102 protein-coding genes and 2 pseudogenes (2 of these 104 running past the window's edge) are annotated in these 115,343 nt (G+C 58.6%); 42 read left to right on the top strand and 62 right to left on the bottom strand.

The window, feature by feature from the left end:
• On the bottom strand, nucleotides 1-946 hold the 5' portion of the coding sequence (locus N018_RS24820) for a CaiB/BaiF CoA transferase family protein (protein WP_025391024.1). It extends 275 nt beyond the left edge of the window; only the first 946 of its 1,221 coding nucleotides appear in the window; it begins with the start codon at nucleotides 944-946; the stop codon falls past the left edge of the window.
• A 12-nt stretch (nucleotides 947-958) separates the two neighbouring features.
• Nucleotides 959-2,140, bottom strand: coding sequence for an acyl-CoA dehydrogenase (locus N018_RS24825; protein WP_025391025.1), 1,182 nt, complete (start codon nucleotides 2,138-2,140; stop codon nucleotides 959-961).
• 155 nt (nucleotides 2,141-2,295) lie between these two features.
• Here N018_RS24825 and N018_RS24830 point away from each other — a divergent pair, with 155 nt between their 5' ends.
• The 10 genes from N018_RS24830 to N018_RS24875 all read left to right on the top strand — a co-directional run bounded on the left by N018_RS24830 (nucleotide 2,296) and on the right by N018_RS24875 (nucleotide 12,097).
• Entirely contained in the window at nucleotides 2,296-3,204 is a 909-nt protein-coding gene (locus N018_RS24830) for a LysR family transcriptional regulator (RefSeq protein ID WP_025391026.1), read from the top strand.
• Nucleotides 3,205-3,637: 433 nt separating this feature from the next.
• Complete coding sequence (locus tag N018_RS24835; RefSeq protein ID WP_025391027.1) at nucleotides 3,638-4,759, top strand: Re/Si-specific NAD(P)(+) transhydrogenase subunit alpha; 1,122 nt, start codon at nucleotides 3,638-3,640, stop codon at nucleotides 4,757-4,759.
• 10 nt (nucleotides 4,760-4,769) lie between these two features.
• On the top strand, nucleotides 4,770-5,093 hold the full coding sequence (locus N018_RS24840) for an NAD(P) transhydrogenase subunit alpha (protein ID WP_025391028.1): 324 nt from the start codon (nucleotides 4,770-4,772) through the stop codon (nucleotides 5,091-5,093).
• Nucleotides 5,090-6,544 carry an NAD(P)(+) transhydrogenase (Re/Si-specific) subunit beta gene (locus tag N018_RS24845; protein ID WP_025391029.1) on the top strand — a complete coding sequence of 485 codons (1,455 nt, stop codon included), beginning with the start codon at nucleotides 5,090-5,092 and terminating at the stop codon, nucleotides 6,542-6,544. The genes N018_RS24840 and N018_RS24845 overlap by 4 nt, the downstream gene beginning before the upstream one ends.
• A gap of 181 nt (nucleotides 6,545-6,725) precedes the next feature.
• Complete coding sequence (locus N018_RS24850) at nucleotides 6,726-8,219, top strand: acetyl-CoA hydrolase/transferase family protein (RefSeq protein WP_024644677.1); 1,494 nt, start codon at nucleotides 6,726-6,728, stop codon at nucleotides 8,217-8,219.
• A 320-nt stretch (nucleotides 8,220-8,539) separates the two neighbouring features.
• On the top strand, nucleotides 8,540-8,755 hold the full coding sequence (locus tag N018_RS24855) for a DUF1127 domain-containing protein (RefSeq protein WP_024644676.1): 216 nt from the start codon (nucleotides 8,540-8,542) through the stop codon (nucleotides 8,753-8,755).
• A 315-nt stretch (nucleotides 8,756-9,070) separates the two neighbouring features.
• Entirely contained in the window at nucleotides 9,071-9,388 is a 318-nt protein-coding gene (locus tag N018_RS24860; protein WP_024644675.1) for a DUF2388 domain-containing protein, read from the top strand.
• 87 nt (nucleotides 9,389-9,475) lie between these two features.
• Nucleotides 9,476-9,781 carry a DUF2388 domain-containing protein gene (locus N018_RS24865; RefSeq protein WP_024644674.1) on the top strand — a complete coding sequence of 102 codons (306 nt, stop codon included), beginning with the start codon at nucleotides 9,476-9,478 and terminating at the stop codon, nucleotides 9,779-9,781.
• A gap of 37 nt (nucleotides 9,782-9,818) precedes the next feature.
• Complete coding sequence (locus N018_RS24870; RefSeq protein ID WP_024644673.1) at nucleotides 9,819-10,139, top strand: DUF2388 domain-containing protein; 321 nt, start codon at nucleotides 9,819-9,821, stop codon at nucleotides 10,137-10,139.
• A complete protein-coding gene (locus tag N018_RS24875; RefSeq protein ID WP_024644672.1) occupies nucleotides 10,136-12,097 on the top strand; it encodes a DUF7844 domain-containing protein in 1,962 nt (653 codons plus the stop codon). Before N018_RS24870 ends, N018_RS24875 begins: the two co-directional genes overlap by 4 nt.
• Here N018_RS24875 and N018_RS24880 read toward each other — a convergent pair whose 3' ends face one another.
• The 4 genes from N018_RS24880 to N018_RS24895 all read right to left on the bottom strand — a co-directional run bounded on the left by N018_RS24880 (nucleotide 12,098) and on the right by N018_RS24895 (nucleotide 14,485).
• Nucleotides 12,098-12,475, bottom strand: a complete 378-nt coding sequence (locus N018_RS24880; RefSeq protein ID WP_024644671.1) for a hypothetical protein — start codon at nucleotides 12,473-12,475, stop codon at nucleotides 12,098-12,100. It lies immediately after the preceding gene.
• A 194-nt stretch (nucleotides 12,476-12,669) separates the two neighbouring features.
• Complete coding sequence (locus tag N018_RS24885) at nucleotides 12,670-12,945, bottom strand: HU family DNA-binding protein (RefSeq protein WP_024644670.1); 276 nt, start codon at nucleotides 12,943-12,945, stop codon at nucleotides 12,670-12,672.
• Between the two features lie 188 nt (nucleotides 12,946-13,133).
• Nucleotides 13,134-14,282 (bottom strand): NAD(P)/FAD-dependent oxidoreductase, encoded by a 1,149-nt coding sequence (locus N018_RS24890; RefSeq protein WP_025391030.1) that lies wholly within the window; start codon nucleotides 14,280-14,282, stop codon nucleotides 13,134-13,136.
• Between the two features lie 35 nt (nucleotides 14,283-14,317).
• Nucleotides 14,318-14,485 (bottom strand): rubredoxin, encoded by a 168-nt coding sequence (locus N018_RS24895; protein WP_003383136.1) that lies wholly within the window; start codon nucleotides 14,483-14,485, stop codon nucleotides 14,318-14,320.
• 186 nt (nucleotides 14,486-14,671) lie between these two features.
• Here N018_RS24895 and N018_RS24900 point away from each other — a divergent pair, with 186 nt between their 5' ends.
• The 5 genes from N018_RS24900 to N018_RS24920 all read left to right on the top strand — a co-directional run bounded on the left by N018_RS24900 (nucleotide 14,672) and on the right by N018_RS24920 (nucleotide 19,791).
• Nucleotides 14,672-15,244, top strand: coding sequence for a chorismate--pyruvate lyase family protein (locus tag N018_RS24900; RefSeq protein WP_025391031.1), 573 nt, complete (start codon nucleotides 14,672-14,674; stop codon nucleotides 15,242-15,244).
• Nucleotides 15,244-16,134 (top strand): 4-hydroxybenzoate octaprenyltransferase, encoded by an 891-nt coding sequence (gene ubiA, locus N018_RS24905; protein ID WP_025391032.1) that lies wholly within the window; start codon nucleotides 15,244-15,246, stop codon nucleotides 16,132-16,134. The genes N018_RS24900 and ubiA overlap by 1 nt, the downstream gene beginning before the upstream one ends.
• 143 nt (nucleotides 16,135-16,277) lie before the next feature.
• On the top strand, nucleotides 16,278-16,967 hold the full coding sequence (gene phoB, locus N018_RS24910) for a phosphate regulon transcriptional regulator PhoB (protein ID WP_002555882.1): 690 nt from the start codon (nucleotides 16,278-16,280) through the stop codon (nucleotides 16,965-16,967).
• A gap of 96 nt (nucleotides 16,968-17,063) precedes the next feature.
• Nucleotides 17,064-18,350: a phosphate regulon sensor histidine kinase PhoR gene (gene phoR / locus N018_RS24915; protein WP_229631565.1), complete on the top strand. Its 1,287-nt coding sequence runs from the start codon at nucleotides 17,064-17,066 to the stop codon at nucleotides 18,348-18,350.
• Nucleotides 18,351-18,450: 100 nt separating this feature from the next.
• Nucleotides 18,451-19,791: a hemolysin family protein gene (locus N018_RS24920; protein ID WP_024644665.1), complete on the top strand. Its 1,341-nt coding sequence runs from the start codon at nucleotides 18,451-18,453 to the stop codon at nucleotides 19,789-19,791.
• 79 nt (nucleotides 19,792-19,870) lie between these two features.
• Here the strand turns inward: N018_RS24920 and N018_RS24925 are convergent, their stop codons facing one another.
• From N018_RS24925 to N018_RS24965, 9 genes are all read right to left on the bottom strand, one after another.
• Nucleotides 19,871-20,773 (bottom strand): peptidoglycan DD-metalloendopeptidase family protein, encoded by a 903-nt coding sequence (locus tag N018_RS24925; RefSeq protein WP_025391033.1) that lies wholly within the window; start codon nucleotides 20,771-20,773, stop codon nucleotides 19,871-19,873.
• Nucleotides 20,774-20,931: 158 nt separating this feature from the next.
• A complete protein-coding gene (locus N018_RS24930; RefSeq protein ID WP_025391034.1) occupies nucleotides 20,932-25,557 on the bottom strand; it encodes a deaminase domain-containing protein in 4,626 nt (1,541 codons plus the stop codon).
• A gap of 214 nt (nucleotides 25,558-25,771) precedes the next feature.
• Nucleotides 25,772-26,662, bottom strand: a complete 891-nt coding sequence (locus N018_RS24935; protein WP_025391035.1) for a response regulator — start codon at nucleotides 26,660-26,662, stop codon at nucleotides 25,772-25,774.
• Between the two features lie 204 nt (nucleotides 26,663-26,866).
• Entirely contained in the window at nucleotides 26,867-27,628 is a 762-nt protein-coding gene (gene phoU, locus N018_RS24940) for a phosphate signaling complex protein PhoU (RefSeq protein ID WP_024644661.1), read from the bottom strand.
• A 71-nt stretch (nucleotides 27,629-27,699) separates the two neighbouring features.
• Nucleotides 27,700-28,506 carry a phosphate ABC transporter ATP-binding protein PstB gene (pstB, locus tag N018_RS24945; RefSeq protein WP_418903459.1) on the bottom strand — a complete coding sequence of 269 codons (807 nt, stop codon included), beginning with the start codon at nucleotides 28,504-28,506 and terminating at the stop codon, nucleotides 27,700-27,702.
• A gap of 93 nt (nucleotides 28,507-28,599) precedes the next feature.
• The gene (pstA, locus tag N018_RS24950; protein ID WP_195757211.1) at nucleotides 28,600-30,216 is read right to left on the bottom strand and encodes a phosphate ABC transporter permease PstA; all 1,617 of its coding nucleotides are present in this window, start codon (nucleotides 30,214-30,216) and stop codon (nucleotides 28,600-28,602) included.
• A 69-nt stretch (nucleotides 30,217-30,285) separates the two neighbouring features.
• Entirely contained in the window at nucleotides 30,286-32,571 is a 2,286-nt protein-coding gene (locus tag N018_RS24955; protein ID WP_025391037.1) for an ABC transporter permease subunit, read from the bottom strand.
• Nucleotides 32,572-32,704: 133 nt separating this feature from the next.
• The gene (locus N018_RS24960; RefSeq protein WP_024644657.1) at nucleotides 32,705-33,703 is read right to left on the bottom strand and encodes a phosphate ABC transporter substrate-binding protein PstS; all 999 of its coding nucleotides are present in this window, start codon (nucleotides 33,701-33,703) and stop codon (nucleotides 32,705-32,707) included.
• 165 nt (nucleotides 33,704-33,868) lie between these two features.
• Nucleotides 33,869-35,158, bottom strand: a complete 1,290-nt coding sequence (locus N018_RS24965) for an MFS transporter (protein WP_024644656.1) — start codon at nucleotides 35,156-35,158, stop codon at nucleotides 33,869-33,871.
• A gap of 430 nt (nucleotides 35,159-35,588) precedes the next feature.
• Between N018_RS24965 and N018_RS24970 the strand changes: the two genes are divergently transcribed.
• Together N018_RS24970 and N018_RS24975 are read left to right on the top strand one after the other, a co-directional pair.
• On the top strand, nucleotides 35,589-35,990 hold the full coding sequence (locus tag N018_RS24970; RefSeq protein ID WP_003378389.1) for an acyl-CoA thioesterase: 402 nt from the start codon (nucleotides 35,589-35,591) through the stop codon (nucleotides 35,988-35,990).
• Nucleotides 35,991-36,081: 91 nt separating this feature from the next.
• Nucleotides 36,082-36,993, top strand: coding sequence for a D-hexose-6-phosphate mutarotase (locus N018_RS24975; protein ID WP_025391038.1), 912 nt, complete (start codon nucleotides 36,082-36,084; stop codon nucleotides 36,991-36,993).
• A gap of 25 nt (nucleotides 36,994-37,018) precedes the next feature.
• Here the strand turns inward: N018_RS24975 and N018_RS24980 are convergent, their stop codons facing one another.
• The 4 genes from N018_RS24980 to purE form a co-directional block, all read right to left on the bottom strand.
• Nucleotides 37,019-37,552 (bottom strand): DUF3299 domain-containing protein, encoded by a 534-nt coding sequence (locus N018_RS24980; RefSeq protein ID WP_024644654.1) that lies wholly within the window; start codon nucleotides 37,550-37,552, stop codon nucleotides 37,019-37,021.
• A gap of 83 nt (nucleotides 37,553-37,635) precedes the next feature.
• Nucleotides 37,636-37,881: a GlsB/YeaQ/YmgE family stress response membrane protein gene (locus N018_RS24985; protein WP_002555896.1), complete on the bottom strand. Its 246-nt coding sequence runs from the start codon at nucleotides 37,879-37,881 to the stop codon at nucleotides 37,636-37,638.
• Between the two features lie 291 nt (nucleotides 37,882-38,172).
• Nucleotides 38,173-39,255, bottom strand: coding sequence for a 5-(carboxyamino)imidazole ribonucleotide synthase (locus tag N018_RS24990; RefSeq protein WP_024644653.1), 1,083 nt, complete (start codon nucleotides 39,253-39,255; stop codon nucleotides 38,173-38,175).
• 9 nt (nucleotides 39,256-39,264) lie between these two features.
• A complete protein-coding gene (gene purE / locus N018_RS24995; protein ID WP_003340324.1) occupies nucleotides 39,265-39,756 on the bottom strand; it encodes a 5-(carboxyamino)imidazole ribonucleotide mutase in 492 nt (163 codons plus the stop codon).
• A 402-nt stretch (nucleotides 39,757-40,158) separates the two neighbouring features.
• Here purE and N018_RS25000 point away from each other — a divergent pair, with 402 nt between their 5' ends.
• Entirely contained in the window at nucleotides 40,159-40,776 is a 618-nt protein-coding gene (locus N018_RS25000) for a reprolysin-like metallopeptidase (RefSeq protein ID WP_025391039.1), read from the top strand.
• 21 nt (nucleotides 40,777-40,797) lie between these two features.
• Here the strand turns inward: N018_RS25000 and N018_RS25005 are convergent, their stop codons facing one another.
• Nucleotides 40,798-41,724: a LysR substrate-binding domain-containing protein gene (locus tag N018_RS25005; protein WP_024644651.1), complete on the bottom strand. Its 927-nt coding sequence runs from the start codon at nucleotides 41,722-41,724 to the stop codon at nucleotides 40,798-40,800.
• 295 nt (nucleotides 41,725-42,019) lie between these two features.
• On the opposite strand from N018_RS25005, the gene aspA reads away from it, so the two are divergent.
• The 3 genes from aspA to N018_RS25020 all read left to right on the top strand — a co-directional run bounded on the left by aspA (nucleotide 42,020) and on the right by N018_RS25020 (nucleotide 46,207).
• Nucleotides 42,020-43,444, top strand: coding sequence for an aspartate ammonia-lyase (aspA, locus tag N018_RS25010; protein WP_024644650.1), 1,425 nt, complete (start codon nucleotides 42,020-42,022; stop codon nucleotides 43,442-43,444).
• A gap of 282 nt (nucleotides 43,445-43,726) precedes the next feature.
• Nucleotides 43,727-45,178, top strand: a complete 1,452-nt coding sequence (locus N018_RS25015; RefSeq protein WP_024644649.1) for an alanine/glycine:cation symporter family protein — start codon at nucleotides 43,727-43,729, stop codon at nucleotides 45,176-45,178.
• Nucleotides 45,179-45,202: 24 nt separating this feature from the next.
• Nucleotides 45,203-46,207, top strand: a complete 1,005-nt coding sequence (locus N018_RS25020) for an asparaginase (RefSeq protein WP_025391040.1) — start codon at nucleotides 45,203-45,205, stop codon at nucleotides 46,205-46,207.
• 59 nt (nucleotides 46,208-46,266) lie between these two features.
• Here the strand turns inward: N018_RS25020 and N018_RS25025 are convergent, their stop codons facing one another.
• From N018_RS25025 to N018_RS25035, 3 genes are all read right to left on the bottom strand, one after another.
• Complete coding sequence (locus N018_RS25025) at nucleotides 46,267-47,154, bottom strand: bestrophin family protein (RefSeq protein ID WP_024644647.1); 888 nt, start codon at nucleotides 47,152-47,154, stop codon at nucleotides 46,267-46,269.
• Between the two features lie 120 nt (nucleotides 47,155-47,274).
• Nucleotides 47,275-48,486: a YeeE/YedE family protein gene (locus tag N018_RS25030; RefSeq protein WP_025391041.1), complete on the bottom strand. Its 1,212-nt coding sequence runs from the start codon at nucleotides 48,484-48,486 to the stop codon at nucleotides 47,275-47,277.
• Nucleotides 48,487-48,538: 52 nt separating this feature from the next.
• Complete coding sequence (locus N018_RS25035; protein ID WP_025391042.1) at nucleotides 48,539-50,101, bottom strand: PLP-dependent aminotransferase family protein; 1,563 nt, start codon at nucleotides 50,099-50,101, stop codon at nucleotides 48,539-48,541.
• Nucleotides 50,102-50,191: 90 nt separating this feature from the next.
• Here N018_RS25035 and N018_RS25040 point away from each other — a divergent pair, with 90 nt between their 5' ends.
• Genes N018_RS25040 through N018_RS25050 form a run of 3 tightly spaced genes read left to right on the top strand, consistent with a single transcriptional unit; the run spans nucleotide 50,192 to nucleotide 51,961 of the window.
• The gene (locus tag N018_RS25040; RefSeq protein WP_025391043.1) at nucleotides 50,192-50,815 is read left to right on the top strand and encodes an FMN-binding negative transcriptional regulator; all 624 of its coding nucleotides are present in this window, start codon (nucleotides 50,192-50,194) and stop codon (nucleotides 50,813-50,815) included.
• 12 nt (nucleotides 50,816-50,827) lie between these two features.
• Nucleotides 50,828-51,274 (top strand): GNAT family N-acetyltransferase, encoded by a 447-nt coding sequence (locus tag N018_RS25045; protein WP_025391044.1) that lies wholly within the window; start codon nucleotides 50,828-50,830, stop codon nucleotides 51,272-51,274.
• A 15-nt stretch (nucleotides 51,275-51,289) separates the two neighbouring features.
• Entirely contained in the window at nucleotides 51,290-51,961 is a 672-nt protein-coding gene (locus N018_RS25050; RefSeq protein WP_025391045.1) for a GNAT family N-acetyltransferase, read from the top strand.
• A gap of 226 nt (nucleotides 51,962-52,187) precedes the next feature.
• Here N018_RS25050 and oadA read toward each other — a convergent pair whose 3' ends face one another.
• Together oadA and N018_RS25060 are read right to left on the bottom strand one after the other, a co-directional pair.
• A complete protein-coding gene (gene oadA, locus N018_RS25055; protein WP_025391046.1) occupies nucleotides 52,188-53,996 on the bottom strand; it encodes a sodium-extruding oxaloacetate decarboxylase subunit alpha in 1,809 nt (602 codons plus the stop codon).
• 11 nt (nucleotides 53,997-54,007) lie between these two features.
• Nucleotides 54,008-55,423: an acetyl-CoA carboxylase biotin carboxylase subunit gene (locus N018_RS25060; RefSeq protein ID WP_024643481.1), complete on the bottom strand. Its 1,416-nt coding sequence runs from the start codon at nucleotides 55,421-55,423 to the stop codon at nucleotides 54,008-54,010.
• 206 nt (nucleotides 55,424-55,629) lie between these two features.
• Here N018_RS25060 and N018_RS25065 point away from each other — a divergent pair, with 206 nt between their 5' ends.
• A complete protein-coding gene (locus N018_RS25065; protein ID WP_025391047.1) occupies nucleotides 55,630-56,580 on the top strand; it encodes a LysR family transcriptional regulator in 951 nt (316 codons plus the stop codon).
• On the opposite strand, the gene N018_RS27075 is transcribed toward N018_RS25065, so the two are convergent.
• Both N018_RS27075 and hexR read right to left on the bottom strand, forming a co-directional pair.
• The gene (locus tag N018_RS27075; RefSeq protein ID WP_161632850.1) at nucleotides 56,534-56,719 is read right to left on the bottom strand and encodes a PA3496 family putative envelope integrity protein; all 186 of its coding nucleotides are present in this window, start codon (nucleotides 56,717-56,719) and stop codon (nucleotides 56,534-56,536) included. The two genes, N018_RS25065 and N018_RS27075, sit on opposite strands and share 47 nt — an antisense overlap.
• Nucleotides 56,720-56,863: 144 nt before the next feature.
• Complete coding sequence (gene hexR / locus N018_RS25070) at nucleotides 56,864-57,730, bottom strand: transcriptional regulator HexR (protein ID WP_024643477.1); 867 nt, start codon at nucleotides 57,728-57,730, stop codon at nucleotides 56,864-56,866.
• A gap of 320 nt (nucleotides 57,731-58,050) precedes the next feature.
• Between hexR and uvrD the strand changes: the two genes are divergently transcribed.
• The 3 genes from uvrD to N018_RS25085 all read left to right on the top strand — a co-directional run bounded on the left by uvrD (nucleotide 58,051) and on the right by N018_RS25085 (nucleotide 62,058).
• Entirely contained in the window at nucleotides 58,051-60,234 is a 2,184-nt protein-coding gene (gene uvrD, locus N018_RS25075; protein WP_024643476.1) for a DNA helicase II, read from the top strand.
• Nucleotides 60,235-60,677: 443 nt separating this feature from the next.
• Complete coding sequence (locus tag N018_RS25080; RefSeq protein WP_024647493.1) at nucleotides 60,678-61,520, top strand: Tim44 domain-containing protein; 843 nt, start codon at nucleotides 60,678-60,680, stop codon at nucleotides 61,518-61,520.
• 130 nt (nucleotides 61,521-61,650) lie between these two features.
• Nucleotides 61,651-62,058 carry an SMI1/KNR4 family protein gene (locus N018_RS25085; protein ID WP_005895035.1) on the top strand — a complete coding sequence of 136 codons (408 nt, stop codon included), beginning with the start codon at nucleotides 61,651-61,653 and terminating at the stop codon, nucleotides 62,056-62,058.
• Nucleotides 62,059-62,110: 52 nt separating this feature from the next.
• Here the strand turns inward: N018_RS25085 and N018_RS25090 are convergent, their stop codons facing one another.
• Nucleotides 62,111-63,874, bottom strand: a complete 1,764-nt coding sequence (locus tag N018_RS25090) for a cation:proton antiporter (protein ID WP_025391048.1) — start codon at nucleotides 63,872-63,874, stop codon at nucleotides 62,111-62,113.
• 292 nt (nucleotides 63,875-64,166) lie between these two features.
• On the opposite strand from N018_RS25090, the gene N018_RS25095 reads away from it, so the two are divergent.
• The gene (locus tag N018_RS25095; RefSeq protein WP_024647495.1) at nucleotides 64,167-64,652 is read left to right on the top strand and encodes an acyl-CoA thioesterase; all 486 of its coding nucleotides are present in this window, start codon (nucleotides 64,167-64,169) and stop codon (nucleotides 64,650-64,652) included.
• Between the two features lie 48 nt (nucleotides 64,653-64,700).
• Here the strand turns inward: N018_RS25095 and pdxY are convergent, their stop codons facing one another.
• On the bottom strand, nucleotides 64,701-65,567 hold the full coding sequence (gene pdxY, locus N018_RS25100) for a pyridoxal kinase PdxY (protein ID WP_024647496.1): 867 nt from the start codon (nucleotides 65,565-65,567) through the stop codon (nucleotides 64,701-64,703).
• A 117-nt stretch (nucleotides 65,568-65,684) separates the two neighbouring features.
• Between pdxY and N018_RS25105 the strand changes: the two genes are divergently transcribed.
• Complete coding sequence (locus N018_RS25105; RefSeq protein ID WP_024647497.1) at nucleotides 65,685-66,077, top strand: DUF3301 domain-containing protein; 393 nt, start codon at nucleotides 65,685-65,687, stop codon at nucleotides 66,075-66,077.
• A 24-nt stretch (nucleotides 66,078-66,101) separates the two neighbouring features.
• On the opposite strand, the gene N018_RS25110 is transcribed toward N018_RS25105, so the two are convergent.
• The gene (locus N018_RS25110; protein ID WP_025391049.1) at nucleotides 66,102-67,073 is read right to left on the bottom strand and encodes a CobW-like GTP-binding protein; all 972 of its coding nucleotides are present in this window, start codon (nucleotides 67,071-67,073) and stop codon (nucleotides 66,102-66,104) included.
• Between the two features lie 52 nt (nucleotides 67,074-67,125).
• Here N018_RS25110 and N018_RS25115 point away from each other — a divergent pair, with 52 nt between their 5' ends.
• The gene (locus tag N018_RS25115; protein ID WP_024647499.1) at nucleotides 67,126-67,497 is read left to right on the top strand and encodes a hypothetical protein; all 372 of its coding nucleotides are present in this window, start codon (nucleotides 67,126-67,128) and stop codon (nucleotides 67,495-67,497) included.
• Between the two features lie 6 nt (nucleotides 67,498-67,503).
• Here the strand turns inward: N018_RS25115 and N018_RS25120 are convergent, their stop codons facing one another.
• On the bottom strand, nucleotides 67,504-68,154 hold the full coding sequence (locus tag N018_RS25120; RefSeq protein ID WP_025391050.1) for a DUF1826 domain-containing protein: 651 nt from the start codon (nucleotides 68,152-68,154) through the stop codon (nucleotides 67,504-67,506).
• Complete coding sequence (gene zigA, locus N018_RS25125) at nucleotides 68,154-69,365, bottom strand: zinc metallochaperone GTPase ZigA (protein WP_025391051.1); 1,212 nt, start codon at nucleotides 69,363-69,365, stop codon at nucleotides 68,154-68,156. The genes N018_RS25120 and zigA overlap by 1 nt, the downstream gene beginning before the upstream one ends.
• Before the next feature lie 141 nt (nucleotides 69,366-69,506).
• Here zigA and N018_RS25130 point away from each other — a divergent pair, with 141 nt between their 5' ends.
• On the top strand, nucleotides 69,507-69,884 hold the full coding sequence (locus N018_RS25130; protein ID WP_025391052.1) for a hypothetical protein: 378 nt from the start codon (nucleotides 69,507-69,509) through the stop codon (nucleotides 69,882-69,884).
• A gap of 5 nt (nucleotides 69,885-69,889) precedes the next feature.
• Here the strand turns inward: N018_RS25130 and N018_RS25135 are convergent, their stop codons facing one another.
• Nucleotides 69,890-71,113, bottom strand: a complete 1,224-nt coding sequence (locus N018_RS25135) for an N-acetylmuramoyl-L-alanine amidase (RefSeq protein ID WP_024647503.1) — start codon at nucleotides 71,111-71,113, stop codon at nucleotides 69,890-69,892.
• Between the two features lie 199 nt (nucleotides 71,114-71,312).
• Nucleotides 71,313-71,834, bottom strand: coding sequence for a DUF3617 domain-containing protein (locus N018_RS25140; RefSeq protein ID WP_024647504.1), 522 nt, complete (start codon nucleotides 71,832-71,834; stop codon nucleotides 71,313-71,315).
• Between the two features lie 168 nt (nucleotides 71,835-72,002).
• Here N018_RS25140 and cls point away from each other — a divergent pair, with 168 nt between their 5' ends.
• Nucleotides 72,003-73,442, top strand: coding sequence for a cardiolipin synthase (gene cls, locus N018_RS25145; RefSeq protein WP_024647505.1), 1,440 nt, complete (start codon nucleotides 72,003-72,005; stop codon nucleotides 73,440-73,442).
• Nucleotides 73,443-73,677: 235 nt separating this feature from the next.
• Here cls and cfaB read toward each other — a convergent pair whose 3' ends face one another.
• From cfaB to hflK (N018_RS25170), 5 genes are all read right to left on the bottom strand, one after another.
• Nucleotides 73,678-74,865 (bottom strand): C17 cyclopropane fatty acid synthase CfaB, encoded by a 1,188-nt coding sequence (gene cfaB, locus N018_RS25150; RefSeq protein WP_025391053.1) that lies wholly within the window; start codon nucleotides 74,863-74,865, stop codon nucleotides 73,678-73,680.
• 272 nt (nucleotides 74,866-75,137) lie between these two features.
• Complete coding sequence (locus tag N018_RS25155; protein ID WP_025391054.1) at nucleotides 75,138-77,063, bottom strand: heavy metal translocating P-type ATPase; 1,926 nt, start codon at nucleotides 77,061-77,063, stop codon at nucleotides 75,138-75,140.
• Nucleotides 77,060-78,088, bottom strand: a complete 1,029-nt coding sequence (gene hflK / locus N018_RS25160) for a protease modulator HflK (protein WP_025391055.1) — start codon at nucleotides 78,086-78,088, stop codon at nucleotides 77,060-77,062. The genes N018_RS25155 and hflK (N018_RS25160) overlap by 4 nt, the downstream gene beginning before the upstream one ends.
• Nucleotides 78,085-79,119: a protease modulator HflC gene (hflC, locus tag N018_RS25165; RefSeq protein ID WP_025391056.1), complete on the bottom strand. Its 1,035-nt coding sequence runs from the start codon at nucleotides 79,117-79,119 to the stop codon at nucleotides 78,085-78,087. Before hflC ends, hflK (N018_RS25160) begins: the two co-directional genes overlap by 4 nt.
• 11 nt (nucleotides 79,120-79,130) lie before the next feature.
• Nucleotides 79,131-81,077, bottom strand: a complete 1,947-nt coding sequence (gene hflK / locus N018_RS25170; RefSeq protein WP_025391057.1) for a protease modulator HflK — start codon at nucleotides 81,075-81,077, stop codon at nucleotides 79,131-79,133.
• 184 nt (nucleotides 81,078-81,261) lie between these two features.
• On the opposite strand from hflK (N018_RS25170), the gene N018_RS27850 reads away from it, so the two are divergent.
• Both N018_RS27850 and N018_RS25180 read left to right on the top strand, forming a co-directional pair.
• Nucleotides 81,262-81,522, top strand: a complete 261-nt coding sequence (locus N018_RS27850) for a hypothetical protein (protein WP_025391058.1) — start codon at nucleotides 81,262-81,264, stop codon at nucleotides 81,520-81,522.
• 183 nt (nucleotides 81,523-81,705) lie between these two features.
• Nucleotides 81,706-83,325, top strand: a complete 1,620-nt coding sequence (locus tag N018_RS25180; RefSeq protein ID WP_024647512.1) for a glucan biosynthesis protein D — start codon at nucleotides 81,706-81,708, stop codon at nucleotides 83,323-83,325.
• 40 nt (nucleotides 83,326-83,365) lie between these two features.
• Here the strand turns inward: N018_RS25180 and N018_RS25185 are convergent, their stop codons facing one another.
• The 9 genes and pseudogenes from N018_RS25185 to N018_RS25215 all read right to left on the bottom strand — a co-directional run bounded on the left by N018_RS25185 (nucleotide 83,366) and on the right by N018_RS25215 (nucleotide 93,470).
• On the bottom strand, nucleotides 83,366-84,001 hold the full coding sequence (locus tag N018_RS25185; protein ID WP_025391059.1) for a response regulator transcription factor: 636 nt from the start codon (nucleotides 83,999-84,001) through the stop codon (nucleotides 83,366-83,368).
• Complete coding sequence (locus N018_RS25190; protein ID WP_024647514.1) at nucleotides 84,001-85,068, bottom strand: sensor histidine kinase; 1,068 nt, start codon at nucleotides 85,066-85,068, stop codon at nucleotides 84,001-84,003. Before N018_RS25190 ends, N018_RS25185 begins: the two co-directional genes overlap by 1 nt.
• A gap of 51 nt (nucleotides 85,069-85,119) precedes the next feature.
• Nucleotides 85,120-86,424 carry an ABC transporter ATP-binding protein gene (locus N018_RS25195; RefSeq protein WP_024647515.1) on the bottom strand — a complete coding sequence of 435 codons (1,305 nt, stop codon included), beginning with the start codon at nucleotides 86,422-86,424 and terminating at the stop codon, nucleotides 85,120-85,122.
• 31 nt (nucleotides 86,425-86,455) lie between these two features.
• Nucleotides 86,456-88,210: an ABC transporter permease gene (locus N018_RS25200; RefSeq protein WP_024647516.1), complete on the bottom strand. Its 1,755-nt coding sequence runs from the start codon at nucleotides 88,208-88,210 to the stop codon at nucleotides 86,456-86,458.
• A 476-nt stretch (nucleotides 88,211-88,686) separates the two neighbouring features.
• On the bottom strand, nucleotides 88,687-89,550 hold the full coding sequence (locus N018_RS28760; protein WP_418903496.1) for a methyl-accepting chemotaxis protein: 864 nt from the start codon (nucleotides 89,548-89,550) through the stop codon (nucleotides 88,687-88,689).
• A gap of 39 nt (nucleotides 89,551-89,589) precedes the next feature.
• Nucleotides 89,590-90,609, bottom strand: a pseudogene (locus tag N018_RS28765) (methyl-accepting chemotaxis protein); the annotation flags it as partial.
• A 180-nt stretch (nucleotides 90,610-90,789) separates the two neighbouring features.
• Entirely contained in the window at nucleotides 90,790-91,659 is an 870-nt protein-coding gene (locus tag N018_RS28770) for a methyl-accepting chemotaxis protein (RefSeq protein ID WP_418903497.1), read from the bottom strand.
• Nucleotides 91,660-92,820: pseudogene (locus N018_RS28775) on the bottom strand (HAMP domain-containing protein); the annotation flags it as partial.
• 425 nt (nucleotides 92,821-93,245) lie between these two features.
• Nucleotides 93,246-93,470 (bottom strand): DUF6555 family protein, encoded by a 225-nt coding sequence (locus N018_RS25215; protein WP_024647519.1) that lies wholly within the window; start codon nucleotides 93,468-93,470, stop codon nucleotides 93,246-93,248.
• A 430-nt stretch (nucleotides 93,471-93,900) separates the two neighbouring features.
• Here N018_RS25215 and N018_RS25220 point away from each other — a divergent pair, with 430 nt between their 5' ends.
• The 7 genes from N018_RS25220 to N018_RS25250 all read left to right on the top strand — a co-directional run bounded on the left by N018_RS25220 (nucleotide 93,901) and on the right by N018_RS25250 (nucleotide 101,792).
• A complete protein-coding gene (locus N018_RS25220; RefSeq protein ID WP_024647520.1) occupies nucleotides 93,901-94,782 on the top strand; it encodes a manganese catalase family protein in 882 nt (293 codons plus the stop codon).
• 72 nt (nucleotides 94,783-94,854) lie between these two features.
• A complete protein-coding gene (locus tag N018_RS25225) occupies nucleotides 94,855-95,052 on the top strand; it encodes a hypothetical protein (RefSeq protein WP_024647521.1) in 198 nt (65 codons plus the stop codon).
• Nucleotides 95,053-95,342: 290 nt separating this feature from the next.
• The gene (locus N018_RS25230) at nucleotides 95,343-96,791 is read left to right on the top strand and encodes an iron-containing redox enzyme family protein (protein ID WP_025391060.1); all 1,449 of its coding nucleotides are present in this window, start codon (nucleotides 95,343-95,345) and stop codon (nucleotides 96,789-96,791) included.
• Nucleotides 96,788-97,732, top strand: coding sequence for a methyltransferase (locus N018_RS25235; RefSeq protein ID WP_025391061.1), 945 nt, complete (start codon nucleotides 96,788-96,790; stop codon nucleotides 97,730-97,732). Before N018_RS25230 ends, N018_RS25235 begins: the two co-directional genes overlap by 4 nt.
• Before the next feature lie 204 nt (nucleotides 97,733-97,936).
• Nucleotides 97,937-98,350 carry a VOC family protein gene (locus N018_RS25240; protein ID WP_025391062.1) on the top strand — a complete coding sequence of 138 codons (414 nt, stop codon included), beginning with the start codon at nucleotides 97,937-97,939 and terminating at the stop codon, nucleotides 98,348-98,350.
• A gap of 412 nt (nucleotides 98,351-98,762) precedes the next feature.
• Nucleotides 98,763-100,391 (top strand): methyl-accepting chemotaxis protein, encoded by a 1,629-nt coding sequence (locus N018_RS25245; RefSeq protein ID WP_025391063.1) that lies wholly within the window; start codon nucleotides 98,763-98,765, stop codon nucleotides 100,389-100,391.
• Nucleotides 100,392-100,565: 174 nt separating this feature from the next.
• Entirely contained in the window at nucleotides 100,566-101,792 is a 1,227-nt protein-coding gene (locus N018_RS25250; RefSeq protein ID WP_025391064.1) for an MFS transporter, read from the top strand.
• A gap of 246 nt (nucleotides 101,793-102,038) precedes the next feature.
• On the opposite strand, the gene glmS is transcribed toward N018_RS25250, so the two are convergent.
• The 14 genes from glmS to N018_RS25320 all read right to left on the bottom strand — a co-directional run.
• Entirely contained in the window at nucleotides 102,039-103,874 is a 1,836-nt protein-coding gene (gene glmS / locus N018_RS25255) for a glutamine--fructose-6-phosphate transaminase (isomerizing) (protein WP_024647527.1), read from the bottom strand.
• 9 nt (nucleotides 103,875-103,883) lie between these two features.
• Nucleotides 103,884-104,651 (bottom strand): DeoR/GlpR family DNA-binding transcription regulator, encoded by a 768-nt coding sequence (locus tag N018_RS25260; protein WP_025391065.1) that lies wholly within the window; start codon nucleotides 104,649-104,651, stop codon nucleotides 103,884-103,886.
• Nucleotides 104,652-104,932: 281 nt separating this feature from the next.
• On the bottom strand, nucleotides 104,933-106,300 hold the full coding sequence (gene glmU, locus N018_RS25265; protein WP_025391066.1) for a bifunctional UDP-N-acetylglucosamine diphosphorylase/glucosamine-1-phosphate N-acetyltransferase GlmU: 1,368 nt from the start codon (nucleotides 106,298-106,300) through the stop codon (nucleotides 104,933-104,935).
• Between the two features lie 125 nt (nucleotides 106,301-106,425).
• Nucleotides 106,426-106,851: a F0F1 ATP synthase subunit epsilon gene (locus N018_RS25270; protein WP_003413751.1), complete on the bottom strand. Its 426-nt coding sequence runs from the start codon at nucleotides 106,849-106,851 to the stop codon at nucleotides 106,426-106,428.
• A gap of 44 nt (nucleotides 106,852-106,895) precedes the next feature.
• Nucleotides 106,896-108,275: a F0F1 ATP synthase subunit beta gene (gene atpD, locus N018_RS25275; protein ID WP_024647531.1), complete on the bottom strand. Its 1,380-nt coding sequence runs from the start codon at nucleotides 108,273-108,275 to the stop codon at nucleotides 106,896-106,898.
• Between the two features lie 27 nt (nucleotides 108,276-108,302).
• Entirely contained in the window at nucleotides 108,303-109,163 is an 861-nt protein-coding gene (gene atpG, locus N018_RS25280; protein ID WP_003377897.1) for a F0F1 ATP synthase subunit gamma, read from the bottom strand.
• 50 nt (nucleotides 109,164-109,213) lie between these two features.
• Nucleotides 109,214-110,758, bottom strand: a complete 1,545-nt coding sequence (gene atpA / locus N018_RS25285) for a F0F1 ATP synthase subunit alpha (protein WP_002555984.1) — start codon at nucleotides 110,756-110,758, stop codon at nucleotides 109,214-109,216.
• A 21-nt stretch (nucleotides 110,759-110,779) separates the two neighbouring features.
• Nucleotides 110,780-111,316: a F0F1 ATP synthase subunit delta gene (locus tag N018_RS25290; RefSeq protein ID WP_007252348.1), complete on the bottom strand. Its 537-nt coding sequence runs from the start codon at nucleotides 111,314-111,316 to the stop codon at nucleotides 110,780-110,782.
• 12 nt (nucleotides 111,317-111,328) lie between these two features.
• Complete coding sequence (locus N018_RS25295) at nucleotides 111,329-111,799, bottom strand: F0F1 ATP synthase subunit B (RefSeq protein WP_024647532.1); 471 nt, start codon at nucleotides 111,797-111,799, stop codon at nucleotides 111,329-111,331.
• Between the two features lie 57 nt (nucleotides 111,800-111,856).
• The gene (gene atpE, locus N018_RS25300; protein WP_002555987.1) at nucleotides 111,857-112,114 is read right to left on the bottom strand and encodes a F0F1 ATP synthase subunit C; all 258 of its coding nucleotides are present in this window, start codon (nucleotides 112,112-112,114) and stop codon (nucleotides 111,857-111,859) included.
• A gap of 138 nt (nucleotides 112,115-112,252) precedes the next feature.
• Complete coding sequence (gene atpB, locus N018_RS25305; RefSeq protein ID WP_024647533.1) at nucleotides 112,253-113,122, bottom strand: F0F1 ATP synthase subunit A; 870 nt, start codon at nucleotides 113,120-113,122, stop codon at nucleotides 112,253-112,255.
• A 16-nt stretch (nucleotides 113,123-113,138) separates the two neighbouring features.
• Entirely contained in the window at nucleotides 113,139-113,546 is a 408-nt protein-coding gene (locus N018_RS25310) for a F0F1 ATP synthase subunit I (protein WP_024647534.1), read from the bottom strand.
• 146 nt (nucleotides 113,547-113,692) lie between these two features.
• Nucleotides 113,693-114,565, bottom strand: coding sequence for a ParB/RepB/Spo0J family partition protein (locus tag N018_RS25315; protein WP_024647535.1), 873 nt, complete (start codon nucleotides 114,563-114,565; stop codon nucleotides 113,693-113,695).
• A gap of 9 nt (nucleotides 114,566-114,574) precedes the next feature.
• Nucleotides 114,575-115,343, bottom strand: the 3' portion of a protein-coding gene (locus N018_RS25320; protein ID WP_024647536.1) for a ParA family protein. Its footprint extends 23 nt past the window's final position; 769 of the gene's 792 nt are visible here — the last part of the coding sequence; the start codon falls outside the window, past its right edge; it ends in the stop codon at nucleotides 114,575-114,577.

Consider the following 115,343-nt stretch of genomic DNA (forward strand, 5'->3'; position numbering starts at 1 on the left):
GATCGCTGACCCACTGGGCAGTCGTCCTGAATACCGTGACCTGACGGATCAGAGGGATCAGCTCGGCACGATGAGCAACGCGCAGATTGTTGCCGAGGAAGCGCGGATCGTCCGCCCACTGCGGATGACCCGCCACCTCGGCAAATTTCCTGAACTGACCGTCATTACCCACGGTGAGGATCAGGTCCCCGTCAGCCGTCGGGAAGCTCTGATAGGGCACGATATTCGGATGAGCATTACCGAGCCGCCCAGGTGATACGCCGGTAGTCAGGTAATTCATCGCCTGATTGGCCAGGCAGGCGACCTGTACATCCAGCAGGGCCATATCAATGCATTGCCCGATCCCGCTTTGATCGCGATGGGCCAGGGCAGCAAGAATCGCCGTCGTCGAATACAACCCGGTCAGAATATCGGTCAGCGCCACGCCGACTTTCACCGGGCCAGCCCCCTCTTCACCCTCCGGCAAACCGGTAAGGCTCATCAGGCCGCCAAGCGCCTGAATCATGAAGTCATACCCCGGACGCCTGGCATAAGGACCGCTTTGCCCGAACCCGGTGATGGAGCAATAGATAAGCCGCGGATTGATCACCTTCAGCGAGAGGTAATCCAGCCCATAGGCCGCCAACCCACCGACCTTGAAGTTTTCAATGACAATATCGGACTTCGCTGCCAGCTCCCTCACCAGCTTCTGCCCCTCAGGACGCGTGAAATCAATGGTGACTGACTGCTTATTGCGATTGGCCGACAGGTAATAGGCGGCCTCGGTGGTATCCCGCCCGGCTGCATCGCGCAGGAACGGCGGCCCCCACGCGCGAGTATCATCGCCGCAACCAGGACGCTCGACCTTGATCACGTCAGCCCCCAGATCCGCCAGTATCTGCCCGGCCCAGGGTCCGGCCAGCACTCGCGAGAGGTCCAGCACCCTGATGTGTGAAAGCGCGCCCATACCCAGCCCTCCTTAATAGAAAGCCTGAATACCGGTCTGCGCCCGCCCGAGGATCAACGCATGCACGTCATGCGTCCCTTCATAGGTATTCACAACTTCGAGGTTGACCAGATGCCTGGCGATGCCGAACTCGTCCGAGATGCCATTACCGCCCAGCATGTCGCGAGCCAGACGGGCGATATCCAGCGACTTGCCGCACGAGTTGCGCTTCATGATCGAAGTGATCTCGACCGCCGCCGTGCCTTCATCCTTCATGCGCCCCAATCGCAAGCAACCTTGCAGGGCCAGAGTAATCTCGGTCTGCATGTCCGCGAGCTTTTTCTGGATCAACTGATTGGCCGCCAGCGGGCGCCCGAACTGTTTGCGATCAAGGGTGTACTGCCGCGCGGTGTGCCAGCAGAACTCCGCAGCACCCAGCGCGCCCCAGGAAATGCCGTACCGCGCCGAATTGAGGCAGGTAAACGGGCCTTTGAGACCCCGCACGTCCGGGAAGATGTTCTCTTCCGGCACGAACACGTTGTCCATGACAATCTCGCCAGTGATCGACGCGCGCAGCCCGACCTTGCCATGAATGGCCGGCGCACTCAGCCCCGCCCAACCCTTCTCCAATACAAAACCACGGATATCTCCCGCATCATCCTTGGCCCATACGACAAATACGTCGGCAATCGGGCTGTTGGTGATCCACATCTTGCTGCCGCTCAAGCGATAGCCGCCCTCAACGCTTCGAGCACGGGTGATCATCGCACCCGGGTCGGAGCCATGGTCAGGCTCGGTCAGGCCGAAGCAGCCGATCCATTCGCCAGAAGCCAGTTTTGGCAGGTACTTCTCTTTCTGGGCCTGCGTACCGAACTCATTGATCGGCACCATCACCAGCGAGGACTGCACACTCATCATTGACCGATAGCCCGAATCGATACGCTCGACTTCACGAGCGATTAACCCGTAACACACGTAATTCAGACCACTGCCGCCGAACTCTTCCGGGATGGTCGCCCCCAGCAGCCCCACCTCGCCCATCTCGCGAAAGATGGCCGGGTCGGTTTTCTCGTGACGAAAGGCTTCAAGTACGCGCGGGGCCAGCTTGCTCTGGGCGAACTGCTCGGCAGTGTCGCGAACCATGCGCTCTTCTTCAGTGAGCTGCTGATCCAGCAACAATGGATCGATCCAGTTAAAGCTTGCCTTGCCGCCCATATTTGCTCCTCACGCCCGTTCGAAATGTTATGGACTGATCCTAGCCCCGGCTCAGCCCCTCGACAAACGAGGTTTTATCAACCTCTTGTGCTAATTTCTCACTTCGTGATCTTCAATACCGCACTACAACATAAGAACCAGTGAGAAGAAGGTATATGAGACGCAAGATACCCAGCACTACCGCGCTGGTGAGTTTCGAGGCCGCCGCGCGACACGAAAGCTTTACCAAAGCCGCCAATGAGCTGTCCCTGACGCAAGGCGCCATCTGCCGACAGATTGGCGGGCTGGAGGAGTACCTCGGCGTGGAACTGTTCCGACGTTCCCGAAGAGGCGTGAAGCTGACTGAAGCAGGCCTTTCCTACAGCCGTCGTGTTGCCCTGCAACTGGATGCCGTCGAGCGCGATACGCTATCGATCATGGGCCAGCAAGGTGCCAACGCTATCGAGCTGGCTGTGGTTCCCACGTTTGGCACGCAATGGTTATTGCCGCGTCTGAAAGACTTCCAGCTGAAGCATCCTGACGTCACGGTTCACCTGACCAATCGCACCAGGCCCTTCCTGTTCGCTGACACCCACTTCGATGCCGCCATCTATTTTGGCGATGCCGACTGGTCCGGCACCGAGTCGCATCGGTTGATGGGCGAGAACTCCATGCCGGTGTGCAGCCCGTCTTTGCTGAAAGGTCGAGACAGTCTGTCGGCAGGCGAACTGGCCGAGTTGCCGCTGCTGCAACAAACCACCCGTCCCTACGCCTGGCGCCAGTGGTTCAACGCGCAGGGCCTCGACGTGCCGCGCGACATGACCGGGCCTCGTTATGAGCTGTTTTCGATGCTGGCTCAGGCAGCCATGCACGAGATGGGTGTAGCACTGATTCCGCCCTTCCTTATCCAGCGCGAGCTGCATGAACAGCGCCTGGTGATTGCCAATACACGTTCGTTACCCAGCAACAAGGCTTACCACCTGATGATTCCCGAACGCAAAGTGGAGTCGGCGTCACTGACCGCGTTTCGAGACTGGCTGGTCGATCAGGCCCAAGATTACAGACTGCCTAAAAATAACGCCTGACCCTACTGAAAAGGTAGTGAAGCTAAAAATAACCCTACAGATATAACGTTATGTCGCTTTGAAATAACTCACAGAAAAAACCATGCCCCGGTTCATAACCCAATAAATACTAGGTAATTCGCAGGGTTTTCTCTGTTTTTCAGATTTCAGCCAAAAAATGTCTATCACCTGCTTTCCGTAATGAATATCCCCCTTACCCTTGCAAACAAAGGCTCATAGCGGTTATCTGCGACAATAGGTCACGGTGTGACTTGTAGTTACTCTATAGTTTTATTACAGGATGTATTGAAGCCCACAAACTTCGCCTGCAAAATGCTCCGCGCCCGCTTGAGCAGGCGTGCTGATTGGCCAAGCCAGCCGCACAAGCGGCAGTGCACTGGTATTTACCAACAATAAAAAAACCAACGATAAAAAATCGCGCAGGAGATTTGTCGTGCACATTGGTGTTCCCCTCGAAACCCAGACACGCGAAACCCGGGTGGCTGCCACGCCGGAAACCATCAAAAAGCTGATCAGCCAGGGACACAGCGTTACCGTACAAAGCGGAGCCGGGGTTCATGCCAGTTTTCCGGACAGCGCTTATGAAGCAGCAGGCGCGGCCATTGGCAGCGCGAACGAGGCGTACGCGAGTGAGGTGATCCTCAGAGTCGTGGCCCCGGACGATAACGAACTGGCCCTGATCAAGAGCGGCTCGGTGCTCATCGGCATGCTCAACCCGTTCAACAGCGAACTGATCAGCAAGATGGCCGAACGCGGCATTACCGCTTTCGCTCTGGAAGCGGCGCCGCGCACCTCTCGTGCGCAGAGCCTCGACGTGCTTTCCTCCCAAGCCAACATCGCGGGCTACAAGGCCGTATTACTCGCCGCGCATCACTACCCGCGCTTTATGCCAATGCTGATGACAGCGGCGGGCACCGTCAAAGCAGCACGCGTGCTGATTCTCGGTGCAGGCGTGGCCGGTCTGCAGGCGATTGCGACGGCTAAACGGCTCGGCGCGGTGGTCGAAGCGTCGGATGTGCGACCGGCCGTTAAAGAGCAGATCGAATCGCTGGGTGCCAAATTCATTGATGTTCCGTACGAGACCGATGAAGAGCGCGAGTGCGCCGAAGGTGTCGGCGGCTATGCGCGCCCGATGCCCGTCAGCTGGATGCAGCGCCAGGCCGCCGCCGTTCACGAGAAAGCCAGGCTGGCGGACATTGTGATCACCACTGCGCTCATCCCGGGCCGCAAGGCACCGGTTCTGCTCAGCGCCGAGACCGTGGCCCAGATGAAGCCCGGCTCGGTGGTGATCGACCTTGCGGCCGCACAAGGCGGCAACTGCCCGCTGACCGTTGCCGATCAGGTGATCGTCGAGCATGGCGTCACCCTCGTCGGGCACACCAATCTGCCCGCATTGGTTGCCGCCGATGCGTCTGCGCTCTACGCCCGCAACCTGCTGGATTTCATGAAGCTGCTGTTCGACAAGGACGGCATATTCTCGATCAACCTCGAAGACGACATCGTCGCCGCGTGCCTGATGTGCCGCGACGGACACGTCGTCCGCAAAAACGGCTGAGGACATACCCATGGAAGAGTTTATTTCCCCCGGCGTCTACAACCTGATCATTTTCGTACTGGCCATCTATGTCGGCTACCACGTGGTCTGGAACGTTACGCCCGCGCTGCACACCCCCCTGATGGCCGTTACCAATGCGATCTCCGCGATTGTGATCGTCGGTGCAATGCTTGCCGCCGCCCTGACTGTCACGCCTCTGGGCAAGACCATGGGCACATTGGCCGTCGCGCTGGCGGCAGTGAATGTATTTGGCGGATTTCTGGTCACTCGGCGAATGCTTGAGATGTTCAGGAAGAAGGCACCCAAAGCGAAAGACGAGGTGCCCAAGTCATGAGCATGAATCTGGTCACGCTGTTGTACCTGATCGCTTCGATCTGCTTCATTCAAGCGCTCAAGGGCTTGTCGCACCCGACCACCTCACGCCGCGGCAATCTGTTCGGCATGCTCGGTATGGGCCTGGCGGTCATCACCACGATCGGTCTGGTATTCAAGCTGGCGGCCCTGTCGACAGCGGAAGGTTCCAGCGCGGGCATCGGCTACATCGTGGTCGGTCTGCTGGTGGGCGGTACGGCGGGCTCGATCATGGCCAAGCGTGTCGAGATGACCAAGATGCCGGAGCTGGTGGCGTTCATGCACAGCATGATCGGTCTGGCAGCGGTGTTCATTGCCATCGCCGCCGTGGTCGAGCCGCAATCACTGGGCATCGTGCGCCACCTCGGCGACTCCATTCCGGCGGGCAATCGTCTCGAGCTGTTTCTTGGTGCCGCCATTGGCGCAATCACCTTCTCCGGTTCAGTGATCGCCTTCGGCAAGCTGTCGGGCAAGTACAAATTCCGCCTGTTCCAAGGCGCACCGGTACAGTTTCCGGGGCAGCATAAACTGAATCTGGTCCTGGGCCTTGCCACGCTGTTCTTCGGCCTGACCTTCATGTTCACCGGTAGCCTCCCCGCCTTTGCGATCATGTTGGCACTGGCTTTCGCGATTGGCATACTGCTGATCATTCCGATTGGCGGCGCCGACATGCCGGTCGTGGTCTCGATGCTCAACAGCTACTCAGGCTGGGCGGCGGCGGGTATCGGCTTTTCGCTGAACAATTCGATGCTGATCATTGCCGGTTCGCTGGTGGGTTCGTCGGGTGCGATCCTTTCTTACATCATGTGCAAGGCGATGAACCGCTCCTTCTTCAATGTGATCGGGGGCGGCTTCGGCGGCGCAACGGCGTCGGCAGGCCCGGCGGGGGCGAAGGAGGCACGCCCGGTGAAGTCCGGTTCGGCAGACGACGCAACCTTTCTCCTGACCAACGCCGACACGGTGATCATCGTGCCGGGTTATGGCCTGGCGGTGGCTCGCGCGCAGCATGCGCTCAAGGAGCTGACGGAAAAGCTGGTGCATCGCGGCGTCACTGTGAAGTACGCCATTCACCCGGTGGCTGGACGCATGCCGGGGCACATGAACGTCCTGCTGGCCGAAGCAGAAGTGCCCTACGATCAGGTGTTCGAGATGGACGACATCAACTCCGAATTCGGTCAGGCCGACGTGGTGCTGGTGCTCGGCGCCAATGACGTGGTCAACCCGGCGGCCAAGAACGATCCGAAGTCACCGATTGCCGGGATGCCGATTCTGGAAGCCTTCAAGGCTAGGACCATCATCGTCAACAAGCGCTCGATGGCCAGCGGTTACGCAGGGCTGGATAACGAGCTGTTCTATCTGGACAAGACCATGATGGTGTTCGGAGACGCCAAAAAGGTGATCGAGGACATGGTGAAGGCTGTCGAAAACACCTAGCCTGCTCTTGTGCAAGCCGAGCCCCGGCGTCCTGGACGAGCGGGGCTTTTTACATTTCATGCAACAGTGTTTTGTACTGAGAGCCGCCAATCAGAGCCCTCAAATGCGACCTTGGTAGCAGGACGAAGCCCGTCCAACGCTCTAGACTTGTCGCTTTGCTTCCAACCCCGAGACAGACCCCATGTACCGTGACCGTATCCGCCTGCCCTCCCTGATGAGCAAGGTTATGAGCGCAGCCGATGCTGCCGCCATGATTGAAGACGGCATGACCGTCGGCATGAGTGGCTTCACCCGCGCAGGTGAAGCCAAGGCCGTGCCCCATGCACTGGCTGAACGCGCCAAAGTGACGCCCCTGAAGATCAGCCTGATGACCGGCGCCAGCCTGGGCAATGACCTGGACAAGCAACTGACGGAGTCCGGCGTCCTGTCGCGGCGCATGCCCTTTCAGGTCGACAGCACGCTACGCAAGGCAATTAACAATGGCACGGTGATGTTCATCGACCAGCATCTGTCTGACACCGTGGAAATGCTGCGCAACCGGCAGATCAAAGCGGTGGACCTGGCAGTGATCGAATGCGTAGCGATCACCGAAGAAGGCCATCTGGTGCTCAGCACCTCCGTCGGCAACTCGGCCAGCTTCGCGATTCTCGCCAAACAGGTCATCGTGGAAATCAACCTGTCCCAGCCGCTGGAGCTGGAAGGCCTGCATGACATCTATATTCCCAGCTACCGCCCTACGCGTCTGCCGATCCCGGTGCTGGAAGCCGATTCACGCATCGGCAGCCATGCGGTGAAGATCGACCCGGCGAAGATCGTCGGCATCGTCATCAGCAATCAGCCAGACTCACCATCCACCGTCACGCCGCCAGACGCCGACACCCAGGCCATCGCCAACCATCTGGTGGAGTTCTTCAAGAACGAAGTGCGCGAAGACCGTCTCACCGACAAGCTGATGCCTCTGCAAGCGGGGATTGGCAACATCGCCAACGCAGTGATGCACGGCTTGCTGGCATCACCGTTCACCGACTTGACCATGTATTCCGAAGTGCTGCAGGACTCGACATTCGACCTGTTCGATGCTGGCAAACTGAGTTTCGCGTCGGGCAGCTCGATGACCCTGTCAGCGGCCAAACACGCGGAAGTCTTTGCCGACTTCAATCGCTACAAATCGAGGCTGGTGCTGCGCCCGCAGGAGATTTCCAATCATCCGGAGGTCATCCGTCGCCTGGGGATCATTGGCATCAATACCGCGCTGGAATTCGACCTGTATGGCAACGTGAACTCTACCCACATTTGCGGCACGCGAATGATGAACGGTATCGGTGGCTCCGGGGACTTCTCACGCAACGCGCATTTGGCGATCTTCGTCACCAAATCGATAGCGAAGGGCGGCGCGATTTCCAGCGTTGTGCCCATGGTCAGTCATGTCGACCACACCGAGCATGACGTCGACATTCTGGTCACCGAACAGGGCCTGGCTGATTTACGTGGTTTGGCACCCCGCGAACGCGCGCGGGTGATCATCGATAACTGCGTTCATCCGTCCTATCGAGACGCCCTGAACGCCTATTTCAATGCCGCCTGCGCGATCGGCGGGCACACGCCGCACATCCTTCGCGAAGCACTGAGTTGGCACATCAACCTGGAAGAAACCGGGCGGATGCTGGCTGACTGAACAGGACAGTTGGAAGTGAACACAACCCTTTCTGTTTAACTGTCAGCGTTGGCTGATCGGCATTTCAAAAAACTGTACTGCTGTACCGGTCGCAAAACAGCCTAAAACTGCGAAAAACACCACAATCGAGCACAAAACGCACCACAAAAGTGCTGACCGGTACAGTTGCCCCATTTATGAACAAAACAGTGGCCGATCACAGTTAACTGAACCCTCACAATACAGATGAACTGTGCCTATGGAAGCTGTACACGAGCGAGGAGAATGGGCACCAGTCAAGCAACTCACTAATCCCGCCACAAGCGGAAGGAAGTCACACCATGGAACGTACACTCAGTTCCGATCTGTTCAGCGAAAGCACCGTCAACACCGCAAAATCTTCTCTGCCTCTGCGCGCATTCGCCAACCTGATGCTCTGGCAGCGTCGTCTGTCCAGCCGCCATCAACTGGCCCGTCTGGATGCACGCTTGCTGGCTGACGCCGGTATCAGCGAATCCCAGCGTTATGAAGAGCTGAGCAAGCCGTTCTGGCGCTAATTTAGCGCTCGCTGGTCACAAGCCCAAAGGCTTCCCGCCAGCAACCCGAATTGCTTTATACAAGACCCGTCTCAGGCAACCGAGACGGGTTTTGTCGTTCCTGGGTGAGGCTTTTGCTGTGCCTAGCCAAAGCAGTACAGTTATCCTTGTTTTAAAAATCAGCAGCACAGTTACGGGTTAGCAGTAACCAATTTACTTTCCCTATACTCAGTCATCATGACAGCGCTCTGCCGGTGGGATAGTCTAGCGCTCTACATCAGCCCTTTGGCTTCGCAAGCAGCCTGTGCCCCTTTGTCTCCAAGATGGAATTCAATCATGTCTCTGCTCCGTACCCTTGGCGCTGCCTTCCTGTTGACCGCTGCAGCAGGCGCCAATGCCTCCAGCTTTATTGTGACCACTGATGCTGTGGTCGATGCAGTCAACGCTTCTACCCGTGCCACGTCCAATGTGTCTTCGTCCCTGAAGGACGACAAAATCGTCCTCGCTGCACGTGATGATGCGGCCAGTTTTGTCGCCAGCTCCGGCGAGATCCGCAGCGCTCGTCTGGAAGGTGCCTTGCAGCACATCCGTCAGCAACTGCCGGAACTGCAAGCAACCGACGGTCAACTGGCTCAGGCCATCCTGGCCATCTGATACGTTGCACCCCGGCAACGCGCCGGGGTAGCTCTGGCTAGAGCATTGCGCTAGCCTTGACGCCTGTTTTGCCGGTTTGTGAAAGCCATGCGTTTATTGCACCTTCTGCTTGTCGCACCCTTTGCCAGCCTGATGCTCCTCGGTCAGGCGCAAGCGTTCGATACGACCACACAAGGCCTGGTCAAGACCGGCTACGTTACCAGTCAGGTCACAACAGCACCTTTCGACAACAAGCTGATCATGGCGGCGAGGGACGACGCTGCGGCCTTCATTGCCAGCGACGGACACCTGCGCGGTGCACGACTTGAATCAGCCTTGCACGCCTTGCGTCAGGCAGATGTGAAACTTCATGCCAGCGACCTTGAACTGGCGCAGGCAATCCTCGTCCAATAGCCACTTTCCCCTTTTTGCGTACTGGAGACGTTACTAAATGCGTACCCCGCTGATTGCTGCTTCCCTCGGCCTGCTGTTGCTGGCCGACTTTGCCCAGGCACAGACTGTTGTGGCCACGAGCAACATCATCGTTCGCGCGTTCGGCCGTACTATCGACTTCACTTCGGACACTACCACCTCGATTCGTGACTCCAAGGTCGTGATTCAGGCCAAGGACGATGCTGCCAGCTACGTCGCCAGCGGTGGCGATATCCACGGTGCCCAGCTCGATGCGGCTTTCGACACACTGCGCACCCGCTTGCCGGAAGCACGCGGTGCCAGCGATCAGACCCTGGCTGAAGCAATCCTCGCATTGTGAGGAAACTTCGCGCCTGGCTGCTTGCTGGCGCGCTGTCGCTGGTGGGGACGCATGCCTTTGCCAGCCTGACACTGGAACTGCACACTGACGGCCTCGACGCCGCTCAACAACACGCCAGCCAGACGCTGCTCGACGAAGCCATGCGTGCGCTACCGCCGAGTTTCGTCGAGGCCCTGGACCGAAAGGTTGAAGTAAGTTGGTCCAGTGACATGCCGCAAAATGCCTACGGGCAGGCTGCCGGTCCTTATCAGTTGTATCTCAACAGCCACTTGCTCGCCTCCCTGACGGATGGCTCGGCAGCCACCGCAGAGACCGGCCGGCCGCACGGTACCGTGCGCCGGGAACTGCTGGCCACTGTTCTGCATGAGCTGACCCATGTGTATGACCGCGCCCGTTTGTGGTCGGCCACCGAGCGGGCGACCCTCTTCCGCTGCTCGTCGCGCAACAGCTCGCTGGGCAAAGTCGGCCTGCCCGACGATTGCCGCGGTCAGACCGAGCGACGCTTTACCCTGAGTGACGACCCGCGCCTGCTGGACCTCGCAGGCTGGCAGCAATACGTCGGACGTCGTGGCGAACGCGAGGAGCACAACGGCCAGGTCGCGCGCAGCCCGGACATCTACGAAACCACCAGCCCGTTGGAGTTCGTGGCGGTCAACATGGAGTATTTCCTGCTCGACCCGGCCTACGCCTGCCGTCGCCCTGCGCTGTACGCCTATTACAAGGAGCGTTTCGGCTGGGCACCCGCCGCACGCGCTGAATGCCCAACGTATTATCCTTACCTGAATGCGGGCAGCGACTTCGGCCGCGAGCCGCTGGGCAAGCTGGACCCCGAGCGGGTCTATGCGGTCGACTACCTGCTGGCCGAAGCGAATCAAAATTGGGCCAGCCGTTGGGGCCACAGCATGCTGCGTCTGGTCATCTGCAAACCCGGTCGCCCGCGTGGCCCGGATTGCCGTCTCGACCTGGATCAGCATCTGGTCCTGTCGTACCGGGCGTTTGTCGGTGATGTCCAGCTCTCCAGCTGGGACGGACTGATGGGCGCTTACCCGTCACGCCTGTTCGTGCTGCCGCTGGCTCAAGTCATCGACGAATACACCAAGACCGAACTGCGCAGCCTGGCGTCAGTGCCGATCAAGCTGTCGCGCCCGGAAATCGAAGGGCTGGTTCAGCATGCTGCCGAGATGCACTGGAGCTACGACGGCAACTATTACTTCCTGTCCAACAACTGTGCCGTTGAAAACCTCAAACTGCTGCGCAGCGGCACCCATAACCCCAAGCTGATCGGTCTGGACAGCATCTTGCCGAACGGCCTGCTTGAGGTCCTGAAAGGCCGAGGTCTGGCGGACACCAGCGTGCTGGACGATCCCAAGGAAGCGCTACGCCTGGGCTACCGATTCGACTCTTACCGTGATCGCTATCAGGCCATGTTCGAAGTGCTGAAAAAGCACCTGCCGATCAAGCAGAACACCGTGGAAGAGTGGATGGCCCTGCCAGCCAGTGAGCGTAGTCAGTGGTTCGGCAAGGCGGACCTGCGCACCAGCGCTGCGATTCTACTGCTCGAGCAGGCCAGCCTGCGTCGGCAATTGCTGCTGGCCCAGGACGAAGTGAAACAGAGCTATCTTGGCGCGCGGGAGTTGAAAGACGGCAAGGTGTCCAAGGCCACCACGACGCTGCAGGAGATCCTCGCCAGCAGCGGGTTCCTCAGTCGTCCCGCTGAACTGCTGGGCAGCGGCGGTTATGGCTTGCCGCAGGCCAATGAGTGGCAACGGCTTGAGGCAGAAAGCAGCCAGCGTCAGAAGCAGCTCAAGCGTCTGACGGGCGACCTCGACAAAGAGGTTCGCGCCCTGCTGGAGCCAGCTCGCGCCCGAGAAATTGCTGCGAATGAAGCCAATCTCAAACAGATGGGCGACCATCTCCGCGCACTGCACAAGGCAGCAGGCGGGCTGGAACTGCCTTGATCAGGCCGTCGTCTTTTTCGGCTTAAGGTATTTGGTGAGACCTTGGAACCAGATCACCAGGGCCGGGCTGCCCTTGATCTGGATGTCCTTGTCCTGAATGCCTCTCATGAACGCCAACTGCTTGTTTTTGGCTTGAAGCGTGACAAACCCGAACGAAGCATCACGAAACGAAATGGCGAACGCAGGCTCTGCAACCAGACCGCTTGCACTGCTGATACGCTCGTCCTGAACTACAAAATGGCGCGCAATCTTGCCATCTGCGGTCTGCAACTGAAAGGTCAGGTTCTTGCCCGTCAACTGCTGCTGAAAAGCAGGATTGTTACGACTGGCGCGGGTCATCAGCAAACCCAGCATCCAAAGAAGAAAACGAAATTTCATACGCAGCCTCGAAGCGATCTCGATCCGCCAATGGGATCGGGGTGGCAGTGTAACGGGTTACCCATTTAAATCCTGTAGGAAAACTCCTATTTCGAAGGAGATCGACACCATATACCCCAGAAACCAAAACGGGCACTCGTCTATGGAGTGCCCGTGCCTGGTTGCTCGCCTCCCGCCGAGGCGCGCAACGGGTATCAAGGGTTGACGCTGTCTTTCAGAGCTTTCCCCGGCTTGAAGGCAACCGTGTTGCTTGCCTTGATTTTTACCGGCTCACCGGTCTGTGGGTTTTTGCCAGTCCGTGCGCCGCGATGGCGTTGCAGAAAAGTCCCGAAACCTACCAGCGTGACACTGTCCTTGCGGCTCAGTGCGTCAGTAATGTGTTCAAGGATGGCATTGAGGACGCGAGCGGATTTTTCCTGGGTGAGATCCGCCTTTTCAGCAATGGCGGCAACAACTTCTGGTTTACGCATATGAAGCCTCTTTTACGGTTTTTGTTTTTATGTCCCGCGCCGCTTGTGACAAACGGCAACAAGGCGCCGCGACGGCTCTACGTTGCGGCAGACGAGTTCGAGGATGGCATGCCGAAGCTACCCGCGCCAGTCCGTGAACAGGCTTTATTGGCAGCAATATGACAACTATCCGACAAAATGCTGCGAAATCAGGTCAATAACGCAGGTAACACCTTATTCAGCGCGAGTTTCTCCATGACGGCAGATCCTGTCAGCGCATAGCCCAGCAGATTGCCTTCAGCGTCGTGACACAGCGCCTTGATGTCGGCCCCCTGCCCCTCAACGCTCCAGCGCCCATCTGCTCCACGCGGCGGTGGCGAAACCACCAGCGGGCACGCCGGTGTTTTCACCGTGATCGGCATGGGACCGTATTTCACCGCTGTCGGTGTTCCCGCCAGGGTCTGGGCCAGAGCACGTGCACAACTCATCAGCGGCATGACGTACAACAGGTTCAGGCCGTCGACCTCGGCACAGTCGCCCAAGGCATGGATGTTGGCGTGCGAGGTTTGCAACTGACGGTCGACGAGAATGCCGCGGCCGGTCTGCAAGCCCGCTGCGGCAGCCAGCTCGATCCTGGGCCGCAGACCTATGGCTGATACCACCAGGTCGCACGCAATGATCTGCCCGTCGGACAGCTGCGCCTGCAGACCTTCATCGCTACGCTGCAACCGGGTCAGCACGGGGCCCAGATGGAAACGTGCACCTATGTTTTCGAGCCCGGCCCTTACCGCAACCGCAGCGGCCTCCGGCAACAGGGTAGGCATGACCTGCTCGCACGGCGCGACCAGATCCACTTCGTAACCGCCCAGAATCAGGTCGTTGGCAAACTCGCAGCCGATCAGCCCGGCCCCCAGAATCAGAACCCGTCGTTTGCCGGCCGCAGCGGCCCGGAAACGCGCGTAGTCCTGAAGGTCGTTGATCGGGAAGACCGCATCGCTGGCGTCACCCTCGACGGGCACACGGATGGTCTCGGCGCCCCAGGCCAGCACCAGGTCGCGATAGTGGACAGCTTCTTCGCCAATCCACAGACGCTTGTGGCCAGGGTCTATGCCACTGATCCGCGTATGGGTGCGTACCTCTGCCTTGAGCTGGTCAGCCATTGCACCTGGCTCGGCCATGCTCAGGGCATCGGCTTCCTTGTTCTTGCCAAAGCCGGTCGACAACATCGGCTTGGAATAAGAGCGGCCATCGTCGGCCGTGATCAGTAGCAGCGGGGTCTCGCTGTCCAGCTTGCGAAACTCCCGAGCGAGGTTATAGCCCGCCAGGCCAGTACCGATGATGACGACAGGTGCACTCATGGTTATTTCCAGCTCGTGGTTGTTGACCTGAGGAATCAGGCAATTTCGATCATTTCGAAGTCCATCTTGCCGACGCCGCAGTCCGGGCACAGCCAGTCTTCAGGGACGTCCTGCCAGAGCGTACCGGCGGCGATTCCGTCATCCGGCCAGCCGTCGGCTTCGTTGTAGATAAGGCCGCAGACGATGCATTGCCACTTCTTCATGTTCGGTTCTCTCGATGGTCAGGCTAAATAGAGTTCAGCGGTCGATTGCCGCCTGAAGGGGCGTTGTACTGATCGACAGGCCCGGATGCAAGTCTGATTCTATAATCAGAAGCGCTACCGACCGTCGGTCAGCGCCTGCAATCATGCTAAGCTCGCGGCCTCGTTGCCTGTCGAAATTGACTTATCGTGATCCAGCATCCCCCTGTATTCATTAGCCCGGTCTGGCTGCAACGCGAGCAAATGAGCGACTCGCCCGAGCCTGTTATTCTCGACTGGCTGTTCAATCAGGACTCGCTTACCCGCAGGCTGGACCGTCTGTCTGACGGCGGTTTCAGCGTGTTCCCGCTGTTCGAAGGCTGGCAACCCCTGCGCAGCGACGAATGCAGGGCGCTCGACCTGCCCCCGAACAGCGAAGGCTGGGTCCGCGAGGTGCATCTACGTGGCAACGGCTGCAACTGGGTATTCGCGCGCAGTGTCGCAGCCCGTAGCGCCTTGCAGGACGGCGGCTTGAATATGGACCGGTTGGGCGCCCGCTCGCTGGGCGAATTGCTGTTCAGCGACCCTGCGTTTGCGCGAGGCACGCTTGAGGTGTGTCGTTACCCCGCAGACGGGTTACCTGCTGCTGAAGCGGCTTCACAATGGCCCACAACGCTTTGGGCACGCCGCTCGCGATTCAGTCGTGGCACGCTGAGCGTGCTGGTCGCCGAAGTCTTTCTACCCGCTCTGTGCGACATGCTGCACAACAAGGACCGTGCCTGATGTACCTGTCATTGCTCAAATCACTCAATCGCCTGAGCCCGCGCGCCTGGGACTTCATTCAGCTCATGCGCATCGACAAGCCCATCGGCATTTATCTGCTGTTGTGGCCAACCCTGTGGGCGGTGTGGATTGCCGGCAAAGGCGCGCCGTCGCTGAAAACCGTGTTCATTTTCGTAGTCGGCGTGTTTCTGATGCGTGCAGCGGGCTGCGTTATCAATGACTTCGCCGACCGCAAGGTAGACGGCCACGTCAAACGTACCGAGCAACGCCCGCTGGTCAGCGGCAAAATCAGTTCACGTGAAGCACTGGCGTTGTTCGCGGTGCTGGTCGGTCTGAGTTTTGTGCTGGTGCTGTTCACCAACCCGAGCACCCTCTGGCTGTCGTTCGGCGGCCTGGCGCTGGCCGCCAGTTACCCGTTCATGAAGCGCTACACCTATTACCCGCAAGTGGTGCTGGGCGCAGCGTTCTCGTGGGGTATGCCCATGGCGTTCACCGCCGAAACCGGCGAACTGCCTGCCGCCGCCTGGCTGCTGTACATCGCCAATCTGCTCTGGACAGTGGGTTATGACACTTACTACGCCATGGTGGATCGTGACGATGATCTGAGAATCGGCGTGAAATCCACGGCCGTACTGTTCGGTGATGCTGACCGCGTGATCATCCTGACCCTGCAAGGTCTGGCGCTGGGCTGTCTGATGCTGGCCGGCGCACGTTTCGAACTGGGTATGTGCTTCTATTTGGGGTTGCTGGCAGCAGCCGGATGCTTCGCCTGGGAGTTCTGGAGTACACGCCAGCGTGGACGGGATGCGTGCTTCAAGGCCTTTCTGCACAACCATTGGGCCGGGCTGGCGATATTCCTCGGTATCGTGGCCGATTACGCACTGCGTTGACCGCAGCCGCCGCACCTAAATAAAAGCTCATCCAGGCCCTCGCAGATCGCCAGCGTGCTAGCCTCCTGTAGACCTGTCACACGACTGCAATAATTCCGTTATCTAATGCGCCCCAAGACAGTTAAATGACAAGAGGTTCAAGCATGGCTGGCAGGAGCATTCTGATCGTTGACGACGAAGCGCCTATTCGCGAAATGATCGCCGTTGCGTTGGAAATGGCCGGCTATGACTGTATTGAAGCCGAAAACTCTCAGCAGGCTCACGCGATCATCGTCGACCGCAAGCCGGACCTGATCCTGCTCGACTGGATGCTGCCCGGCACGTCCGGCATAGAGCTGGCGCGCCGTCTCAAGCGTGATGAGCTGACCGGCGACATCCCGATCATCATGCTCACGGCCAAGGGCGAAGAGGACAACAAGATCCAGGGCCTGGAAGTAGGCGCTGACGACTACATCACCAAGCCGTTCTCACCGCGTGAACTGGTCGCCCGCCTCAAGGCTGTGCTGCGCCGTGCCGGGCCGACGGATGGCGAAGCGCCTATCGAAGTCGGCGGCCTGCTGCTTGATCCGATCAGCCACCGTGTGACCATCGACGGCAAACCGGCTGAAATGGGCCCGACCGAATACCGCCTGCTGCAATTCTTCATGACCCACCAGGAACGCGCCTATACCCGCGGCCAGTTGCTTGATCAGGTCTGGGGCGGCAACGTCTATGTCGAGGAACGCACTGTCGATGTCCATATCCGTCGCCTGCGCAAGGCCTTGGGTGACGCTTACGAAAATCTGGTACAAACCGTGCGCGGCACCGGCTATCGCTTTTCCACCAAGAGCTGATAACCGACTCTCCGGCGCAGGGCAGCAATCAGTGCGGAGCAGATAAGGATTTACCCCTAATTGAATCAAAATTGGCACGGCACCCTGATACGCCACATGTTGCTACTGATCACTGGCTGCCTGCTGGTCGGACTTGTCAGTGGGCAATATGGCTGGAGCCTGGCCGCCGGGCTGGGTCTTTATCTGGCCTGGACACTCAAGCAACTGTTGCGTCTGCATGAATGGCTGAGCAGCCACAAGGCCGACGAACCGCCGCCGGACGGCTATGGCCTGTGGGGCGAAGTCTTCGACAGCATCTACCACCTTCAACGTCGTGACCAACGTGTTCGCGGTCGCCTGCAAGCAGTCATCGACCGGGTTCAGGAATCCACTGCGGCCCTGCGCGATGCAGTCATCATGCTCGACAGCGACGGCAACCTGGAATGGTGGAACCGTGCTGCCGAAACCTTGCTGGGCCTCAAGACCCCACAGGACAGCGGCCAGCCCGTCACCAATCTGGTGCGCCATCCACGCTTCAAGGAATACTTTGCGAAGGGCGATTACAGCGAGCCGCTGGAAATTCCCTCGCCGACCAACGATCGTCTGCGCATTCAACTGTTGATCACCCGCTACGGCAACAACGAACACCTGATGCTGGTGCGCGACGTGACGCGGATCCATCAGTTGGAGCAAATGCGCAAGGACTTCGTCGCCAATGTCTCCCACGAGTTGCGCACGCCGCTGACGGTGATCTTCGGCTATCTGGAAACACTCCTCGACAACGTGGAGGAAGTGAATCCCCGCTGGGTGCGTGCGTTGCAGCAGATGCATCAACAAGGCGGGCGCATGCAGACGCTGCTCAACGACCTGCTGTTACTGGCCAAACTCGAAGCCACGGACTATCCGTCGGACAATAATCCGGTTGAGGCCACCACCCTGCTCAAGACCATCACCGCCGACGCCAACGCCCTGTCGGGCAGCAAGAATCAACAGATTCACATCAGTCTTGAGAGCAACATGCGCCTCAAGGGCAGTGAAAGCGAGTTGCGCAGCGCGTTTTCCAACCTGATCTTCAATGCGGTCAAATACACGCCGGCCGAAGGCGTCATCCGTATTCGCTGGTGGGCCGACGAGCGCGGCGCGCACCTGAGCGTTCAGGACACCGGGATCGGCATCGAGATCAAGCATCTGCCACGCCTGACCGAACGCTTCTACCGGGTCGACACCAGCCGTGCATCGAATACCGGCGGCACAGGGCTCGGTCTGGCAATCGTCAAACACGTGTTGCTGCGCCATCACGGCAACCTGGAGATCAACAGTGTGCCGGGCAAAGGCAGCGTATTTACATGCCACTTCGCCAGCAGCCAGTTGTCCAAACCAGAGAGCGAAGATTCAGACTACTAGGCAATCGCGCTTTCAGCCGTTACATTGCCGGGTTCATGGCGTCTTTCTGGCGCGGCATTAGCCCCCTTTCCTGTTAATACGGACCCTGCAAAACCCCATCATGGACCCTTCCCCAAGTTTTAACCTGTCTTCACTCTTCGCCGATTTCGGCATGATTCTCTTTGCTCTGTTCCTGGTCCTGCTCAACGGCTTTTTCGTTGCGGCAGAGTTCGCCATGGTCAAACTGCGCTCGACCAAGGTCGAAGCCATTGCCGGGAAGAACGGCTGGCGCGGGCATATCCTGCGCAAGGTGCATGGGCAGCTGGACGCTTACCTGTCGGCCTGTCAGTTGGGTATCACCCTCGCCTCGCTCGGTCTGGGCTGGGTCGGTGAGCCCGCCTTTGCGCACTTGCTGGAGCCACTGCTCGCGGCGCTGGGCGTAGACACGCCGGAACTGATCAAGGGCGTTTCGTTCTTTACCGCCTTCTTCATCATTTCCTACCTGCACATTGTGATCGGTGAGCTGGCCCCAAAATCCTGGGCGATCCGCAAGCCGGAACTGCTGTCGCTGTGGACCGCCGCGCCGCTGTACTTCTTCTATTGGCTGATGTACCCGGCGATTTACCTGCTCAACGCCAGCGCCAACGCCATTCTGCGTATTGCGGGTCAGGGTGAACCTGGCCCGCACCATGAGCACAGCTACAGCCGCGACGAGCTGAAACTTATTCTGCACTCCAGCCGCGGTCAGGATCCGAGCGATCAGGGCATGCGCGTGCTGGCGTCTGCTGTCGAAATGGGCGAACTGGAAGTGGTCGACTGGGCCAACTCCCGCGAAGACATGGTGTCGCTGGACTTCAACGCGCCGCTCAAGGAAATTCTCGCCCTGTTCCGCCGCCACAAATTCAGCCGTTATCCGCTGTATGACGCCGAGCGAGGCGAGTTTGTCGGGCTGTTGCACATCAAGGACCTGCTGCTGGAGCTGGCGGCGCTGGACCACATTCCCGAATCGTTCAACCTGGCCGAACTGACCCGTCCGCTGGAGCGCGTTTCACGGCACATGCCGCTGTCGCAGTTGCTGGAGCAATTCCGCAAGGGCGGCGCGCACTTTGCTGTGGTCGAAGAAGCGGACGGCAAGATCGTCGGCTACCTGACCATGGAAGACGTGCTTGAAGTGCTGGTGGGCGATATCCAGGACGAACACCGCAAGGTAGAACGCGGCATTCTGGCTTATCAACCGGGCAAGCTGTTGGTACGTGGCGACACGCCGCTGTTCAAGATCGAACGCCTGCTGGGCATCGACCTGGACCACATCGAAGCGGAAACACTGGCGGGCCTGATCTACGAAACCCTCAAGCGCGTGCCGGAAGAAGAAGAGCAACTGGAAGTCGAAGGTCTGCGCATCATCATCAAAAAGATGAAAGGCCCGAAAATCGTCCTGGCCAAGGTGCTGAAGCTGGATTGACTCACCGTCTGCCGTGCCCGGAAACAGGGCTTTAGGGTTATCGTGCCTATGCTCCGCGTTGGCGCGATCGTCAACCGCGCTAATTCCCGCCCACCGCGAAATTGGGCAGGCTCTGCACCGGTGTGGCGAATTCGTAGGGGATGGAGACCAGTTCACTGCCGTTGTTGCGCTGCACCACAAAGTGCAGGTGCGGGCCGGTGCTGTTGCCGGTATTGCCCGAGCGTGCCAGCGCTGTACCGACGCTGACGCGCTGGCCTTCCCTGACACTCACCGAGCCCTGCATCAGGTGCAGGTAAACGCCCATCGTGCCGTCTTCATGCAGAATCCGCACAAAGTTGCCTGATGCATTGGAGCCACGACCCGACTGGCTGTTTTCGACTTTTACTACCGTGCCGCCCCGCGCCGCGATGATCGGCGTGCCCTCGGGCATGGCGATGTCCATCGCGTAACGCCCCTTGATACCGAAATGGCTGTATTTGCCATTCGGCCCCTGAGTCAGACGAAACGGGCCGCCGATCCACGGCAACGGGTATTTGTAGGCCTGCACCGAGCCTTTCGGATCGCCCAGCGTGGAAGTCAGCATCGACGCGTAATTCATCGGTTTGCTCGCCACCTTGGGGCTCAGGACCACTACGCGCTGGTTACTGCGCGCCGGGATCGTGCGGCGTAGCGTCGTCGACGAGCCCGCAACACCCAGTACGTTGGTCACACTCGAAAGCTTGACCTCGACCTCGACCGGGGCATACAGGTCGTTGCGTACATACAGGCTGTGCACACCTCTTTCACGCCGGACACTCAGGTGCACCTGCTGATCGATACGTTCGACCATTCGGTCCCTGAATACCATCACCGACGCACCGGGCGTCGGCCGGTCCGAGAAGGACACGACGCCGTGGGTGTCGGTGAATTTATAGATCGTGACAGCGCCAGCCGACTGCACAGTCAACGTCAGGGCAAACAGGATAAGCAGGCGTTCAAGCATCAGAAACATTCGGGTTCAAGGGCACAGGATGCCAAGCCTAGCAGCCTTGCCGGCAGAATAGGATTTGGCGGTATCAATCGGACATACATAGGCACCACCGAAGGCACGCCCGACGCACCGTACGCGGTGTTTTGCGACACCGCGCAAATCTGACGCACTCAAGAAGCCCGATAAGGCTTCAGATACGTCACGGAGAAATGCGCGCCAGGGAAGTCGAGTTTCAAGCGAGGCAGAACGAAGCCGCCACAGGAGCGACACGTGTCCAGCACCGTAAACACCTTGATATGAGTCAGTCTGGTTGACGCCATGTCCTCCTTGAAGACCGTCGCAATCAGCCTTTCCGAATCAAGATGACGCGGGAATTTCCTGACGGCTATACGATCAGCGTCCCTGACTACCGGCAAGCTGGTAAAGCCTGGATCTGGCTGACGCCCTGCCATGCGCGCACGCGCGTCACGATAAATCACCTTATTGATGACTCGCTCGCTATCCTCGGCAACATCCAGCTGCAACTTCAGGTCTTTGGCCTTGTTTCCTCCGGAAAGTGCGTAGTACACGATCCGGTCGCCGGACTCGGTATAGGCCTGCAGAAAAGACAGGTTCGCTCCCTTGGTTTGTCTCATTATGTTTCTGGATGCCTTGGGCGTCATGATATTTTCCAGGCTCAACCGCTCCCATTCTTCAGGAGAACCCTGTGTAGGCAGCAGATGGTTGAGGACTTCAACGACGTGCTGTTGCTCTGGCAGGCTTCGCTGAGCGATTTTCTTGAAGTCCGGAATACTGTTTCTGGCAAGTTCTACGAATTTTTTCTGGGTAGCTTCGCCAGACAGGATGTTGCCCGCAAATATCAAGAGATCATTCGGGTTTTGACTGGCCTTGCACCACCGCACGTACTCATCATAGTTCCTGACCGGACGCTTCCAGATAAAACCCCATTTAGGTCGTTCTGCCACGTCCAGCAAATCAAACAGCAAACGTGCAATGTTTTCCCGATCCTTCCCGGCATCGGAAAACTCGCGAACCAGTCGATACTGTTCGGAGATCCTCATGTACTCATTGGTCTGCGCAGCTTCGGTAACACGCGAAAACTGCAAGTCAAGCGCACCTTCAGAAGCGGCCGCCTTATAAAAAACGCCAGTGTCCGGCTCGATGAAAATCCACGGCGTGCCTTCTATATCAAGTGGGATGCCCCGCAGAGTTCGGGTATCCGCAACGCCCGCAGCGATTGGCCCAAGTTCGATCACAGGTAAATATCGATGTATCCAGGCGACATCCTGCATCGGAAAGTTTTCTGGCAGACCCAACAGCCCGTCAGCAGTCAGCGCGCCGGAAAACTCTGGCAGATAAGCCGGCGCTTCAGGCAGCGCAAAAAGTGCCCGTTCAACGTCCGAAAGCGGCACGACGACTTTCACGGCAGGTATTTGCCCGGAGGTTGATGATTCAGCCGAATCAGCCCATTTGCAGAACTTGCCTTCGTTGACGAATGCATCAATGTCCGGCGCTGCGGAATCGGCACCCAGCGACAGTCTGGCAAGACCGAATTCGCGGGCGGCCACAGCATTGCTAGGGTATTTGCCAATGCGTGTCGGGGATGTTGAACCCTCAGGTATTCGCTCAGGCACAGGCGTTACCAGCTTCACCCCTGTGCTACAGGGCACCGGTATCAGATCACGTCGAACCCGGCAGATATTTTCGGCTTCATGCATCATCGCCGAACGTGCAGAAAGCTTTTCCGCCGTCAGCTTGCGCAAGGCCGCATCAGGTGAATTGGCGTCCAGATGATAGATTTCATCATCGATCAGAATATCAAATACGCCCTCCTCCCTTTCGAGGGCCTGCACGCGGCAACCCTCAGCGACACGCAGTTCATGTATCCCGTCTTCAAGCGAGGTAAGCGGCGCAACCGGCGGATAGCAATCAACGCCAATGGATTCTCCGGCGGCGAATGTTGAGAACTCTGCTTCATGCCCAGGCGCCACGGCCGTCAGCCTCTTCCCGAACACACTGTCCGAGTGCGGGTCCAGCAGCCTGAAGTCAGGCTGTTGCGACGTGCCGACATCGCGGGTTATTGCACCAGAACCGCCATCGACACGGGCTAACAACCCCTCGACAGGATGCGGGTGTTGCGCGCCTTCGATGACTCGATACACCCCTTTATCCAGACTGACGCTGCTTTCGAGTACAGCGCGCGAAGAAAATACTTCGCGCAGCAATGGCAGCTCATCCAGCAGTCTGGTCCAGCCAAGCGCACTCATTTTCAAACCGAGCTTGCCCAGATCACGTACTGCGAACACCGCACTCTGTTCTGCCAGCCCTTTGATCAACGTGGTGACCGCCCTGCGGGTCAGCCTGGCCACCGATTCAACACTCAGTTCGCCAGCGCGCAGCACAATCCGCGCAGTCGAGCCGGCAAACTGCCCCAAGGGAATCAGCGCAAACGCGGCATCCATAACGCAGTTGAATATGACGCCGCCTGAGTAATCACCCCCAGACAGATCCTTGATACACCCGTAAAACGGAATGATCAGGCGCGCAGCGATATCCGCATACTCGCGCTCCTTCGCCCAGATTTCTTCCCACTCGGTTTCATGCGTGTGCTCGGCGTTGCTCTGCTCCAGAAAGCCGGCGAGCAAGTGCCCTGCGGCCTTGTTGGCCAATGCTTCCAGGCCGGTCTGCATGCTCTCTCCAGCCAGATAGACCAGTTCGGCAGACGGAACCAACGTGCCTTTCTGCGGTTGATGAAAAGCCTGCGAGGAACGCGACACAGTACCTGTCAGGTAAGCATCGCTGTCCATTGGCAACAACGGGGTGACTCTGGCTTTCTCGATTCGCCGCTCATGGGCAGCCTTGTGGTCGAACGCTTCAATCATCGAAATGGGACGTGACCATGTGACACCGTCGACCGCGTAGGTAAATTTCTGACGAGCCTCGCCAGCGATGCCGGCTGCCGGAATCAGCTCGAAAAAGCGCTCTCGTACCGAATGTTCATCAAATTTATTGAGACGGTTGCCGGGCTGACACCGGATAAACAGTCCCTGGGTGCCTTCTTGCGAACCGAACCGCACACGACTCAGTTCACAGGTGGACGTGAGCAAAGTCTCCTGATCACCCGTCTGCATTTCGGACAACTGACGCTTGATGACTCTGGCCTCGGCGCTGACCAGTGCCTGTTGATAGGCATCGAACGCAGTGGCGTAGGCTTGCGCAACCGTGGGCTGCCCCTCGATGTACACCTCGCCCATCATTACCAGTTCCACCACCGATGCCTGAGGCCGGCCAACCGCAGCAAGGCGATCGACAGAGTACGATGACGCCACAGTGAAGCCGTGATCCTGCAAGACCGGCCAATGCTTGATCTTCACGCTCTGATCCCAGAGCAAGTGAGGAACGTTCGCCGCCCTCAGCATCTTTTGCGCCAGGTCTTTTCGGTCCGGGGGCTTTATCGCCAGCAAGCTGTGCAGCTCTTGGGCATGCTGGTCTTGATGAGCTTTCAGATACGTCAATGCCTGGCCAATCTGCTCGCCGGTAGCCTGGCGGATGTCGTCGTCCGACACCTGAATGGCTCCGTGGGCACTGGCATAGCGCAGCGCCGGGGCAATCAGCGTCCTTGCCCATAGCGCATGGATATCGGCATCGCTCGATTGGGCAAACCCTGAGCTGACCTGAATCAGCTCATCGTAAGGCGTGACTTGCGACAGGCCCGGACTTAGCGCTTCAACCAGTGCGACACCCTGAATGAACGCGACACTTTGCAGCGAGCGCCCGTACTGAAGATGATCCGGCACGCCTTCAACCAGCAACTCAGGCATCGTCTCGCGCAAAAACAGGTAATGCAGCATGTCGAGGGTGCCGGGTGAGGCTTGAGGATAGTGATCACTGATAAGCAAACGAACCTTGTCACGAAGCTGCAGGTGGCCCTGTTCGCTGACCCAGCCGCGGCGCAAGGATGTTTCAAGGGGTTCGCCATTGCACTGCACCGCCCCGACAAAGTGATCCACGATGACGCGTCCGGCGATTGCCTGAGTAATACGCGGTGAGGCCTGCTCTCCAAGACGTCCTCCATACCAATCCATGTAACTGAGCAAAGGTGCGAAGGCCGACTTGAAGTGTGCGGTCTGGATCAGGGCGCGCCACGTCTCGCGGGCTGTAAAGCGCAATACCGTGCCCTTCTCGCTTGGCGAGCAGAGTATTTCGATGCCTGATTGACGGAACAGGTCATTGGCATTCCGCACAGTGCTCCAGTCACGCAGACGAGGAACCTTTACATTCAGTTGCGTAAAGTCAGGCAGCGACTCATCCAGCTCCATGCTCGTACCCAGCACAGGCATGAGTAATACCGCAGCGAGAGCCAGCAAAGAGTCAAATGACAGTCTTGAATGTTCGGAGCCGAGGCTGATCGCCAACGACAGCGCACGCATGCCCGGTGCGCTGGTTGCGTCCTGAATGGCGGCGTCCAGCCAGGCCTCATTGCGTGGATTAACGACGCGGGCCGCCATCTTTTGCAGGTACACGCCTCGGCTCGGAGACGCCATGGCCACTGAGGGCTTCGCCTGAAGCTGAGTGTCGGTCCATTCGTCCCGGGGTATCGCCGCCAGCTTGCGGGCAAGTAATGCCTGCACATCGGGCATCGCCAATTGCCGGTTGAGTGAACTCAGCAGCGCTTTGTCGCGGTATTCGGTACCAGGCGTGAGCCCGGCCAGCGCCTGGCAGAACAGACCCAGATAGGAGCGTTTGGCCACGACGGCCGTGGGGACGGGGTTTGATTGAAGCGTGGTTAAAGTCATTGAAATTTTTCCAGTAGTTGTTTGCATGAATCCATGCGACTGGAAAAACTAAATAGAAAAACGCTTCACCACGAAATAGACATAAACGCATGCGTGACGCAGGAAGCTTCATCGCAGGGCGTAGGCTGAGCTGATGTCGAGAGGGACGATGACGTCCGGGCTTGCGCACATCGCTCCTGCGCCGGTGAAGCGCAAGCAGCGACGGGCATGTGCATCAGGCGCCGGGAATAAAGTGCTTCTGCGCCGTGCCGCGTGCGATCAGGCGCGAGAGATAGTCGAGCTTCTGCGCATCCTGGTCGACGAAACGGAAAGACACCTGCAGCCATTCACTGTCGGGCTTCTGCTCGAACGCGGCAACCGAGTGCAGGTAGCCGTTCAGGCGTGCAACTTCGTTGCTTTCACCCTGTTCAAGGTCCAGCACCGCGCTTTCGAGTACTTGCGGCACATGCTCGCTGTGGCGTACCACCAGCGTCGCTTCCTTGAGGGTCAGCGCCTTGATCACGCAAGACTGCGTGCCACCGGGCAAGCGCAACTGGCCTTGTCCCCGGCCAGTAGGCGCTGCTGATTTGACCGCAGCAGGCGCAGCCTTGGCGATACTGGCAGGTGCCGCGGAAGAAGCGGAACGCACCACCTCTGCCTTGCCACCGGTCAATGCGCTCAGCGAGTCATTGAGCGGCGAATTCATGCGCGCCGGCGCTGTAGACATGACCGCATCCAGCTTGCCGACCTTGGCCAACGCTTTCTTGACCTTGGTCAACAGCTGCTCGTTGGTGAACGGCTTGCCGACGAAATCGGTCACGCCTGCCTGAATCGCCTGAACGACGTTTTCCTTGTCTCCACGGCTGGTCACCATGATGAACGGCACGGTCTTCAGGTAGTTATCTTGCTCACGGCACCACGCCAACAGCTCAAGGCCGGACATCTCGGGCATTTCCCAGTCGCACAGAATCAGATCGAACTCTTCTTTGTTCAATAAGACCTGAGCCTTGCGGCCGTTGACTGCATCCTCGGTATGGATCCCGGGAAAATAATTGCGCAGCCCTTTCTTGACCAAGTCGCGAATGAAAGTCGCGTCATCCACCACCAATACACTGACTTTACTCATCGACGCTCCTGCGGACGTGTTCACCTGTAGGCGAACTGCGGTATGCCAACACGCCCTTTGTTTCGGCAAGCATAGCGTTGACTAGTAGCCAACAGCCATATTGATTGACTACGCCGCGACATTTAATCCGCAGGCGATGAAAAATACTGCGCTGCATAATAAAAAACGCCCAGCGCATGCCGGGCGTTTTTCTCGCAGGCAATCTTACTTATCGTCAGCGTCGCGCGGAACATTAGCGGTTTCGCTCGAGATACCCTGTACTTCTTCCTTCATGCGCTTGAGACCCATGTGCCGCACGTCGGTACCCCGTACCAGATAGATCACCAGCTCGGAGATGTTGCGGGCGTGATCACCGATGCGCTCCAGCGAGCGTAGCACCCAGATCACGTTCAGCACGCGGGAGATCGAGCGTGGATCTTCCATCATGTAGGTCGCCAGCTCGCGCAGGGCTGTCTTGTACTCGCGGTCAATGATTTTGTCGTACTGCGCAACCGACAAGGCCAGATCGGCGTCGAAGCGGGCGAACGAGTCCAGCGCATCGCGCACCATGTTGCGCACCTGATCGCCGATATGGCGCACTTCGACGTAACCGCGTGGTGCCTCGCCCTCTTCACAGAGCTGAATCGCACGCCGGGCAATCTTGGTGGCTTCGTCACCAATGCGCTCCAGATCGATCACCGACTTCGAAATGCTGATGATCAGACGCAGATCGGACGCGGCAGGCTGACGACGAGCCAGAATGCGCAGGCACTCCTCGTCGATGTTGCGCTCCATCTGGTTGATCCGGTCGTCGACCTCACGCACACGCTGCGCCAGGCCGGAGTCGGCCTCGATCAGTGCTGTGACCGAATCGTTGACCTGTTTCTCGACCAGACCCCCCATTTCGAGCAAATGGCTGCGAACGTCTTCGAGTTCCGCGTTGAACTGCTGGGATATGTGATGCGTATGGCTGTCTTTGTGGATCATGCTGGGTGTCCTTGGAACGTCCGGTTTAATTGCGAAAACGCAGCGGTGGTTCAGGTCTGACGAAGCACGTCCTAGCCGTAACGACCGGTGATGTAGTCTTCAGTCTGTTTTTTTGCCGGGTTGGTGAACAGGGTATCCGTGTCACCGAACTCGACAAGCTTGCCCATGTACATAAAAGCAGTGTAATCCGACACCCGAGCCGCCTGCTGCATATTGTGCGTAACGATCACAATGGTGTATTTGGATTTCAGTTCGTAGATCAGTTCTTCGACTTTCAGGGTCGAAATCGGATCTAGTGCCGAACAGGGTTCGTCAAGCAGCAGGACTTCCGGCTCCACGGCGATGGTTCGGGCAATCACCAGTCGCTGCTGCTGACCGCCAGACAAACCCAACGCCGACTCATGCAGCCGGTCCTTGACCTCGTCCCACAGCGCAGCAGCCTTTAAAGCCCACTCGACCGCTTCGTCGAGTACGCGTTTTTTGTTGATCCCCTGGATACGCAGCCCGTAGACCACGTTTTCGTAGATCGTCTTGGGGAACGGGTTCGGTTTCTGGAACACCATGCCGACGCGGCGACGCAATTCAGCGACTTCCTCGCCCTTGGTATAGATGTTGTGCCCGTACAGGTTGATCGCGCCGTCGATACGGCAGCCGTCGACCAGCTCGTTCATCCGGTTGAAGCAGCGCAGCAATGTCGACTTGCCGCACCCGGACGGGCCGATGAACGAGGTGACCTTCTGCTGCGGAATATTCAGGGCGATATCGAACAGCGCCTGCTTCTCGCCATAAAACAGATTCAGACCCGGCACTTCGATGGCCACGGTCTCGTCGGCCGGATCCAGGCCATGTTTGTGACGCCTCGGGGCCGACATCCTCATACCATGTGTCCGGCTATCGTGCTGCATGGATTGCTCCTGTGCGAACCATTCGTTTCATGTGGCCGCCCTGCTTGTTCAAACGCAAATCCGGAATCAATTGTCGAGCGCCTTGTACTTTTCCCGCAGGTGATTACGGAGGGTGACCGCCGACAGGTTGAGCAAGGCAATAACCAGCACCAGCAGCAACGCAGTGGCGTATACCAGCGGACGCGCCGCTTCGACATTGGGGCTCTGAAAGCCCACGTCGTAAATATGAAACCCCAGGTGCATGATCTTCTGATCCAGATGCAGGTAAGGATAGTTGCCATCCAGCGGCAGCGAAGGCGCCAGTTTGACCACGCCGACCAGCATTAACGGTGCAACTTCACCGGCTGCACGGGCCACCGCCAGAATAAGGCCGGTCATCATCGCCGGGCTGGCCATCGGCAGCACAATCTTCCACAACGTCTCGGCCTTGGTGGCCCCCAGCGCCAGCGAGCCTTCGCGCAGGGTCAGCGGAATGCGCGCCAGCCCTTCTTCGGTTGCCACGATCACCACCGGGACCGCGAGCAGCGCCAGTGTCAACGATGCCCAGAGCAAGCCCGGCGTACCAAAGGTCGGCGCTGGCAGCGCTTCGGGGAAAAACAGACGATCCACCGAGCCGCCCAGCACGTAAACAAAAAACCCGAGGCCAAACACTCCGTACACAATCGCCGGTACGCCGGCCAGATTATTCACGGCGATACGAATCAACCGGGTCACCGGCCCTTGACGGGCGTACTCACGCAAGTAAACCGCCGCCAGCACGCCAAACGGCGTCACGATGACCGCCATGATCAGGGTCATCATCACCGTGCCGAAAATCGCCGGGAAGATGCCACCTTCGGTGTTGGCTTCACGTGGATCGTCGCTGAGAAACTCCCACAGCTTCTGAAAGTAGAAACCCAGCTTGGTGAAGGTGCTCATCGCATTGGGCTGATAAGCGTGCACCACCTTGCCCAGACTGATTTCGATCTCTTTGCCTTCAGCGTCACGCGCCGTCAGGCTGTCTCGATCAAAGGCCTGATGCAGCCCGCCAAGACGCTCTTCGATAACCTTGTAGCGAGCGTCCAGCTCGGCACGCTCTGCCGCCATGTCAGCTTGCGCAGCGGCATCGAGCCTGCCGGCCAGCTCCAGCTTGCGTGCCTGTAAACGCAGACGTTCGATGCCGTGGTTGATAGCCCCGATGTCTTTCTTTTCCAGGCTGTAAAGGTCGTCAGCCAGCGTTTCGACGCGCTTGATACGCGCTTGCAGGGTCGGCCAGGCCGCTTCGCCTTCGGCCACGATCCTGCCGTTTTCTTTCACATTGACCAGATAACCGTAAAAGTTGCCCCACTCGCGACGCTCCAGCGTCATCAACTCGACGGGGTTGCTTTGCTCGGTCAGCCACTCGCCAATCACCCAGGTGAAGTCGCTGGGGTTAAGCTCACGGTTGCCGACCTTATACAGCTCGCGAGTCATGAACTCAGGGCCTTGATCAGGCACCGGGAAGCCTGCGCCTTTCAGACGCGCACGGGGCACCTGCTCCTGCTCGACCCGTTCGCCGATCAGTACATGGGCCTGCTGATTGGGCACTGCGTACTGCGCAGACACCAGATCCGCAGGCCAAAAATGCCCTAGACCGCGCACGGCGATGACCGCCAGCAGCCCGATGGTCATGATCACCGCGATGGATACGGCGCCCGCACTCATCCAGACGCCTGGCGCGCCGCTTTTCAGCCAGCTTTTGAATGAGTTCCGTTTCAAGACCTTCCAGCTTCCTTAAAGCGACGAGTATTGTTTGCGCAGACGCTGACGAATCAGCTCGGCGAAGGTGTTCATCACGAAGGTGAACATCAGCAGCACCAACGCAGCCAGGAACAGTACCCGATAATGACTGCCGCCCACTTCCGACTCAGGCATCTCCACGGCGACGTTAGCCGCCAGCGTGCGCATGCCTTCGAACAGGTTCATGTCCATGATCGGCGTGTTGCCGGTGGCCATCAGCACAATCATGGTTTCCCCCACCGCCCGTCCCATACCGATCATCAACGCCGAAAAAATGCCCGGGCTGGCGGTCAGGATCACCACCCGCGTCAGGGTTTGCCACGGCGTCGCACCCAGCGCCAGAGAACCGAGGGTCAGGCTCCGCGGCACGCTGAACACGGCGTCTTCGGCAATCGAATAAATGTTCGGGATGACTGCAAAGCCCATCGCAATGCCGACCACCAGCGCGTTGCGTTGATCGTAGGTAATGCCCAGTTCTTCACGAATCCACATGCTCATGTTGCCGCCGAAGAACCAGCTCTCCAGGTGGGGGCTCATGCTCAACGAGAACCAGCCCACCAACAGCACGACCGGGATCAGAATCGCCCCTTCCCAGCCGTCGGGCACCCGCAGGCGAATGGTGTCAGGCAGGCGGGTCCAGAAGAACCCTGCCAGCAGAATGCCTATCGGAGTGAGCAGCAACAGGCTGAACACACCGGGTAGATGAGCTTCCAGGTACGGCGCCAGAAACAGCCCGGCAAAGAAGCCGAGAATCACTGTCGGCATCGCTTCCATCAACTCAATCACCGGCTTGACCTTGCGACGCATCCCCGGAGCCATGAAATAGGCGGTATAGATCGCCGCCGCAACAGCCAGCGGCGCGGCCAGCAGCATGGCGTAGAACGCAGCTTTCAGGGTGCCGTAGGTTAACGGCGCAAGACTCAGCTTGGGCTCGAAATCGGAGTTGGACGCCGTGGACTGCCAGACGTACTTGGGTTCGTCGTAGTTCTCGTACCAGACCTTGCCCCACAACGAACTCCAGGACACTTCCGGGTGCGGGTTGTCCAGCGCCAGCGGCAGCAGCTTGCCGCCACTTTCGATCAGAAGCTGATTGGCGCGCGGTGACAACGCCAGAATGCCGGGGCCGTCGGCGACCTTTTCGACCAGCAAGGTACGGTGAGCGGTGCTGTGAAACACGCCCAGCCTGCCCGTAGTGTCCAGCGCGATAAAGCCCTTACGACGCTGTTCTGCCTTGATCTGATCGATAGGCGCACTGCCCATTTTGAAATCACGAATGCGCATTAAACGCTGTTCGCCGTCGGTATCCCGAGCCATGAACCACTGCGCCAGGCCGCCCCTGGAATTGCCAATAATCAGCGAAATGCCACCGACCAATTGAGCGCTGGCAGTGATTTCGGCGTTGCCGTCTTCCAGCAGTTTGTAGCGACCATTTAGGGAGCGATCACGCAGGCTGAAAACGTCGGCCTGCGCCCGGCCATTGATCACGTACAACCACTGCTGACGCGGATCAATGTAGATCGCCTTGACCGCAGCGGACGTCTGCGGCAGCTCGATGCGAGTCTGCTCGCGAGTCATCTCGCCGGTCATCAGGTTTTCTTTCTGTTCAATCGAGACAACATGCAACTGGGTGCCCGTAGAGCCTGCCAGCTTCAGGCTCTCGCCGTCCGAGCTGACGGTCACATGCTCGACCGCTCGACCGTCCTCATCCAGCACCAACGGTGCTTCGCCGAAAGGCCAGGCGACACTCGGGGTGATGGTTTTCTGATCATTCGGGTAGGTCGTCAGGTAAGAGTGCCTGAACACCAGCACCTGGCCGTTGGACAACCCCAGCGCAATCAATGGCGCACCGGGCTGGTCCTTGCCGATAGAGGCGACTGATACGCCCGGCGGAAGTGGCAGGGCGATACGCTGCAACTCTGCGCCATCCTTGATGTTGAAGAAGATCACTTCGCCCTTGTCGGAAATACGCATCCCGATCAGGTTCTGTTCTTCAATGGTAATCATCAGTGGCTTGCCGGCATCCTGCATCCAGGCGGCACTCAGCTCAGGTTCGGCGGTCAGGCTTGCGCCTTTGAACAGCGGCGCGACGACATAGGCGAGGTAGAAGAAGATCAGCGTGATGGCGGCCAGCACGGCAAGGCCGCCCACCGCGACGTACCAGTGAGTCAGCCGATCCTTGAACGCACGAACACGACGCTTGCGCACCATCGCAGGCGTATTGAAGTCGATACGCTCGGGAGGCGAACTCTGATTCATCGAAGGTTTGACCCATTCATTCATGCGCAAACACCGTAACCGCCTTGTATTACAAAAACATTACAACGAGATGACGCAAAAAAGCCCGCTGCCCATGAAAACCGGCGGCGGACTGTTCAAGCTGTGTAAAGGCCAGTCCATTGAGCCTCGCCTATCTTTATCTGGCCGCTACACCACTGGAGCTCTGCAAGCCAAGGTCTGTCAGGGTTTTCTCCACAACGCGAGCGGGCAGCGGAATGTAACCGTCTTTCATAACGACTTCCTGGCCTTGTCTGGACAACACCAGCTTCACGAACTCTGCTTCCAGTGGCGCCAGCGGCTGATTAGGTGCCTTGTTCACGTAGACATACAGGTAGCGCGACAGCGGATACGTGCCATTCAGGGTGTTGGCTTCGCTGTCTTCGACAAACTCGCCGCCCTCTTTCTTCGCCAGCGGCACAGCCCGCACGTTTGAAGTCTTGTAGCCGATACCCGAGTAGCCAATGCTGTTAAGCGAATTACTGATGGCGCTGACCACCGAAGCCGAGCCGGGCTGTTCATTGACGTTGGCTTTGAAGTCGCCTTTGCACAGAGCTTCTTCCTTGAAATAACCGTAAGTGCCCGACACCGAATTACGGCCGAACAGCTGAATCGGCTTGCCCGCCAGATCGCCGGTCACGCCTACATCACCCCAGGTTGTCGCATCAGCCCTGGCGCCGCACAGCCGGGTCGCGGAGAAGATCGCGTCGACCTGTTGCAAGGTCAGACCCTTGATGGGGTTGTCCTTGTGAACGAAGACTGCCAGCGCATCTACGGCCACCGGAATGGCGGTCGGTTTGTAGCCGTGCTTCTGCTCGAAAGCGGACAACTCGCCGTCTTTCATCTTGCGGCTCATCGGCCCCAGATTGGCGGTCCCTTCGGTCAATGCAGGCGGTGCGGTAGACGACCCGGCCGCCTGAATCTGAATGTTCACGCCCGGGTATTCTTTCCTGTAGGCCTCGGCCCACAAGGTCATGAGATTGGCCAGGGTATCGGAACCGACACTGGAGAGATTGCCCGACACACCGACGGTCTTGGTATAGGCCTTGATGGCAGGGTCGACGGCAGCGAACGTATTGGCTGCCGCAACTCCGGCGGCAACCAACGTCAATGCAGTCAGCAAACTCTTGAAGGTCATTCCTTGCGCTCCCGGCAGGGTATGTAGGTGTCCACAAGCCTTCTCGGTCAGGCTTGTGACCACTCTATGAATTGATTATGACAATAAGATGAAAAGGCCATCACCCCGGAGTGGGTGACAGCCTTTCAGTGTGTCGATACGTGAGGCGCTTTCAGGCCTTGTCGATCAACGCTTTTTTGCCAGCAGGAACACGCCGATTGCCATGCCCAGGCCACACAGAATCGCGACGTACCACGCCGGCCCCATCGGGCTGCTCTTGAGCATGAACGTCACGACCATTGGCGTCAGACCGCCGAAAATGGCATAGGCCAGGTTGTAGGAAAACGACAACCCGGAAAAGCGCACCACCGGCGGGAAGGCTTTGACCATGACATACGGAACCGCACCGATGGTGCCGACGAACAGGCCGGTCAACGCATACAGCGGGAACAGCACCTCGGGATTGCTGCCGAGGATGTGATAGAACGTCCACGAGCTGACCAGCAGGCCGGTGCTGCCGAGCAGAAACACCCAGCCTGCACCGAAACGATCCGCCAGCGCACCGGCAGCGATGCAACCGATGCTCAGGAACACAATCGCCAGACTGTTGGCTTTCAGCGCCGTGGCTGCCGGGAAACCATAAATGGTTTGCAGGATGGTCGGTGTCATCAGGATCACGACGATAATGCCCGCCGACAGCAGCCAGGTCATCAGCATCGACAGTGCAACGGCACCACGATGATCACGCAATACCGCTTTGAGCGGCACCTCTTCGGCCAGGGCCTTGCGCAGCTGCAACTCGGCAAACACCGGAGTCTCGTGCAGCATACGACGCAGGTACACCGACATCAGGCCGAATACGCCACCCAGCAGGAAAGGAATCCGCCATGCGTAGTCCGACACTTCAACCGAGGTATAAATACTGTTGATCGCGGTGGCGACCAGCGAGCCCAGTAAGATACCCGCTGTCAGGCCCGCCGTGAGCGTGCCGCAGGCGTAACCGACACGACGTGCAGGCACATGCTCGGACACGAACACCCAGGCGCCCGGCACTTCACCGCCGATGGCTGCGCCCTGAATCACCCGCATCAACAGCAGCAGGATGGGGGCCCACATGCCGATCTGTGCGTAGGTCGGCAGCAGGCCCATGATCAGGGTCGGCACGGCCATCATGAAAATGCTCAGAGTGAACATCTTCTTGCGCCCCAGCAGATCGCCGAAGTGCGCCATGATAATGCCGCCCAACGGCCTCGCCAGATAACCGGCGGCAAAAATGCCGAAGGTCTGCATCATGCGCAGCCAGTCGGGCATGTCGACCGGGAAAAACAGCTTGCCGACCACCGCCGCAAAGAACACGAAAATGATGAAGTCGTAAAACTCGAGTGCGCCACCCAGAGCAGACAGCGACAAGGTTTTATAATCGCTGCGGGTCAAAGGCCGCGCTGGCTGCGTGGAACTTGGAGGGACAGATGACATGACAAGGCTTCTCTTTGCTTGTTCTTCGATAAGGGCGAGCGACAGCAACGCTGGCTGCTGCGGGGTGGCGTGCAGAAGCGAATGTCCGGGGCAACTGTGCAGATAGGCACCAAAATTGCGTGTACAGGCAGTCTTGTTACCTGTAGGGGTCCCGCAAGATAGCAAATTGCTTCAAAAAACACATGGCAAGAACTGCACTGACACGAAATGAGAACCCGACGGTCGTTCTATGGGTCAACGCCCGATATACTCCCGGGTCGTCAGCAGCTGTGGGAAGCTGTGCGAAAACGTCTGAGTCAGCGGGTTTCGCAGAGTTTCCCTTGGGCCCTTTTCAGAGCTGAACGCTTAATGTTCATGCTCGTGGTTTTGAATGGCACCTGTTAATCGCGACACACAATAATGAGAGTCATGGGTCAGAGGCACCCTAGGCATGATCGAGCTCGAACAAGAAGATCCAACTCCGCAAGGCGACCTTGCACTGCAAATCACCGCCCTTCCCCGCGAAACCAATGGCTTCGGCGATATCTTCGGTGGCTGGCTGGTGTCCCAGATGGACCTGGCCGGTACAGCGATGGCCAGTAAAGTAGCGGGCGGCCGTGTGGCAACCGTTGCGATTGACCGCATGGCGTTTCTGGTGCCGGTCGCAGTCGGCGAGCAGCTTTCCTTTTATACCCGCACGCTGGAAGTCGGTCGCACGTCGATCAAGATGATGGTCGAAGTGTGGAGCGATGACCCGGTTACCAGCGAATGGCGCAAGGTGACAGAGGCCGCATTCGTCTTTGTGGCCATCGATTCCAGCGGCCGGACACGCTCGGTTCCCGCGCGACGGTAAATTGTCGCTCGGCCATGGATTGGCTGCACGGGTAAACTCACCGAGCGTGAAGCGGTCTATTTTCGTCACGGTCCTTGAGTGAGAACTTTGCATGCCAACATCCCCGGTTGAACCCCTCGTTGAATCCGTCCAGTACGATGAGCTGAATTGCTGGCGTATCCGCCACGGTGAGGCAGAGTTGCTGGTCGCCCAGCAAGGCGCACACATCCTCAGCTATCAAGTGGCTGGGCAGCCGCCGCTGGTCTGGCTTAACGAAGAAGCCGTATTCAAGAAAGGCAAACCGATCCGTGCCGGCATCCCGATCTGCTGGCCGTGGTTCGGTAATCTGGAGCGCAACCCGCAAAGCGTGCAGTCCATGCGCGACAGCAGCGAGCCCGCCAAGGCACATGGCGAAGTGCGAGCGCTGGACTGGCAGTTGCTGGGTATTGGCGCAGATGGCGACGCACTGCTGGTGGAGTTCGTCCTTCCAGAGGCCGAAGGCCAGTTGCCCGGCTGGCCGCACAACGTTGCCCTGAAGCTGAGCATCCGCCTCGACCATGCACTGAATGTGAGTCTGGTCAGCTACAACTGTGGCACCGAACCGGTGACCTTCAGCCAGGCGCTGCATACCTACTTCGCCGTCAGCGATGTGCGCCAGGTCAGGGTCGAAGGGCTCGACGGCCTGACCTACATCGAAACCCTGGAAAACTGGGAACAGCGCGAACAAGCGGGCGACCTGACCTTCACCGGCGAAACCGACCGTATCTATAAGGACACGCCTGGCGTACTCAGCATCGTCGACCCAGAGTGGCAACGACGCATCCACATCCGCAGCACCGGTTCGGCATCAGCCATCCTCTGGAACCCCTGGATCGAGAAAACCGGCAAATTCACCGACATGGCCGCCGACGGCTGGCAGCGCATGGTCTGCGTCGAAACCGCCAACGTGCTGGACGACGTGGTCACGCTGGCGCCGGACCAGATGCACGTGCTGGGGGTGAGTGTCTGGAGTGAAGCGCTCTGATCAGACAGTGATCAAAGCCATGCCATCAAAGGTCCGACTCAACCACCACGCGGACCTTTGACGCATCCATTGCATACGCCGCATCGGCCAGGTCGTTATTGACCTTCTCGATCTTCAGGGTGCCTTCGACCCACAGCGGTGTGTAGATATCATCCAGCTTCAGCCCCTTGGGGTAGCGCACCAGCACCAGTTGATTGGGCGGCGGTGGCGGAACGTGGATGCACGCGCCGGGATAAGGCACAAGAAAGAACAGCGTGCTATGACCTTTGGCGTCGGTTTCGAGGGGGACGGGGTAACCCCCGAGGCGAATGGTCTTGCCATTCATGGCCGGGACAGTCTTGGTCGAATACATGACCGCAGGCAGGCCCTTGCTCTGCTTCAACCCACCCTTACTGTCGAACGTACCCATGGCTTCCGGAGAATTGTGATCAATCTCGGGCATGGCTTCGAGGGCTTTTTGATCGGACTTGGGCATCAGCTCAAGCCAGTCGGTTTCCGGCAACTGGGCATGTGCAAGCCCGGACACCAGCAGAAGAGTCATCAACAGGAAGCGACGCATGATAAAGCTCGGCAAAGGGGAGAAAAGTTGCCGCGCATTCTAGCCCTCTGCGCACTGTAAAACAGAGGGCCGACGCATTAGCGTTATTTCTTTTTGATCATGCCATAGATGACCAGCAGGATAATTGCACCTACCAGCGCGCCCAGGAAACCGGCACCTTCGCCTGCCTGGTAGATACCCAGAGCCTGACCGCCATAAGTGGCAGCGAGCGAACCGGCGATACCCAGCACGATGGTCATGATCCAGCCCATGCTGTCGTCGCCCGGCTTCAGAAAGCGAGCCAGCAGACCAACGATCAGGCCGATAAAGATGGTTCCAATGATACCCATGCCATTTCCCTCTGTATTAAGTGAACATGCCCGAGCCAATAGCAGCCCCGACTTACTGCTATCTGAGAACAGTATCAGGGAATGGTTCCGGCGAAGTGGCGAGTTTGAAGCGAGGTGGAGAATTCTTCATGAATGACGGAACTGAACCGATCCGGAGCTGAGGGCCAGGCGTCTCGAACGGCGCTTCAACGCAGAAGCATTCGTTCCGCACGCTCTGCGCTCGTGGTTATACACACGTCCAACTGGCTATCGTGCCAATGCTCCGCGTTGGCACGATAGCCCCGGGCCTGATCAGGCTTTGATCAGCGCCTCTACCAACTTCACCTGACGATCCAGCGTGGCGCGGTCGACGCTGCGGACAGTCGCGTGGCCCACTTTGCGGCCAGCCTTGAACGCCTTGCCGTAGTGGTGCAGATGGCAATCCTCAACAGCGATGACCTTGTCCACTGCCGGGACCTCACCGATGAAGTTGAGCATGGCGCTTTCGCCGACCTTGGCTGTAGAGCCCAGAGGCAGGCCGGCCACGGCGCGCAGGTGGTTTTCGAACTGGCTGCACTCGGCGCCTTCCGTGGTCCAGTGACCGGAGTTGTGCACACGTGGTGCAATCTCGTTGGCCTTCAGCCCGCCGTCGACTTCAAAGAACTCGAACGCCAGCACACCCACGTAATCCAGTTGCTTGAGGACACGACCGGCATAGTCTTCGGCCAGTGCCTGCAACGGATGATCGGTGCTGGCAATGGACAGACGCAGAATGCCGCTGTCATGCGTGTTGTGGACCAACGGGTAAAAGCGGGTTTCACCATCACGCGCACGCACGGCTATCAACGAGACTTCCCCACTGAACGGCACGAAGCCTTCCAGCAGACAAGGCACGCTGCCCAGCTCTGCAAACGTACCGATTACATCGGCCGCCGAGCGCAGAACCTTCTGGCCCTTGCCGTCATAGCCCAGCGTGCGGGTTTTCAAAACAGCGGGCAGACCGATGCTGGCCACAGCGGCATCCAGGTCGGCTTGCGACTGGATGTCGGCGAACGCCGGGGTCGGAATGCCCAGGTCCTTGAACATGCTCTTTTCGAACCAGCGATCACGCGCGATACGCAATGCTTCGGCACTCGGGTAAACAGGCACGAACTGCGACAGGAACGCCACGGTTTCAGCCGGAACGCTTTCAAACTCGAAGGTCACCAGATCGACTTCATCCGCCAACTGGCGTAGATGATCGAGATCGCCGTAATCGGCACGTAGATGCTCGCCAAGTGCAGCTGCGCAGGCATCCGGCGCGGGATCGAGAAAGGCGAAGTTCATGCCCAGTGGCGTACCTGCCAATGCCAACATGCGACCGAGCTGGCCGCCACCGATTACACCGATCTTCATGGAAAAACCTCAGGCGTGGCGTGGGTCTGGATTGTCCAGGACGCTGTCTGTCTGTTCAGTGCGAAATTTCTTCAGCGCTGCGTGGAATTGCGGGTGCTTGGCGCCGAGGATGCTTGCTGAAAGCAGCGCTGCGTTGATCGCACCCGCCTTGCCGATGGCCAGGGTCGCCACCGGGATACCGGCCGGCATCTGCACGATCGACAACAAAGAGTCGACACCCGAGAGCATCGAGGACTGCACCGGAACGCCCAGGACAGGCAGGTGAGTCTTGGCGGCGCACATGCCCGGCAAGTGAGCAGCACCACCGGCACCGGCGATGATCACTTCAATGCCACGGCCTTCTGCCTCGTCGGCGTACTGGAACAGCAGGTCCGGCGTGCGGTGGGCTGACACCACTTTGACTTCAAAAGGAATGCCGAGCTTTTCCAGCATGTCGGCGGTGTGGCTAAGGGTGGACCAATCGGACTTGGAGCCCATGATCACGCCAACCAGTGCGCTCATCGTCGTGCCTCTCATCGGGCGCCCGCAGGCGCGTCTTAAAACAACAAGCCACGCGGGGGGACCGGCGTGGCTTGCTGTACGAATAGTGACCGATTTAGCCGGCCAAAGGCCGCGCAGTATACCGCAAAGTAGTGCGTTTAAAGCACCTGCGATCACCTTCTGTCAGTAGCCCTGCAAGACGTCGAGGCATGCGGTACTGGCACTCGCCATGGGAAACGGACTCCTGCCGAAGTCACACTAAAACGCCGACACGTTAACCGGCACGTCTTACGCCATTGCAGGCCCGGCCCTACTGCGTAAGGAGCAGAGTGCGACTGTCAGGCACACACTGTATTTGCTTAACTGCCTTCGCGACATTTGAAGTCGCTATTTAACCTGACTCTCAAGGATGAGAACGTACCCATGAAGAACACACTGAAAATCTGGCTGTCACTGGCCGTCTTTTTTTACCTGCCGTTTGCCAGCGCCGAAGGTCCCAATCTTGGAATGTTCCTGATCATGCACGATCAACTGACAAGACATGAACGCGCTGAGCTGGCAGATAGCTACGTAAATCCCCTGCTCGCACAGCTGCAGGAAATCACCGATCGCAGGACAACAGTCACGCTCATCGAAAATGAACCAGGTCTTACCGACTTTGCCTATCGCGGGGAGGAACTGGGAGAGCTGCTATACCAATTGTCCAAGGAAAGCATCGAATACGCAGACAGAAATAACCTGCCGCGCCCTTCGGAGCGGCATAAATATGTGCTGATAACGTCCAATAAAATCAACGGGGCAGTACACGGCGCATCGGCAAAAAGCCATCACATCGCAATGGCGTCCCTCAAAGGTTACAACACTCTGCCACACGAGATCGGCCATCTGTTTGGTGCCACGCATGAGGCGGCAACCGGCTTCCCGTGTCAGACAACCATGTGGTGGTCCTCCACAACCTCGATCATCCCCTGCTATTACTTCAGCGATGCAAACAAACAGCTGATCCGCAACTACATAGACAACATACCTGCCATGGACTGAACAGTGGCCCGGCGTGCGCAATCACGCCAGGCCGCTTTTCGCTTCGCCTGGTGCCGCTGCACTCTCAAGCTTGCGCCACAGCAGACGCACATTGGCCTTGCGCACCAGCGCGCAGCGGTACAGGCGAATCTCCAGCGGAACGTGCCATTGCGGTCCGCCGCACACCACCAGTTCACCGCGCGCCAGTTCGGCGCGCACGCTCAACTGCGGCACCCAGGCGATGCCCAACCCCTCAAGCGCCATGCTTTTCAGGCTGTCAGCCATCGCCGTTTCGTAGATCGTGGTGAAGCGCAGATTGCGCTGACGCAACAGCAAATTCACCGAACGCCCGAGGAAGGCACCCGCGCTATAGGCAAGCAACGGCACACTGGCCTCGCCTTCCATGTCGAACAACGGCTGCCCCTCGCCATCGGCAGCGCACACCGGCAACATCTCGGTATGCCCCAGATGCAACGACGGGAAAATCTCGGCATCCATCTGCAACGCAGCATCAGGATCGTAGAACGCCAGCATCAGATCGCAACCGCCCTCGCGAAGCGCATGCACCGCGTCGCCAACGTTGGTCGCCACCAGCCGTGTTGCAATGTTCAGCCCCTCGTTGCGCAACTGGGCAATCCAGCGCGGAAAGAAGCCGAGTGCCAGCGAATGCGCCGCAGCCACCTGCATGACCTCGCCCTGCCCGCCTTCCAGATGATGCAGATGGCGCACCACCTCACCCAGTTGCTCAACCACCGTGCGCGCCGTAACCAGAAACAGCTGTCCGGCGGCCGTCAGTTCGATGGGTGTGCGCGAGCGATTGACCAGGGTCAGCCCCAACGCCGCTTCCAGGCTGCGGATGCGCCGGCTGAACGCCGGCTGGGTCACAAAACGGCGCTCGGCCGCCTGGGAAAAGCTGCGAGTGGCAGCCAGGGCGCTGAAATCCTCCAGCCATTTGCTTTCCAGATTCATCAGGTCCTCCCGGACATTGGATGGCAGCCTCGCAAGGCATCGGTTTCAAACGGTCTCGTTGGGACGACCGGCAACGCAATGCAGATACATGATCCGACCCCGCTCGCTGGCAGACAAGTGCAGACCGGGTGCGACAATTTGCCTTCTTTACGCACCGAGACCGATCCAGGTCACAGCCTCATTATGCCGTTATTGCATAGGCTAGCGTTTAACAGCATTGGTCAATTTTATCCGGCAAGACCACTATTCGTGGCGTTCCGGCATTGTCCGTGCCTCTTCTGAGACTTTTTTTATCATGTCCTCGTCCGCATCATCGCGCATCGAAAAAGACCTGCTTGGTGTTCTCGAAGTACCTGCCAACGCGTATTACGGCATTCAAACCCTGCGAGCGGTGAACAATTTTCACCTGTCCGGCGTGCCTCTTTCGCACTACCCGAAACTGGTTGTGGCGTTGGCCATGGTCAAGCAGGCGGCTGCGGATGCAAACCACCAACTCGGTCACCTCAACGATGCCAAGCATGCGGCCATCAGCGAGGCCTGTGCCCGACTGATTCGCGGCGATTTCCATGATCAGTTCGTGGTCGACATGATTCAGGGCGGCGCGGGTACGTCGACCAACATGAACGCCAACGAAGTCATCGCCAACATCGCACTGGAAGCCATGGGCTTCGAAAAAGGCGATTACAAGCACCTGCACCCGAACAACGACGTGAACATGGCGCAGTCGACCAACGACGCGTATCCCACCGCGATCCGACTGGGGCTGCTGCTGGGTCATGACGCCCTGCTTGCCAGTCTGTCCAGCCTGATCCAGGCCTTCGCGGCCAAGGGTGAGGAATTCAACCACGTGTTGAAGATGGGCCGTACCCAGTTGCAGGACGCTGTTCCGATGACCCTGGGTCAGGAATTCCGCGCCTTCGCCACGACCCTGACAGAAGACCTCAATCGCCTGCGCAGCCTGGCACCCGAGCTTTTGACCGAAGTGAACCTGGGCGGCACCGCCATCGGCACCGGTATCAACGCCGACCCAGGCTATCAAAAGCTTGCCGTCGACCGCTTGGCGCTGATCAGCGGCCAGCCACTGGTTCCGGCCGCCGACTTGATCGAAGCGACCTCCGACATGGGCGCGTTCGTGCTGTTCTCGGGGATGCTCAAGCGCACTGCGGTCAAACTGTCGAAGATCTGCAACGACCTGCGCCTGCTGTCCAGCGGTCCGCGCACCGGCATCAACGAAATCAACCTGCCGGCGCGCCAGCCAGGCAGCTCGATCATGCCCGGCAAGGTCAACCCGGTGATCCCGGAAGCCGTCAATCAAGTGGCCTTTGAAATCATCGGCAACGACCTGTCACTGACCATGGCAGCCGAAGGCGGTCAGTTGCAGCTCAACGTGATGGAACCGCTGATCGCCTACAAGATTTTCGACTCGATCCGCCTGCTGCAACGCGCCATGGACATGCTGCGTGAACACTGCATCGTCGGGATCACCGCCAACGAGCAGCGCTGCCGCGAACTGGTCGAGCATTCGATCGGTCTGGTCACTGCACTGAACCCGTACATCGGTTATGAAAACTCCACCCGTATCGCCCGTATTGCGCTGGAAACCGGCCGCGGCGTACTGGAACTGGTCCGCGAAGAAGGTCTGCTCGACGACGCCATGCTCGACGACATCCTGCGTCCGGAAAACATGATCGCTCCACGTCTGGCCCCCTTGAAGGCCTGACAGGGAATGACCTGCGCAACACGCTCACCAGATTGAGGGCCTAGACACCCCTCAATTTTTTGAGGGTCTGGGAGTGATTCTCCAGGCCCTTTTTTTTGCCTGCTGCAAAGGGCTCAGATGCTTGACCCAGAGCCTGCGGCAACCCACTTCCGAGGAGCGATCCAAGGGAGTATTCATTCATCGTCGCGAATGAAGAATCAGCCGTACAAGAAAGCGACTACAGACGTAAAAACTTTGCACCGGTATAGTGCGCCCCCTCAAAAGTAGCGAGGAATAACAAAAATGCTGGAAATGATTAACGACTTTCTCTCCGGTAAAGTACTGATCGTACTTATCGTTGGCCTGGGCAGTTACTTCACGATCCGCTCGCGTTTCGTTCAGTTTCGACACTTTTTCCACATGTTCTCGGTTTTTCGCGACAGTCTGCGCAGCAGCGCCGGCCAGCTGAGTTCGTTCCAGGCCCTGATGCTCAGCCTTGCGGGCCGCGTCGGTGCAGGCAACATCGCAGGCGTCGGCATTGCCGTGACGCTCGGCGGTCCAGGTGCCGTGTTCTGGATGTGGGTCACTGCACTGGTCGGCATGTCCAGCAGCTTCATCGAGTGTTCGCTCGCTCAGCTCTATAAACGCAAGGACTCCGAAGGCCAGTTCCGCGGCGGTCCGGCGTATTACATCCAGCATGGTCTGGGCAAGCGCTGGCTGGGTATGGTCATGGCCGTACTGCTGCTGGTGACGTTCGGCTTTGCCTTCAACGGCCTGCAATCCCACGCAGTGACCGACTCGCTGAAAAGCGCATTCAACATCGACACCAAGACCACCGGCATCTGCCTGGTGGTGTTGCTGGGTCTGGCTTTCGTAGGCGGCATCAAGCGTATCGCGGCGATTTCCGACCTGCTGGTGCCGGTCAAGACCCTGATCTACATCGCAGTCACCATTTACGTCATCGTGCTGCAGATCGATCACGTGCCGGGCATGCTGATGACCATCGTGCGCAGCGCTTTCGGCCTTGATCCGGTGTTCGGCGGCCTCATCGGCAGTGCTATCGTGATGGGCGTCAAGCGTGGCGTATTTGCCAACGAAGCCGGTCTGGGCAGCGCGCCCAACGTGGCTGCCGTGGCACACGTGGAACACCCGGTCGCGCAAGGCGTGGTTCAGGCGTTCAGCGTATTCCTCGACACCTTCGTCATCTGCACCTGCACCGCCCTGCTGATCCTGCTGTCCGGTATCTACGACATCGGTTACGACGGCAACGGTATCGTGCTGGCGCAGAACTCGCTGGCGGCTGTGGTCGGTGACTGGGGTCGCATCTTCATCAGCGTCGCCTTGGCACTGTTCGTCTTCACCTCGATTCTCTACAACTACTACCTGGGCGAAAACAGCCTGCGGTTCCTGTTTGGCGAGAAGATCCAGACCATCATCATCTACCGTATCGCGGTATTGGTGCTGATCATGTGGGGTGCAGTCGTCGACCTGAAGGATGTATTGGCGTTCGCCGACATCACCATGACCATGCTGGCGTTCGTCAACCTGATCGCCCTGGCGATGCTGTTCAAAGTCGTCAAGCGCATTCTGAACGACTACGATGCGCAGCGCCGGGCAGGCGTGAAGACGCCCGTGTTCGACTCCAGCCAGTTCCCTGATCTGGACCTCGACCGCAATGCCTGGCCTGCCAACCCGGAGCGCCAGTCGACGCACGATGCCGAGATGGCAGCCAAGACTGCGCCAGAAGCACGATAACCAACGCAACGCCGGAGAAGAGCCATGACTCAGGACTCACATCAAACCGCTCAACGAGTGATGGTTCTTTACACCGGCGGCACCATCGGCATGCAAGCCAGTGCCAACGGCCTGGCACCTGCCTCGGGTTTCGAGGCGCGCATGGCCGGGCAACTGGCAGGACATCCGGAACTGGTGGTGCCCGACTGGCGCTTTCGCGAGATGTCGCCGCTGATCGACAGCGCCAACATGACGCCGGCCTACTGGCTGCGCCTGCGTGACGCCGTGATCGAGGCGGTGGATGTCGATGGCTGCGACGCGGTGCTGGTGCTGCATGGCACCGACACCCTCGCCTATAGCGCTGCTGCCATGTGTTTCCAGTTGCTGGGGTTCAGCGCCCCGGTGGTGTTCACCGGCTCGATGTTGCCCGCAGGCGTACAAGACAGCGATGCCTGGGAAAACGTCAACGGGGCGCTGCTTGCGCTGGGCTCCGGTCTGGCGTCAGGGGTCCAGTTGTATTTTCACGGTCAACTGATGACGCCCGTGCGCTGCGCAAAAATCCGCAGCTTCGGGCGCCAGCCTTTTGCCCCACTGCAACGTTCGCGAGGTGGTCATGCGGCCGTATCGCTGCCCGACTCGCTGAATTACCGTCAACCTAAAAGCCTGGCAGAGGTCGCTGTATTGCCATTGTTTCCAGGCATCGGTGCGGCTCAGCTTGATGGTCTGATCGACAGCGGTATTCAGGGACTGGTGCTGGAGTGCTTCGGCAGCGGTACTGGCCCGAGTGATGACCCGCAATTTATCGCCAGCCTGGAAAACGCCAGGGCGCGCGGGATTTGCGTGGTCGCTATCACTCAATGCCATGAAGGTGGCGTCGAGCTGGATGTCTACGAAGCCGGTAGTCGCCTGCGCAGTGCAGGCGTGCTGTCCGGTGGTGGCATGACCCGCGAAGCAGCGCTCGGCAAATTGCATGCGCTGCTGGGTGCCGACCTGACGACTGAGGAAGTCCGACGGCTGGTCGAACTGGACCTGTGTGGCGAGCTGCGTTAAGCCGCTGTCACTTCTGCTCTATCCGAGGCGTCCCGCACACGCGCAACGCCTCACCCTCCTTACGAAGCCTTGCTTTCTTCCTGTGCGCCCCTGAGCATCGAATCCAGATTGCGCTCGATGTTTTGGCACAACGCATTCATCTGAATCACATGCTCACTGGCACGGAACGGGCTTTGCAGGTCGGTGCCGATCTTTTCGATAGCCAACAGCATGAAGCCCACCACCGTGGAGGCCAGTGGCGTGAACCAGCCAAGTGTTTCCACCAGACCGATCGGCACGATCAGGCAGAACAGCGTGATGAACAGCCTCGGGAAGGCCACATACGGATAAGGCAAAGGCGTGTTGGCGATCCGCTCCATGCCGCCCTGGCAATTGGAGATGTCCACCATGGTCGACTCCAGACGCGCCAGACGGATGCTGTCCAGACGTCCCGCCTGGTATTCCTTGGCCAACAGCGCAGCCGAGGTGTTGAGCAGGTCGTTGGGAAAGTTGTTGGTATCGTGGCGGCGCTCAAACTCTTCGCGAGGGATCAGCCTCTGAATATCGTCGCCGCATTCATCACCCTTCAAATGCGCAGACAGACATTTCACATAGGCCACGTGACGACGCAACAAAGTCGCCTTGACCGGGTTGATACCGTCATCATCCTCGACCAGGGTCAGCACCTGACGAGCAAAACTGCGTGAACTGTTAACCATCGCACCCCACAGCGTCCGCGCCTCCCACCAGCGGTTGTAGGCGCTGGAATTACGAAAGCTGGTCAGCACCACCAACGCAGAACCGAGCAGGGTCAAGGGTAATGATGGCAGGTTGATCTTTCGATCAAGAAACAGCATGAAATCGACGGTCACGATCACGTCCCAGATCAGCAGCCAGAAGAGCGACCAACCTACGTAACCAATCGTCTTGCCGAGAAAACGGACTTTCGAAATGATCGTTTGCTGCAAAGGACTACCCCATCGAGAAATAAGCGAGCGCGCATTCGGACCGCTACTGCATGGCCTTTGAATGCCAATCCAGCAGATGGTTCGCAAACGGCCCGCTTTATCTCGGGGTCTTTAACGTATTCAGCAGGCAGTCAATCCGACTTGCGGGCGCTCACCGGTAAAGAATATCGGGCGAAACCTGACACCCACCACGTTACCGGCATAGGCCGCAACCAGCCACAGCCAGCCGTGCAGGCTGCCGGAAGCGATCCCGCTGAAGTACGCGCCGATGTTGCAGCCGTAGGCCAGACGCGAGCCGTAGCCCAACAGCAGACCACCGATAACCGCAGCCACCAGCGAGCGCGTGGGAATATCCAGACTCGGCGCAAAGCGCCCGGCCAATCCTGCCGCCAGCAAGGCACCGAGCATGATGCCGATATCCATCACGCTGGTAATGTCTTGCCAAACCGGCGCTGCCAGGGCTTTGGCATTCGCGGCACTCTGCCAGAACACCCAACTGCCGACGTCGACCCCCAAACCGCTGGCCGCCTTGGCGCCCCACAAGGCAAACGCCGAGGTGATGCCCCATGGACGGCCAGCCAGCGCCAGCGTGGCATAATTCAACACCGCCAGCGCCACCGCGCCCCAGACCAGAACCCACGGCCCGCGCAGCACCCGACGCAGGCCGCGATGCTCGGTGGTCACTGGCGCTTCAAGCTGCCCATGACGGCGCTTTTCCAGCTTCACGGTAACCCACGCGATCAAGGCAAACACCGCCAGATTCACGATCAGCGCAGGCAGCACGCCGAAGGTCTTGACCACTGAAACAGGCGCAAACGCAGGCAGGGCGAACCACCAGTCGACATGGTGCGTGGCGATCAGTGAACCGAGGATGAAGAACAGCAACGTGACCAGCATCCGTGCATTACCGCCACCGGCGGTGAACAAGGTACCCGACGCACAGCCACCGCCCAGTTGCATGCCGATGCCGAAAATAAATGCACCTACAATTACCGAAACGCCGACTGGTGCGACTAGCCCGGTAACCGGCTGACCAAACAGCGTGCCAGCGCCCAGTGCAGGGAAAAACAGCACGACCGCCACCGCCAGCATAACCATTTGCGCACGTAGACCCGCGCCGCGCCGTTCACGGATGAACACCCGCCATGCGGAGGTGAAGCCAAACGCTGCGTGGTACAGCGTCACGCCCAGCGCAGCACCGACGATCCACAGCAGCACCTGACGAGTGCCGACGCTGAGCAGCAGAAACTGCGCGCCCATCAACAGCAGAAACAGCGCAGCCAGCGGCGCGCCGAACTTGCGTCCGGGTGTTACAGACAGAGAGTTATTCATAGGTATCTCGAAGACAGGTAGCAAAAACGACGATTATACGCGCGCCAGGCGACTACTCCGACCAGGCTTCACGCAGCCTGTTCAGCGCATCTGCAATCGCAGACTCCGGTACGGCGGCAAAACCCAGCACCAGCCCGGCTCGGTTATCCACAGGCTCACTGGATTCGGGCAGCCAGTATTCACTCAGGGCGTTCATTTCGACGCCGACGCTTCTGGCCTGCTCGATCAGCACTTGCTCGCGCGCCAGACTGTCGACCTTGACCACCACATGCAGCCCTGCGACGCCCTTGGGCATCGCCGCACACCCCGCAATATCGTCAGGCCAGCCAGCGAACAGAGCGTTGCGTCGACTCTGAGCTGCACGCCGCATACGCCTGATATGTCGCTGAAAATGCCCCTGAGCGATGAACTGCGCCATGACCGCCTGCACGCCGATTTCCGTATGGCGGATATCGACCGCCTTGCGTTGGCTGAACGGCTGCACCAGGCCTTTGGGCAGCACCAGATAGCCGAGGCGCAATGCAGGGAAAGCAATCTTGCCGAACGTACCGATGTAAATCACCCGACCGTCCTGATCGAGTGCAGCCAACGGTGCCAGCGGCGAGCCGCTGTAGCGGTACTCGCCGTCGTAATCGTCTTCGATTATCCAGCCTTGATTCTTTCTCGCCCAAGCCAGCAATTCCAGACGCCGCGCCAGGCTCATCACCACCCCGGTAGGGTACTGATGCGAAGGTGTGACGTAAGCGAGTGTGCAATCGGCCTGCTGCAGATCGACACAGCGCATCCCCTCGTCGTCTACCGCAATCCCCTGCAATCGGCCACCTGCCATCGCGAACGCATGCCCGGCGGCTCGATAACCGGGATTTTCGATTGCAACGCCTTCTCCCGGCGTCAACAGCAACTGTGCACAAAGGCTTATTGCATGCTGTGCGCCATTGGTGATCACAATTTGCTCAGCGGTACAGTGCAGTCCCCGTGATGAGCGAAGATAGACCGCAATCAACTCGCGCAATCGCCACTCCCCCGATGCCGAACCGTAGCCCAGTTGGCCAAGGTCGGGCTTGCGCCAGAATGCCGCGTACAGCTTGCCCCACAAGGCGAAGGGGAAAAGATCAAATGCCGGAACGCCCACCCGAAAGGCCCTGGGCGCGCCACTTGGGGGTGCCTGCAAATGGTGCTGCTCGATGCGTTCCAGCGCTGGGTTGTGGATAACTTCACTGCACGGATTTAAGGGTATTTCTGCCGTAACTGTGGACAAACCTGTGCATAAGCCTGTGCGCAAAGCTGTGGGTAACTTGGTGGATAGTTTTTTGCCAGGACCGGACTGAGGCGCGGCGCTCGTTTCGCAAAGCTCTACGACATAAGTGCCATCGCCAATGCGTCCCTCGACGAAGCCTTCGGCATACAACTGCTCGTACGCACGCAGCACGCTGTTGCGGGATATCGCCAATGAACACGCCAGATCACGACTGGCCGGCAACCGAATCCCCCCGCCCAGACGTCCATCGAGAATCTGCTGCCGCAGAATCTGATAAAGCTGCTTGCTCAGCCCAAGGCGCGGGTCCAGTTCAATACCCGTAAGCGTGGACGGAAACGCAGAGAGGTCGGTGGACATCAGATTGGCCCTATGAAATCTGTCAAAAATGGATCTTACAACAGACCAATGGAGTGCTTAGGATTCGTTCACTCACTCAGGAAAATTGCCATGTACACGCCTTCCGCATTCAAGGACAACGACATCACACGCTTGCACGAGCAAATCGATCAAACACGCCTGGCAATTCTGGTTACCCACGGTGAAAACGGCCTGCAGGCAACCCACTTGCCCTTGCTGTTGCGCCGGGATCAGGGCGCGTCTGGCACGTTGTACGGACACTTGGCCAAGGCCAATCCGCAGGTGCAGCAGTTGAGTGCCGGTGTCGAGGCCATGGTGATTTTCCCCGGCGACGACGCTTACGTGAGCCCCGCTTACTACCCGAGCAAGGCAGAACATGGCAAGGTTGTGCCCACCTGGAATTACCTGGCCGTGCATGCTTACGGCAAGGCTGAATGCTTTGCTGACCCTGAACGATTGCACCTGCTGGTGAGCGAGTTGACTGACAAGCATGAGTCCGGGCGTGCTCAACCGTGGTCCATCAACGATGCACCTGCGGACTACATCGCCAGAATGCTGGGCGCGATTGTCGGCTTCGCCCTGCCCGTGCAGCGCTTGCAAGGCAAACGCAAGCTCAGCCAGAACCGCGATGCTCGGGACATCGCCGGTGTGCGCGATGGCCTCGCTGCCAGCGAAGATTCAAACGACCAGCGAATCGCTCGCTTGATGAGCTAAAGGGAGAGCTTCATGACCCGTGCCGACATCCGCCCTGTCACTGCCGACGATTATCAAGCCTGGCTGCCGCTATGGCAGGCCTACCTTAGTTTCTACAAAACCGAGCTGCCCGTGGGTGTAAGCGAGGTCACCTGGCAACGCTTTCTCGACCCGAGCGAGCCGACCCACTCGGCACTGGCCTGGCTGGATGGCAAGGCGGTCGGCATGGTGAACTTCATCTATCATCGCTCCAACTGGAGCATCAATAATGCTTGTTACCTGCAAGACCTGATTGTCGCCCCCGAACAGCGCGGAACCGGCATTGGCAGGCAGTTGATCGAGTTTGTCTACGCCACCGCCAAGGCTGATGGCTGCGACAAGGCGCACTGGCTGACGCATGAAACCAATGCTACGGCGATCCAGTTGTACGAGCGAATTGCCGAGCGACCTGGCCTTATCCAATTTCGTAAAGCGCTCTGAAACAGGAAATGATTCATGTCCGACACATTGCTGGACTGGCAAGCCGCCGCATTGCCCACCACCCGAACACTCACAGGACGCTTCATTCGCCTGGAAAAGCTTGATGCTGCGCGGCACGCCGAAGATTTGTGGGCCGTGCTTCAGGGGCCGAACGCAGATCCGAAGCTCTGGGATTATCTGCCTTATGGCCCTTTTATCGAGCGTAGCGCGTTTGATGCCTGGCTGACCGGACATCAGGTGGCCTCCGATCCGTGGTTTTACGTGATCGTCGATCAGCAGAGCGATAAAGCCGAGGGGGTCATCAGCCTGATGTCGATCGTTGCAGCCCATGGCCGGATCGAGATTGGCCACGTGACCTTCAGCGCGGCCATGCAACGCACGCCCAAAGGCACAGAAGCCATATACCTGCTGGCCCGGGAAGCCTTTGCGCTGGGCTATCGACGCCTCGAGTGGAAATGCAACGCCAACAACGCCCGCTCGAAACGCGCTGCCGAGCGGTTCGGGTTCAGCTACGAAGGCACCTTCCGCCAGCACATGGTGGTCAAAGGTCAGAGCAGGGACACCGCGTGGTATTCGATGCTCGACAGTGAATGGCCTGTGCTGCAAAAGGCATTTGAACGCTGGCTGGCTGTGGATAACTTTGCGGACGGGCAGCAGATCAAAGGGCTTGAAACGTTCCGCCAGTGATTCGCGTCTCACCCGGCGCGACACACCGCTGGAGCATGAGGAGCAGCGATCTCAACTACCTCAACTATCGTGCGACGCTCCGCGTCGGTATGCCGTTCCGGACGCTCCGCATCCTCTTTGCGGCGCAGAGCGTCGAGAACCGCATTCTTGCCCGCTTGCAGAATAAAAAAAGGGAAGCCACGAGTGCTTCCCTGAGGTAAACGGTGGAATGATCCGAAGCGTCGGATCAGCCTTCGATTTCGACCAGTATCTCGCCCGGATTGACGCGGTCGCCCTTGGCGACATGAATGGCCACGACCTTCCCGGCAACGGATGCCTGGACTTCGGTTTCCATTTTCATTGCTTCGGTGATCAGTATGGCCTGACCGGCCTTGACCAAATCGCCCTCCTTGACCAGCACATCGACGATGTTGCCCGGCATGGTGGTGCTGACGTGGCCCGGTGCGCTGGCCTGCTTGCGCTTGCTGGCACCGCCACTGACAAACTCATTGAGCGGTTCGAACACCACTTCTTCCGGCATGCCGTCGATGGTCAGGTAGAAGTGGCGCTTGCCCTCGGCCTTGACGCCCACGCCGGTGATGTCTACGCGGTAGGTCTCGCCATGCACATCAATGACAAACTCGGTCGGCACACCCTCGCCGCCCGCCCTGGCCACGCTTCCGGCTTCAGGAATCGGCAGCAATACTTCCGGCGTCAGGGTCCCGGCGGCGCGCTCTTCAAGAAACTTGCGACCAATGTCCGGGAACATGGCGAACGTCAGCACGTCTTCTTCGGATCTGGCCAATGCGCCGATGTCGGCACGTAGCTTGGTCATCTCCGGCCGAAGCAGGTCAGCAGGACGAACATCGATCAGTTCCTCGTTGCCAATCGCCTGCCGCCGCAGCTTTTCATCGACCTGCCCTGGTGCCTTGCCATAGCCGCCTTGCAGATAAAGCTTCACCTCGTTGGTGATGGTCTTGTAACGCTCGCCCGCCAGCACGTTGAAGAACGCCTGGGTGCCCACGATTTGCGAGGTCGGCGTTACCAGAGGTGGATAACCGAGGTCTTTGCGGACGCGAGGGATTTCCTCCAGCACTTCGCTCATGCGATTGAGCGCGCCCTGTTCCTTGAGCTGGTTAGCGAGGTTGGAGATCATCCCGCCAGGAACCTGATTGACCTGCACGCGGGTATCCACCGCGGTAAATTCGCTTTCGAACTGATGATATTTCTTACGCACCGCGTAGAAATACAGACCGATTTCCTGCAACAGTTCCAGGTCCAGTCCGGTGTCGAATTCACTGCCCTTGAGCGCCGCAACCATCGACTCGGTGCCCGGATGGCTGGTGCCCCAGGCGAAGCTGGAAATCGCCGTGTCGATATGGTCAGCACCGTTTTCAATCGCCTTGAGCTGACACATCGCAGCCAGACCCGCCGTGTCATGCGAGTGTATGAACACCGGCAACGACTGCTCGGCTTTCAGCGCCTTGACCAGTTCACCCGTGGCATAAGGCGTCAGCAGGCCGGCCATGTCCTTGATCGCCACCGAGTCGCAACCCATGGCCTCCATCTGCCGCGCCTGCGCGACGAATGCTTCGATGGTGTGAACCGGGCTGGTGGTGTACGCGATGGTGCCCTGTGCATGTTTGCCCGCAGCCTTCACCGCTTCGATGGCGACGCGCAGGTTACGCACATCGTTCATGGCATCGAAAATCCGGAACACATCGATGCCGTTGACCGCAGCCTTGGCCACAAACGCCCTGACTACATCATCACTGTAATGCCGATAGCCCAGCAGGTTCTGACCGCGCAGCAGCATCTGCAAACGGGTATTGGGCAACGCCGCACGCAGCTGGCGCAGACGCTCCCAAGGGTCCTCCTTGAGAAACCGCACGCACGCGTCGAACGTGGCGCCGCCCCACATTTCCAGCGACCAGTAACCCACTTTGTCGAGCTTGTCGCAGATCGGCAGCATGTCTTCAGTGCGCATGCGGGTCGCCAGCAACGATTGGTGAGCGTCACGCAGGATGGTGTCGGTTACGAAGATCTTTTTGGACATCTCAATATTCCTTACAGACCGGCATGGGCGGCGATGGCGGCAGCGATGGCCAGGGCCAGCTCTTCGGGTTTGCGTTTGATCGAGTAATTGGTGAGCTCGGGGTGGCTTTCGACAAAGCTGGTGTTGAACTCACCGCTGCGGAATTCCGGATTGCGCAGGATTTCCTGGTAATAGGCCGCAGTGGTCTTCACTCCTTGCAGACGCATGTCATCCAGCGCACGCAGGCCGCGATCCATCGCCTCTTCCCAGCTCAGCGCCCAGACGATCAGCTTCAGGCACATCGAGTCGTAGTACGGCGGTATGGTGTAGCCGGTGTAAATCGCCGTGTCGGTACGCACGCCAGGTCCGCCGGGTGCGTAATAACGGGTGATCTTGCCGAAGCTGGGCAGGAAATTGTTCTTCGGGTCTTCCGCGTTGATGCGAAATTGCAGGGCAAAACCACGATGGATGATGTCTTCCTGCTTGACCGATAACGGCAGGCCCGACGCGATGCGGATCTGTTCACGAACAATGTCGATGCCGGTGATTTCTTCAGTGATGGTGTGCTCGACCTGCACTCGGGTGTTCATTTCCATGAAGTACACCTCGCCCTCGGCGAGCAGAAACTCCACAGTGCCGGCGTTCTCGTAGCCAACGGCCTTGGCAGCACGCACCGACAGATCACCGATGTAAGCGCGCTGCTCGGGCGTCAGTTGCGGGCTGGGCGCGATCTCGATCAGCTTCTGGTTACGGCGCTGGATCGAACAGTCGCGCTCGAACAGGTGCACCACGTTACCAAAGCTGTCGCCGAGGATCTGTGCTTCGATGTGCTTGGGGTTGACGATGCACTTTTCGAGAAAGACTTCCGCCGAGCCGAAGGCCTTGGTCGCCTCGGAAATGACCCGGGGAAAGGCCTGCTCCAACTCTTCACGACTGTTGCAACGCCTAATACCACGCCCACCGCCACCGGAAGTGGCCTTGAGCATCACTGGATAACCGATGCGCTCGCCTTCGAGCAGCGCCTCATCGATGTCCGCCACATTGCCTTCAGTGCCAGGCGTCACCGGCACGCCGGCCTTGATCATGCTGCGCCGCGCTTCGGTCTTGTCGCCCATGCGGCGAATCACTTCTGCCGACGGGCCGATGAATTTAATCCCACGCTCGGCGCAGATATCAGCCAGCTCGGCGTTTTCCGAGAGGAAACCGTAACCGGGATGCAGCGCATCGCAACCGGTTTCCACCGCCAGATTCACCAGCTTGCGCGGGTCCAGGTAACCAGCGAGCGGGTCGGCGCCAATGCTGTAGGCCTCATCAGCACGTTTTACGTGTAACGCGTGACGGTCTGCGTCGGAAAAGATCGCTACCGAGCGAATGCCCATTTCTGCACAGGCTCGCACGATGCGGACGGCGATCTCTCCACGGTTGGCGATCAGAATTTTTTTTATCACTGGTGATTCCTCGCCCCTAAAGACCCAACCGGTCAGCACATCCAGGTAAGCGTTGTATTCGCGCTTTTTTGTAACCCGGCATGTGACTCAATGTCGCAGGCACACCCTATGCTGGATCAAGGATTAACAAAAATGAGTAAAAGTTGGGTGATGCATAAGTAAAACCTTATAGTTATTGATCAGCCAACCGAAAAAAGGCTTTATAGATGCGTAAGTCATTGATGCGCATGACATTGCGCCAGTTGCGCATATTCAACGAGGTGTGTGACCTGCGCTCATACAGCCGCGCAGCAGAAGAAATGTCGCTGACCCAGCCCGCAGTCAGCCTGCAGATACGTCAGCTTGAAGAGTTGATCGGTCAGCCATTGTTTGAGTACGTCGGGAAAAAGCTGTACCTGACGCAAGCGGCTGAAGCGCTGCAATCCGCCAGCCGGGATATTTTCGGGCGCCTGGAGAGCCTGGATATGCAGCTCTCGGACATGCAGGGTTCGCTGCAAGGGCAATTGAAACTGGCGGTCGAGTCGAGCTGCAAATACTTCATCCCGCACCTGTTTGCCGCGTTCAAACGCCAATATCCGGACGTCAGCCTGAGTTTGATGGTGGTCAATCGTGCGCAGATCATCAAACGATTGTCGGATAACCGTGACGATCTGGTGGTGATGTCGGCCGTGCCGCAACACATGGGCCTGGAGTTTCTGCCGTTCCTCAACAACCCGATTGTCGCCGTAGCGCCAGCGGATCATCCGCTGAGCAGCCGCGAAACATTGAGCCTGAAAGATCTGGAGCCGTGGCCGCTGCTGACGCGCGAGCCGGGTTCAGGCACGCGTCTGGCGTGTGAGGAATATTTCAAGGAAAAGCGCGTGCACTTCACTCAGACCCAAGAGGTGTCCTCAAGCGAGGCGCAGCGTGAATGCGTAGTCGCCGGGCTGGGCCTGGCGATGCTGACGCGGCATGCGGTCTGTCAGGAACTCGCCACAGGGACGCTCATCGAGCTGCCTGTGGCGGAGTTGCCGTTATACCGAAGCTGGTGCGTGGTGCAGGCCAGGGATAAACGCCTGTCACCGGTGGCGCATGCGTTTTTTGCCTTCATCCGCAGCGAACGTGCGCAGATCAGCCAGCTTGTCGAGCGTTTCGACGGTCGACTGCGGGCGGTGTGACAGTCTGCCAGACAGCGTTTTTCACACCGTCCATGTAATCGCAGAGCTCTTGGTTGAGCTGACGCGCTTCGCTGTAGCTCTCGATTGCCCGACGAAACTCCATGCGACGCTGATCTTCCTGCTGACGGCGGGTTTTCACGGTGCTGTTGGGTAAATCATCGTAATGCCGAGCCATGTCCTGTCTCCCAATACGTTTTGTGGGAGCACCAGAATGGAGCGTAGCGGTGACAGTCAGACGGCACGCACATGACAGATCGATGAAATTTGATGTAACGAAACCGACTCAGTCTTCGTGGGTCTTGATCGACTTTGGCGACAGGCGCAAGCCGCGCAGACTGCGCTTGACGCTCTTGAGGTGATTGACCAGGCTCGGCCCGCGCGCCATGGCGACGCCCATTGCCAGCACATCAATGACCACCAGATGCGCGATGCGCGAGGTCAGCGGTGTGTAGATTTCGGTGTCTTCATGCACGTCGATGGCCAGGTTGACCGAAGACAGTTCGGCCAGCGGCGTCTGGCTCGGGCACAGCGTGATCAGCGTGGCTCCGCTCTCACGGACCAGATTGGCGGTGATCAGCAAGTCCTTGGAGCGCCCTGACTGGGAAATGCATACCGCCACATCCGTCGGCTTGAGCGTGACCGCCGACATGGCCTGCATGTGCGGGTCGGAATACGCCGCAGCCGTCAACAACAGGCGAAAGAACTTGTGTTGCGCGTCGGCAGCCACCGCGCCGGACGCACCGAACCCGTAGAACTCGACCCGATTGGCCCCCGCCATGGCCGTGACCGCCAGCTGCAAGGCGTGAGGATCAAGGTTCTCGCGCACTTCCATCAGCGTGTGCAGGGTCGTGTCGAAAATCTTCAGGCTGTAGTCAGCGACCGAATCATCCTCGTGAATCGCGAACTGCCCGAAACTGGCACCTGCCGCCAGGCTCTGGGCCAGCTTGAGCTTGAGGTCCTGAAACCCGCTACAACCGATGGCGCGACAGAAGCGCACGATGGTCGGCTCGCTGATCCCGACACTGTGGGCCAGATCAGCCATGGAACTGTGCATCACTGCCGCAGGGTCCAGCAGCACATGGTCGGCTACCTTGAGCTCCGATTTGCGCAACAGGTGACGTGACTGGGCGATGTGTTGCAGCAGATTCAAGGGGCGGACTCAACAAAGATTAGAGGGACAGGGCTGTCACTTTTTTGTAGTTATACTACATGACCCGCGAAGCGCCCAGTTAAACGACGCTGGAAGGCTGCATACCGGCTCTCTCATGAGGATTCACGACATTTCCGTGGGAATAATCCTACATCAGGTCCTTTATCGCGACAGCTGCCGCAGGCTCAGTCAGTAAAAGTAGACGCAGTCCGTGCTAACCACGCAACAGGTGACGACCGGTCGTCCCGCCGCTGCGGTTTTTTAATGCCCGACGCAAAGCATGGTTTGCCCGTCATCGCGCAGCACCCTAGAATGCGCCGATGCGCGATGATCTCTCTCTTCTTCTGAATTCCCTAAACGATGCCCAGCGTCAGGCCGTAGCGGCCTCACTGGGTCGTCAGTTGGTTCTGGCCGGTGCTGGCTCCGGTAAAACCCGTGTGCTGGTGCATCGCATCGCCTGGCTGATGCAGGTCGAGCAAGCCTCCCCGCATTCGGTTCTGTCGGTGACTTTCACCAACAAGGCGGCTGCAGAGATGCGCCACCGTATCGAACAGCTGATGGGCATCAGCCCGGCCGGCATGTGGGTGGGCACCTTCCACGGTCTGGCGCACCGCCTGCTGCGTGCGCACTGGCAGGAAGCCGGGCTGGTGCAGACCTTCCAGATTCTCGACAGCGATGACCAGCAGCGTCTGGTCAAGCGCGTGATGCGCGAACTGGGGCTGGACGAACAGCGCTGGCCTGCACGTCAGGCCCAGTGGTTCATCAATGGTCAGAAAGACGAAGGCCTGCGCCCGAAACATATTCAGGCCAGCGGCGATCTGTTCCTGACCACCATGAAAAGCGTTTACGAAGCCTACGAGGTCGCTTGCCAGCGGGCAGGCGTCATCGACTTCTCCGAGCTGTTGCTGCGCGCACTGGACCTATGGCGCGATAACCCGGGCCTGCTCGCGCATTATCAGCGCCGCTTCCGTCATGTACTGGTCGACGAGTTCCAGGACACCAACGCCGTGCAGTACGCCTGGTTGCGTCTGCTGGCTCAGGGCGGCGACAGCCTGATGGTGGTCGGCGACGACGATCAGTCCATCTATGGCTGGCGTGGCGCGAAGATCGAGAACATTCACCAGTACTCTTCCGACTTCCCGGACACCGAAGTGATCCGCCTGGAGCAGAATTACCGCTCCACGGCGAGCATCCTCAAGGCCGCCAACGCCTTGATCGTCAACAACAGCGGGCGTCTCGGCAAGGAATTGTGGACCGATGTCGGTGACGGCGAGCTGATCAATCTGTACGCCGCCTTCAACGAACACGACGAAGCACGCTACGTGGTCGAGACCATCGAAAGCGCGCTGAAAACTGGTATATCGCGCAACGACATTGCCATTCTGTACCGCTCCAACGCCCAGTCGCGAGTGCTGGAAGAAGCCCTGCTGCGCGAACGCATCCCGTATCGCATCTATGGCGGGCAACGATTCTTCGAACGCGCCGAAATCAAGAACGCCATGGCGTACATGCGCCTGCTGGAAGGCCGTGGCAACGATGCGGCACTGGAGCGGGTCATCAACGTTCCGGCACGCGGCATCGGTGAAAAGACCGTTGAAGCGATTCGCGAGCATGCGCGTCATGCCGACGTCTCGATGTGGGAAGCCATGCGTCTGCTGGTCGCCAATAAAGGCCTGACCGGTCGCGCCGCCACGGCTTTGGGCGGGTTCATCGAGCTGATCGAGAACCTGTCGGCGAAGGTCATGGAAATGCCGCTGCACCTGATGACCCAGACAGTTATCGAGCAGTCCGGGCTCATCACGTATCACGAACAGGAAAAAGGCGAGAAAGGCCAGGCCCGGGTAGAAAACCTTGAGGAGCTGGTCAGCGCCGCACGCGCCTTCGAGAACCATGAGAGTGACGAAGAGCTGACACCACTGGCGGCGTTCCTCGGCCACGCCTCACTGGAGGCTGGCGACACTCAGGCGCAGGAGCATGAGGAAAGCATCCAGCTGATGACCTTGCACAGCGCCAAGGGCCTGGAGTTCCCGCATGTGTTTCTGGTTGGGATGGAAGAAGGACTGTTCCCGCACAAGATGAGCCTGGAAGAACCGGGCCGCCTGGAAGAGGAACGGCGTCTGGCTTATGTCGGCATCACCCGCGCCATGACGCAACTGGTGATGACCTACGCGGAGACGCGTCGTCTGTATGGCAGCGAAACCTATAACAAGGTCTCGCGTTTCGTGCGCGAGATCCCGCCTGCGCTGATTCAGGAAGTACGGCTGTCCAACAGCGTCAGCCGCCCGTTCGGCGGTACACCGAAATTCAACAGCAGCAGCCTGTTCAACGGCACCGGCATCCCGGACACCGAGTTCACCATGGGCCAGCGCGTGCAGCATGCGGTGTTTGGCGAAGGCGTGATCCTCAACTTCGAAGGCGCTGGCGCCCAGGCACGCGTGCAGGTCAACTTCGCCGATGGCAGCAAGTGGCTGATGATGGGGTATGCGAAGCTGGTGGCGTTGTAGGATTCAGGGTTTGGGGAACGGGGCTCAGCGAGCTCTCGTTCCCACGCTCCGCGTCATACATTAGGCCGCTTTGACTATCGTGCCAATGCTCCGCGTTGGCATGCATTGGGTGACGTTCCGCGTCACAAATCTTCAGTCTGGCGAGACAGTGCGTGTAACCGAAGCTCGGGCTTTAATGGTGCCTGCACCTCGTACGGCCTGAATTCGGCGTCAACGCTCCAATGTGTGACGCAGAGCGTCACGAACTGTATGCCAACGCGGAGCATTGGCACGATAGAAGACTTGTGTATAACCTTTTAGCGTGCAATTAATCGCAAGACTTACGAAGCGTGCTGAAAAGTCCTACGCTGCTTGTGTAAAAGTCCGAAACACTAACGCGCTAGTCATGTTGCTGTCTGCTGTGCAACATGACGCGTGTGCAATCACCAAACGGGAATACCCTTATGCAACGTTTTCTAAGCATCGCGATGGCGCTGTGCATCGGGCTCACCATGAGCCTGGATGTGAATGCCGCGCGCTTCGGTGGCGGCAAGAGCATGGGCTCGGCGCCTACGCATCAGGCGCGCCAGACCGCACCTTCCACGCCGGCAGCCACACCTGGCGCTGCTGGCCGCCCTGCCCCTGCGGCAAGCGGCGCCTCGCGCTGGCTGGGCCCGTTGGCCGGTATCGCTGCCGGTGGCCTGCTCGCGTCGATGTTCATGGGGGATGGCTTCAACGGCCTGCAACTGTTCGACATCCTGATCGTGGGCCTCATCGCCTTCCTGATCTTCCGCTTCATCGCGCGTCGTCGTCAGCAGCAACAGCCGAAAATGGCCCCTGCCGGCGCGCCGTATCAGCGTGAAGCCAGTCAGCCTGGGCAGAACCCGATTTTCGGCAGTTCGTCGCCTGCTTCCACTGCGCCAGTGATCAACGCCCCGGCCTGGTTCAATCAGGAGCGCTTCCTGGAAGCTGCTCGCGGCCACTTTCAGGCGCTGCAGCAGCACTGGGACGCCAACGAAATGGACAAGATCGCCGAATTCGTCACCCCGCAGATGCTGCAATTCCTGAAAAAGGAACGTGCGGATCTGGGCGACGGCTTTCAGTCGACCTTCATCGACAACCTCAGCGTGCAGCTGGACGGCGTCGATGACCGTGCAGACAAGACCATCGCGACCCTGACCTTCTCCGGCGTTTCCAAGACATCGCGCTTTGATCAGGGCGAAGTGTTCAGCGAAAGCTGGAACATGGAACGACCACAAGGTGAAAACCAGCCATGGCTGGTGGCAGGAATTCGCCAGAACGGTTGAACCAGATTCCGTTCTCGCGTTCAGAACCCCGGACATGTCCGGGGTTTTTGTTTATCCGTTCGGATAGTTATTTTGAGAAAGGCTTTACGCTACTGTATAACCCGCGCCATCAAGTGAGAGGAGCTGTGTCGTGGAAGAAGTCATTGAACAACTGCGTGAAGCAAACGAGCCGGTCCCGGTTCCGCTTGAACTGCCTGACGAAGACCTGCTGGTCGAGATCGAGGAACAGCTGTTCATCAATATTCCGTTCGTCTTCAAGGAGTTTCTCCTGACGGTCAGCGATGTGGTGTATGGCAGCCTTGAGCCCGTCACAGTGACTGACCCGCAGTCGCATACCTACCTGCCGGAAGTCTGCGCTACCGCCTGGGATCTGGGCGTGCCGCGCGAGCTGATTCCGATCTGTCAGGACGGTGACGATTATTACTGCGTCGAAGAAGACGGAACCGTGCTGCTGTGGTCTGCCGAGGAAGAGCTGGTCACCGAAGACAGCTGGGAGTCGGTCTGGCATTGGGCTCGGGATGTCTGGCTGGAAAGCTGAGACACCCCTGCTGCATGGACTGAAGGTAACGGCTGCAAACAGATCGCCGGGCTCAATGCCCGGATGATTCCGGGTTGTTACCCAAGGTCTCCAGCAGCGCAATCTGCATCCGCGTATGCACGCGGATCAGCCAGCGCCACAGCAATGCGGCGACCAGAGCAGCCACCAGCGCAACCACCAGCAACAATTCACTGGCTGGCAGAATGCTCGCCGACAGCGCCGCCAGCATCACGAAGATCACCGCCAGCGACAACAGCGGAATCACCTCCGCGACCACCTTGCGCACGCGCACGGTGTGGCGGCCGGCCATCTCGGGTTTGACACCCATCTCCGCCAACAGCATCGACAGCGCCTTGAGCTTGCGATACGCCGCAATCAGAAACGGCAGTGACAGCAGCAGCGCAGCACCACAGATCCAGGCCTTCTGATGGCTGATATCGGTCACCCACTCATTCATGTACCCGCCAAGATGTTCAGCGAAGTAGCCGCCGCTGAAAAAGATCGCCATCACCAGCGCGAGATTGACGCCCACCTGCAACAGAATTCGCCGAATCATCCCGGCAAGCACAGCGCTCTGCCCCTGCGGCTGAATGCCGCGCAGCCATTCGCCATACATGCCGAACACCCTCGCCACTCGCCGGGGCATGATTGCCGCCAGCTTGAGCGACAACGGATCGGCACCGCGAATCAGATAGGGTGTCATCAACGTGGTGATGGCCGAGACGGCAACGGCTACTGGATACAGAAAGTCGCTGGTGACCTGTAGCGTCATGCCGAGCGCCGCAATGATGAAAGAAAATTCGCCAATCTGTGACAGCCCCATGCCCACGCGCAGTGAAGTGCGGCCATCATTGCCAGCGATGAATGCGCCGAGGCCACAGGACAACATCTTGCCCAGCACCACTGCAACGGTGATGACCGCGATAGGCCAGGCATATTCCAGCAGGATTTTCGGGTCGATCATCAGGCCGATGGCGACGAAGAAGATCGCGCTGAACATGTCCCGGATCGGCTCGATCAAGCGCTCGATCTTCAGCAGCTCACGCGACTCGGCCATGATCGCGCCGATCAGAAACGCGCCCAGTACCATGCTGTATTCCAGCTTGACCACCAGCAGGCAGAAGCCGAAACAGAGGCCCAATACGGTGATCAGCAGCATCTCGTTGCTTTCAAAGCGGGCGACATAGGACAGCAACCGGGGGACCAGCAGAATCCCGATCACCAGCGCCACTATCATGAACAGCGACAACTTGCCGACCGTGGAAAACACTTCGCCCGAACTGACCGAGCCACTGACCGCAATGCCCGACAGCAGCGCGATAATGCCGATGCCGAGGATGTCTTCGACAATCAGCACGCCGAAGATCAACTGCGCGAAGTGCTGGTTTTTCATCTTCAGGTCATTGAGCGCCTTGACGATGATGGTGGTCGAGGAAATCGCCAGAATCGCGCCCAGGAAAAGCGAATCCATGGTTTTCCAGCCAAAGAACTGACCGATCTCATAGCCGATCCAGATCATCAGGGCGATTTCGAGAAAAGCCGCTATGAACGCCGTCGCCCCGACCTTGAACAGCTTGCGCAGACTGAATTCCAGCCCCAGACAGAACATCAGGAAGATGACCCCGAGTTCTGCCAGGGTTTTGATGGTGTCTTCGTCGTGGATCAGGCTGAACGGCGGCGTGTGTGGGCCGATAATGAAACCCGCGACGATATAGCCCAGAACCACCGGCTGCCTGAGGCGATGAAACAGAATGGTCACCACACCGGCCACCAACATGATCACTGCCAGATCCTGAATGAAATTGATGGCATGCATGGCGGCAAAGCTCCTTGTGAAGATGACGCCCTGAACCGATATCGCCGTACCGTTTGAGGTATCAGCCATTCAGTTCGTCATCAAAATCCGATTAAAACGCAGGAAAAAACCCGATCCACGGGTTTTTGCAGGTTATCACTGCCCCCTTCGACATAAAGCCGGTGCAATATATGGAAACAGATAGTTATTCAGCGTGACGGCCGCCTGCCTTCCAGCGTCCCGATAACTGTCGCAAGCCCCTCCAAGCGCCAGCATAGGCGCCCTTTGAACACCTTGACCGTGTGAGTACGCTATGGAACCCGGAAACGCCCAGCTGTCGATGACTGTATTGATGACCCCGGACATGGCCAACTTCTCTGGCAATGTGCACGGCGGTACGTTGCTCAAGTACCTCGATGAAGTCGCCTACGCGTGCGCCAGCCGCTATGCCGGGCGCTACGTGGTGACCCTGTCAGTGGATCAGGTTATTTTCCGTGAGCCGGTGCATGTCGGCGAACTGGTGACCTTTCTGGCATCGGTCAATTACACCGGCAACACGTCGATGGAGGTCGGCATCAAGGTGGTGACCGAAAATATCCGCGAGCGCTCGGTACGCCACTCCAACAGTTGCTTCTTCACCATGGTCGCCGTGGATGACAACCGCAAACCCGCCAGCGTGCCGCCTCTGGAACCGGAGTCTGCCGATGCGAAGCGTCGTTATATCCAGGCGCAGCAACGCCGCCAGATTCGTCAGGAACTGGAAAAGCGTTATCAGGACATCAAGGAAGAGGTGCTGTAAGCAGCTGGCTCAGGCAGCAGTGCCTGAGCCAGTGGACGTGCCCAAAGGTTACAACCGCACCGCTTCGAACTTCACACGTGGATGTGCGATGCGGTCCTGGGCGCGGACCAGTTCCAGCTCGTAGCTGCCGCAGACCTGGGTTTCCAGGAGTACTTCGTGGACCGCCGCTGCGGTGAATTCGAATGCGGCGACCAGATCGTCGCCCAACAGAACCCGCGCCAGAAACAACCCGGACGTCAGGTCGCCCACACCGACCGGCTGGCGGGGAAAGGCCAGCAGCGGACGGCGCAGGTGCCAGCTTGCGTCGGCAGTCACCAGCAACATTTCAAAACCATCGGCGGCCTTGCCCGGGTAATCAAGGTGTTTGACCACCACGGCTTTGGGACCGCGCGCCAACAGCGCACGCGCCATCGCCAGACAATCGAGCAGTGATTCGGGCTTACGACCCGAGAAGCTGTCCAGTTCCAATTGGTTAGGGCACATGAAGTCCGCCATTGCGGCGGCTTCTTCCAGCAGGAAGTCGCCGACTTCCGGGGCGACGATGCAGCCTTTTTCAGGATGGCCCATCACCGGGTCACACAGGTACAGCGCCTTGGGGTTGGCGGCCTTGATGCGCGCCACGCCCGTCAGGATCGCCCGGCCCTGCGCCGCACTGCCCAGATACCCGGACAGCACGGCATCGCAGTTGCCCAGCTCGCCAATCGCAGCAATGCCGTCGATCAGCGCGGGGATCTGCTGCGGGGCAAGCACTTCGCCCGTCCACTGCTTGTATTGCGTGTGATTGGAGAACTGAACCGTGTTGAGCGGCCAGACATTGACCCCGATACGCTGCATCGGGAACACCGCTGCGCTATTGCCGGCGTGGCCGAACACCACATGGGACTGAATGGCGAGCAAGTGGGGCGTACGTTTCATGGGTGTGGAATCCTGAACACGATGCAAATGCAGTAATGAGAAATATAAGTTGCGCAGTATGGCTGTAAATCACTCCGGGCAGTTAAGCTGGTCGCTCCTTTGTTGGAGCACCCTGCCATGCTGACCCTGGGAAATATCTTCGTGCTGATGCTGTTCGCAACCGCTGCGGCCTGGTGGTGGCACGCCCACGGTTTGCGCGAAAAAGCGCTGGCACGCGTGAAACAGCATTGCGCACGCCTCGAACTCCAGCTTCTGGACGACGCCGTCGCCCTGCGCCGCCTGACCTTTGCCCGCGACGCGCAAGGCCGCAAGCGGCTGGCCCGCGTCTACGCGTTCGAATTCACCGTGACCGGCGAACAACGCCACCCCGGCACCATAACGATGTTCGGCGCCCACACGGCGCAAATCGAACTGGCACCCTATCCATTCGAAATCAAAACACCGCCACCCAGCGCGGAAATAATTCAAATGAGTGAGTGGCGCCAATCGCATCAGAAGTGGAAGCAGTAGCTGGGCACGGGAGCAAGCAGCCCGTCAAATCAGGCAGCTCGCCATCTGCACCTGCAACTTATCCACATCCTGCGGCGCAGAAAAAATCAATTCCAGCCGTGAATCCTGTCGCCACTCGCTGACTTGCCAGGCAATCGGCGCACCATCAAGCACGTTGGCTGAATACCAGCCTCCTTCGCTGTGGATAACCATCTTCGCCCTCCGCCAAATGAGGCTTTCCAGCCATTGCAGCATGCGTTGCAGGCAGAACTGTTGCGACGGATGCCAGCGCCAGCCGATGCTCCAGCCTTCAGCACTGACCTGACTCAGGCAGATGGGCACACGCGCATCGGTCCACAACGCAGGCAACTCGCCGATACTCTTGGGCAATGTCAGTTTATCCACAGCCTGTTTATCCACAGAGGCCCCGTCGATAAACCCAGGCAAGCGAGCCAGCGGTAATTCCCCGTGCCGGGTCCAGAACACCATGTGTGATGGCAATTGCACTGACAACGCCTGACGCATGGCATCGTCCAGTTGCTCGGACTTGTTCATCACCACTAACCCCGCCCCCGCCAGCGCATCCTGTTGTGTGGTGGGCAACGGCTGGCCTGCGGCCATCGCCGCAGCATCCAGCACCATCACGCTCGGCTGCACCGACAGCACCCCACGCCACGGCGCTTCGCGCAGTTGGGCCATAAGCTGCGCAGGATGGCCCAAGCCAGAGGGTTCGATCAATAAACGGTCAGGCCGGGCCTTGCGCAGCAAGCGTCCCAGGCCGATCTGGAACGGCACTCCGTTGACACAACACAGGCAGCCGCCAGCCACTTCGCCAAGTGCGATACCATCGGCAGCCGTGCTCATCAGCGCAGCATCCAGACCGATCTGTCCGAACTCGTTGATCAGTATCGCCCAGCGTTCGTTGTCGGGTTTCTGCGCCAGCAAGCGCTTGATCAGGCTGGTTTTGCCGGCACCCAGCGGGCCGCCGATGACATGCGTGGGGATGTTCTGCAGCATGGGATCACTTTTGAAGAGTGCGTGGACCATTGAAGAGCAAGGAAAGGTAACGATGCAAGTGATACAGCTGACTGCTCGTCTGGCGTGGGTGCTGCTGGCGATGTCTTCAGGGACGGCGTGGGCCGAGGCGTGTCTGGTACACAGCCAGGCCGAGCGGCTCGACGTCAAAGTCTGTCAGGAGAATATCAACATCCCGGCCAGCCTGTTCAAGGACGGCTTCTGCCAGCCACAGCTGACCGGGCAGAAGACCGAGACAACCTATTCGGAGCAATGCCCGACGGGTGCTTTCGGCGTCTGCAATAACGCGCAGGTCGCCAATATGCCTTACCGCGAGAACATCCACTATTATGGCGTTGCCCGTGACGCGCTGTACCTCAAGCCCTTTTGCGAAGGCCAGAGCAAGGGCCAGTGGACAACGCCGTAACGCGCTTTATGCCAGCCAGTCCAGAGTCAGAATCAGCCTGCGCTCGTTATGCGCCAGCGGCGGCGAACGGTGGATCAGGCCGAAGCCTTCATTGCCGTGCCAGCGCTCGCCCTTGAGCAATCCCACGTCGCCGCTGCCCATCTGCTGAATGTGCGCAGGGTTGCACGGCTCGGCTTCCGCACGACCAAGCTGTTCGCGGTCCAGCACATCTTCCCTGAGCCATTGGCTGCCAATCCCGCCATAGGTGGTGATCAGGCGCACCGGCACGTGATCGACGTGGAAACGCGGGCACATGGCTTTGTCGAGCACACGCAGCCGTAACCCGACACATTCAGCACCCAGCAGGCAGGCATAGGCGCTTACCAGCCACGAAACGTCGGCGATGAACCCTTCATAGCCGTGCAGATCGGCATACGCCGACGCCAGCGTGCGCAGATCAGGTTCGACGTCGCCCCCCTTCACGTCCAGCGTCAATGCCTCGGCGAGCGGCTCGCCCATCGACAACAGCAACGCACTGAAGTCGACAATGTGTGCAGGCAACTGACGATGCCAGAGCGCAAGGTTCACGCCCTCTTCGACGATCTCGCTTAACACCTCGGGCGTATTGCCCTGTGTCTGCCGAACCGAGGGCCGAGGTTTCAACCGATACGCGAGCATCAGGCAGCCACCTCTTCCATATGCCACGAACCGAACGGATCAGCCAGCTCGCGCCAGCACTCGACACCTGTTGCCATCTCGGCGTCGGTGAGCAGGCAATTGTCCAGTTCAGCTGTCAGCAGCGCAAAATCGATGTTCTGACCGATAAACACCAGCTCTTGTCGGCAATCGCCGGTTTCGTTGGACCAGTTCTTTAGAATCGATGCAACACTTTCCTTGTCCTCAGGCCAGCCATCACGGTTGACGAAACGCCACCAGCGTCCGGCGAAACCATGGCGCATCAAACCACCTGCCTGCGACCAGCTGCCCGCATCCTTGTACTTGCTGGCCAGCCAAAAGAACCCCTTGGAGCGCAGCAGTTTGCCATTGGTCCACGGGCGGTTGATGAAATCGAAGAAGCGCTGCGGATGAAACGGACGGCGCGCACGATAAGCCGTCGATGCAATCCCGTACTCTTCGGTTTCCGGCATGTGATCGCCGCGCATTTCCTTCAGCCAGCCCGGCGCCTGAGAGGCCCGTTCGAAGTCGAAGCGACCGGTATTGAGAATTTTCGCCAGCGGCACCTGGCCCATCACCATCGGCACGATCTCGGCCTCCGGATTGAGGCGTTTCAGAATCTCGACAAGCTCTTCCCGATCACTGGAGCTGATCAGATCGATCTTGCTGAGCAGAATCACGTCGGCGAACTCGATCTGCTCGATCAACAGGTCAGTAATTGAGCGATCATCCTCTTCACCCATGGTTTCACCACGTGTGTCCAGGCCATCCGCGGCTTCGTAATCGAGCAGAAAGTTCACGCCATCGACCACGGTGACCATGGTGTCCAGGCGCGCCAGGTCGCTCAGGCTCTTGCCTGCTTCATCGCGGAAGGTGAACGTCTCGGCGACCGGCAGAGGCTCGGAGATTCCGGTGGATTCGATCAATAAATAATCAAAGCGCCCGTCCTGAGCGAGACGGCTGACCTCTTCGAGCAGGTCTTCGCGCAAGGTGCAGCAAATGCAGCCGTTGCTCATCTCGATCAACTTTTCCTCGGCGCGGTTCAGGCTGACATCGCGCTGGACCTCGCTGCCGTCGATGTTGATCTCGCTCATATCATTGACGATGACGGCGACCCGCAAGTTTTCACGATTGCGCAGGATGTAATTGAGTAAGGTGCTTTTACCGGCTCCGAGAAATCCGGAAAGCACGGTAACGGGTAGGCGGTCTGACATCAGGATTCTCCAGGCAGCGGCAAGGCTTGAACCTTGTTCATGGCGGCTGCGACGAATCCCTCAAGCAGCCAGCTCTAATCACTGAACAATGTTATATTATAACAACACACAATAGCTACTGGCCTTGGTGACAGGTTTTTCATGAAATGGCTCGCAACGGGATTGTTCGTGCTTTTGACGCTGACTGGCGCGCAGGCGATGGCGGCTGCTCCGGATCTGGCACGCTGTACCCGCAGCGCCTCGATACTGGCGTGCAGCGATGCGCTGGGTAATAGCTACAGTGTGGTTACGGCGGGGCTGACGACGTGGTTGAAGGGTTATGAAGTGCTCGAGAAACGTCGCTGGGCGCAAACCAACAGCCGTTATGGTCAACTGACGTTTTTTACCGGGCTGGCCTCGAATGGCGAAGCCTGGATTGGCACTGTGCAGCGCGTGGGCTGGACCACGATCACGCGTGTCTCCAGCTCAAGCGGCACCCGCAGCAAGATCACCTGCAGCCGCTTGAACGGCTGCCGCTGAGTGCATCAGGCCTGCTGTTCCTGTTTTTGCGCCTGCACCCAGGCCATATGCGAATCCACGGGCGGGTTGCGCTGGAAGTAGCGTTGCAGACCCTCGAACAAACCATCTGCCACAGCCTGTTGATGGCGCGCCGTGACCAGCCGCTGACTGTCGCGGCTGTTGGAGATGAAGCCGGTCTCGACCAGAATCGATGGCACGTCCGGTGACTTGAGCACCGCAAAGCCCGCCTGCTCGACGCGCTTCTGATGCAGCGTGGTAATGCCTTCCAGACTGCCCAGAACGGTATGCCCCAGTTGCAGACTGGCTGCGATGGTCGCGTTCATCGACATGTCGAGAATCACCCCGGCCAGCATCGGATCTTTGTCTTTCAGGTTGAGCAACGACGTCGCACCCAGCAGGTCGGCGCCATTTTCTCGCTGCGCCATGAAGCGCGCTGTCGCCGAGGTTGCGCCGCCTTCGGACAAGGCAAATACCGAAGCGCCGGAAGCGGTCAGACGAGGCGCCGCGTCAGCATGCACGGAGATGAACATATCGGCGTTGGATTTGTGCGCGAACTCGACCCGTTTGCGCAACGGCACAAAGAAGTCATCATTGCGTACCAGGCGCACATCGAAGCCCTTCTCGCGCTTCAAGCGTCTGGCCAGCAACTGCGCGATGGACAACACGACGTCCTTCTCGCGTTCACCACGTGAGCCAACTGCGCCTGGGTCCTTGCCGCCATGCCCGGCGTCGACCACTACCATGATGTCGCGTCCGGTGTGGGCTTTGCTCTGAATCGGGACAGGCACTGGCGGCGGCAGCTCGGCCATTTGCACCGGAGCACGCGCTGTGGAACTCATGTCCAGCACCAATCGATGACCTTGCGAGCCATCGGGGCCAAGCAGAAAGCTGTTGAGCTGCACAGGCGCAGTCAGGTCCAGCACGATGCGCGTGTCATCGCCGGTGCCGTAATGCCCGGAGCGAATCGATTTGATAACCGTGCGATCCAGCGCCAACTGACTGAAATTGCCGGTCAGCCGTGAACCGCTGACATCAATGATCAGACGGTCGGGCGCGGTAAGCGTGAAGGTTTTGTACTGCACCGGGCCGCTCAGATCGAGTACCAGCCGCAGTTTGTCGTTGGTACGCCAAAGGCGTGCGTTGCTGATCTGCGTGGCGTAGGCACCCAACGGCAGCGTCAGGGCGGCGCTGGCCAACAGCATATTGAGCAACACTTGGCGTCGGTGCATGGAATGTCTCAAAGAGCAAATTGAGCATCCTGGCTCAGGAAGGGTTCATCCACATCAATAGTAACAATATAACATGCAGTTACAGGCGGAAGATGAAGCCCTTCATGAAGATTCCGTCATGAAATGCCAGCCGCGAGCGACAATAAATCATCGACTTGGCGGCTGATGTTCCACGTGGAACATAACTCTATGAATTTGATCAGGTACGTGGAGCTACAGCGCCGCATTGCGGCCCCAGCCAGACAGCGCGAGTGTCCATGCTGCCGTTCTGTTGCTGACCCGTAGCATTGAACGTCCCGACCACTTTGGTGGTGAATTCACGGTCACTGAGGAATTGTGCCTGTCCTGTGCCTTGCGCCTTAGGACAGGTGAACTGGAAATTCCAGGTTTTGCCGTTACGCGCGGTGATCTTTTGCGAGCAACCGGATGCCGGGTCAGTCAGCGGGATATCGTCCGACTTTACCTGGGCCTCGGTCAGGCAGGCTCGTACGCCCTTGCCTCCCAGTGAGACACCCTGCTTCTTCATCATCTGTTCCATCATGGCGCGCTGCTCGGGCGGCAGATTCTGCAACTGCCCGAGCATCAATTGCATGTCCGGCAACTGTTGCCCATCGACCTGCATGTTGCTCGTGGTCAGTTCCCATAAGCCCGGTTGCAGCATCTGTGCTTGAGCCAGTGGCGTCGCGAGACAAAACATCCAGGCCAATATGCGTTTGTTCATTTCAAGTTTCCTGCTCGAGCGGTTGAATACAGACAAGGCCGAAGCAATCCGACCCGACGATGAACCTTAGACGGTATAAGCGAAGCCCAGTTGCACCGGGAATAAAATAGCGACATTCCTGTTCAGCTGTGGTTTGTTAGGCGATAAAAGGCGAGAGCATTGTTCCACATGGATTATCACAACCCGTATTTTTTCGGCTATGTCATCGGCTTTCTTCATTTATTGGGCAGCATTGCCGCCATTCACGCCCTGTTAACGGTGCGCACCTCCCAAGGCGCGATTGCCTGGGCGATGCCGCTGCTGTTCATTCCCTACTTCACCCTGCTGCCTTATCTGGTATTCGGACGCAGTTCGTTCGATGCGTATATCAAGGCGCGTCGTGAAGCCAACAAGGAAATGCGCGCAGCCATCGGCAACCTCAACTGGCGGCCATGGATCGAAGAAGCAGTCGCGGCGCGGCGCTCGGACGCTTACGCGGCGCTGCGTGCGATGCCAAAGCTGGGGAACATGCCCGCGCTGGCCAACAACAAGGTCAGGCTGCTGATCAATGGCGAAGAAACCTTCGGGGCAATCTTCCAGGCGATCCGCGAAGCAAAGCAGACGATTCTGGTGCAGTTCTTCATCATTCACGACGACAAGCTCGGGCGTCAGTTGCAAACGCTGCTGCTGGAAAAGGCCGCAGAGGGTGTGGCGATTTTTGTGCTCTACGATCGCATCGGCAGCCATGCGCTACCGGGCTCTTACATCGACACGTTGCGTGAAGGCGGCGTACAGATAAAAGCATTCGCCACGCGCGGTGGCTGGCTCAACCGCTTCCAGATCAACTTCCGTAACCATCGCAAGATCGTGGTCGTAGATGGTCTCAAAGGCTATATGGGCGGGCATAACGTCGGCGACGAATACATGGGGCTGAAACCGCCGCTGGCACCGTGGCGGGATACGCACGTGGAAACCATCGGCCCGGTAGTCGCTTGCCTGCAAGAGTCATTTGCCGAAGACTGGTTCTGGGCCACACGTGAACTGCCACCGCTGAGCCTGCCTGAGGAGTTTCCGGAAGACGGCGTACTTTGCCAACTGCTGACCACCGGCCCGGCCGACGCACAGGAAACCTGCTCGCTGTTCTTCGTCGAAGCGATTCATGCCGCTGAAGAGCGCGTATGGATTACCAGCCCCTACTTCGTTCCCGACGAAGCGGTATCGGCCGCCCTGACCCTGGCGGTGCTGCGCGGCGTCGACGTGCGTCTGCTGCTCCCCTCGCGTCCTGATCACTATGTGGTCTACGCCGCCTCCAGCCTGTACGCGTTCGAAGCGGTGCGCGCAGGCGTGCGCGTGTTCCGTTACGAGCCGGGCTTCCTGCACCAGAAAGTAGTATTGGTCGACAGCGAGATCACCGCCATCGGCAGCGCCAACCTCGACAACCGCTCGTTCCGTCTCAACTTCGAATTGATGCTACTGACCGTCGACAGCGCGTTTTCCAGCCAGGTCGAAGCCATGCTCACCGCCGACTTCGCTGCGGCGCGAGAAATAACCCTCCAGGACAGCCACGACACCCGCCGTCTGCATCAGTTGGGCATGCGCGTGGCGAGGCTGATTTCACCGATTTTGTGAGCCCGCTTGACGCTATCCACAAACCCGACTGACCTGGACGCTCAGTATCAGGTCTGGAATGAGCGGCGCCGCACAGATCTGTGACGCGGAGCGTCACGAACGGCATTCCCGCGCGGAGCGTGCGGAACGAGAGGTATCCAGGCTTACGACTCTCGTGCCAATGCTCCGCGTTGGTATGCATTTCTGGACGCTCCGCGTCCGCTCTGGAATGAGCGGTGCGAAGTATCATCGTGCGTCAACGATAAACATCCTCCCGCGTCAGCGGCAATCCGGTCGAGCCATCGGCGAAGGGTTTCACTGCCAGTATCTGGTGCAGGTTGATCCAGCCTTTGGCGAAGCCATACGCGCAGCCTGCAAGGTACAGGCGCCAGATTCGCAATGTCTGTTCGGGGACGATGCGGGCGGCTTCATCAAGCCGGGCTTCAAGACGCGCGCTCCAGTGTTCCAGGGTTTTGGCGTAATGCGGACGCAGGCTTTCGACGTCGACCACTTCCAGTCCTGCATCGCTGAGGTGGGCGCTGATCATGGCCAGGTGCGGCAGTTCGCCGTTGGGGAATACATAGCGGTCGATGAACTCTCCGGCACCGCGGCCCACGGGACGGCCATCCGTATGCAAGGCCGTGATCCCGTGATTCATGACCAGACCGCCCTCCTTTACCGCACCGAACAGGCAACGTGCATACAGCGCCAGATTGGCGTGCCCGACGTGTTCGAACATACCGACGCTGACTACCTTGTCGAAACGCGCATCCTGCGGCAGATCGCGGTAGTCGAGCAGTCGCAGGTCAACCCTGTCCTGCAGACCCTCGGCCTGCACGCGATCCCTGGCCAGCGCCAGTTGCTGCTGACTGAGGGTGATACCGACCACCGTCACGCCATATTCACGCGCAGCGAATCGCGCAAGTCCGCCCCAACCGCAACCGACGTCCAGCAAGTGCTCACCAGGCTTGAGGCGTAGCTTGCGGCATAGATGATGAAATTTGTCTTGCTGCGCCTGATCCAGCGACTCTTCACCTGTCTTGAAGTAGGCGCAGGAATAGACCATCTCCCTGTCGAGCCACAGCTGGTAGAAGTCATTAGACACGTCGTAATGGTAGGCAATCGATGCCGCGTCGGAGTTCTTGTCGTGGCGGACGCGCGTGGGGGAAACGTCGCGATCATCGTCATTCAGCAGCGCGTGAGTCAGCTCATCGCAGACCCGCACCACTTCGCTGATCGAGCCTTCCAGCTCCAGCCGCCCTTCGACAAACGCACTGCCCAGCAGGCCGAGGCTGGGGTGAGCGAAGTCGGCCACCAGTTGCGGGTCTTTGACCACGATGGTGACACTGGGTGCAGGCCCCAGATCCATTTCGTGACCGTCCCAAAGCTTGAGACGCAAGGGCAAATGAAGATTCTGCAAGACCGTTGGAAGTTGCGTAAGCATTCAAAATCCCCCCCTTATCCAGAAACTCGCAAAGAGTCATCCAGCAGAGCCCCACTGAAGGGCCCGGAAAGGCTATTGGCAACGGCAGAACTGCAACGAATCGACTACGGGGAACAGCCTTGCGCCCACTGATTCGAGCCGGGTAACAGCCTGAATTTGGATCACGCACTAAAGGACTAGCGCTTAATCTGTAACAGAACGCTTCAAAGCTCAAGCCATTTTCGGACCTGCTGGCTGACCCTGCGTGGGCGTCTATGCGGTATGTCACACGCTCAGAGCTTCAGCAGCGGCTCCTGGAAGCGCAATAGACGTCCGGCGTTGCCCAGCACCAATAACGTGCTGAGATTGTGCAGGACGGCCGCGACCATGGCGCCGGCCGCGCCGAGCAGACCAAACGCCGCCAGCGCAACAATCGCCAGCGTCCAGCCCAGCCCGATGATGACATTGACCTGAAGGGTCTGCCGGCACTGGCGGCTGAGGCGCACGCAAGTGCCCAGTCGGCGCAGGTCGCTGCCGATCAGCACGATGTCGGCGGAAGCCAGGGCGATGTCTGCCCCGCCCGCCCCCATCGCAACGCCCACCACACCGGCCTTGAGCGCCAGCGAGTCATTGATGCCATCGCCCACTACCATCGGCCGGAAGCCCCCGGCAATTTCAGCCATGACCCGATTGAGCTTGTCCTCCGGAAGCGCCTGCGCCTGAACATCGGCAATGCCGATTTCCCGAGCCAGGCTGTCAGCTACGCTTTGCCGGTCACCCGTCAGCAGCAATTGACGCCCCAGGCCCAGCTCACGCAGTTCAAGCAGTGCAGCCTGTGCTTCAGGTTTGACGCTGTCGGCCAGCAGCAGCCAGGCCAGAAAAACACCGTCCAGCGACAGCCCCGCCAGTGGGCCGTCATGCGCAGGCACGGCAGACGTGACGATGTCCAGTTGCTCGAACAGCTCCGGGCGTCCCAAAGCGGCTTCGCCATGTTCGGTCGACGCGACGACGCCCAACCCTTGGCGCTCTCGGGTATCGCTCAACGGCAGCAAACGGCTGTTATCCACAAGCCCGGCCATGGCACGACTGACCGGATGGCTGCTGGCCGAACCCAGGCTGGCCGCCAGCTCCAGCAACAGTGGATGCTGTGGGCCATCAGCCTGCACCGACTGCAAACGCAGACGGCCAAATGTCAGCGTGCCGGTCTTGTCCACCACCAGCGAGGTCAGGTCAGCCAGCTCTTCAAGGAACGCCGAGCTCCGAATGAGAATACCGTGACGCGCCGCTACGGCTATGCCCGCGATGGCGGTAGCCGGCGCCGAGAGCACCAGCGCACACGGACATGCCGCAACCAGCACGGCGAGCATCGCCTGCGCATCCTGAGTGATGAACCAGGTCAGCGCGGCGATCAACAACACCAGCACCATGTAGCTACCTGCGTAGCGCTCCAGCAGGCGGGTGATCGGTGGCTTGGAACGTTCAGCGCTTTGCATCAGCGCAATGACCTTGCCCAACGTCGACTGGTCGCCGATACGGGTCACTTCGATACGCAGCACACCGTCCAGATTGATCGCACCGCCAAACACTTCGACGCCGATACTGGCTTCCAGTGGCACCGACTCGCCGGTGATGGACGAAGTATCGAGACTGGCCTGCCCGGACAGCACCCGACCATCCGCCGGAACCCGGTCACCGGCCCGCACTTCGACCTGATCGCCGGCATTCAGCGTGGTGTTGTCGACCTCGCGAATGCTGCCATCCGCATCAATCAAGCGAGCCTGGCTGCGCGTCAGGCGACCCAGCGCATCGATGGCCTCCTGCGAGCCGATCACGCTGCGCTCTTCCAGCACATGACCAAAGATCATGATGATCGGCAGCAACGCAGCCGTCATCAGATCGCCCGTGGCCCAGGCACCGAGCATGGCCAGTGCGATCAGTTGATCGGTGATGCCATGCAGGCTCGGATGCCGCAGGCTATGCCAACCGGCGCTGACCACCGGGATTGCCACCAGCAACGACGCCGCGCCCAACAGCAACTGACTGACACCCGTCTGCTCCGGCGCGACAAAACGCCAGATCAGCCCCAGCCCCAACAAGCCCAGTGCCAGCATCGCCAAGGTCAATTGCCGGGCAGCGCTGCGCTGCTCCGCGTTGCTCAGTAAACTGCCCGCAGCCTCGGGTTTTGCGGCGTGGTGGGTGTGAACGGCTTCGCCACTCATTGTGGTGCTCCCTGGATGATCAGGCGGGAATCGTCTTTGGGATCGACAGTGGTCACCGAACCGGCTTGACGCAGAATACCCGGCACGCGCTCACGATAAAGACGCTGCATCAAGCCAGGATCGCTGCCGTTGTGGGCGGCCTCCGACAGGCTGACGACCGTGGCCGTGGCAGCCTGCGCCTTGGCCAGACGCTCCGAGGCCTGAGCATGCGCCACTTGCAGGGTTCGATCGGCTTGCTGATTGGCGGTCTGGGTCAGTTTCTCGGCGTCGGTGCGGGCATTGGCCACGGCCTGATCAGCCTGCTGACTGGCGGTCAGCACCGCATTGAACGCGTTGACCGCCGAAGTAGGCAGACTCGATTGCACGTCTACTCGCGCAACTTCGACGCCGATGCCCATTCCGGTTGCAGCAAGTTCGGCAAGACGTTGATTGATGCCGCGCACCAGATCACCGCGCAGCCGTTCGCGGCGCTCGGCAGCTTGACTGTCTGCGCTGATCAGCTCAGGCCGGGCGACCAGAATAGTGTCCAGATCCCGCGCAGCGGTCAGCGACACGGCGCTGCGATTGACCAGGCGGTCAAGCGCGGGCAAGACGTGATCGCCTTGCAGAACAAAGGCCCTTGGATCAGTCACTTTGTAGAAAACGGTTACATCCAGTTGCACGACCCCAGCATCCCCCGTCAGCAGAAAGCCCGAGCCCGCCAGCGCGTCGCTCATCGGTGCCGAGAGGGTCGCGATCTCATCCGCCTTCAACGCGGCAGGCGAACGCAACAAGGTTTCCACACGTCGCTCGATCACTCGATCAGCCGAGGGCAGCAGCACCACCTTTTCGAAGGGTTGTGGCCAGGCCGTCAGCAGACCGGCGTTCTGCACCCGATCAAGCGCACCGAAGCGCATGACCACAGCACGGTTCTGCTGGTCAATTTCCCGCACGTTGGACGTCATCCAGGCAAGCGCCGCCAGCAGTGTGACGCCATATAGCCCGAGGAACGCCAGGCGACTGGCCTGCAACCACGGGCTGCTCATGGCTGCGTTCCGCCTTTGGCGTCCAGGGTTGGCGGGCCGTCCACCAGCACGCGGAACGGTGCGGCGTCGGTGCGCAGGATCAAACGAGTACCCGGCGTCACGATCGTGCCAAGGGTATCCAACGAACGCAGCAGGTTGTAGAGCTGGGGCGAGCCGGCATAGGCGCGGCCATAGATCTGCGCGGCTTCGACGCGGGACTGCGCCTCGATGTCGGCGGCCTTGACCGTCGCATCCGCTTCGACGATGCGTGCGTCGCGCTCAGCCGCCGAACGTATCTGCGCCGCCTCGCGTTTGCCTACCGCCGTGCGCTCGGTGGCGATGGTTTCCCGCTCGGCGCGCATACGGTCAACCGTGGCGTTGAGCGTCACCGACGGCAGGGTCAATCGTTCGACACCGACTTGCAACACACGGACGCCATAAGTCGCCAGCAACTGCTGATCGATCTGCTGGCGCAACTGGTTTTCGAACGCCGTGATGTTCACTTTGCTGGCGTCGGTATTTACCAGACTGGAGAGGTCAAAGCTGCTCGCCGTGGTTTCCAGCGCGGAGCCGACAAAGGTGCGAATCTGCCGCGCCGCTTCGTCCGGCTGGTTCTGTACGGCACGCATGAAACGCTGCACGTTGGCTGCATCGCCCTGCACCTGCCACGCCACATATGCCTGAACGATGATGCGCAGGCCGTCGCGGGTACCGACATCCTGCAGGCCGCTGGAGGTGGTGCGCAGGCGCAGGTCCACCGGGATGGTCGCCTCGAAAGGTGCGGGCCAGCGCCAGTTCAGGCCTGGCTCCAGCAACACACGGGACGGATTGCCGAAGCGAGTGACCACTGTCGCCTCGCCCGAACGCACCTGCACCAGGCTGGCGGCTGCGATGGCAAAAGCAATCAGCACCGCGGCCAGACTCGCCCTCCGCCATGGGAAGCTCGCCGGACCGGCAGACGCATGATGATGGTGGTGCCCGTGACCGCCATGCCCATGGCTGTCATGGCTTTCGTGTTCGCTGTGATCGTGATGATGATGAAACAGACTCAAGGGACGACTCCTTACTGAACGGCTTTACGCGGCGCCGTTGGGTCTGCCGGTGGGGTGAAAGAACGCAGGTCAATGGTCGGCGCGTTATCGCCGCCCAGACGGTGATCAAGTATCAACAGCTTGGCGTTACCCAGCCCCTCGGTGAGCTGGGCCAGGTATTGCTCCAGCAGGAAGGCCTGCCCGGCCTTGGCGTAGGCCTGCCGCTCGGCGCTGAAACGCAGGTCAGCGCCCTGCGCGGTAGCCATTACTTCTCGCGCACCGGCAGTGGCCTGGTCGCGGGCAACACTGGCATTGAGCTGAGCCTGATTGGCCTTGTCGCTGGCGGCACCGCGCTCACGGGCGATCAGCGCTTGCGCACCAATTTGCGCAGCCTGCACCGCGTGATAGGCATTCGCCGCACCGGCTGGCGGATGAATCGCTTCGACCACGGTGGCCAGCAGCTCGACGCCGCTGTCCAGGCGCTTCAGGTCAGCCTGTACGGCCTTGCCAATGTCATCGGCAAGGCCGCTGCGCTGCTCGCCGAGCAGCTCATCCAGCGTGCGCGAGGCGAAATCATGCACCAGCACGCGGCTGGCGGTACTGCGGATCAGAGCCGGAATATCTGCGCTGTGATAAGTCGAGGCAATCGCCGCCGAGTCCGTCAGGCCGATGCGATAGACGAACCGCACGTCCATATTGACGATCTGAAAGCTCTGCTTGTCGCCCGCACTGCTGGCAATTACCTGGGACTTTTCATTGATGTGGCTGGCATCCCACAGACGGTTGGCGCTGATCGGTGGCGGCCCCTCAGCCGGGTCCAGGGTCTGTTCGGTGGCATCGGCTGCAGAAACACTGGTCGCCAGCTCATGAATCACACCGTTCTCCACCGCCAGCACCCGCCCGAACGGCCAGGGCAGACCCGCATGCAGGCCAGGCCCGAACACCTCGACCGGCTTGCCGAAGCGCTCGTAGATGCCGCGCCCTTGCATGGGTATTTCATGCACGCCGCTCAGCGCCCAACCCACTGCCGCGACAACAGCCAGCACCGGCAGAAAAGCGCGGCGCATGTAGGTGAACGCCCAGATCTGGCGCAGATCAATGCCAAAACGGTTGTGCAGTTCGTGCTGCAAGGCGAGCAGCGGACGCGGGGGCCAGCGCAGCAGGTCAGCGATGAAACTACTGGCCAGCAGGCGCGGCTCTACACGAGGCTTGCGCGGGCTGAAGACTGACAGGCCAGCGCGCAACAGAAACTCAAGGGCAACACACAGTGGCAGCAGGCCGATCAGTACGGCCACTCGTACAGGCCAGACTCGGTCTGCGCTGGAGAAAAACAGACACAGCGCGCCGATCAGCATGACGCTGATCGCCATGCGCACCAGTTGCGCCAGCGGTGCGGCTTCGGGTGACTGGCCGGCGGGCTCGCCACTCAATTGCCGCTCGATGACCAGCAGGCCGAACGCCAGCAGCAACATCACGCTCCCGGCCAGGTTACTCAGGGCTGAAAGGTCCGTGCCGAGCAACGCCAGGTTCCAGAAACAACGGATCACCACCAACACCAGCACGGCCCATGCCGCCAGCCACAGGGTCGAACTGCCGATGTGCCTGATCAGTGATTCGCCGGAATGGCTCAACCGGGTGAGCAGCCGCTCGTACCAGCCACTTTCATCACCCGCCTGTGCGGTTTCAACCGGTTGGCCTGTTTCTGGCGAACCTAGCGCACGGGCCCGCCACATCGCTACATGCCGGGCCGATTGCAGGCCTGCGGTGAGCAACAACAGGGCAGCTGCGGCGTTGCATAGCACCGCCATCCACAATGAGCCCGGGGAAAACAGATCAATAGACAGCGCCAGCAGCAGCCCAAAGGCGCCTACCCCGCCGGTCAGGTACATCAAACGTCCAAGGCGCTTGACCTGCTGTATCGCCATTTGAAAACGCGGCAGGCCTTCCAGGCCTGCATGCTCATCCAGATCAACCCGCATCAACACCCCGGAACCCGCTGATTATCGCCCTGTACAGAGCCCTGCATTGGCATGTGAATGCCGATGCATCTTAGCGTTACGATATAACACGCAGAGTGAAACTTTCGTCAGGTCTGTTAGCTGAACGAATGCGAGATAGCGTGCAGCATCCATTGCTATGCACAAATGACTGACGCGTGCTGTCATGACTCCAGTGTATGACGCGGAGCGTCACCCACTGTATGTCAATGCGGAGCAATGGCACGAGCATCACCCTCCAAGTAAGGCAGAGCGCGCTCATGAAATCAGTCCGCAGGTCAGGAAAATGATTGCTGAATATTGCCAGGCAAAAAAGTTTTCGACGCTGGCAGACGATATCGGGTTGATCTGCCCTCGCTACCCCACTCGTCTGGAGGCCTTGCGCCAAGCGGCGCTGCGGTTAATCGATCAGTCCATTCCAATGTAAAAACAGGCGATTTGGCTGTCTTTGCGCCGTATTCATTGAACAGGCGCGGCGTTTTTTTTTGGCCGATTTCCGAACCGTATCTCGTCTTTGTTATCTGTTGTGGGTAGTTTGCGTTCGGCAAGGAGTCGTTGGCGCGCCATTTTTTGTGCAGGACGCACAGAATTACTCAGAGGCTTCACCCTTATGAATCGCAGAAATCTCCTGAAAGCGTCCATGACGTTGGCCGCTTACAGCAGCGTGTCGGCTTCAGGGCTTTTCGCTGCGCGAGCACTGGCCGCCGCAGCTGATGGCGAGATCGAGCATTTCGATTTTGCAGAGTTGCAAGCCCACGCCAAGAAGCTCGCGAGCAAAGGCTATGTCAGCAACAAGCAGGTGCTTCCACCGGTGCTGGCGAACATGACGCCGCTGCAATTCAATGCCATTCGCTATGACCCGGATCATTCGCTGTGGAAAGACGTCAACGGCCAGCTGGACGTGCATTTCTTCCACGTCGGCATGGGCTTCAAAACGCCGGTGCGGATGTACAGCGTCGACCCTCAGAGCAAGCAGGCGCGGGAAGTGCATTTCCGCCATGACCTGTTCAATTACGAAAGCAGCGGCATCGACAAGAATCTGGTCAAGGGCGACCTGGGCTTTGCTGGCTTCAAGCTGTTCAAGGCGCCTGAAATCGCCATCAATGATGTGGTCTCGTTCCTCGGTGCCAGTTATTTCCGGGCCGTGGACAGCAACAAGCAATACGGCCTGTCGGCACGCGGCCTTGCGATCGACAGCTACGCCAAGCGTCAGGAAGAATTCCCCGATTTCACCAAGTTCTGGTTCGAAACCCCGGACAAGAACGCCACCCGCTTTGTGGTCTACGCCCTGCTCGATTCACCCAGCGCGACCGGCGCCTACCGCTTCGACATCGACTGCCAGGCCGGTCAGGTGGTCATGGAGATCGACGCGCACGTCAATGCGCGTACCGATATCCAGCAACTGGGCATTTCGCCGATGACCAGCATGTTCAGCTGTGGCACGCACGAGCGCCGCATGTGCGACACCATTCACCCACAGATTCACGATTCGGATCGGCTGTCGATGTGGCGCGGCAATGGCGAGTGGATCTGTCGTCCGCTGAACAACCCGGTCAAACCGCAATTCAGCGCGTTCTCCGACAAGGACCCGAAAGGCTTCGGCCTGGTGCAGAGCGATCACGAGTTCTCCAGCTATCAGGACACCGTTGTCTGGTACAGCCGTCGCCCGAGCCTGTGGGTCGAACCGATCACCGCATGGGGTGAAGGCGAGGTCAGCCTGCTGGAGCTGCCGACCACTGGCGAGACGATGGACAACATCGTGGTGTTCTGGACGCCGAAGATACCGGTCAAGGCCGGGGACTCGATGAATTACGGCTACAAGCTGTTCTGGAGCCCGCTACCACCGGTGAGCACGCCACTGGCGCAAGTTCACGCCACGCGTTCGGGCATGGGTGGTTTTCTCGAAGGCTGGGCACCCGGCGAGCATTACCCGACAACCTGGGCACGCCGCTTTGCGGTGGACTTCAACGGCGGCGGGCTGGATCGTCTGCCGGAAGGCACAGGCATCGAGCCGATCGTCACCGTGACCCACGGCAAGGTGCAGGACTTCAACATCCTCGTGCTGCCGGACATCAAGGGCTACCGCATTACCTTCGACTGGGTGCCGGACAGCGACTCGGTCGAGCCGGTTGAAATGCGCATGTTCATCCGTACCGGCGATCGGACGTTGAGCGAGACCTGGTTGTACCAGTACTTCCCGCCAGCACCGGACAAGCGCAAGTACACTTGATAGGTTGAGCCTTGAGCGTCATATCCCGGTATGACGCCCTTCAAAGCTCTTTAAGCCGCTCGGCGTACTTGACCAGGTCGGCCAGTGAGTCGGCTTCCATCTTGCGCATCACCGAGCCGCGGCGGACTTTGACGGTGATTTCGCTGACGTTCAGGCGGGCCGCGATCTGTTTGTTCAGCAGGCCAGTGACCACCAGGTCCATCACCTGCTGCTCACCCTGATTGAGGCTCGCGTAACGGCGCTGCAGTTCGGCTTCGACAGCGGCACTCTGGCGCCGGCTGCGATCCTGCGCCAGCCCTTGCTGGATGGCGTCCAACAGGTCCTGTTCCCGGAAAGGCTTGGTCAGAAACTCCACAGCCCCTGCCTTCATCGCCCGTACCGACATGGGAATATCGCCATGCCCGGTGATGAAGATGACCGGCAGGAAAATCCCCGATCTGGCCATGTGTTCCTGAAAGTCCAGACCGCTCATGCCCGGCATGCGGATGTCCAGAATCAAGCAGCCCGGCGCATCGGGACGACGGGTTTCCAGAAACTCCCGGGTCGAACCAAACAACAGACTGCGCAACCCGACCGACGCCAGCAGATCTTCCAGCGAGGAGCGCACCGACAGGTCATCATCGATGACGTAGACGATCGGCTCCTCAGGCGGCGTAACGGTGGCGACTGTGTTCATCAGGTTTCCATCTTTCCGGTAGGCAGGGTGAAATGAAACGTAGCACCTATTGATGGGTTTGGCGTGACCCAGATGCGCCCGCCATGGGCCTCGATGATCGAGCGGCTGATCGCCAGGCCAATCCCCATGCCCTCCTCCTTGGTGGTGTAGAACGCGTCGAACAACCGATGGGTGTTTTCCGGCTGCACGCCGATGCCATTGTCACTCACTGCGAATCCGATATCACCGCCGTCACGCCAGTCCACCCGAATCTCCAGCTGCGCCTGATCCGGCTCGGCGTTCTTCATCGCGTCCACGCCGTTGAGCATCAGATTCAGCAGCACTTGCTGGATCTGCACGCGATCAGCCAGCAGCGGCGGCAGACCTTCGGGGATATCGACCGTCAGCGCAACGCCCTGCTCTTCTATCTCGCTATGCGCCAACGCCACGATCTCGGCCACGGTGTCAGCGACACTGATCCACTCCTTATGGGTAGACGAACGCTTCGCCAGGGCGCGCACTCGCACAATGATATCGCCCGCCCGGTTGGCGTCGCCGATCATGCGCTCGACAGCCTGCCGGGCTTTTTCCAGATTGACCGGCTCGGTGGCCAGCCAGCGCTGGCAGGCATTGCCGCTGATGACAATGGCTGACAGTGGCTGATTGAGTTCATGCGCAATGGACGCCGTCAGTTCACCGAGTTGATTGACCCGTGCGATGTGCGCCAGTTGTGAACGCGCCTCATGAACCGTGCGAATGGCCAGCGCCATGCGCAGCGCCAGCCAGGTGGTCATGGCGATGGCCGCCAGACTGATAATGCAGTTGATCAGCCCGGACGCTTCACTGCCTCTGGAAGTGGTCATCTCGTAGCTGATAACGGTCAGCACCATGCACAGCAGCGCGATCGCAATAACGCCACCGGCCGGCAAAAACCTGACCGCCAGCAGCACCACCACAATCTGAAACACGCCCACGGCAATTTCCAGATCGGTCAGCGTGTCGGCTACCGCAATGACCAGTGCCAGCAGCAGCAAGGCGATCAGCCGCACCGCCAACGCTGCCTTGCCGTAGGATTCAGATTCACGCATGCGCATCATCCCGTTCGTTGCAAAAGGTACGTTGAGTATGTCGTACAAACCTCAGGAAGGATTGTCCAGGCTAAACTGATCGGCCAACTCGTCATAGGCAAACAACTCGGCGTAGCGTCCCCATTGGATCACTGCGTTAAGGGTCTGCATGGCATCGCTTTCGGACATGAAGTCTTCCAGTTGATCGCGAAAGCGTCGCGCCGGTGCGGTGTGCGTGGGACGATCATCCAGCACCCGGCGGATATGCGCCACCAGCGGCACAAAGCTCAGCAAATGCTGGGCGAAGAGCTGCTTGCGCTCGTCCACATCCGCCAGTGCGTAACGCTCAGCCGCTGGCAGCAAACGTATGTCGCCGCCCTTCAGTTCAGCAAAGCGCAACAATTGCAGTACTTCGGCAATCGGGAACAGTTCGTCGGCGTTGTAGTGCAGCGCAGCGGCCAACTCTGGCAGATCGGCTTTCAGGTTATAGGGCGGCGCGTGAATTGCCTCGATCAGCCCTGCCAGGGCGTTGGTGGAAACCTGTGGCAACACCATGCCCAGCCCGGTGCCGGGAAACACGCCCTGACGGATCTCGCCGGCATCGTTGTCCTGAGTCATCAGCACATAGATTTCTTCTACCAGCGCACGAAAAATCGGGTCCTGGCGATTGCGCGGCTGCGGCAGATCGACCTTGATCTCGCTGATCACCCGCCCCGGATTGGAGGAGAACAGCAGGATGCGATCGCACATCAGCACCGCTTCGGCGATGTTGTGCGTCACCATCAGGATCGACTTGATGGGCATGCGCCCTTCGCTCCACATGTCCAGCAGATCGGTGCGCAGGGTTTCAGCGGTCAATACGTCGAGCGCGGAGAACGGCTCGTCCATCAGCAGTACATCGGGATCGATGACCAGCGCACGCGCCATGCCTACGCGTTGGCGCATGCCACCCGACAGCTCCTTGGGATAAGCGCTCTCGAAACCGTCCAGCCCGATCAAGTCGATAGCCGCCAGCGCACGCTTGCGGCGCACGGCAGCCGGCACGCGCTGCGCTTCAAGGCCGACTTCAACGTTTTCCAGCACGGTCAGCCAGGGAAACAGGGCAAAGCTCTGGAACACCATGCCCACCGACATCACCTGCCCTTGCGCAAGGCGCGGAAAATTCACCTGGCCTTCAGTCGGCACCACCAGCCCCGCGATGGAGCGCAACAGGGTCGACTTGCCCGAGCCGGAACGACCCAGCAGGCCGACGATTTCGTTTTCATTGAGCTGCAGTGTCACGTCATCCAGCACCAGACGCTCTTTGCTGGCCTTGCCGTACACATGTCGAACTTTCTGAACATCTACCAGGCACCGCGTTTCGACAGCCATCATGATGGCGCCCTCCGTTACACAAGATTGCACAAAATCACACAAGACTCAGACGTCGCTCGGCGAACCCGTACAGCGGGCGCCACAGCAACCGGTTGAACGCGATCACGAAGACCGACATGACGGCAATGCCCAGCGCGACACGCGGAAAGTCTCCCGCCTGAGTCGCATTGGCGATGTACGAGCCCAGCCCAGCCGCCTGTACATGCTGATCGCCCCAGGACACCGCTTCGGCGACGATACTGGCGTTCCACGAGCCACCGGAAGCAGTCAGGGCGCCCGTCACGTAGTACGGAAATACCCCCGGCAACGCCACGCGACGCCACCACTGCCAGCCGCGCATATTGAACATGCTGGCCGCTTCGCGCAGGTCGGTCGGCAAGGCACTGGCCCCGGCGATCACGTTGAACAGGATGTACCACTGGGTACCCAGCACCATCAGCGGCGACAGCCAGATATCCGGGTTCAGGTGCAGCCCGACGATAGCGATCACGGCAAACGGAAACAGCACGTTGGCAGGAAACGCCGCCATGAATTGCGCAATCGGTTGCAGCCGCTCGGCCCATACAGGACGCAAGCCGATCCACACCCCGACGGGCACCCAGACCAGGCTGGCAATCATGATCAGCACGATCACCCGCAGCATGGTCGCCAGGCCCATCCCGAAGGCGGTGAGCATGTCGTTCAGGCCCAGCGATGCCTCGATGAAACGGAACAGGTAAGCACTGCCGGTCAAACAGGCGGCCATGACCATTCCCAGCCACAGGTAGTCGATCACCCGGGCGACCCGTGGCGTCGGTTTCACTTTCCAGAACCGGGACACCATGCGCCAGTCGACCAGCATCAGCCCTTTCCACGGCGCAGCCAGAAGTGCGCCAAGCATGGGCGCCAGACGAGAGCGACCCAGTACGCTGTACACCCAGGAGCGTGGACGCTTCGACGAAGCTGTTTGCTCGAAGCGGAATTTGTCCGCCCAAGCGACCACCGGCCTGAACAGCAGCTGGTCATAGGCGAGGATCACGACCGCCATTGCGCCGACTGCCCAGGCAATCGCCGGAAGGTTTTTCTGTTCGATAGCCAGCGCCAGCCAGGAACCGATGCCCGGCAGGTTGACCGTGGTATCCCCGACAGAAATCGCTTCACAGGCAACGACAAAAAACCAGCCGCCGGACATCGACATCATCATGTTCCACACCAGCCCCGGTATGGCGAACGGCAGCTCCAGACGGGTGAAACGGAGCACCGGCGAGAGACCGAACTGGCGACTGACTTCATTCAGGTCATCCGGCACAGTGCGCAACGACTGATAGAAACTGAAAGCGATGTTCCAGGCCTGACTGGTAAAAATCGCAAAGATCGCAGCGCATTCGACACCCAGTTGTCGACCGGGAAACAGTCCCATGAAGAACGTGACGGTGAAGGTCAGAAAACCCAGCACCGGGACTGATTGAAGAATATCCAGCGCAGGGATAATGACCTGTTCGGCCTTGCGGCTTTTAGCGGCAAGTGTCGCGACGATGAACGTGAAGACCAGCGAAGCGGCCAACGCGATAAACATGCGCAACGTAGTACGCAGGGCATATTCCGGGAGCCGTGCCGGATCGAGTGTCACCGGGTTTGAATCAAGTACGGCGATGGGCTGCAGCATTTGGCCCACGCCATACCACAACAGCGCAAAGAACACGGCCAGCAACACGACACAGATGCCGTCGGCTACATAAGAGTTTCGCGCACCGGCCCTGACAAAACGGGGCGCTCGCAGGCTTTTACCAAATTCGGATATCGAATGCATTGCTCACCTCGCGTCGGCAGCACAGGCGCGGGCCAGCGGGTTTGATAAACAAACAGGCTGTCAGCGTTTACTGATAAAGGGCATTAAAGGCTGCCGGATAGTGAGATGAAGCTTATCGAGTTTTGAACAACAGTTAAAACCTGCAAAGGTAGAGCCTGTTTATCTGTACGTATGAGTTATATATACCAACGTATAGTGATGTGAATAATCAACGTGGAAGCGGGGTCCTACAGCCCGGAACAGGCTGCACTTAAGTAAGCGGTGCAGCACAGAGTTGTGACGCGGAGCGTCACCCAAGGCATTATTTTCGGGAGCTGCACCGGCCTCTTCGCGAACACGTTCGCTCCTACGGCCTTTGGCCAGAATCAAAAGCGGGTTTGTGTATCACGATGAGCACCGAAGCATTCGGAACGAGAGTTTTGTAGCTCTCGTACCGATGCTCCGTGTGAACGTAACAGCCGATGCAGGCAGTGATATCAAACCCGGAAGTGGCTGACCATCATCTGCAGCTGTCCGCCCAGGCGTGCCAGTTCGACGCTGGAGGCGGCGGTTTCTTCGCTGGCTTCGGCGGTCTGTTCCGATACGTCGCGAACGTTGACGATGCTGCGGCTGATTTCGTCGGCAACCGAGCTTTGCTGCTCGGCAGCCGCCGCGATCTGCTGGTTCATCGCCTGAATGCTCGACACAGTGCGCGTGATGTCTTCCAGCGATGTACCAGCCTTGCGGGTCAGTTCGACACTGCTGTCGGTCAGCGCACGGCTGCCCAGCATGATGCCGGACACCTGACGAGTACCGTTCTGCAACGCAGCAACCAGGCCTTCGATTTCTTCGGTGGATTGCTGAGTGCGCTGGGCCAGGCCGCGTACTTCATCGGCCACCACTGCAAAACCGCGCCCTGCTTCACCGGCACGCGCCGCTTCGATGGCCGCGTTGAGCGCCAACAGATTGGTCTGCTCGGCCACCGCCTTGATCACGTCCATGACCTTGCCGATCTTGTCGCTTTCCTGCTCAAGCACATTCATCGCGTCGGACGAACGCGCCACTTCAGTGGCCAGCCGTTCAATCTGCTGGATAGCCTCGCCCACGACCTTGTCACCTTCGCGAGCCTGCTTGTCTGCGTCGGATGCAGCGACGGAAGCCTGCTCGGCATTACGTGCGACTTCGTGAACGGTGGCCGACATTTCCTGCATCGCCGTGGCAACCTGATCAGTCTCGACCTTCTGGCTGTTGACGCCAGCACTGGTCTGCTCGGTCACCGCCGACAGTTCTTCCGCAGCACTGGCAATCTGCGTAACGCCGTCGCGAATACCGGAAATCAGCTCGCGCAAGGTAGTGCCCATATTCTGGATGCCTTGCTGCAATACACCCAGTTCATCGCGTCGGGTAATGGCTGCCGTGTGAGTCAGATCGCCGGAAGCGATACGCTCGACGATCGCCAGTGTGTCGCGCAGCGGACGAGTGATCTGGCGGGTGATGAGCACCGCAGCAAGAATGCCGAGCAACATGACCAACACCACACAACCGATCTGCAGGTTACGGGCCTTGTCGGTATCCGCTTTGGCCAGTTGCATCTGCAACCCGTAAAGCTGTTCGCCAAGCTTGACGATGGTCGCCCCCTGAGTGGTCAGGTCCTTGCGAACATCGCCCGCCGTCTGAGCGGTGGCCTTAAACGCGTCCAGAGAAGTACGGTAGTTGCGAAGTGCAGTCTCGAACTGCGCAACCTGCGCGCCATTGCTGGCAGCAAAAGCAGATTTGAGTTTATCCAGATGGCTGATAGTGGCGTCCAGTTGCTGGAAAGCAGCTTTTTCGCTCTTTTCATCAGGTTTGGCGGTATAGCCTCGCACTTCGCTGCCCGCCAGCAGCACGTCCTGCCTGGCAGAATTGACCTGTTGTGCAAGATCGAAACGAGTCGGGTCCGAAGGGTCCATGCGCATGACGGACTCATTGAGCGCTTCGACGCCCTGAGCAGCAGCGGCAGCATTGGACGTGATCTCGGTGCGCACCTTCGTGCTGTCCCGGTAAACCGCACGCATGCTGTTCAGCGATGCCTCGTAATCACGAGTCACATCAGCAAGATCACTCATCGGTTTCAGGTTGACCGGGTTGGTGAAGCGGCCCCGCAGTGAATCCTGATGTGCCTTGAACACGTCCAGTTTGCTTTGCATATTCTGTGCGGCGGTTTCATCGCCATCGGTGAGCATGTATTGCAGGCGCGCAACGCGCAGGTTGGTCAGGTTGCTGCTGAGTTGAGCGATGTCGCCGATTCTGTCGGTGCGACTGATGAGCTTGTCGAGGCTGGTCCAGCCTACGAGTGCAAGAATTGCCGTAAAAAAAAGAACGGTCCCAAAGCCCAGTGCCAACTTCATGTTGACGCTGATATTCGCAAAGCTGCTGTTCATGACATCTCCTGATTATGCTTTTTGAATGCGCACTGACAGAGCTGAGGATTTGTTTTTATGAACAGCAGACCCGCGCGCCAGAGCTATCGGCCGCAGAACAGCAAAACTTGATAAAAAATAAACGGGGCTTGAACGTTACATCTCGATAAAAAAACGGGGGGCTCTTCGCCCCCGCTCTGGTCAGCTAACCAACTTGAAACGTGCGACGACATTGCGCATGTCGTTCGCAACCCGTGCCAGTTCGTCGGCGGTCACTGCGTTGTTGTCGATACCCAGCATCAAGGTCCCGGAGCTGTTGCGGATCTCCATGACGTTACGGTTGATGTCTTCGGAAACCGCGTGCTGCTGTACGGCAGCGCTGGCGATCTGGGTGTTCATTTCAACGATGCGCTCGACGCCCTCGCTGATGCTCGACAGACTGCCTGACGCTTCGCTGGCCGCAGTGATGCACGCTTGAGCCTTTTGCTGCCCTGCCTGCATCTGCTGCACGGCAGCGTCGGTAGCACTTTGCAGCTGTTGAATGATGCTGCGGATTTCTTCAGTAGACGCTTGGGTACGCGATGCCAGCGTGCGGACTTCATCAGCCACGACCGCAAAGCCACGACCCTGCTCGCCGGCACGTGCCGCCTCGATGGCCGCGTTGAGTGCCAGCAGATTGGTCTGATCGGCAATGGTGCTGATCACCTGAATGACGCCGCCAATAGACTGGCTGTGCAAGGCCAGCGCCTGAACCTTCTGAGCACTGACTTCTACTTCATCGGCCAGCGCCTGAATCGTGGTGTGGGCCTGATGCATGATGCGCAGCCCGTTACGCGAAGCGGCATTGGCCTCGTCAGCAGCCGATGCAGCACCTTCAGTGTTCTGCGCCACATCGGCGACGCTTGCGGTCATCTCGTTGATGGCCGTGGCCACCTGTTCGGTCTCGGCCTGTTGCGCGTTCATCGATTGCTTGGCCAGGCCAATGGAAGTGCCCAGTCGCGCCGCCACGTCAGACAGCTCATACGAGGTGCGATCCATGTGCGAGATGGAGCTGGAAAACGCTTCTGCCATCAGGTTCAGACCGTTACCGATATCGGCCACTTCGTCCTTGCTGACCACCTGCACTCGCGCACTCAGATCACCGTCAGCCAGGCGACGGGTAACACCCAGCAGGCTGTCGATGGCGATGCGCAAGGCGCGATAAATGCTGCAGAACACATAGAGGAGCAGCAGACCCACGATCACACACATGGCGATCATCATCTGGCGCAGCTTGGTCAAAGCGGTGTAGCGGGAATTCAATTCGTCCTGCAGTGCAAACTGGATTTCGTCTTGTGCTTTATAAAGGGCAGAGACTACAACGTTACCCTGAGCACCGAGTGCCTGACCCCTTTGCGCGGAGAAGTCCGTGCCTTTTACGTAGGCTTGCAGCTCATTGCGGAAATTATCCATTGCTGCGGTGGCCGTGGCGATCGGATCATTGATGCGGTTGGCGAGTTCTGGAGAACGTCGTTTGAGCAAACGAACGCTTTGCTCAAGCTCGCTGCGGAACAGCAACTCGAGCTTCAACAGGCTGTCGAGCGAACCACGCATCGAGGCACTCAGGCCCTGCCCTGTGCTCATGCCGGCGGTAATACCACGGACCTGGCCGGCGACGTTGATTTCCCTGGGCATACGAATGGTGCTCAGGTCGATCAGAAACAGCGTCGCAGGATCATCGTCCAGCACCAGGCCAGAGGTGGCCGATACGTAGTAGATAAAGTTGAGCGTCTGGGCCAGTTGCTCGTTCCACTGGGCAAAGAAATCGTCCGGCGAAAGGCCCGGTTTGACGCTCTCCATCAATGAGCGAGCGCCTTCACGAAGGCGCTGGACGCGATTCTCTGTGTCCAGTTCAGGGCCCTTGCGAGCATCCATGTCGGAAAGATTATTGAAGGCCGTTTCAAGCTGGTTGCGGTTATTGGCGAGGTCTTGAGCAGCAGACGCATCACCTGACAACAGACGGTTGGTGTGCGCGCGCTGAAGCATGGAAAGTCGCAGGATAGGCGTGACGGTAAGCAGGTATTCGCGGCCGACACGCTCTTGCTCGACGCTATCGATTCTTGAATTCAGGTTACTGAACACCCTCATACCGAGAATGATCAGCGGAATGACGATGATAATGGCTAAAACGGCAAATTTGGCAGGGAAACGCAGGCGGTTGGTGAGGCTGATACCAGGCGAAAGAATATTCATGTTTTTCTCGTTTTAATTAAGGTGCCCGATCCGGTTGAAAAAACTCCTTTCTTCTGCATCACGGCAGGTGCAGGTCAGTTGTCGGTCTCTAACAGATCACCCACTCGGATGAGTAGCACTGTGCCATCACCTCAGAGCAAGCGGTCATTGAGAAGTTCAATGGCGGCCATCATCTGATACCGACCTATCGGCAAGGCCACGCAGAACGTGAGCCTGAGAAAGATATGCAGCTGCGAAAGAAGTGCAGTAAGCAGAAGGATTCATGCAGGAAAGGACAACCCAAACGAGGGGTTCCTTGATCGAGAAGAGAAAGGCAAGGCTGAAAAGAAAACTGGCTGGAGAACTCAGCTATGGTGTGTGCCGTCGTGCGCCAACCTGGCTGCACGACGACGGGTATTTTTCTGCTTTGACGGATTTCTGGTTGTTCAGGCCCTCGCCCATTCCACATTCGACAGACCGAGCTTTTCCGCCTGAGGCTTGCTCAGCTTGGGCACCGGATCTGAACGGTATTTGGGGATAGCACCAAACCCTGCATCAACCGAAGCCCAATGCCAGGCTTCCCGATTGTCCATGCCGACAGCCCTTATGTAGAACGTCTTGTAACTGCCATGCAGCAGGTAATCGATACGGTAGTGTTTTTCATCAGCCATGGTTGTTGCTCCTGCTTTGTCAACTCGCAAAACAGATCATGGTCGTTTCAAAAAATTCAAAAAATTATTACCGTAATTTAATAGATATCATATTGATATCACTCTTTGCGCTTGAATGAATAGCGTCACGTGATTTCTTGTTAATAGACAATGTTTATAACAGGCATTTGTTCATAGTATTAATGGCTTAAGCCTTGCCTCTCCGCGCGCTGCTAGCGGCAAGGCTTCAACTATAAGTCCGTACTTTTTCCTGTTTAGACTGGGGATAAGAAAACTCTATTGAACCCTTATTTATGCACCGCTCATCCCATAAAAATACAGTTTCGAGCAACGTTTACCTGCAGCCTTTTTCATACCCAGTGACTGCGTTGAATCAAGCCCATTCGTATGGGTTAACGCTCCCCAAAGAGACAAAGCCTGAGGAAACGACATGTTCATTCATAACAAACGACTTCAATATACCGTTCGTGTAGCCCGTCCAAATCCAGGACTCGCCAATCTGCTGCTGGAACAATTCGGTGGTGCGCAAGGCGAGCTGGCCGCCGCCGGACGTTACTTCACCCAAGGCCTGAGCGAGGATGATCCAGGCCGTAAAGATCTGTTGATGAGCATCGCCACCGAGGAGCTCAGCCATCTCGAAATTGTGGGTTCGATTATCGTCATGCTCAACAAAGGTGCCAAAGGCCAACTGGCGGAGGGCATCGAAGAAGAAGGCGAGCTTTACCGCTCCATTAACGGCAACGGCAATGACTCGCACATCACCAGCCTGCTGTACGGTGCCGGTGCGCCGTTGACCAACTCCGCCGGTGTGCCATGGACCGCTGCCTACATCGACACCATCGGCGAACCAACTGCCGACTTCCGCTCCAACATCGCTGCTGAAGCACGGGCCAAGATCGTTTACGAGCGGTTGATGAACGTCACTGACGATCCGGGCGTGAAAGAAGCACTGGGCTTCCTGATGACCCGTGAGATCGCTCACCAGTTGTCGTTCGAAAAAGCCCTGCACGCCATCCAGCCCAACTTCCCGCAAGGCAAACTGCCTGGCGATCCGGAGTTCACCAACAAGTTCTTCAATATGTCCGGCGAGCCGAATGTACGTGGCCCGTGGAACCAGGGTGGCGAGTGGGAGTTCGTCGAGTCGCCACAGCCGGCAGTCGATGGCGGTGATGGCTCCGCCTCTGTGACACTCGATGCCAAAGATGCAGAGGTTCTGGAAATGATGAAGGAGCGGACTATGTCCGATCCGACGGCCAACCCTATTACCGGCGCTGATCTTGGGTCGGGTTTTGTTCAGGGCAAAGACCTTTAAGGGACTGCCCTTCAGAGGCTCTCTCACAAGAGCTTCTGAAGGGCGCTGATGTCGCACTCAGGAGAACTGATCATGAAAAAACCACGCTCCAGCAAGCACTTCTCGCCTGATGGCGAGTTCGAGAAAGCACTGACAGGTGCAGTATTCGGGAACGGTCTTCGCGCATTCGACGCCCAGGCACGTTTGGCCCGCAGAGGCTTTCAGGTGGTCATGGCCGCCAAAGTCTTTGGTGTCGGCACGTTGCTTGATAACAACTTGCCAGTACGCTGATGACCCGGTATTCAACTGCACCACTTGCACCTCTGCGACGGGGCTGAATTTCAGCCTCGCCTGTGGATAACTTCAGTGGAACCCTACCCATTCACCAGGGTGCTCAAGTGATGCACTGGTTTCGCCAAGGACAGGGTGGCACTTCAGATAATCGCCACCTATCGGTGACCGGCAAAATTCGCTGAATTTTATGTGGCCTGTGGCACTCCCTTTCTTACGCTGTACAGAACAATAGAAAGTCTCGCGTGACCGCGTCTATCGTGATTTTCAACTGCCGAGGTACGATTTTCATGACGTCTCTTCAAGTGATGACCGGCGCAGCCGTCGTCAAAACCGTCGTTGAAGAAGCCCGTTCAAAAACCATCTACCAATCATGGATGAATGATCGGGCTCCAGAACATCAACATGATGCGGTCACTTTTCTGAATCATTGCCTGGCTCGCGCCGAGCGGGAAACATGCGATCTTCCGGCCCAGCCGGAAGCGCTCGAACAGTGGATGGAGCACAACGTCGGAATCGTTGCCGATCAGTACGCCCGTTACCTCGAGGAGCGTCGCAGTGGCCAGCCGCGACGGTTTTTCAAGAGCAAGGCCCAGGCGATGTATTTCATTCAGCACGTTGCGCCAGTGAAACTGGTTGACGGCGCCTGGCTATATGGGCTGTTGCCGCACTGGGCAGATTATCGATTCCACGGCCTGATTCGCACGTATCTGGAAGAACTGGGTGATGGCGAGCAGGCGCAGAATCATGTGTCGCTGTACCGCAAATTACTGGCCGACCTCGACTGCGATACCAGCGCTCCGTTGCCGGATGAAGCGTATCTGCAAGCAGCCATTCAGCTTTCACTGGGCCAGTTGACTGATCAATACCTTCCCGAAGTCATCGGCTACAACCTGGGCTATGAACAACTGCCGCTGCACTTGCTCATTACCTCGTTCGAACTGAATGAACTAGGGATTGATCCTTATTACTTCACCTTGCACGTCACGATCGATAACGCCAGCACCGGGCATGCACGCAAGGCTGCGCAGAGCGTCCTTGAACTGATGCCTGTCGGTCAGGAGCGCAACGAGTTCTATAGGCGTGTCGCCAATGGCTATCGTTTGAACGAGCTGGGCATGGGCTCTGGCGACGTTATTCAGTCGTTCGATCTGGAGCAGGAAGTGGTGGCCATGCTTGAGCGCAAGCGGACTTTCGGCCAGCACATGCATTCCGACTACTGCCGTCTGGATGGCAAGACCGTGAACGAATGGCTTGCCGAGCCGGATCAGATCCCGGAGTTTCTCGGGGTGCTGGAAAACAGAGGCTGGATCAAGCGTCATGAAGATCCTCTGCACAGTCGCTTCTGGAAGTTGTTCGAAGGCGCTGGCGCGCCCATGTTCGGTGTCTTCAATGGCTACGAAAAACAGCTCATGCACGACTGGATTGCGGGTGACTGGCTCGCCGACGGCAGCGCCCAGGCGACGGGCGGCAAACGCTTGCCTGAAGCGTTTCGTTCGCGCTTTCGCAACGTGCAGGGCGGACAGCCCTCACCTGCCCTGACGACGCCGACGCTGGCAGATGCCGACCCGGATGTGCGCGAATTACACATGAAACTTGAATCGGCGGCGGCGACTGAAAAGATGTCCACCTTGATCGCAAGCATGTCGCCCGCGCGGCACGCGACGGCGGCCGGACTGCACGCCACTCGCCTGTTCGTCAGCAGCATGGCCGAACGCCTGACCGGAGCACGCGCATGAGCCTCCCGCTGCCTGACCGCAATGCGTTGATCACGCTTGCAGAACGCCTTAAAACCAATGACTACCGCTTCATCACGCCGACGCCGCTGACGCACCGCCACGTCAATCAACGCCCGGAGAATCGCATCGCCGGGTCGCTGCGGGATATTTTTGGCTGGAGTCGTCTGATCCCGGAATTCATGCTGCCAGTCTCGGAAGCGCAAGGCCTTTTGGAAGCCGGTATTCTTGAGCGCAGCGACGACGGCCTGAAGAGTCGGGTCAGGTTTTCCAGCCTCGATGACCTGCTGCTGGTGCATTCGGCTTTCCCGACCGCCGATGAAGACTCGGTGTTCTTCGGTCCAGATACCTACCGCTTTGCGCAGTCCATCAATCGTCATCTGCAAGGCACGACGCAGCCGATCAGGCGCGCTGTGGATATTGGCTGTGGCACCGGTGCCGGAGGCCTGCTGGTTGCCGTTGCACGCCCTGAAGCCCAGGTATATGCCGTCGACATCAACCCTAAAGCGCTGCACTTCGCCGAGATCAACGCCGCTGTAGCAGGTCTGGAGAATCTGCAGTCCTGCCAGAGCGATATTCTCTCGGGCGTGACCGGCAATTTCGACCTGATCGTCGCCAACCCACCGTACATGAAGGACAGCAAACGCCGGGCTTACCGCCATGGTGGTGACGCACTCGGTGCGGATCTGTCGGTGCGCATCCTGCGTGAATCACTGGATCGCCTGACGCCCGGTGGCTCGCTGGTGCTCTATACCGGGGTAGCGATGGTTGGCGAACACGATCCGTTTTTCGATGCAGTCCGTGGCGATATTGACCATGCAGCGCTGGCATGGACTTACCGCGAACTGGACCCGGATGTGTTTGGCGAAGAGCTGCTGGAAGACGGTTACGAAGACGTGGACCGTATTGCCGCCGTGGAATTGATCGTCACTCGACAGGCTTGAGCAGGCTGGGCACTTTGTAAATCAGTCCAGCACTCGAATGCCTTGCCTGCGCCCTCCCTCCCGATAGTCTTGGGTTATAACGCACATAAAACCTGAAATGGGTCCATGAGTATTCATTCCGGTAGAACGGTAGAGGCGCCATTACGATCCTGCTTTCATGGGATCGACGGCGCCATCTCTTTACTGCATCACGGAGGACTGCACATGCCACGGCTGAACAGAATCATCGAAACGGCGCTTTATGTAGAGGACCTTGCAAAAGCGGCGAGCTTCTATCAGCAGGTACTTGAGTTGGACATCATGTTCGAGAGCCCGACATTGGTAGCGTTCAATGTGGGGGGCTCGAACACATTACTGCTGTTCAAACGTGGCGCTTCACTGGGCACCCAATATTTAAGTGATGGGGAGATTCCACCCCATGACGGACAAGGGCGGATTCATGTCTGCTTTGCCATCGATGCTGACCAGATGCAGCCATGGACGGATCGGCTTGCTCAGGCCAATGTCGCCATCGAAGGCCGCACTAATTGGCCCAGGGGCGGTTCGAGCATTTACTTCCGCGACCCGGATGAACATCTGCTCGAATTGCTGACGCCAGGTTGCTGGGCGATCTATTGAAAGGGGCAGGCAGACGCTGGTCACGTATCACGCGTGACCACATAGCGGCGACCGTTGGCCAGGGCTAACACCTTGCCGGTGCCGAAACGGGCGGTAATCGGTCGGACCGATTCGGAGAGGGCGTTATCCTGCAGCACAGAATGGTTTGCATTATCACGAAAAACCGATGTAAAAACAGCACGTTAGTAGGATGACAAATTAACTATCAAGAAACCCTTCTTTCTGCCGATCCAGATAGGGATCTCTGGAAGGCAGATTATGGCGACTGGCGTTTCCACATACTTAACGCACCAAAGCCTTGATTTAGACTAGGCCTTATTGCGAGTTAAGCATCTTCCGGTTATCCAAACAGGCTGTAGCGTTAGTACGAAGGTACTTTGTGCACTGACCATTTAATGATGACGGATAATCAATGAACATGATAAATCGTACCAGCTTTGCTACAAAACTCATGGTCGCGTTCATTGCGTGCGCCGTTATTACGCTGGCAGTAGGCGGTCTAGGCATGCTCGGTATAAACCGGCTTTCCGATGCGCTAAAGCTGACGTTCTCGAACAATCTGGTGTCGGTGGCCTACACAAACGAGACCATGACCTTGCTGACCACGCACAACCGAGGTCTGTACCGGCTGCTTGATGCCCGAGACAAGGCCACCGCAGAAAAGATGCGTCAGAGCATCAGTGCCGGGCTGGATCGCGCTCAAAAGGTCTATGCCTTATACCGAGCCACTCCGCTGGAAGATGATGAGCGGGCAGCAGGCGATCAGTACGATGTAGTGATGCCCTCCTATATCGCTGCCTCGCAGAAAATATTCGACCTGCAACAGGCAGGCAATCTGGAAGAAGCACGCAGTCGACTTAATGAGCTGGCGGAAGGCGATTTCAATAAAGCCCGTGGTTATCTCCAGATAATGATCGACTCCAACAAGCGTCAGATCAAAGAAGGCGCGGATGGGGCTGAAAAGCTGCAAAATACTTCCGTGACGATGCTGGCCATCGGTATCTTCATCGCGTTTCTGGTGGCGATCATGTTGGGTATCTTGATCACTCGCATGATCACCAGACCTTTGAAAGAGGCAATCGAAGTCGCCCAGCGTATCGCAGCAGGTGATCTGACCCAGGCTGTTTCCAGCACGCGCGGTGATGAAGCTGGACACCTGCTCAATGCCATCGGCACGATGCAGGGCAGCCTGAAACGGACGATCCAGGAGATTTCCAGTGCGTCCGATCAACTGGCGTCCGCTGCTGAAGAGCTGGGTGCAGTGACCGAAGAAAGCACTCGCGGCCTCACCCGTCAAAACGACGAAATCCAGCAGGCAGCGACTGCAGTCAATGAAATGACTGCTGCCGTAGAAGAAGTTGCCCGTAATGCGGTCTCCACTTCAGATGTGTCCAAAACCCTGGCAAACGATGCCGTCCACGGCCGTGGACAAGTCGATGATACGGTCAAGGGCATCGGCACCATGGTCAGCGAGATCACCGAGTCCACCGGTTCGGTCACGACGCTGGCCGGTCATGTTCGGGACATCAGCAAGGTGCTGGAAGTAATCCGCAGCATTGCCGAGCAGACCAATTTGCTCGCCCTCAACGCGGCCATCGAGGCGGCACGGGCAGGCGAACAAGGACGAGGATTTGCGGTGGTGGCCGACGAGGTCCGTGCGCTTGCTCACCGTACACAAGCGTCGACTGTGGAAATCGAAGGCATGATCGGGACGGTGCAGTCGGGTGCCGATGGCGCCGTCGCTGCGATGAGCAAAAGCCTGGCGACCGCTACCAACACCCAGCAACTCGCCCAGCGCGCCGGCACCGCTTTGGAGAAGATCACCAGCGGCGTCGGGACCATCAACGAGCGCAACATGGTCATCGCGTCGGCTTCCGAAGAGCAGGCGCAGGTCGCACGCGAGGTTGACCGTAACCTGGTCAACATCCAGGAACTGAGCGCGCAGACAGCAGCAGGCGCCAATCAGACCAGTGCATCCAGCCACGAATTGTCGCGCTTGGCGACGTCGTTCAACACGCTGGTTGCGCAGTTCAAGCTGTGATCCCCGCCTGAGCAACACAGACTAATCCTGCACCTTCCATAGGTCAGGATTAGTCAGCGTGTTCCACCTGCCCCCTGTGGCCGCAATCGCCACAACTTCAACGACAGTCCGATCTCCACCTGCTAATGTCGCGACAGGCGGCCACGCCGTGCCGCCGATTGACAGGAGGTCACTGTGCGTCGGGATTACCTGGCTTTTTTCATCTCGCTGTTTCTATCACGGCTCGGCGACCAGATTCTGCTTTTCATCGTACCGCTGGTGGTTTTCCAGACCACTGATAGCGCGTCCTGGGCCGGGCTGGCCTTTTTCGTCGAATCGCTGCCACGCTTTCTCGCGTTTCCGTTGTGCGGAACCTTGTGCGACAAATTCTCGCCCGTCAGGATGCTGCACATCAGCCAGGTTTACCGCGCACTGCTGTGCATCGTTGCTGTGCTGCTCTATGCATTGTTCGGCGGTATCGCCTGGCTGGTGGTGCTGTCGGCGCTGTGCGGCGTACTGACCACCCAAGGCATTATGGCCCGCGAGGTACTGATGCCGTACATCTTCCAGCACTACAGCTACACCAAAACCCTCTCCTACTCGCAGATCGCCGACCAGACCGGGCTGGTCCTCGGGCCGCTGCTGGCGGCATTGTTGCTGGATATTCAGGCCTGGCACTGGGTGGTAATGTGGGTCGCCGCGCTGTTCGTGCTGGCCGACCTGAGCATGCGCGTGTGGCAGCGTCACAGCCGCATCACGTTTGAGGTCCACGAGCAGCATCGGGACATCTGGCTGCAACCACTGCGCATTGCGTTCAGGCATATCCGCGAGCTGCCAGAACTACAAAAGATCATCACCCTGGCCGTGGGTGTGAACCTGATCGTCGGCGTTACCCTGGCGACCTCGGCAGCCGTGGTCATCGGTCAGTACAGCGCCGGAACGAACGATTACGCAGGGCTACAGGCAGCTGGCGCGGTGGTCACCATCGTGATCCTGTTCTTCCTCGCCCGAGTGGTACTGCCCTTGCGGGTACTCGGCGGCGTCGCTTACCCCATGATCGCCGCAGGCGCCTTCATCACAGCCCTGAGCCCGAACCTGACAGGCTATGCCATGGGTTTCCTGCTGATCGTCGGCTTCGACAAGATGTTCAACGTCTATATGCGCAGCCTCCGCCAGCGAGTCATTCCACCACAGGACTTCGGTAAGACCGTGGGCGTGATCACCTTGCTCAACAACCTGTCGCAACCACTGGCCGGGTTGCTGGTGGCACTGCTGGCAGCGCCGTTGGGGGTACAGGGGGTGATTCTGGGGATGGCGGCGGTGACGGTGTTGTTGGGGGTGGTTGCGGGGTGGTGGTTTGTTGGGGCGGGTCGCCTTATTAATTTATCGAAGCTTGGGGTTGATCAGAAGGCTGAGGATTGAAAGTGGAGCCGGATTAACTCCACAGCTTTTGAGCTTATCCACAGGCTGGTAATGACGTTTTTTCTTAAGGTGACAGCTTTTTAGTCGGTATCAATCAGAGCGGATAGGGTCCGTCACTTCGTCTGCGAAGCGAACGGACCCGAGAGGCAAGAGGACTATCTAAGTGATGGGGCAAGAGCCTATTTTGGAGAAACCTGCGACAGTTTTAATTCTCGAAAATCACAGCAGCCATCACCTGTGGATAACTCACTCCACCGTCACCGACTTCGCCAGATTCCGCGGCTGGTCCACATCCGTCCCTTTCAACACCGCCACATAATACGAAAGCAACTGCAACGGAATGGTGTAAAGAATCGGCGCCAGCGCATCGATGATGTGCGGCATGGCGATTACGTGGGTGCCCTCTCCGTCTCTCATACCGGCCTGTTCGTCAGCGAATACGATCAACTCACCGCCACGTGCGCGGACTTCCTGCAGGTTGGATTTGAGTTTTTCCAGCAGTTCGTTGTTCGGTGCGACGGTGACCACCGGCATATCGGCATCCACCAACGCCAGCGGGCCGTGTTTGAGTTCGCCTGCGGGGTAGGCTTCGGCGTGGATGTAGGAAATTTCCTTGAGTTTGAGTGCGCCTTCCATCGCCACCGGGAATTGCGCGCCACGACCGAGGAACAGGGTGTGGTGCTTTTCAGCGAACAGCTCGGCGACTTTCTCGATGGTGCCGTCCATTGCCAGGGCTTCGCCCAAGCGAGTAGGCAAGCGACGCAGTTCTTCGACCAGTTGCGCTTCGACGCCCTGCTCCAGCGAGCCTTTGACTTGGCCAAGCGACAGGGTCAGCAGCAGCAAGGCGACCAGTTGAGTAGTGAACGCTTTGGTGGATGCGACACCGATTTCCGGACCGGCCTGGGTCAACAGAGTGAGGTCGGATTCACGTACCAGTGAGCTGATGCCCACGTTGCAGATCGCCAGGCTGGCGAGAAAGCCCAGTTCCTTGGCGTTGCGCAATGCGGCGAGGGTGTCGGCAGTTTCGCCAGACTGCGAGATCGAGACGAACAGGGTGTCCGGCTGCACCACGACCTTGCGATAGCGGAACTCGCTGGCCACTTCTACCTGACACGGGATACCGGCCAAGCCTTCAAGCCAGTAACGCGCGACCATACCGGCGTGATAGCTGGTGCCGCACGCGACGATCTGAACATTGCGGACCTTGGCGAACAGCTCGGCTGCCTGTGGACCAAATGCATGGACCAGGACCTGCTGCTGGCCCAGACGACCTTCGAGGGTGCGCTGCACAACCTTGGGCTGCTCGTGGATTTCCTTGAGCATGAAGTGACGATATTCACCCTTGTCGGCCGCTTCTGCGCCTTCATGGTATTGCACCACTTCCCGCTCGACCGGTTGACCATCGACGGTCCAGATCTGCACGCTGTCGCGACGGATCTCGGCGATATCGCCCTCTTCCAGATACATGAAGCGGTCGGTCACCTGACGCAGCGCCAGTTGATCGGAGGCCAGGAAGTTTTCGCCCAAGCCTATGCCGATCACCAGCGGGCTGCCACTGCGAGCAGCCAGCAAGCGATCCGGCTGCGCAGCGCTGATGACAGCCAGACCATAGGCACCGTGAAGTTCTTTCACGGCAGCTTTCAGCGCAATGGCCAGATCAGGCGTGTCCTTGAGCTTGTGGTGCAACAGGTGAACGATGACCTCAGTGTCGGTATCAGAGACGAACACGTAACCCATAGCCTTGAGCTGTTCGCGCAGGGCTTCGTGGTTTTCGATGATGCCGTTGTGGACAACTGCCAGTTCATCGGCCGAAAAATGCGGGTGAGCATTGCGCTCGCACGGCGCGCCATGGGTAGCCCAGCGGGTGTGAGCAATGCCCAGGCGACCGGTCAGCGGCTCGCCGGCCAATGCTTGCTCCAGTTCACTGACCTTGCCGGAGCGACGACGGCGCTCAAGCGTGCCTTCGTTACTGAAAACAGCCACGCCCGCGCTGTCATAGCCTCGGTATTCAAGGCGCTTGAGGCCTTCGAGCAAGATGGCCGTGATATTACGCTCAGCAACGGCGCCGACTATTCCACACATGGTTTTCTCCTAGCTGACAGCGGCACAGATCAATGTGATGCCGCGGGCTTGTATCTGTTCGCGTGTCTCGATGGGCAGGCGATCATCTGTGATAAGGGTATGGATGCTGCTCCAGGGCAGCTCCAGATTGGGGATCTTGCGACCGACCTTGTCGGCTTCAACCATGACCACGACTTCCCGGGCGACTTCAGCCATGACCCGGCTCAAGCCCAGCAGCTCATTGAAGGTCGTGGTGCCACGCGCCAGATCAATGCCGTCGGCACCGATGAACAGCTGATCAAAGTCGTAGGAACGCAGCACTTGCTCGGCGACCTGGCCCTGAAAGGATTCGGAATGCGGGTCCCACGTTCCGCCCGTCATCAGCAGGACAGGCTCATGTTCCAGATCAGTGAGGGCGCGTGCGACATTCAAGGAGTTGGTCATGACCACCAGGCCCGGCTGTCGACCCAATTCGGGAATCAACGCAGCGGTGGTGCTGCCACTGTCGACGATGATTCTCGCGTGTTCACGAATCCGAGCGACGGCAGCACGCGCAATTGCCTGTTTATAGCGGGAAATCGGTTGGCTATTTTCACTGATCAGTTCTTGCGGAAGCGGTACTGCACCGCCATAACGACGCAGCAAAAGACCGTTTGATTCCAGCGCCGCGAGATCCTTTCGAATCGTAACTTCAGAAGTTTCAAAACGCTTTGCCAGATCATCGACACTGACTTCGCCCTGCTCGTTGAGCAAGGCAAGAATGTTGTGACGACGCTGGGGTGTATTGCGCTTCGACATGACAGCCTTAAGTTTCGATTCGAAAGATAACGAAGGAAATCAAAACCTATTTTGCTGGTTTGGTCAAGGCTTGGGAGTTGGCGTAATGCCTTTGTTGATCGTGAACTGCGATTTTGCATGTGCGGTGCGGCGCAGACGCAGAATAGTGACGCGGGGCGTCATGAGAGGCATTCCACCCTGGAGCGTGAGGAACGAGAGATGTCCAACTGACTCTCGTGCCAATCACTCCGCGTTGGTATGCGTTGAGTTCCGCCTCACACATCATCGAGACTGTGGATAACTCAATCCTTCTTTATTTTCACCGGACGCTTCCAGCCTTCGATGTTGCGCTGGCGAGCGCGGGCAACCCCGAGTTGTTCTGCCGGGATGTTCTGAGTGATGGTCGAACCGGCAGCCGTGGTTGCACCATCAAAGATATCCACAGGAGCGACCAGCGAATTGTTGGAGCCAATGAATACATCAGCACCCAGTGTGGTTTTGTGCTTGTTCGCGCCATCGTAATTACAGGTAATGGTACCTGCACCGATATTGGTACGCGCCCCGACTTCGGCGTCACCCAAGTAGGTCAGATGCCCTACCTTGGCGCCTTCACCCAGATTCGCATTCTTCAGTTCTACAAAGTTACCCACATGCGCCTTGGCACCCAGCACACTGCCCGGCCGCAAGCGCGCAAACGGTCCGGCATCGCTGCCCTCGCCCAGAATGGCGCCTTCAATGTGGCTGTTGGCTTTGACGGTAACGCCCTTGCGCAAGGTGCTGTCCTTGATGACGCAGTTAGGGCCGATCACCACGTCGTCTTCAATGACGACCTTGCCTTCCAGAATCACATTAACGTCGATCAACACGTCGCGGCCGACACTGACTTCGCCACGCACGTCGAATCGCGAAGGGTCTCGCAAGGTGACGCCAGCCGCCATCAAACGACGAGCTTCGCGCATCTGATAATGACGTTCGAGCTCTGAAAGCTGTTTGCGATCGTTGGCGCCCTGCACTTCCATCGCGTCATGCGGCTGTTCGGTAGCCACCGCCAGGCCGTCATTCACCGCCATGGCGATTACGTCGGTCAGGTAGTACTCACCTTGCGCGTTGGTGTTGGAAAGACGCCCGAGCCAGTCTTCCAGATGCATCGCCGGCACGGCGAGAATACCGGTGTTGCCTTCGGTAATTGCTTTCTGAGCATCGGTAGCGTCCTTGTGCTCAACGATGGCACAGACGCGTTGCTGATCATCGCGAACGATACGACCGTAGCCCGTGGGATCATCCAGTTTCACGGTCAGTAAACCGAGTTGCTTGGGCGTGACCAGCTTGAGCAGACGCTGGAGGGTTTCCACCTCGATCAGCGGCACATCGCCGTAGAGGATCAATACGGTGTCGGCCGTCAGTGCAGGCAACGCCTGGGCAACTGCGTGGCCAGTACCCAGTTGTTTATCCTGCATCACAAAATTCAAATCATCAGCTGCCAGACGCTCACGCACGCTATCTGCGCCATGACCGATCACCACATGTATTCCCACTGGGGATAACTGACGTGCGCTGTGGATAACATGGCCCAGCATGGAATTGCCAGCAACCGGATGCAGAACCTTGGGCAGCGCCGAGCGCATCCGGGTACCTTGGCCAGCAGCGAGAATAACGATATCGAGAGACATGATAGGACTACCAACTGAGCGGCAACCGGGCCAAGGGCGGGCTGACTTGAAAGAAGAATTCTGAAAAAAGAAAAAGGGTAGCCGAAGCTACCCTTTTTCTCAATCGCGCACAGGAGCCAGCGGGGTTAGCCGCCGAACTTCTTGCGAATTTGCTGCACGGTGCGCAGCTGAGCTGCAGCCTCGGCCAGACGAGCAGTTGCAGATCCGTAATCGAAATCTGCGCCTTTTTCGTTCAAAGCCTTCTCGGCAGCCAGAACAGCGGCCTGAGCAGAAGCTTCGTCCAGGTCGGCAGCACGTTGCACAGTGTCGGCAAGCACCTTGACCATGTTCGGCTGAACCTCAAGGAAACCACCGGAGATGTAAAACACCTCCGCTTCCCCACCCTGCTTGATCAAGCGGATCGGGCCCGGCTTCAGATCAGTGATCAGCGGCGCGTGGCCTGGAGCGATACCGATATCACCCAGGTTGCCGTGCGCAATCACCATCTCGACCAGACCGGAGAAGATTTCCCCTTCCGCGCTGACGATGTCGCAATGGACTGTCATAGCCATTTGCTTGCCTCAACCTAATTAGCGCCCGTTGCCGGGCGCCGGGATTACAGTTTCTTGGCTTTCTCGATCGCTTCTTCGATGCCGCCGACCATGTAGAACGCTTGTTCTGGCAGGTGGTCGTAGTCACCGTTGAGGATGCCTTTGAAGCCAGCAATGGTGTCTTTCAGGGAAACGTATTTACCCGAAGCACCGGTGAAGACTTCTGCCACGAAGAAAGGCTGGGACAGGAAGCGCTGGATCTTACGAGCACGGTTAACCAACTGTTTGTCGGTCTCCGACAGCTCGTCCATACCCAGAATCGCGATGATGTCTTTCAGCTCTTTGTAGCGCTGCAACACGTACTGAACGCCGCGAGCGGTGTCGTAGTGTTCCTGGCCAATGACGTTCGGGTCCAGCTGGCGCGAAGTCGAATCCAGTGGATCTACTGCTGGGTAGATACCCAGGGAGGCGATGTCACGGGACAGTACGACGGTGGCGTCCAAGTGGGCAAACGTGGTCGCTGGCGACGGGTCAGTCAAGTCGTCCGCTGGTACGTATACGGCCTGGATCGAAGTAATCGAACCATTCTTGGTGGAAGTGATGCGCTCTTGCAGCGTGCCCATCTCTTCAGCCAGGGTCGGCTGGTAACCTACTGCGGAAGGCATACGGCCCAGCAGTGCGGATACTTCAGTACCGGCCAGGGTGTAACGATAGATGTTGTCGACGAACAGCAGAACGTCGTTACCTTCGTCACGGAACTTCTCGGCCATGGTCAGGCCGGTCAGCGCTACGCGCAGACGGTTACCCGGCGGCTCGTTCATCTGACCGTAGACCAGTGCTACTTTGTCCAGAACGTTGGAATCCTTCATCTCGTGGTAGAAGTCGTTACCCTCACGAGTACGCTCACCCACACCGGCGAACACGGAATAACCGCTGTGCTCGATGGCGATGTTACGGATCAGTTCCATCATGTTTACGGTCTTGCCGACACCGGCACCACCGAACAGACCGACTTTACCGCCTTTGGCGAACGGGCAGACCAGGTCGATAACCTTGATGCCGGTTTCCAGCAGGTCGTTGCCGCCCGCTTGCTCAGCGAAGGACGGTGCAGGACGGTGAATGCCCCAGCGCTCTTCGGTGTCAATCGGGCCCGCTTCGTCGATCGGGTTGCCCAGCACGTCCATGATCCGGCCCAGAGTCGCTTTACCGACCGGTACGGAGATGGCTGCGCCAGAGTCTGTAACTTCCAGACCACGCTTCAAGCCCTCGGTGGAGCCCATCGCAATGGTACGAACCACGCCGTCGCCCAGCTGCTGCTGAACTTCCAGTGTGGTTCCTGCCGCGCTTTGAACTTCCAGCGCGTTGTAGATACTCGGTACGCTATCGCGTGGGAATTCCACGTCGATCACGGCGCCGATGATTTGAACGATACGTCCGCTACTCATTAGCTGGTTCCTCTAATATTTGAACCGTTAAACCGCGGCAGCGCCGCCGACGATTTCCGAGATCTCTTGGGTGATCGCTGCCTGACGCGCCTTGTTGTAGATCAGCTGCAAATCACTGATCAAATCACCGGCGTTGTCTGTGGCGTTCTTCATCGCGATCATCCGCGCTGCTTGTTCAGCTGCGTTGTTCTCGACCACCGCCTGGTACACCTGCGATTCCACGTAACGAACCATCAGGCCGTCCAGCAGCTCTTTGGCGTCGGGTTCGTAGAGATAGTCCCAGTGGTGCTTGAGCCCTTGATCCGGGGTTGCCACCAGCGGAATCAATTGCTCCACGGTGGGTTGCTGGGTCATGGTGTTGATGAACTTGTTGGATACCACGGACAGGCGATCAATACGGCCATCCAGGTAGGCATCCAGCATCACCTTGACGCTGCCGATCAAGTCGTTGATCGACGGCTCTTCGCCCAGGTGGCTGATCGCAGCGACGACGTTACCGCCGAAGTTGCGGAAAAATGCCGCACCTTTGCTGCCGACCACGCACAGATCGATCTCTACACCGTTTTCACGGTTCACCGCCATGTCCTTGACCAGAGTCTTGAACAGGTTGGTATTCAAGCCACCACACAGACCACGGTCACTGCTCACTACGACATAACCGACGCGCTTCAAAGGGCGCTCGATCATGAACGGGTGGCGATACTCCGGGTTGGCGTTTGCCAGGTGACCAATCACCTGACGAATGCGCTCCGCGTAAGGACGGCTAGCAGCCATGCGCATTTGAGCCTTGCGCATTTTGCTGACCGCCACTTTTTCCATGGCGCTGGTGATCTTTTGCGTGCTTTTGATGCTCGCAATCTTGCTGCGAATCTCTTTTGCGCCTGCCATGTAACACCTATCAGGTTAGCAAGCGGGAGCCTTGCGGCCCCCGCTGCGGCTTACCAGGTTTGGGTGGCCTTGAACTTCTCGATGCCGGCTTTCATGCCAGAATCGATTTCGTCATTGAAGTCACCCTTCACGTTGATCTTCGCCATCAAATCGGCGTGATCGCGGTTGAAGTAAGCAATCAGCGCTTGTTCAAAGCTGCCGATCTTGGCGATTTCGACGTCAGTCAGGAACCCACGCTCAGCGGCATACAGCGACAGCGCCATGTCAGCGATCGACATTGGTGCGTATTGCTTCTGCTTCATCAGCTCGGTAACGCGCTGACCATGCTCAAGTTGCTTGCGGGTCGCCTCGTCCAGGTCAGAAGCGAACTGGGCGAATGCGGCCAGTTCACGGTACTGAGCCAGAGCGGTACGGATACCACCGGAAAGCTTCTTGATGATCTTGGTCTGAGCGGCACCACCCACACGGGATACCGAAACACCGGCGTTCACAGCCGGACGGATGCCGGAGTTGAACATGGCCGATTCCAGGAAGATCTGACCGTCGGTGATGGAAATCACGTTGGTCGGAACGAACGCGGAAACGTCGCCAGCCTGGGTTTCGATGATCGGCAATGCGGTCAGAGAGCCGGTTTTGCCGGTCACTGCGCCATTGGTGAACTTCTCTACATACTCTTCGGAAACACGCGATGCGCGCTCCAGCAGACGGGAGTGGAGATAGAACACGTCGCCTGGGTAAGCTTCACGGCCTGGCGGACGGCGCAGCAGCAGGGAAATCTGGCGGTAAGCCACTGCTTGCTTGGACAGATCGTCATAAACGATCAGCGCGTCTTCACCGCGGTCGCGGAAGAATTCACCCATGGTGCAACCCGAGTACGGTGCAAGGAACTGCAGCGCAGCGGATTCGGAAGCACTTGCAGCCACGACGATGGTGTTAGCCAGTGCGCCGTTTTCTTCGAGCTTGCGAACAACGTTGGCAATGGTCGATTGCTTCTGACCGATTGCGACGTAGACGCAGAAGATGCCGCTGTTCTTCTGGTTGATGATTGCGTCGATGGCCAGAGCGGTTTTACCGATCTGACGGTCACCGATGATCAGCTCACGCTGGCCACGGCCGACAGGAATCATGGCATCGACAGCCTTGTAGCCAGTCTGTACAGGCTGGTCTACCGACTTACGCCAGATCACGCCTGGAGCAACTTTCTCGACCGCATCGGTCTCGGTGTTGTTCAGCGGACCTTTGCCGTCAACTGGATTACCCAGTGCATCGACAACGCGACCCAGCAGTTCCTTACCAACAGGAACTTCGAGGATGCGGCCTGTGCACTTGGCGCTCATGCCTTCAGCCAGAGTCGTGTAAGCGCCCAGTACCACGGCACCTACGGAGTCTTGCTCAAGGTTCAGCGCCATACCGTAGACGCCGCCCGGAAACTCGATCATCTCGCCGTACATTACGTCGGCCAGACCGTGAATCCGCACGATGCCGTCAGATACGCTGACGACTGTGCCTTCGTTACGGGCTTGGGAGGTTACATCGAGCTTGTCGATGCGACCCTTGATGATTTCACTTATTTCGGAAGGATTGAGTTGCTGCATTGCTCTGCTGCCCCTTCAAACTCAAGATTTCAATGCTTCGGCTAGTTGCGCGATTTTGCCGCGAACTGAGCCATCGATAACCAGGTCGCCGGCGCGGATTACGACACCCCCTATAAGAGAGGCATCCTCCGCAGCATGCAGGCGCACTTCCCGGCCGAGCCGTGCACTGAGAACCTTGGCGAGTTTGTCTTGCTGTTCTTGGTTCAATGCGAAAGCACTGGTGACATCCACATCGACCGATTTTTCCTGCTCGGCCTTGTACAGGTCGAACAGTTCGGCGATCTCCGGCAGAAGCGGGAGACGGTCGTTTTCAGCAACGACGTGAATGAAATTCTGTGCCTTGGCATCGAACTTGTCGCCACACACTTCAATAAAAGTGGTGGCCTTTTGTGCGCTCGTCAGTCGCGGGGCCTTGAGCATGCGCTGCATGGTGTCGTCTTGCGACACCGCAGCAGCCAGGCCGAGCATGGCTGACCAATTGGCCAGTTGCTGGTGGGCCTGCGCATGCTCGAAGGCCGCCTTCGCGTAAGGTCGGGCCAACGTGGTCAGTTCTGCCATGATCGCCCTCGCTTAAATTTCAGCAGCCAGTTTGTTAACCAGCTCCGCGTGCGCGTTTTGATCGATTGTGGCGCCCAGGATCTTCTCTGCACCATTGACTGCCAGGCTACCCAACTGGGCGCGCAAGGCGTCTTTGACGCTGTTCAGTTCCTGCTCGATCTCGGCCTGAGCCTGAGCCTTCACACGGTCAGCTTCAACGCGTGCCGTTTCACGGGCTTCGTCGACAATCTGAGTACCGCGCTTCTTGGCTTGCTCAATGATCTCGGCTGCTTGAGCCTTAGCTTCGCGCAGTTGCTGACCCACTTTATCTTGGGCCAACTCCAGGTCGCGAGCTGCTCGGGAAGCAGCGTCCAGACCGTCCGCGATCTTCTTCTGACGTTCGTGCAAAGCCGCGATGACCGGAGGCCACACGTACTTCATGCAGAACAGCACAAAGATGAAGAACGCAACGGACTGACCAATCAGGGTTGCATTAATGTTCACGCCAACACCTCGCTCGTTCGTTGTCCATCACACCAATCAACTCGAAAATTCGAGTGATCAGCCAGCGAGTTGACCAACGAAGGGGTTCGCGAAGGTGAAGAACAGAGCGATACCGACACCGATCATGGTCACGGCGTCGAGCAGGCCCGCAACGATGAACATTTTGACTTGCAGCATTGGAACCATTTCCGGTTGACGCGCTGCGCCTTCCAGGAACTTGCCGCCCAACAGGCCGAAACCGATTGCAGTACCCAGTGCGCCCAGGCCGATCAACAGTGCAACAGCGATAGCGGTTAGACCAACTACAGTTTCCATCTTTCCTCCCGACTTTTACGTCGTATTGGTTAGGTTTTATTAATTGAAGCGGTAAAACAAAATCATTTTTACATCAGCCCTTGCGGGCACCGCCCCGCCATTGGCGAGACGGTCATCAGACGCGTCCTGAGACGAATCTCAATGGTTATCTTCGTGAGCCATCGACAGGTAGACGATGGTCAGCATCATGAAGATGAACGCTTGCAGGGTGATGATCAGGATGTGGAACACAGCCCAGGCCCACTGCAGAACTATACCCAGACCGCTGAGCCACAACAGACCGCTGCCGAACATCACGGCGATCAGAATGAAGACCAGCTCGCCAGCATACATGTTGCCGAACAGACGCAGCGCCAGAGAAATCGGCTTGGCGATCAACGTCACGAATTCCAGCAGGAAGTTGACCGGAATCAACAGCGCCTGAACGAGGATATTCTTGCTGGCGAAAGGGTGAAGGGTCAGTTCGCCGATGAAGCCGCCGATGCCCTTGACCTTGATGCTGTAGAAAATGATCAGTGCGAAGACCGACAGCGCCATGCCCAGCGTAGCGTTCGGGTCAGTGGTCGGAACGGCACGGAATGGGATGTGTACGTCGCCGGAAATCAGCATCGCCAGCTGTGGAATCCAGTCAACCGGTACCAGATCGACCGCGTTCATCAGGAAGACCCAGACGAAAATGGTCAGAGCCAGCGGCGCGATAACCGCGCTGCGACCGTGGAAACTGTCCTTCACGCTGCCGTCGACGAACTCGACCAGAACTTCAACGAAGTTCTGCAAGGCGCCTGGCTGACCGGAAGTTGCCTTCTTGGCCGCCATGCGGAAGATCAGAACGAAAATCAGACCCAACGCAACCGACCAGCCGAGCGTATCGACGTGGAAAGCCCAGAAGCCCATTTCCTTGGCTTCCGCTGCGGTGTGGGCAAAGCCCCAATCGCCATTGGGCAGGTGCCCGAATGTAAGGTTCTGCAAGTGGTGCTGGATATAGCCCGAAGCTGTTTGCTCTGCCATGGTTGCCTCAAACGCCCTAAGGTCTCGAAAGTCTTGTTCTCGTAAGCAGGGGAGCGAACCAGTTGACCACCTGGATCAACATGAACACGCCGAATACAGCCAGCGGCGCCAATGGCTTCACACCTGCGAACGTCAATGCAAAAAGCACTGCCGTGAAAATCAGTTTGCCCGCCTCGCCGGCATAGAACGACCGGACGATGGCTTGCGCTGCTCTGGCCCCGGAAAACCGGAATGCCTTGTGAGCAAAGTATAAATTGGGTAGCCAGGCTATCAGACCTCCGCAGAGTCCCGAGTATCCCGCCACGACTCCCTGCCACTGCCACAGCACCAAAGCGGCGACGAGCAGGACGATCAATTGAGCCAGCAATAACGGAAAAACCGCCAGGCGATAGAACGGCAAGCGGTCTGGCATGCGGGATTCCATCGCAACTGCTCCTCTGATGTCGGTCGCCATAATCAATAACTTGGCATAATTTGTGCCGACAAAATGCGCGCAGAGTATAGGGGCGGTTCAGCCCCTATTCAACAGTCGGGTAGTGATTTCCGACTATACGCTACAGAGCAATTGTTTCAGCGGATGTGGGCAAGCACACCTTGAAGCTCATCCAGCGAGTTGTAACGGATCACCAATTGACCCTTTCCCTTCTGCCCATGGCGGATTTGCACCGCAGAGCCCAGACGCTCGGCCAGACGCTGTTCGAGCCGAGTGATATCCGGATCAGCCTTGGCCGGTTCTGTTGCCTCCGGTTTGCCGCTCAGCCACTGCCTGACCAGTGCTTCGGTCTGGCGTACTGTGAGCCCGCGTGCGACAACGTGTCGCGCCCCTTCAACCTGCCTGTCTTCCCCCAGACCAAGCAACGCCCTGGCATGTCCCATTTCGAGATCGCCGTGCGACAGCATGGTCTTGATGACTTCAGGCAACGCAATCAGACGTAACAAATTAGCCACACTGACCCGCGATTTGCCGACGGCATCCGCAACCTGCTGTTGGGTAAGCTGAAATTCCTGCTGCAAGCGCTGCAACGCCATGGCTTCTTCGATAGGATTCAGGTCTTCGCGCTGAATGTTCTCGATCAACGCCATCGCAATCGCGGTTTCATCCGGTACATCGCGAACCATTGCCGGAATCGTTTCGACGCCAGCCTGCTGACTCGCTCGCCAGCGACGTTCACCGGCGATGATTTCAAAACGGTTATTGCCGACAGGACGAACCACGATCGGCTGCATCACGCCTTGCGACTTGATCGACTGCGCAAGTTCTTCCAGTGCCTGCGGGTCCATGTCACGGCGCGGCTGGTACTTGCCGCGCTGGATCAGGTCCAGCGGCAGATGCTGCAACTCACTTGGAGGGGCCTTGACGGCCTGCTCTTCCAGCGAACTGACGGTTGGACTGCTCAGAAGTGCGTCCAACCCACGTCCGAGACCTCGTTTCTTGACGGCCATGGGAATTCCTTAGGTTGGCTGAGCGGTTTTCGCGCCGCGACGTTGACGACGAACCAGTTCACTTGCCAGCGCCAGATACGCCAGAGCGCCACGAGAGGATTTGTCATAGGCCAGCACCGGCATGCCAAAACTCGGCGCCTCGGCGAGCCTGATGTTCCTCGGGATCACGGTGTCATAGAGCTGCTCGCCGAAGTGTTCCTTGAGCTGCGCGGAAACGTCGTTGATCAGACTCAGGCGCGGATCATACATGGTGCGCAGCAGACCTTCGATCTTCAGCTGCGGGTTGAGCAATTCGGCGATGCGCTTGATGTTATCCACAAGGTCGCTGAGACCTTCCAGCGCGAAGTACTCGCACTGCATGGGGATAATCACGCCGTCAGCTGCAACCAGCGCGTTCAGCGTCAGCATCGACAGCGACGGTGGGCAGTCGATCAGAATGTAATCGTAGTTTTCCCGGATCGGCGCCAGCGCGTTGCGCAGACGGCTCTCTTTCATCTGCATTTCGAGCAGCACAACTTCGCCCGCGGTCAGATCGCGGTTTGCCGGAAGCAGTTGATAACCACCGTGCTCTGAAAACTGCATGGCCTCGCCCAGATGGCATTCGCCGATCAACAGGTCGTAGACCGAATTTTCCAGGTTGTGTTTATCCACACCGCTGCCCATGGTCGCATTGCCCTGGGGATCGAGATCGATCAACAGCACACGGCGCTTGGTCGCGACCAGTGACGCAGCGAGGTTGATGCATGTGGTGGTCTTGCCGACCCCACCTTTCTGGTTC

Source organism: Pseudomonas syringae CC1557 (assembly GCF_000452705.1).
Taxonomy (GTDB): Bacteria; Pseudomonadota; Gammaproteobacteria; order Pseudomonadales; family Pseudomonadaceae; genus Aquipseudomonas; species Aquipseudomonas syringae_F.

Excerpts from the sequence above, each read along its gene's own strand:
- N018_RS24830 (WP_025391026.1), top strand. The coding sequence starts at position 2,296 with ATGAGACGCAAGATACCCAGCACTACCGCGCTGGTGAGTTTCGAGGCC.
- atpG (WP_003377897.1), bottom strand. The coding sequence starts at position 109,163 with ATGGCAGGCGCAAAAGAGATTCGCAGCAAGATTGCGAGCATCAAAAGC.
- N018_RS25240 (WP_025391062.1), top strand. The coding sequence starts at position 97,937 with ATGCCACGGCTGAACAGAATCATCGAAACGGCGCTTTATGTAGAGGAC.
- pstB (WP_418903459.1), bottom strand. The coding sequence starts at position 28,506 with ATGAGGATGTCGGCCCCGAGGCGTCACAAACATGGCCTGGATCCGGCC.
- oadA (WP_025391046.1), bottom strand. The coding sequence starts at position 53,996 with ATGTCCAAAAAGATCTTCGTAACCGACACCATCCTGCGTGACGCTCAC.
- N018_RS28770 (WP_418903497.1), bottom strand. The coding sequence starts at position 91,659 with ATGGCAGAAGCGTTTTCCAGCTCCATCTCGCACATGGATCGCACCTCG.
- cls (WP_024647505.1), top strand. The coding sequence starts at position 72,003 with ATGGATTATCACAACCCGTATTTTTTCGGCTATGTCATCGGCTTTCTT.
- N018_RS25135 (WP_024647503.1), bottom strand. The coding sequence starts at position 71,113 with ATGCACCGACGCCAAGTGTTGCTCAATATGCTGTTGGCCAGCGCCGCC.
- zigA (WP_025391051.1), bottom strand. The coding sequence starts at position 69,365 with ATGTCAGACCGCCTACCCGTTACCGTGCTTTCCGGATTTCTCGGAGCC.
- N018_RS24930 (WP_025391034.1), bottom strand. The coding sequence starts at position 25,557 with ATGACTTTAACCACGCTTCAATCAAACCCCGTCCCCACGGCCGTCGTG.
- N018_RS25140 (WP_024647504.1), bottom strand. The coding sequence starts at position 71,834 with ATGAACAAACGCATATTGGCCTGGATGTTTTGTCTCGCGACGCCACTG.
- N018_RS25315 (WP_024647535.1), bottom strand. The coding sequence starts at position 114,565 with ATGGCCGTCAAGAAACGAGGTCTCGGACGTGGGTTGGACGCACTTCTG.
- N018_RS27850 (WP_025391058.1), top strand. The coding sequence starts at position 81,262 with ATGACTCCAGTGTATGACGCGGAGCGTCACCCACTGTATGTCAATGCG.
- N018_RS25155 (WP_025391054.1), bottom strand. The coding sequence starts at position 77,063 with ATGAGTGGCGAAGCCGTTCACACCCACCACGCCGCAAAACCCGAGGCT.
- phoB (WP_002555882.1), top strand. The coding sequence starts at position 16,278 with ATGGCTGGCAGGAGCATTCTGATCGTTGACGACGAAGCGCCTATTCGC.
- N018_RS24855 (WP_024644676.1), top strand. The coding sequence starts at position 8,540 with ATGGAACGTACACTCAGTTCCGATCTGTTCAGCGAAAGCACCGTCAAC.
- phoR (WP_229631565.1), top strand. The coding sequence starts at position 17,064 with ATGTTGCTACTGATCACTGGCTGCCTGCTGGTCGGACTTGTCAGTGGG.
- N018_RS25000 (WP_025391039.1), top strand. The coding sequence starts at position 40,159 with ATGAAGAACACACTGAAAATCTGGCTGTCACTGGCCGTCTTTTTTTAC.
- N018_RS24985 (WP_002555896.1), bottom strand. The coding sequence starts at position 37,881 with ATGGGTATCATTGGAACCATCTTTATCGGCCTGATCGTTGGTCTGCTG.
- ubiA (WP_025391032.1), top strand. The coding sequence starts at position 15,244 with ATGTACCTGTCATTGCTCAAATCACTCAATCGCCTGAGCCCGCGCGCC.
- N018_RS24870 (WP_024644673.1), top strand. The coding sequence starts at position 9,819 with ATGCGTACCCCGCTGATTGCTGCTTCCCTCGGCCTGCTGTTGCTGGCC.
- atpA (WP_002555984.1), bottom strand. The coding sequence starts at position 110,758 with ATGCAGCAACTCAATCCTTCCGAAATAAGTGAAATCATCAAGGGTCGC.
- N018_RS25015 (WP_024644649.1), top strand. The coding sequence starts at position 43,727 with ATGCTGGAAATGATTAACGACTTTCTCTCCGGTAAAGTACTGATCGTA.
- N018_RS25020 (WP_025391040.1), top strand. The coding sequence starts at position 45,203 with ATGACTCAGGACTCACATCAAACCGCTCAACGAGTGATGGTTCTTTAC.
- N018_RS24990 (WP_024644653.1), bottom strand. The coding sequence starts at position 39,255 with ATGAAGATCGGTGTAATCGGTGGCGGCCAGCTCGGTCGCATGTTGGCA.
- N018_RS24895 (WP_003383136.1), bottom strand. The coding sequence starts at position 14,485 with ATGAAGAAGTGGCAATGCATCGTCTGCGGCCTTATCTACAACGAAGCC.
- atpD (WP_024647531.1), bottom strand. The coding sequence starts at position 108,275 with ATGAGTAGCGGACGTATCGTTCAAATCATCGGCGCCGTGATCGACGTG.
- N018_RS25220 (WP_024647520.1), top strand. The coding sequence starts at position 93,901 with ATGTTCATTCATAACAAACGACTTCAATATACCGTTCGTGTAGCCCGT.
- N018_RS25290 (WP_007252348.1), bottom strand. The coding sequence starts at position 111,316 with ATGGCAGAACTGACCACGTTGGCCCGACCTTACGCGAAGGCGGCCTTC.
- N018_RS25310 (WP_024647534.1), bottom strand. The coding sequence starts at position 113,546 with ATGGAATCCCGCATGCCAGACCGCTTGCCGTTCTATCGCCTGGCGGTT.
- N018_RS25235 (WP_025391061.1), top strand. The coding sequence starts at position 96,788 with ATGAGCCTCCCGCTGCCTGACCGCAATGCGTTGATCACGCTTGCAGAA.
- N018_RS25035 (WP_025391042.1), bottom strand. The coding sequence starts at position 50,101 with ATGTCCACCGACCTCTCTGCGTTTCCGTCCACGCTTACGGGTATTGAA.
- N018_RS25200 (WP_024647516.1), bottom strand. The coding sequence starts at position 88,210 with ATGCATTCGATATCCGAATTTGGTAAAAGCCTGCGAGCGCCCCGTTTT.
- glmU (WP_025391066.1), bottom strand. The coding sequence starts at position 106,300 with ATGTCTCTCGATATCGTTATTCTCGCTGCTGGCCAAGGTACCCGGATG.
- N018_RS25180 (WP_024647512.1), top strand. The coding sequence starts at position 81,706 with ATGAATCGCAGAAATCTCCTGAAAGCGTCCATGACGTTGGCCGCTTAC.
- N018_RS24845 (WP_025391029.1), top strand. The coding sequence starts at position 5,090 with ATGAGCATGAATCTGGTCACGCTGTTGTACCTGATCGCTTCGATCTGC.
- N018_RS25245 (WP_025391063.1), top strand. The coding sequence starts at position 98,763 with ATGAACATGATAAATCGTACCAGCTTTGCTACAAAACTCATGGTCGCG.
- N018_RS24840 (WP_025391028.1), top strand. The coding sequence starts at position 4,770 with ATGGAAGAGTTTATTTCCCCCGGCGTCTACAACCTGATCATTTTCGTA.
- N018_RS24860 (WP_024644675.1), top strand. The coding sequence starts at position 9,071 with ATGTCTCTGCTCCGTACCCTTGGCGCTGCCTTCCTGTTGACCGCTGCA.
- N018_RS25260 (WP_025391065.1), bottom strand. The coding sequence starts at position 104,651 with ATGTCGAAGCGCAATACACCCCAGCGTCGTCACAACATTCTTGCCTTG.
- N018_RS25030 (WP_025391041.1), bottom strand. The coding sequence starts at position 48,486 with ATGAATAACTCTCTGTCTGTAACACCCGGACGCAAGTTCGGCGCGCCG.
- N018_RS25080 (WP_024647493.1), top strand. The coding sequence starts at position 60,678 with ATGCAACGTTTTCTAAGCATCGCGATGGCGCTGTGCATCGGGCTCACC.
- N018_RS24965 (WP_024644656.1), bottom strand. The coding sequence starts at position 35,158 with ATGTCATCTGTCCCTCCAAGTTCCACGCAGCCAGCGCGGCCTTTGACC.
- atpB (WP_024647533.1), bottom strand. The coding sequence starts at position 113,122 with ATGGCAGAGCAAACAGCTTCGGGCTATATCCAGCACCACTTGCAGAAC.
- N018_RS24925 (WP_025391033.1), bottom strand. The coding sequence starts at position 20,773 with ATGCTTGAACGCCTGCTTATCCTGTTTGCCCTGACGTTGACTGTGCAG.
- N018_RS24825 (WP_025391025.1), bottom strand. The coding sequence starts at position 2,140 with ATGGGCGGCAAGGCAAGCTTTAACTGGATCGATCCATTGTTGCTGGAT.
- N018_RS24970 (WP_003378389.1), top strand. The coding sequence starts at position 35,589 with ATGATCGAGCTCGAACAAGAAGATCCAACTCCGCAAGGCGACCTTGCA.
- N018_RS25045 (WP_025391044.1), top strand. The coding sequence starts at position 50,828 with ATGACCCGTGCCGACATCCGCCCTGTCACTGCCGACGATTATCAAGCC.
- N018_RS25065 (WP_025391047.1), top strand. The coding sequence starts at position 55,630 with ATGCGTAAGTCATTGATGCGCATGACATTGCGCCAGTTGCGCATATTC.
- N018_RS25115 (WP_024647499.1), top strand. The coding sequence starts at position 67,126 with ATGCAAGTGATACAGCTGACTGCTCGTCTGGCGTGGGTGCTGCTGGCG.
- glmS (WP_024647527.1), bottom strand. The coding sequence starts at position 103,874 with ATGTGTGGAATAGTCGGCGCCGTTGCTGAGCGTAATATCACGGCCATC.
- N018_RS25005 (WP_024644651.1), bottom strand. The coding sequence starts at position 41,724 with ATGAATCTGGAAAGCAAATGGCTGGAGGATTTCAGCGCCCTGGCTGCC.
- N018_RS25090 (WP_025391048.1), bottom strand. The coding sequence starts at position 63,874 with ATGCATGCCATCAATTTCATTCAGGATCTGGCAGTGATCATGTTGGTG.
- N018_RS24880 (WP_024644671.1), bottom strand. The coding sequence starts at position 12,475 with ATGAAATTTCGTTTTCTTCTTTGGATGCTGGGTTTGCTGATGACCCGC.
- N018_RS24850 (WP_024644677.1), top strand. The coding sequence starts at position 6,726 with ATGTACCGTGACCGTATCCGCCTGCCCTCCCTGATGAGCAAGGTTATG.
- N018_RS24960 (WP_024644657.1), bottom strand. The coding sequence starts at position 33,703 with ATGACCTTCAAGAGTTTGCTGACTGCATTGACGTTGGTTGCCGCCGGA.
- N018_RS25185 (WP_025391059.1), bottom strand. The coding sequence starts at position 84,001 with ATGAACACAGTCGCCACCGTTACGCCGCCTGAGGAGCCGATCGTCTAC.
- N018_RS25040 (WP_025391043.1), top strand. The coding sequence starts at position 50,192 with ATGTACACGCCTTCCGCATTCAAGGACAACGACATCACACGCTTGCAC.
- aspA (WP_024644650.1), top strand. The coding sequence starts at position 42,020 with ATGTCCTCGTCCGCATCATCGCGCATCGAAAAAGACCTGCTTGGTGTT.
- hflK (WP_025391055.1), bottom strand. The coding sequence starts at position 78,088 with ATGAGCAGCCCGTGGTTGCAGGCCAGTCGCCTGGCGTTCCTCGGGCTA.
- N018_RS24955 (WP_025391037.1), bottom strand. The coding sequence starts at position 32,571 with ATGAATGAATGGGTCAAACCTTCGATGAATCAGAGTTCGCCTCCCGAG.
- purE (WP_003340324.1), bottom strand. The coding sequence starts at position 39,756 with ATGAGCGCACTGGTTGGCGTGATCATGGGCTCCAAGTCCGATTGGTCC.
- N018_RS24980 (WP_024644654.1), bottom strand. The coding sequence starts at position 37,552 with ATGCGTCGCTTCCTGTTGATGACTCTTCTGCTGGTGTCCGGGCTTGCA.
- uvrD (WP_024643476.1), top strand. The coding sequence starts at position 58,051 with ATGCGCGATGATCTCTCTCTTCTTCTGAATTCCCTAAACGATGCCCAG.
- N018_RS25050 (WP_025391045.1), top strand. The coding sequence starts at position 51,290 with ATGTCCGACACATTGCTGGACTGGCAAGCCGCCGCATTGCCCACCACC.
- cfaB (WP_025391053.1), bottom strand. The coding sequence starts at position 74,865 with ATGCTTACGCAACTTCCAACGGTCTTGCAGAATCTTCATTTGCCCTTG.
- N018_RS24920 (WP_024644665.1), top strand. The coding sequence starts at position 18,451 with ATGGACCCTTCCCCAAGTTTTAACCTGTCTTCACTCTTCGCCGATTTC.
- pdxY (WP_024647496.1), bottom strand. The coding sequence starts at position 65,567 with ATGAAACGTACGCCCCACTTGCTCGCCATTCAGTCCCATGTGGTGTTC.
- N018_RS24865 (WP_024644674.1), top strand. The coding sequence starts at position 9,476 with ATGCGTTTATTGCACCTTCTGCTTGTCGCACCCTTTGCCAGCCTGATG.
- hflK (WP_025391057.1), bottom strand. The coding sequence starts at position 81,077 with ATGCGGGTTGATCTGGATGAGCATGCAGGCCTGGAAGGCCTGCCGCGT.
- N018_RS25120 (WP_025391050.1), bottom strand. The coding sequence starts at position 68,154 with ATGCTCGCGTATCGGTTGAAACCTCGGCCCTCGGTTCGGCAGACACAG.
- pstA (WP_195757211.1), bottom strand. The coding sequence starts at position 30,216 with ATGAGTGCGGGCGCCGTATCCATCGCGGTGATCATGACCATCGGGCTG.
- atpE (WP_002555987.1), bottom strand. The coding sequence starts at position 112,114 with ATGGAAACTGTAGTTGGTCTAACCGCTATCGCTGTTGCACTGTTGATC.
- N018_RS25215 (WP_024647519.1), bottom strand. The coding sequence starts at position 93,470 with ATGGCTGATGAAAAACACTACCGTATCGATTACCTGCTGCATGGCAGT.
- N018_RS24890 (WP_025391030.1), bottom strand. The coding sequence starts at position 14,282 with ATGAGTGCACCTGTCGTCATCATCGGTACTGGCCTGGCGGGCTATAAC.
- N018_RS25130 (WP_025391052.1), top strand. The coding sequence starts at position 69,507 with ATGAAATGGCTCGCAACGGGATTGTTCGTGCTTTTGACGCTGACTGGC.
- N018_RS25105 (WP_024647497.1), top strand. The coding sequence starts at position 65,685 with ATGCTGACCCTGGGAAATATCTTCGTGCTGATGCTGTTCGCAACCGCT.
- N018_RS24975 (WP_025391038.1), top strand. The coding sequence starts at position 36,082 with ATGCCAACATCCCCGGTTGAACCCCTCGTTGAATCCGTCCAGTACGAT.
- N018_RS25095 (WP_024647495.1), top strand. The coding sequence starts at position 64,167 with ATGGAACCCGGAAACGCCCAGCTGTCGATGACTGTATTGATGACCCCG.
- N018_RS24885 (WP_024644670.1), bottom strand. The coding sequence starts at position 12,945 with ATGCGTAAACCAGAAGTTGTTGCCGCCATTGCTGAAAAGGCGGATCTC.
- N018_RS25190 (WP_024647514.1), bottom strand. The coding sequence starts at position 85,068 with ATGCGTGAATCTGAATCCTACGGCAAGGCAGCGTTGGCGGTGCGGCTG.
- N018_RS28760 (WP_418903496.1), bottom strand. The coding sequence starts at position 89,550 with ATGGGCACTACCTTGCGCGAGCTGATTTCCGGTATTCGCGACGGCGTT.
- N018_RS25270 (WP_003413751.1), bottom strand. The coding sequence starts at position 106,851 with ATGGCTATGACAGTCCATTGCGACATCGTCAGCGCGGAAGGGGAAATC.
- N018_RS25230 (WP_025391060.1), top strand. The coding sequence starts at position 95,343 with ATGACGTCTCTTCAAGTGATGACCGGCGCAGCCGTCGTCAAAACCGTC.
- N018_RS24935 (WP_025391035.1), bottom strand. The coding sequence starts at position 26,662 with ATGAGTAAAGTCAGTGTATTGGTGGTGGATGACGCGACTTTCATTCGC.
- N018_RS25110 (WP_025391049.1), bottom strand. The coding sequence starts at position 67,073 with ATGCTGCAGAACATCCCCACGCATGTCATCGGCGGCCCGCTGGGTGCC.
- N018_RS25225 (WP_024647521.1), top strand. The coding sequence starts at position 94,855 with ATGAAAAAACCACGCTCCAGCAAGCACTTCTCGCCTGATGGCGAGTTC.
- phoU (WP_024644661.1), bottom strand. The coding sequence starts at position 27,628 with ATGATCCACAAAGACAGCCATACGCATCACATATCCCAGCAGTTCAAC.